Origin of the sequence: Burkholderia sp. NFPP32, from assembly GCF_900119325.1 — a bacterium.
GTDB lineage: Bacteria > Pseudomonadota > Gammaproteobacteria > Burkholderiales > Burkholderiaceae > Burkholderia > Burkholderia pyrrocinia_C.
The window spans coordinates 1-114,045 of sequence record NZ_FPJP01000005.1 but is presented as its reverse complement, the minus strand read 5'-3'; the positions used below and the strand labels follow the sequence as shown (position 1 = coordinate 114,045).

The window sequence follows — 114,045 nt, the reverse complement described above, 5'->3', positions numbered from 1 at the left end:
CGCGCGACGGCCGCACGATCGGCGCACGGCTGTACCTGCCGGTCGAGCCGAGCCTCGCGGAGCCGCTGCCCGCGCTCGTCTACTACCACGGCGGCGGCTTCACGGTCGGCAGCGTCGACACGCACGATGCGCTGTGCCGGATGTTCGCGCACGGCGTGCAATGTGCGGTACTGTCGGTCGGCTACCGGCTCGCGCCCGAGCACCGGTTTCCGACCGCGGTGAACGATGCCGACGACGCGTTGCGCTGGCTGCATCGCGAGGCCGCCGCGTTCGGCATCGACGCCGCGCGGCTGGCGGTCGGCGGCGACAGCGCGGGCGGCACGCTCGCAACCGTCTGCGCGGTGCTCGCGCGCGACGCAGGCATTCGCCTGGCGCTTCAAATGCTGATCTATCCGGGCGTGACGGGCTACCAGGGCACCGAATCGCACGCACGGCTCGCGAACGGCTACCTGCTGTCGCAGGACACGATCCAGTGGTTCTTCACGCAATACGTGCGCGATCCGGCCGACCGCGACGACTGGCGCTTCGCGCCGCTCGACGGCACGCGCGACGCGCCGTCGTTTGCGGGCGTCGCGCCGGCCTGGATCGCGACGGCCGAATACGATCCGCTGAGCGACGAGGGCGCCGCGTACGCGGACAAGCTGCGCGCGGCCGGCAATGCGGTTACGCTGGTCTGCTATCCGGGGATGATCCACGAATTCTTCAAGATGGGCGGCTACGTGCCCGAAGTACGGGCCGCGCATGCCGATGCGGCCGCGGCGCTGAAGGCCGCGTTCGACGACGTTTGACGGCAGGCGTTTGACGGCGTGTGCGCCGCATGGAGGGCTGCGATGACGGACGGCGTAGTGGAAACGGGTGACTGGACGCTATTGGGTGGCGACGCCGCGCGGATTCGCGACGCGGTATTCGTGCGCGAGCAGCAGATTCCGCCGGAATGGGAGCTCGACGACGACGATCCGCTATCGCTCCATGCGGTCGCGTACCGGATCGACACGGCGACGGGAATACGCCGCGCGGTCGCGACGGGGAGGCTGCTGCCGTCCGGCACGATCGGCCGCGTCGCCGTGCTGGCCGACGCGCGCGGGCAGGGCGTCGGGTCGGCCGTGCTGCACGCGCTGCTGGCTGCCGCGCGGCGCCGCGGCGAAACCGTCGTGCGGCTCTACGCGCAGGATTCGGCGGTGTCGTTCTACGTGCGGCACGGCTTCGCGGCGGTCGGCGAACCGTTCGTCGAAGCCGGCGTGCCGCACGTCGAGATGGCGCGCGCGCCGTAGCGCGGGCAATGCGCGTTCAGCGCGGCCGCGTTGCGTCGACGTCGAACGTGAACGTGCGCTCGAACGCACCCGGGCGGACGGTGCGGTGCGAACCGTCGTCGTCGCAGCGCTCCTTGATCTCGACCGTCAGCCGCACGCCTTCCTTCATCGTGACGCGCAGCGCGGTCGTGCCGCGCGTGCCGTATTCGGGCGTCTCGATGAACGCGGCCGACAGCGCGCGCTCGCGCTCGATCGGAATGCCCGTGTGCGGCAGCGCGTCGTCGTCCGCGACATGCGGATCGCGCATCAGATCGATCAGCTCGTCGAGCGACGGGGTCGGATTGTCGGTGAGCAGCGTGCCGAGCTCCGCGCGCTTGCGCACCACTTTCGGCCAGGGCGTATCGAGCCGCGCATTCGACAGCGCATGCACGCCGGGCGCGATCGCGACGGGCGCGGCGACACTGCTTTCGCCGTCGGGCGCTCGGTTGCAGAACCACGCGAGTTCGCGCCGCGTCCAGTCGCCGACGAGCAGGTTGAAGCCGTTGTATACGGCCGCATGCTCGGCAAGCTGCCCGAGATAGTCGAGCGGCGCGACGGACGAGCCGCGAAGGAAATCGGACACGAGCTTGCCGCGGGTGGGCGCGCCCGCGCGGATGTCGAACGGCGCGCGGTAGTTCGTCAGCGCCGCGAAGCGGCCGTCGCGCGATACGCCGAGCCACGTGCCGCCGGCTTCGAGATCGCGGCCGGCCAGCACGCCCGGTACATCCTCCCACCAGGTGAGCGGCGCGCTCGTGCGGCGAAAGAACTCGTCGCGGTTGGCGGTGAGGGTAAAGACGGGACCGGCGGCGGCATCAGGCTGCCAGTCGAAGGCAATCAGACACATCGGGCGAATCTCTCGCAGGAAACATCGGGCGCCGGCTGCGACTCGCGAGCCGGCGCGCGAACGGGTTGTCAGTGCGTCACGCTTCCGTCGGCCACGCGTACGGGAGCGCGTCGAACGCGAGCGCCGGGCCGTCGGCCGAACCGACGTGCACGGTGCCGCTGTCGAGCGCGGCGAGCTTGATCTCGACGAGCGCGTCGACGCCGCCCGCGGGCGCGGCCGCCGCGTTGACGATCATCCCGCACGGCTGGCCGGGATCGTCGCTGTGGAACAGCTCGACGCCGGCATGCACGGTATCGGTCTCGCCGGCGACATGCGCGAGCGCGGTGCGGCGCTTGATGGTGCCGCGGTACTGGCTGCGCGCGACGATTTCCTGGCCCGGGTAGCACCCTTTGCGGAAGTTGACGGCGCCGATCACGTCGAAGTTGATCATCTGCGGCACGAACTGTTCGACGGCCGGCTGTGTGATGCGCGGCTCGCCCGCGCGAATGTCGAGCCAGTCCCACACGGCCGGCGACACGACCGGCAGCGTGCCGGCGAGCGCGGCGATGCGTGCGTCGACTTCCGCGCGCTGGCCGATCCACAGATAGCGCTTGCGGCCGGCCGCATCGGGCACACGAATCAGCGTGCCGGCCGGCCCGTCGACCTTCACGTGCACGCCGTCGGGCAGCGCATCGAAGATGCCCGCCAGCGCTTCGCGCACGTCGCCCGCGAAGCCGACCACCGCGAGCGCGTCGCTCGCATCCGTGAGCTTCGCCTTCGCGCGCAGCACGAACATCGACAGCCGCTTCTGCACGGCGGGCTGCACGTCCTTCGACACCAGCAGGCGCACATCGTGGCCGGCACGCCACGCGAGGAACGACCCGAGGAGGCGCCCCTTCGGCGAGCAATAGCCGGACAGCCGTGCGCTCGCGGCATCGAGATGCTCGATGTCGTTGGTCAGCTGGCTGTGCAGGAACGTCGCGGCGTCGTCGCCGGCCACGTCGATCACGCCGAACTGCGGCAGCGGCATGCAGGCGCCCGGCGCATCGAAATCGGCGGCGGACGGGCGGGGGAATACGGGGAGCGAGGCGGATGCGGCCTGGGCAGCCGGTGAAGCGAACGGTGAGCTCATGGAATGAGGGAACAGTCAACCCTGACTTTGACGGAGGCGAGCAAGTATTATATGGGTCTTACCTGAGTCACGTTTCCATGTCCCTACTGAAGAAATGCGCCGCGACGATCGCGGCGCTGGCCGTCGTTGTGGCCGCTGCCGGCGCGGGCGGCGGATATTACTGGGCGACCCGGCCGCTGCTGCTGGGTTCGGCATCGCTCGACGTCACGATCAAGCCGCGCAGCAGCGTGAAGAGCGTCGCGCTGCAGCTCAAGCGCGGCGGCGTGCCGGTCGAGCCGTTCGGCTTCGTCGCGATGACGCGCGTGCTCGGGCTGTCGAGCCGGCTCAAGTCCGGCAACTACGAATTCAAGACGGGCATCACGCCTTACGAAGTCCTGCAGAAGATCGCGCGCGGCGACGTGAACGAATACGTCGCGACGGTGATCGAAGGCTGGACCTTCAAGCGGATGCGCGCGGAACTCGACGGGAACCCCGATCTTGCGCACACCACGGCCGGCATGAGCGACGCCGAGCTGCTGCGCGCGATCGGCGCGTCGGACAGCACCGTGCAGCGCGGCAGCGGCGAAGGGCTGTTCTTCCCGGATACCTACCTGTTCGACAAGGGCACGAGCGACCTGAACATCTATCGGCGCGCGTACCACCTGATGCAGACGCGCCTCGACGAGGCCTGGGCCGCGCGCGTGCCGGGGCTGCCGTACAAGTCGCCTTACGAAATGCTGACGATCGCATCGATCGTCGAGAAGGAAACGGGCCACGCGGCCGACCGCGCGTTCGTCGCGGCCGTGTTCGCGAACCGGCTGCGCATCGGCATGCCGCTGCAGACCGATCCGTCGGTGATCTACGGGCTCGGCGACGCGTACGACGGCCGCTTGCGCAAGCGCGACCTGCAGGCCGACACTCCTTACAATACCTACACGCGACGCGGCCTGCCGCCGACGCCGATCGCGTTGCCGGGCGTCGCCGCACTGCAGGCGGCGATCAATCCGGCGCAGACGAGCGCGCTCTATTTCGTCGCAAAGGGCGACGGCACGAGCGTGTTCTCGGACACGCTCGGCGACCACAACAAGGCCGTGGACAAGTACATACGAGGGCAATAATGGCGAGCGGTAAATTCATTACGTTCGAAGGCATCGACGGGGCGGGGAAGACTACCCACCTGCAATGGTTCTGCGAACGCCTCCAGGGCAAGCTGGCCGCGGCCGGCCGGCAGGTCGTCGTCACCCGCGAGCCGGGCGGCACGCAGCTCGGCGAGAAACTGCGCGAGATCCTGCTGAACCAGCCGATGGATCTCGAGACGGAAGCGCTGCTGATGTTCGCCGCGCGCCGCGAGCATCTTGCGCTCGTGATCGAGCCGGCGCTCGCGCGTGGCGACTGGGTCGTGTCCGATCGCTTCACCGACGCGACGTTCGCGTACCAGGGCGGCGGCCGCGGGCTGCCGCGCGACAAGCTCGAGACGCTCGAGCGCTGGGTGCAGGGCGGTTTCCAGCCCGACCTCACGGTGCTGTTCGACGTCGCGCCGCAGGTCGCGAGCGAGCGCCGCGGCGCGGCGCGCACGCCCGACAAGTTCGAAAGCGAGTCCGACGCGTTCTTCACGCGCACGCGCGGCGAATACCTGCGGCGCGCGGAAGAGGCGCCGCACCGCTTCGCGATCGTCGACGCGACGCAGTCGATTCCCGAGATCCGCCGGCAGCTCGAACGCGTGCTCGCCGCGCTGTAACCCGCAAGGAACGCACCACATGATCTATCCGTGGCAGACCGACGACTGGAACCGCCTGCAGCAACTGCGCGCGCAATGGCCGCATGCGCTGCTGCTGCACGGCCAGGCCGGGATCGGCAAGCTGCAGTTCGCGCAGCATCTCGCGCAGGGCTTCCTGTGCGAATCGCCGCTGCCGAACGGCGAGCCGTGCGGCACCTGCGCGGCCTGCACCTGGTTCTCGCAGGGCAATCACCCGGACTACCGGATCGTGCTGCCCGAGGTGCTGGCCGGCGAAGCGCCGGGCGCCGCGGACGACGCGAAGCCGGCCGACGCGGACGAGGGCGGCAAGAAGACGCGCGCGCCGAGCAAGGAAATCAAGATCGAGCAGGTGCGCGCGCTGCTCGACTTCTGCGGGGTCGGTTCGCACCGCGGCGGCGCGCGCGTCGTCGTGCTGTATCCGGCCGAGGCGCTCAACGTCGCCGCATCGAATGCGCTGCTGAAAACGCTGGAGGAGCCGCCGTCCGGCGTCGTGTTCCTGCTCGTGTCGGCACGCATCGACCGCCTGTTGCCGACGATCATCAGCCGCTGCCGGCAGTGGCCGATGACCGTGCCGGCGCCCGACGCGGCCGCGGCCTGGCTCGCGGCGCAGGGCGTCGACCATGCGAGCGCGCTGCTCGCCGAAGCCGGCGGCGCGCCGCTCGCCGCGCTGGCGCTCGCGAGCGACGAGAACCGCCCGCTGCGCGACTACACGCTCGGGCAGCTCGCGGCCGGTGCGGCATGCGACCCGTTCGCATGCGGCGAGACGCTGCAGAAGCTGCCGGTGCCGCTGGTGCTCGGCTGGCTGCAGCGCTGGCTGTACGATCTGCTCGCGCAGCGGATGGCGGGCGCGCCGCGCTACTTCCCGATGCACGCGGCGGCGCTCGCGCGCTGCGCGGAATCGGTCGACGCGAACGCGTTCGCGCGCTTCATGAAGGCCGTGACGCGGCAGCGGACGGTCGAGAACCATCCGCTGAACGCGCGGCTCGTATTCGAGGAATTGTTTCTCGGATATCGGGAAATGTTTGCGTGACCCGGCATTGTTTCTGATGGGTTGCGAAACGATGTTCGGCTTACTCGGCGACGCGACCGCGGCCGGCCGGCCCGCGAACGCCGCCCGCTGCCGCACGCCGGCGAGCGCATGAGCGCCCGCCTTACGTATTCAGGAAACACGATGTTCGTCGACTCTCACTGCCACATCAATTTCAAGGGCCTGGCCGATCGCCTGCCGGCCGTTCTCGAGAACATGCGCGAACACGACGTCACGCACGCGCTGTGCGTGTCCGTCGATTTCGAGACGCTGCCCGAGGTCCTCGCGATCGCGGACGCGTACGACAACGTCTACGCGTCGGTCGGCGTGCATCCCGATCACGAGGACGCGCGCGAGCCGACGCTCGCGGAACTCGTCGAGCTGGCCGCGCACCCGAAGGTCGTCGCGATCGGCGAAACGGGCCTCGACTACTACCGTCTCGAGGGCCGCTCGATCGCCGACATGGAATGGCAGCGCGAACGCTTTCGCACGCACATCCGCGCGGCGACCGCGACGATGAAGCCGCTGATCGTCCATACACGGTCGTCGTCGGACGACACGCTGCGGATCATGGCCGAGGAGCGCGCGGACGTGCCGGGCGGCGTGATGCACTGCTTCACCGAGCCGTGGCCCGTCGCCGAGCAGGCGCTCGCGCAGAACTTCCATATCTCGCTGTCGGGCATCGTCACGTTCAAGAACGCGACCGACGTGCAGGACGTCGCGCGGCGCGTGCCGCTCGACCGGCTGCTGATCGAGACCGACTCGCCGTACCTCGCGCCGGTGCCGTATCGCGGCAAGCCGAATGAACCTGCGTACGTCAGCCATGTCGGACGCTTTATCGCATCCGAGCGCGGGATCGCCGTCGAGGCGCTGGCCGATGCGACGACACAGAACTTTTTCCGGCTGTTCAAGATCGCCCGCTAACGACGCGCGCGCAGCCGACAACCCAGGGAAGGAGCCCACAACAATGACGAAGCCGACCAACCATCCGACCAAACGCGCACTCGTTGCCGCCGCGCTGATCGCGAGCGGCCTGTTCGCTGCAGCCGGCGCGCATGCCGAGTCGCTCGACGCGATCGTCAAGGCCGTCAAGTTCGACGACATCGCCGACATCGGCAAGCAGCTCAAGAACGGCCTCGATCCGAACACGCTCGCGCCGAACGGCGACCCGCTGCTGGTGATCGCCGCGCGCGAGAAATCCGACAAGGTCGCGGCGGCGATCGCCACGACGCCGAACGTCGACCTCGAGAAGGAAGACAAGGCCGGCGAGAACGCGCTGATGCTCGCGTCGCTGAACGGCGACGTCGGCCTCGTCAAGCTGCTGATCGACAAGGGCGCGGAAGTCAGCAAGAAGGGCTGGGCGCCGCTGCACTACGCGGCGACCAACGGCCAGGACGCGGTCGTCAAGGTGCTGCTCGACCATGACGCGTATATCGACACGGCTTCGCCGAACGGCACCACGCCGCTGATGATGGCCGCGCGCGGCAACCATGCGTCGACGGTCACGCTGCTGCTCGACCAGGGGGCCGATCCGCAGGTGAAGAACCAGCTCGGCATCACCGCGCTCGAGTTCGCGAAGCATTACAAGGCGCCGGACGCGATCGACATCCTGAGCAAGCGTACGGTGCGTATCGGCGCGTCGGCGCCGGCAGATGCGCAAAAGAGTGCAAAATGACGGTTTTCGGTGCACCGGCCAGGGCGGCGGTGCGCACCCGGCCGGGCGGACTCCGGCCGGAGAAGGGTGTCCGGCGCCGCGCCGGCCAACGCAGCAGGCGGTCTCGGGCCGCATTGACATAAGGAACACCATGTTGCGCGCAATGTTTTGTGCCGCGGCGTTTGCCGTGCCGTTGTCGGCGGCGGCTTTCACGGGCGCGGATCTCGACCGGCTGTGCGCGAAGACGGACGTCAAGTCGCGGGCGTCGTGCGCGGCCTACATCGAAGGCGCTGCCGATGGCGTCTACAACACCATCGACGCGATCGGCGGCACCACGGGGCCGCGTGTCGGCCAGTATTTCTGCCTGCCGCCCGACATCCGGGCGCAGCAGATGACCGATGCGGTGCGCAAGTACATCGCTGAAAATCCGAAGCTGGCCGACTACAACGCGAGCACCGCGGTGTCGCTCGGTCTCGGCAAGGCGTTTCCCTGCAGGGGCGGCAACTGATCTGACGCCGTGTCCGGGCGCGTGCCGGTGCGTGCGCTACCCGGACGTCGCCGACGCATCCAGGACGAGGCGTGCGCGCCTCATAACCGAAGCATCCCGGGCGCCGATGATTTCAATCGAGGAACTGCAGCGCATCGCCGATGCGCCGCTGCATTCGTGGCTCGGCACGCTGGCCGTGTCGGTCATCGTCGTGCTGGTCGTCGCGATCGTGCACCGTCTCGGCGCACGCATCGTCAAGCGCATCGCGCAGCCGTATCCGCTGATGAGCGCGATCCTGCGCTACATCGACAAGCCGTCGCTCGTCGTGCTCGCGCTGCTGGCGCTCGAATTCCTGTGGGTCCAGGCCGACGACGGCATGTCGTTCGTGGGCGGCATGCGCACCGCGGCGGCGGTCGGCTCCATCGTGTCGCTCACATGGCTGCTGGTGCGGCTCGCGGCGGGCGTCGGCGACGCGATCATCCAGGCGCATCCGCTCGATACGGCCGACAACCTCCAGGCGCGGCGCATCCATACGCAGGCCAAGGTGCTCGTGCGGACCGTGATGGTGCTGATCGTGATCATCGGCACCGGCGCCGCGCTGATGACGTTCCCGAACGTGCGCCAGGTGGGCGCGAGCCTGCTGGCGTCGGCCGGCGTCGCGGGCCTGGTCGCCGGTATCGCTGCGCGGCCGGTGCTCGGCAACCTGATTGCCGGGCTGCAGATCGCGCTCACGCAGCCGATCCGGCTCGACGACGTGGTCGTGATCCAGGGCGAGTGGGGGCGCATCGAGGAAATCACCGGCTCGTTCGTGTCGGTGCGGTTGTGGGACCAGCGGCGCCTCGTCGTGCCGCTGCAGTGGATCATCGAGAACCCGTTCACGAACTGGACGCGCAACAGCGCGGAAATCATCGGCACGGTCTACCTGTCGGTCGACTACCGCACGCCGCTCGCGCCGCTGCGCGAGGAGCTCGCGCGGCTCGTCCATGCGGCGCCCGAGTGGGACGGCCGCGTGCAGGTGCTGCAGGTGACCGATGCAACGGAGCGCACGATGCAGTTGCGCGCGCTCGTCAGCGCGGCCGATTCGTCGTCGTGCTGGGATCTGCGCTGCCGCGTGCGCGAAGGGTTGATCGCATACCTGCAGGGCCGCTATCCGCAATGCCTGCCGCGCAGCCGGATGGAACTGTATCCGCGTGATTCCGCGCCGGACGCGCCGAATCCCGAACGGCCGCACGCGCGGGCGCCCGCCGCCAGCACGGCGGCCAACACCGCAGCCGATCCGCAGGCCGTCGAAGGCCGCTGAACGCGGCCCGGTGCCTGCCCGCCATCCATCGTCATGACCGCGCTGAACACGCTTGCCATCGCCAATTACCGCTCGCTGCGCGAGCTGATCGTGCCGCTCGCGGCGCTCAACGTCGTCACGGGGCCGAACGGCAGCGGCAAGTCGAGCGTATACCGCGCGCTGAGGCTGCTCGCCGACACCGCGCAGGGCCGCGTGATCCCGTCGCTCGCCCGCGAGGGCGGGTTGCCGTCGACGCTATGGGCCGGCCCCGAGCGCTTCTCGCGGGCGATGCTGAACGGCGACGAACCGGTGACCGGCACGGTGCGCAAGGGGCCGGTGAGCCTGAAGCTCGGCTTCGCGTGCGACGATTTCGGCTACGCGATCGATCTTGGCCTACCGGTGAAGAACGACGCGTCGATGTTCCGGCTCGATCCGGTGGTCAAGCGCGAATGCATCTGGGGCGGCGCGCTGCCGCGCCCGTCGACGCTGCGGGTCGACCGGCAGGGGGCGCAGATCCGCGCACGCACCGCGTCGGGCGACTGGCGGACGATTCCGCAGCCGGTCGCGAGCTTCGACAGCATGATGACCGAGTTCGCCGATCCGACCGGCGCGCCCGAGATGATCGCGGTGCGCGAGCGGATTCGCTCGTGGCGCTTCTACGACCATTTCCGGACCGATGCGCAGGCGCCGGCACGGCAGTCGCATATCGGCACCCATACGCCGGTGCTGGCGGACGACGGCGCCGACCTTGCCGCCGCGCTGCAGACGATTCGCGAAATCGGTGACGGCGCGGCACTCGATGCGGCGATCGACGACGCGTTTCCGGGCGCATCGGTCGAGATCGACAATCCGGGCGGCCGCGGCCGCTTCGACGTGCTGATGCGCCAGCCGGGGCTGCTGCGGCCGCTCGCGGCGGCCGAGCTGTCCGACGGCACGCTGCGCTATCTGCTGCTCGCGGCCGCGCTGCTGACGCCGCGGCCGCCGGCGCTGATGGTGCTGAACGAACCGGAGACCAGCCTGCATCCCGATCTGCTGCCGGCGCTCGGCCGCCTGATCGCGCAGGCCGCGCAGCGCTCGCAGGTGCTGGTCGTGTCGCATGCGGCGCGGCTCATCGCGACGCTCGAGCGCGAGGCCGGCTGCGAATCGCTGGTGCTCGACAAGCAGCTCGGCGCGACAGCGCTCGTCGATGCCGACACGCGTGACCTGCCGCCGTGGAAGTGGCCGTCGCGCTGACGGGCCAGGCCGCGTGCATTTGGCCGCGCCCGGGCGGGGGCATGGCCCGACGGTGCACGATGCGGTGCGATCGGGCGAGGCGGAACGAATGTATCCTGTCTGTAACAACGCCCATAAAATGCAAGACAGGCGGTTCCGGGGACCGGGATTGCGAATAATGGCAGGATATCCGGCCGGCGCCGTGCCGGCAGGCGCTGCACGGGGCGGGGGCGCGCGAAAAGCGCATGCTCCCGCCTGCCGAACGGGACAGGACACAGGAGACGTGGACCATGAGAATTGCCCAGATCGCCCCGCTGACCGAATCGGTGCCGCCGAAGCTGTACGGCGGCACGGAGCGCGTCGTGTCCTACATCACCGAGGCGCTCGTCGATCTCGGCCATGACGTGACGCTGTTCGCGAGCGGCGACTCGACGACACGGGCGAAGCTCGAGCCGGTCTGGCCGCGCGCGCTGCGGCTCGACACGTCGATTCGCGACCGCGTCGCGCCGCACATGCTGCTGATGGAGACGGTCGCGCGCCGCGCGAAGGACTTCGACGTGCTCCATTTCCACATGGACTACTACTCGTTCTCGGTCTTCAACCGGCAGGAAACGCCTTACGTGACGACGCTGCACGGCCGGCTCGACCTGCCCGAGCAGCAGCCGGTGTTCGACACCTTCAATACGGCGCCCGTGATTTCGATTTCGAACTCGCAACGCCAGCCGCTGCCGCAGGCGAAATGGCTGACGACCGTCTACCACGGGTTGCCCGATACGCTGTACATGCCGCAGCCCGTCGAGCCGCGCTATCTCGCGTTCCTCGGCCGCATCTCGCCGGAGAAGCGCGTCGACACGGCGATTCGCATCGCGCGCCAGTGCGGGCTGCCGATCCGGATCGCCGCGAAGATCGATGCGGCCGACCAGGAGTATTTCGACCGCGAGATCAAGCCGCTCTTCGCGTTGCCGCACGTCGAATACATCGGCGAGATCGCCGATCACCAGAAGGCCGAATTCCTGTCGGGCGCGCATGCGCTGCTGTTCCCGATCGACTGGCCGGAGCCGTTCGGCCTCGTGATGATCGAGGCGATGTCGTGCGGCACGCCGGTGGTCGCGTTCAATCGCGGTGCGGTGCCCGAGGTGCTGGACGAGGGCGTGTCGGGTTTCATCGTCGAGGATGAAATCAGTGCGGTGGCTGCCGTGAACCGGCTGCACCTGCTGCCGCGTGCGCGCGTGCGGCAGCGCTTCGAGGAACGCTTCACGTCGCGGCGGATGGCGCAGCAGTACGTCGACGTTTACCAGTCGGTGATCCGCGCGCAGAAGCGCTCGCGCTTCAAGGTGATCGACTCGACGACCTGACGCGGAGCGCGGGCGGATAAAAAAACGGCGATGCCCGCAAGGACATCGCCGTTTGCGCATGGCCCGCGCGCGGTGCGCACGGGCCATGCGTGAGCGTCAGATCTTGAGCTTCGTGACCTTCGTGCCGTTGATCGACACATCGCCCATCAGGCCCGCGTTCGTCAGCACGACGACCTGGACCGGTGCGGTGGCCGTGGTCGTGTCGATCGCACCGTTCGCGCCCATCTTCACGAGCGCGACCGATGCGCCGGCGCCGGCTGCCCAGCCGTCCGAGCCGCGGAATTCGTCGAGCGCTTCCTGCGTCATGAACAGGAACACGATCGCCTTCGACTGCGCACCAGCCTGCAGGCCGACCGACAGCGACGACGTGTTGTAGTAGCCGACGGTGCTGCCGCCGACGCGCAGCGCGCCGTTGCCGGACTGGCCGCCGACGATGAGGCCGGCTTGCAGCACGTTCGGGAACACGAGCACGCCGCGCGATTTCGCGACGAGTTCACGCGAACCCTTGACCGTGGAATACAGGCGCGACAGCGTTGCATCGACGCTCGAGTCGATTGCCTGACGCTTCGACGCGCTGGTCGCGGCGTTGTCCGGCTTGTCCGGGGTGGTGGTGCAACCGGTGAGCGCGAGGCTACCGACGATGAGCGCAGCGGCGGCTTTCAGCACAAGATTCCGTTTTTGCATCGTTATTCTCCATCGGATGACGTTCGGAGTGAGTCTCGCTCAAGGAGCGGATCACGTCGGCAGTTATATCACAGCGGATTACAACCCCTTTTCGTTCGTGCGTGAAAGAGCGTCAAATCGGGGGGGCGGTGTCGCTGCGCGCCAACGGACCGATCGGATCGGCGCCCGCGCACCGACGCGCCCCGCGCGGGTCGGCATGCGGGAAACCAGGGCGGCAGATCGGGCGGCGACGGCGCTTGCGGGCGGGTCAGTGCGTGACCGGCGGGACGGGCGGCTTGATCGGCGGGCGGCGCAGCGCGCGGCGGATCAGTGCGATCACGACGCCGCAGGCGAACAGGAATGCGGCCGGTACGACCCAGTAGCCGACGAACGCATGCCACAGATAGCCCGCGAGCGTAGTGCGGCGCACCACGTATTCGTCGCGGGCCGCCTGCTGGCGCGGCGCGTTGGCGGCGAGCACGTCGGCCGGGCAGCCGGCCGCGCGCGCCTCGTCAGGATCCCCGTGACACTTCGCGGCGGCGCCGGCTGCCTGCTGCGCGTCGGTGAGCTGCCAGGTGGTCAGCGCGAGCTGCAGGTCCGCCTTGTTGTAGGCCATTTCCTCGCGGATCTCGCGTACTGCGACGATCGCGACGGGCACGGCCCAGAACACGATCACGATCAGCCAGCGGCGGAACCAGCGGTGTTGTCTCCATGCCATCCATGCCTCCAATTGACGCGCGTGCGCGTCCGTCTCGAGGGCGGCCCGATGGCGCTTCTTGTACTTGGGTGGGCCGCGTTGCAGCCATCATAGAAGAAAACGCGGCGAATTGCCGCACCATGTGGCGGCGCCGGTACGGCGGGCCCGGAAAGTGGGACGCGTGGAGGCGGGCGGTCGAACGGCGGCGGCGGAACACGTGCGGCAGGCGCTTCACGCGCGTACGCGTCGATGCGCATGCAACGAAAACAAAAATGCCGCGCCCGCCGAAGCGGTGCGCGGCATTCGATACGGGAGCGCCGGAACTCAGGCGGCCGGCTGGCTGCTCAGGCAGCTCTTCATGAACGCCTTGCGGTCGTCGCCCTTCTTGCCGGTGGCCTGCGTGTTGCAGGCCTTCATCTTTTCCTGCTGCGTCATCGCCTTCGCGGGCTTCGCCGACAGGCAGTCCTTCATGAACGCCTTGCGTTCGTCGCCCGTCTTGCCTGCTGCCTGGGTGTTACAGGCCTTCATCTTGTCCTGCTGGCTGTTCGCCGCGAACGCGGGGGAAGCCAGCATGCCGCCGAGGAGCACTGCGGCTACGAGCGATTGGATTTTCATTTCGACACTCCCATGGGGTGAATTGCGTGTTGTCGACGCCGTCACGAAGCACGTTGCGATGAGGATAGGGCCACATCGCACCGTGCGCTCCGATTATGGCAAATCAATGTGAAAAACACCGAAACGGCACTTCCTATAACGTTGCGGGCGCCGCGGCCGTTGACGACGCGCGCGACCGGGTGATCGGGACAAACCATGAGGCGCGGCGGCCGGCATCGGCCGTGGCGCCGGAACCTGCCGGATCCCGGCCGCGAGCCATTACAATCGCGGCCATGAATACTCCGAATCCCGCATCCCCCCCGTCCGCGGCGGCCCTGCCGCGCATCGCCGTGCTCGCCACCGGCGGCACGATCGCCGGCGCCGCGCCCGACGCGGCCAGCACGGCCGGCTACCAGGCCGGCGCGCTCGGCGTCGGTTTCCTGGTCGACGCGGTGCCGGCGCTTGCGTCGGTCGCGCGCATCGACGCCGAGCAGATCGCCAGCATCGACAGCAAGGATCTCGCACTGCCGCTGTGGAACACGCTCGCCGCGCGGATCGACGTGCTGATGGCCGATCCGGCGGTCGACGGCATCGTGATCACGCACGGCACCGACACGCTCGAGGAAACCGCGTATGCACTTCACCTGGTCGTGAAAGGCGACAAGCCGGTCGTGCTGACGGCCGCGATGCGGCCGGCGACCGCGCTGTCGTCCGACGGCCCGCTGAACCTGCTGAACGCGGTGACGGTGGCCGCGCATCCGGCCGCGCGCGGGCAGGGCGTGCTGATCGCGTTCAACAACCGGATCCACGGCGCGCGCGACGTCGTGAAGACGAGCACCTATGCGGTCGACGCATTCCAGTCGCCGGAACTCGGTGCGCTTGGCTGGGTGCAGGACGGCCGCGTCGAATTCGCGCGCCGCGTCACGCGCTCGCACGATGCGCAACTGGCGATCGCCGCAACGTGGCCGCCCGTCGAAGTCGTCGCGAGCTACGCGGGCGTGACGCGCACGGCCGTCGATGCGCTTGTGGCGGCCGGCGTGCGCGGGCTCGTCGTGGCCGGCACCGGCAACGGGTCGATCCATGCGACACTGCAGGCGGCGCTCGCCGATGCGGTGAGCGCGGGCGTTGCCGTGGTCCGCGCGTCGCGCGTCGGCTCGGGGCATGTGATGCGCAACGGCGCGGCCAACGACGATGCGCTCGGCTTCGTCAGCGCGGGCTCGCTGAATCCGTTCAAGGCGCGCGTGCTGCTGATGCTCGCGCTGGCGAACGGCATCCGGGCGCGCGACGAACTGCAGCGCGTATTCGATACGTTCTGACCGATGTCCGCCCGCCGCTCGCGCGGCGCGGCATCGCCAAAGAAAAAGGCAGGCCCGATGGCCTGCCTTTTCCGTTTTTCAATCCTGCGCGGATGCTCAGGACTGCGGCGGAATCACGAGCTTCTGGCCCGGATAGATCTTGTCCGGGCTCGACAGCATCGGCTTGTTCGCTTCGAAGATCGCCGGGTACTTGTTCGCGTCGCCATACACTTCCTTGGCGATCGCGGACAGCGTGTCGCCCGGCTTCACGTCGTGGTACTGCACTTCCGGATCGTCGGGCTGCAGATCGTCGTCGTTGACGCCCGCGACGCCCTGCACGTTGCCGGCCGCGACCTTGACCTTGGCCTTCGTGTCGAGATCGGCGACGCTGCCCGACAGCGTGACGGTGCGCGATGCGCCGTCGAACGCGACCGTCAGGTTCGACGTGTCGAGACCCTGCGTACTGATGTAGTTCTTGATCGCATCGGCCGCGGTCTGGTTCGCGGCATTCGGATCTTCCGCCGCTTGCGCGTCGGCATGACCCAGCAGTTTTTCACCCGCCTCTTTGATAAACGAAAGAAGACCCATCGCTGCACTCCTTAGGTGGTTGAAAAGAAAACGCGCCGTGAAGTGGCGAAAAAAACACCGCGCTGGGCGCATTCACCGGAGTGAACGCAAGCGCGGCGGTTTTCTCGAAAGGCGTGGCGAAAGTGTAGGCGTTCAGCGCGACGATTGCATGAAAAATCGCACGCTCGAACGTAAAGAAATGTAATACGCGAAATCCGACAGGCGGACACCCGACGACGACGTCTGACCGACCAAGGCTTCCCCGGCGCCGCCGGGTGCCGCTGCGGACCCCACCACGCCGCTCTCAGCCCAGAGCGGCGTTTTTCGCCCCGTCGCGCATGCGGTTGGCGATGCGCGGCGGGGCGCCCCACCGTGATGCGCGCGTGCGTCGCGCATCGATGCGACCGGCCGCGGCCGGATCGCGCGTGTTCTTCGCGCGCGTCCGCCATTGCAGCGGAACCGCGCGTTTTTGCGTCCGCGTTACGCGGCCGGCGTCTGGCCGATCTCGAAGTTCGACATGATCTCGAGCGCGCGCACGAGTGCCGAGTGATCCCACGCCTTGCCGCCGTGCGATGCGCACACGCTGAACAGCTGCTGCGCGCTCGCGGTATGCGGCAGGGCGAGGCCGAGCTTGCGTGCGCCGTCGAGCGCGAGGTTCAGGTCCTTCTGGTGCAGCTCGATGCGGAAGCCCGGATCGAACGTGCGCTTCGTCATCCGCGCGCCGTGCACTTCGAGGATGCGCGACGCGGCGAAGCCGCCCATCAGTGCCTGGCGAACGCGCTCCGGATCGGCGCCCGAGCGTGCGGCGAACAGCAATGCTTCGCCGACGGCCTCGATGTTCAGCGCGACGATGATCTGGTTCGCGACCTTGCAGGTCTGGCCCGCGCCGTTGTCGCCGACGAGCGTGATGTTCTTGCCCATCTTCTCGAACAGCGGCTTTGCGCGCTCGAAGGCCTGTTCCGGGCCGCCGACCATGATCGTCAGCGTTGCTTCGCGTGCGCCGACTTCGCCGCCGGACACCGGTGCGTCGAGGTAGTCGCAGCCGAGCGCGTTGATCTGCTTCGCGAATTCCTGCGTGTCGAGCGGCGAGATCGAGCTCATGTCGATCACGAGCTTGCCGGCCGTCAGGCCTTTTGCGACGCCGTCGTCGGCGAACAGCACGTTACGCACGTCGGGCGTGTCCGGCACCATCGAGATGATGATGTCCGCGTTCCGTGCGACTTCGGTCGAGTTCGCGACGACCTTGGCGCTCGCGCGCAGGTCGTCCGGGATCGGGAACGCACCGTTCACGACGAGCTGATGATCGCCCTTGAGCAGGTTGCGCGCCATGTGCGCGCCCATGATGCCGAGGCCGATGAAACCGATGGTTGCCATGTGAAAGTCTCCTGGAGGGGCGAAAGCGGGAAGGGCGGATCTCAGGCGGCGCGGCGCGCCGAGCCCGGCGCGCAGCCGGCGACGCTTTGCAGCCAGCCGAGGCCTTCCGTCGTGGTGGTACGGGGCTTGTATTCGCAGCCGACGTGGCCGTTGTAGCCGAGCCGGTCGAGCAGTGCGAACAGGAACGCGTAGTTGATCTCGCCCGTGCCCGGCTCGTTGCGGCCCGGGTTGTCCGCGAGCTGGACGTGGCCGATCGATGCGAGGTTGCGTTCGATCGTCGCGGCCAGTTCGCCTTCCATGCGCTGCATGTGATAGATGTCGTACTGCAGGAACAGGTTGTCCGAGCCGACCGCGCGGATCACGTCGAGCCCTTCGGCCGAGCGGTTCAGCGCGAAGCCCGGGATGTCGAAGCTGTTGCACGGCTCGACGAGCAGGCGGATGCCTTCGCGCTTCAGCGCGTCGGCCGCAAAGCGCAGGTTGTCGACGATCGTGACGAACGTCTTGTCGCGCGCCGTGCTGGCCGACGGGATGCCGACGAGGCAGTTCAGTTGCGGCACCTTCAGTGCCTTCGCATACTCGATCGCACGGCCGACGCCTTCCTGGAACTCGCCGACGCGATCGGGCAGGCACGCGATGCCGCGCTCGCCCTGGTCCCAGTTGCCGGCGGGCAGGTTGTGCAGCACGAGGTGCAGGCGGTGCGTCTCGAGCCGCTCGGCGAGTTCCTCTTTCGCGTACGGATACGGGAACAGGAACTCGACGGCGTCGAAGCCCGCGTCCGCGGCCGCCTTGAAGCGGTCGAGGAACGGCACTTCGTTGAACAGCATGGTCAGGTTTGCAGCAAACTTCGGCATGAGCTAAGCCTCTTCGGTCGGTCAGTCAAAAATGTCCTGCGGATCAGTCGAGCATCGAGATGGCGGTCGGTGCATGCTCGGCCTTTTCGGCGAGATCCTCGAATTCGTTGATCGCGTCGATTTCGGTGCCCATCGAGATGTTCGTCACGCGCTCGAGGATCACTTCGACGACCACCGGCACGCTGAACTCTTCCGCGAGCGATTGCGCCTGCCGCAGCGCCGGCTCGATCTCTTCCGGCTTGAACACGCGCAGCGCCTTGCAGCCGAGGCCTTCGGCAACGGCCACGTGATCGACGCCATAGCCGTTCAGTTCCGGGGCGTTCACGTTGTCGAACGCGAGCTGCACGCAGTAGTCCATGTCGAACGCACGTTGCGCCTGGCGGATCAGCCCGAGGTACGAGTTGTTCACGACGACGTGCACGTACGGCAGCTTGAATTGCGCGCCGGCCGCCAGTTCCTCGATCATGAACTGGAAGTCGTAGTCGCCGGACAGCGCGACGATCGGGCGGCTCGGGTCGGCCGCACGCACGCCGAGCGCGGCGGGGATCGTCCAGCCGAGCGGGCCGGCCTGGCCGCAGTTGATCCAGTTGCGTGCCTTGAACACGTGCAGGAACTGCGCGGCGGCGATCTGCGACAGGCCGATCGTACTGACGTAGCACGTATCCCGGCCGAACACCTTGTTCATCTCTTCGTACACGCGCTGCGGCTTGACCGGCACGTTGTCGAAGTGCGTCTTGCGCTGCAGCGTGCGCTTGCGTTGCTGGCAATCCGCGACCCATGCGCTGCGGTCCTTCAGCTTGCCGGCGGCCTTCCATTCCTGCGCGACGGCGACGAACAGCTCCAGCGCGGCCTTTGCGTCCGACACGATGCCGAGATCCGGGCCGAACACGCGGCCGATCTGTGTCGGCTCGATGTCGACGTGCACGAACTTGCGGCCCTTCGTGTAGACCTCGACGCTGCCCGTGTGGCGGTTCGCCCAGCGGTTGCCGATGCCGAGCACGAAGTCGGACGCGAGCATCGTCGCGTTGCCGTAGCGGTGCGACGTCTGCAGGCCGACCATGCCGGCCATCAGTGGGTGGTCGTCCGGAATCGCACCCCACGACATCAGCGTCGGGATCACCGGCACGCCGATCGTTTCGGCGAACTGGACAAGGAGGTCTTCGGCCGCCGCGTTGAGCACGCCGCCGCCCGACACGATCAGCGGCTTGTCCGCGTCGTTGAGCATCGCGAGCGCCTTCTCGATCTGTGCGCGGCTGGCCGCGGGCTTGTAGACCGGCAGCGGTTCGTACGTGTCGATGTCGAACTCGATTTCGGCGAGCTGCACGTCGATCGGCAGGTCGACCAGCACCGGGCCCGGACGGCCCGAGCGCATCAGGTGGAATGCCTGCTGGAACACGCGCGGCACGAGCGCCGGCTCGCGCACGGTGACGGCCCACTTGGTGACCGGCTTCGCGATCGACTCGATGTCGACGGCCTGGAAGTCTTCCTTGTACAGGCGCGCACGCGGTGCCTGGCCCGTGATCGCGAGGATTGGAATCGAGTCGGCCGATGCGGAGTAGAGGCCCGTGATCATGTCGGTGCCGGCGGGGCCCGACGTGCCGATGCACACGCCGATGTTGCCCGGGGCGGCACGCGTGAAGCCTTCGGCCATGTGCGATGCGCCCTCGACGTGGCGGGCCAGCACGTGGCTGATGCCCCCCGACTTGCGCATCGCGGAGTAGAACGGGTTGATGGCTGCGCCAGGCACGCCGAACGCGGTCTGGATGCCTTCCTTCTCGAGCACGAGCACTGCTGCGTCGACGGCTCTCATCTTGGCCATGAATGTCTCCTTGAATGTGGCGGATCGTGCGAATCGGTCTGTTGGGGACACTTTAGGGATGCAGGAAAGGTTTGATAAGATCAGCCGAAGTCGCTTATTTCGAAACTAAATGTATGGAATGACGGCCGGACGGCGCTTCCCGCCGGTGTCGGAACAGAGACGGAGACGGCAGATGGATCGCTTCAAGCAGATCGAGACGTTCGTGCGGGTCGCCGATGCCGGCAGCCTCGCGGCGGCGGCGCTAGAGGAAGGCGTGTCGCCGGTGGTGCTCGGGCGGCGCATCGACGCGCTCGAGAAGCGCCTCGGCGTGAAGCTGATGTACCGCTCGACGCGGCGGCTGGTGGTCAGCGAGGAGGGCGCCGCGTTCCTCGAACGCTGCCGCGGGCTGTTGTCCGAATGGGACCAGGCCGAGAACGAGCTGTCCGCCGGGCGGCGCGCGGTCAGCGGGCACCTGATCGTGTCCGCGCCGGCCGCGTTCGGGCGCAAGCACGTCGCGCCGCACGCGCCCGGCTTTCTGGCCGACAAGCCCGACATGCAACTGTCGTTCAACCTGACCGACCGTGTCGTCGATCTCGTGCGCGAAGGCTACGACCTGTCGATCCGGATCGGAGGCGCCGTCGACCCGAACTTCGTCGCGGTGAAGCTCGCGTCGAACCGGCGCGTCGTGTGCGGCACGCCCGACTATTTCCGCCGGCACGGCCGGCCGAAGTCGCTCGACGACCTGCTGAAGCACAACTGCCTCGCGTTCAACCTGCAGGGCGGGCAGAACCGCGGCTGGTATTTCCGGCGCCACGGCAAGATCGCGACGATGCGCGTCGCGGGCAATCTCGACTGCAACGACGGCGAGTTGCTGCACCGCTGGGTGGCCGAAGGCCTCGGGCTCGGCTGGCGCTCGACGTGGGAAATCGCCGCGCAACTCGAAACGGGCGAGCTCGAGACCGTGCTCGACGAGTATGCGCTGCCCGACTACGACATCCTCGCCGTCTACCCGCAACAGCGCTACGTGCCGGCGCGCGTGCGCTATTTCATCGACTACCTGCGCGACGCGTACGCGCGCCCCGGCTACTGGAGCACCACGCCGTAACGGCTACGGGCGGCACGGCATCCGGGTCGTCCGGCGTTTTTTTACGCTTCATGTGCGTTGCGCGGGAATAAACTCGACGCAGCGACGGTAAGGTCATCGAGCGCGCACGTTGCCGGTCTGTCCGGGCGCCATGCGCGGAACGGGCGCGGTTTCGGCCGCCGGGACCAGGGAGGCCATGTGGGGCAAGCCGGACAGGCGGTCGATGAGCGGGCGGAGGGCGATGCGATAGCGCGCGGCGAGCGGTTTCGTACGCTCGTGCTGCCGCATCTCGACGCCGCGTACAACCTCGCGCGCTGGCTGAGCGGCAACGCCAGCGATGCTGACGACGTTGTCCAGGACGCGTGTATGCGCGCGCTGCGCTTCATCGATTCGTGTCGCGGCGACAACGCGCGGCCGTGGCTGCTGACGATCGTGCGCCACACCTGGTACACCGAATGGCGGCGCCGTACGCACGCGCACGAGGTCGCGCTGCCCGACACGCTCGACGACGCCGACGTTCTCGACGACTGGCAGCCGGCGACCGAGGATCCGCTCGCGCAACTGCTGCGCGGCGAGAACGTGCGGGTCGTGAATGCGGCGCTTGCGAAGCTGCCGCCCGAATACCGTGAGGTGCTCGTGCTGCGCGAGATGGAGGACCTGAGTTACCGCGAGATCGCGGCGATCGCGGACGTGCCGGTCGGCACGGTGATGTCGCGGCTCGCGCGCGGCCGCCGCAGGCTCGCCGTGCTGCTGGGCGGCGACACCACGCCGGCGGCCAAAGGCAGGCCGGGCCATACGCCGGCAGGCGGAACCGCATCGGAGGCTATCGATGGACTGTAACGAAGCGCGAGCATTGCTGGACGCGGATGTCGACCGCGAGCTGTCGGCGCCCGATGCGTTGCGCGTCCAGCAGCATGTCGACGGGTGCGACGCGTGCCGCCGCGATCGCGCGCGGATCGTCACGCTGGTGCAGGCCGTGCGGCAGGCCGATTATCACCGCGCGCCGGATGCGCTGCGGGCGAGCATCCTTGCGAGCCTGCCGGCAGCCGGGGACGGGCGCGCCCGCGGGCAATCCCGGGCGGAACCCGAGCCCGAGCGGCGATCGCAGCCGCGGCCGCGCGGCCGTCGCTGGTTTTCCTGGCTGGGCGGCGGCGTATCGGCACGCCCGGCGCCGGCGGCCCCGGGGCCGCGCGTCGCCGCGCTGCCCGGGCTCGGCTGGGGCGTGGCGCTGATGGTCGCGCTTGCCGCGGCGGCCGGGATGGCGCTGTCCGCGCGCCACGCCGACACCGACCGCACGGTCGACGAACTCGTCGCGAGCCACGTGCGGGCCGACCTGTCGGCGCGCGCCATCGACGTGATCTCGACCGACCGGCATACGGTCAAGCCATGGTTCAACGGCCGGCTCGACTATGCGCCGCCGGTCGAGGATCTCGCGGCGAGCGGCTTCGCACTGGTCGGCGGCCGGCTCGACTATGTCGGGCGGCGCCGCGTCGCGGTGCTCGTCTACCGTTACCGGCAGCACGTGATCGACGTCTACGTGCGGCCGGCCGGCGAAGGGCCGGCGGCCCCGTATGCGACCGTGTCGCAGGGCTACGCGCTCGACCGCTGGGACGCGGCCGGGATGACGTGGTGGGCCGTGACCGACGCGGAGCCGTCGGCCCTCGCGGCGTTCAGGACGGCGCTCGACGCGCGGCTCGCCGGCACGCGCAGCGAGTGACGACGCACGGGCCGCGGCCCGTGCGCTTGTGTCCCGACCCCGATCGCAAAAAGGGCGACGGGCGGCCGATTACGCAGGCCAAGCCCTTCAAGTCTTTGAAAACACGGCCGAATCCGGCCGAGAATCGTTGATTGGCCTTGCATGCGCCCCGTATCCGGGTTAGAATCTTCGGCTTCTCACTTGCCACACCGGTTCAGACGCCCGGGTGGCTTTAATCCACAAGGAGTGTGTAATGCGTCATTACGAAATCGTATTCATCGTGCACCCTGATCAAAGCGAGCAAGTGCCCGCGATGATCGAGCGTTACAAGTCCACGATCACGTCGCACGGCGGTCAGATCCACCGCGTCGAAGACTGGGGCCGTCGCCAACTGGCCTACATGATCGAGAAACTCGCGAAGGCTCACTACGTCTGCATGAACATCGAGTGCGACCAGACGACGCTCGACGAACTCGAACACGCGTTCAAGTTCAACGACGCCGTGCTGCGCCACCTCATCGTCAAGATGAAGAAGGCCGAAACCGGCCCGTCGCCGATGATGAAGGAAGTTCAGCGCGAAGAAGCCAAGAAGGCGGCTGCAGCTCAGCCGACCGAAGCGCAGGCTTAAGTTCGTCATTCATTAAGCCATCAAGGAGCGCGCCACTCACGTGAACAGGTTGCAATTGACGGCGAGCGTCGTCGAACGCGCACCGGTGCGATATACGCCGGCAGGTGTTCCGATCGCAAGCGCCACATTGCATCACCGCACGGAAGTCGTCGAAGCAGGCATTCCCCGTCAGGTCGAAATGACGATCGAGGCGGTGGCGGCCGGTGAGGCGAGCGGCAGGCTGGAAAGCCGTGAAATGGGCGTCGAGACGCTGTTCACGGGCTTCCTGGCAAAGAAAAGCCGCAACGCGAGAACCTTGGTGTTTCACATCACTGCATTGCAGGACATTGGAAAGGACTGAAATCATGGCCCGCCCGACTGGTAAAAAATTCGACAAGCGTCGTCAGCAACAAAACCCGCTCTTCAAGCGCAAGAAGTTCTGCCGTTTCACGGCCGCCGGCGTCGATCAGATCGACTACAAGGACACGGAAACGCTGAAGGACTTCATCGGCGAAAACGGCAAGATCACGCCGGCTCGCCTGACGGGTACGAAGTCGCACTATCAGCGTCAGCTCGACACGGCAATCAAGCGTGCGCGTTTCCTCGCGCTGCTGCCGTACACCGATCAGCACAAGGCGTAACTCGGCGACGCCATAAGGAGAATTCGAATGCAAATCATTCTGTTGGAAAAAGTCGCCAATCTGGGTAACCTCGGCGACATCGTCAAGGTCAAGGACGGTTACGCTCGCAACTTCCTGATCCCGAACCGCAAGGCTCGCCGTGCAACGAAGGAAGCGATCGCCGAATTCGAAGTGCGCCGCGCTGAACTCGAAAAGATCGCCGCTGAAAAGCTGGCAGCCTCGCAGGCAGTCGGCGAGAAGCTGAACGGCCAGTCGTTCGAAATCACGCAGAAGTCGGGCGTTGACGGCCGTCTGTTCGGCTCGGTCACGAACGGCGACGTCGCGGAACTGCTGAAGAAGGCAGGTTTCGAAGTCGAGAAGCTGCAAGTTCGCATGCCGGAAGGCCCGCTGAAGATGATCGGCGAGCACAATGTCCAGGTCGCGCTGCACACGGACGTCGTCGTCGACGTCACGGTCAACGTGATCGGCGACCACGCGTAAGCGTACGCAAGCTTTCCGGGCGGCCTCCGCTGTCCGGACAAGGGCAGGCGCCCGGGCAACCGGGGCCTGCCTTTTTTATTGCCGCATCACTGGCGGCCGGTATGGCGTCGTCCGGTGTAATTCGCGATAATCCCAACCCATGAACGCGCCGCAAGATCCTCAAATCGAATCGCTGAAAGTCCCGCCGCATTCGGTCGAAGCCGAACAGTCGGTGCTCGGCGGCCTGTTGCTCGACAACGCGGCATGGGACCGGATTGCCGACTTCCTGTCGCAGGGCGATTTCTATCGCTACGACCACCGGATCATCTACGAGCACATCGGCCGGCTGATCGCGTCGACGCGCCCGGCCGACGTCGTCACCGTGTACGAAGCGATGACCACGTCCGGCAAGGCCGACGACGTCGGCGGGCTCGCGTACCTGAACGCACTCGCGCAGAACACGCCGAGCGCGGCGAACATCCGTCGTTATGCGGAAATCGTGCGCGACCGTGCGGTGCTGCGCCGGCTCGTGTCGGTCGCCGACGAAATCTCGGCCGACGCGTTCAATCCGCAGGGCAAGGAAGTCCGCCAGCTGCTCGACGAAGCCGAGTCGAAGGTATTCTCGATCGCCGAAGAGGGCGCGCGCGGCAACCAGGGCTTCCTCGAGATCGGCCCGCTGCTCACGCAGGTCGTCGAGCGCATCGACACGCTGTACCACACCGCGAACCCGAGCGACGTCACCGGTACGCCGACGGGCTTCGTCGACCTCGACCGGATGACCTCCGGGATGCACGGCGGCGAACTGATCATCGTGGCGGGGCGCCCGTCGATGGGTAAGACCGCCTTCTCGATGAACATCGGCGAGTACGTCGCGGTCGAGTACGGGCTGCCGGTCGCGGTGTTCTCGATGGAAATGCCGGGCACCCAGCTCGTGATGCGTATGCTCGGCTCGATCGGCCGGCTTGACCAGCACCGGATGCGTACGGGCCGCCTGACGGACGAGGATTGGCCGAAACTGACGCACGCGGTGCAGAAGATGAGCGAGGCGCAAATCTTCATCGACGAGACGGGCGGCCTGAACCCGATGGAATTGCGCTCGCGCGCGCGGCGTCTCTCGCGGCAATGCGGCAAGCTCGGCCTGATCATCGTCGACTACCTGCAGCTGATGTCGGGCTCGTCGCAGGGCGAGAACCGCGCGACCGAAATCTCGGAAATCTCGCGATCGCTGAAGAGCCTCGCGAAGGAACTCGACGTGCCGGTGATCGCGCTGTCGCAGCTGAACCGCGGCCTCGAACAGCGTCCGAACAAGCGTCCGGTGATGTCCGATTTGCGCGAATCGGGCGCAATCGAACAGGACGCGGACGTGATCCTGTTCATTTATCGCGACGAAGTTTACAACCCGGACAGCCCGGACAAGGGCACGGCCGAAATCATCATCGGCAAGCAGCGTAACGGCCCGATCGGTCCCGTTCGGCTCACGTTCCTGGGTCAATACACGAAGTTCGACAACTTTGCCGGGGCGCAGAACTTCTACGGCGAGTAGCGCCGGATGTAAACCCTTATTTCGCCAAGCGTTGTATCCAATCCCGGCGTGCGCATATGCGCGCGTCGCGGCGCGACCGAAAACGGTACAATGTCGCCCGTTTTCGTGACAGTAGTTTGACAATCTCTCAGGAATCCCATGTTCGGTCGATTCATGCCCACCGAGGGCAAGTTCTTTGAACTCTTCAACGCGCACGCAAAGCACATCGTTGCCGGCGGACGCGAACTCGAACTGCTGATCGACAATCTCGCCGACGCCGAGATTCACAAGCAAAACGTGCAGACGGCCGAGAAGGCCGCCGACAAGCTCACGCACGAAGCGATCGATCTGCTGCACAAGACTTTCATCACGCCGCTCGATCGCGACGAGATCCACAAGCTGATCACGACGATGGACGACATCCTCGACCTGATGGAAGACGTCGCGACGGCCGTGTCGCTGTACGACGTGCAGGCCGTCACGTCCGAGGCGAGCCAGCTCGCGCACATCGTCACGCAGTCGGCCCAGCACGTGCAGCAGGCGGTCGGGATGCTGTCCGACATGAAGCAGTCGGCGCAGATCCTCAAGCAGTGCGAGGAGATCGACCGCTGGGAGTCGGAGGCCGATCGCGTGCTGCGCGCCGCGATGTCGAAGCTGTTCCGCGAAGAAGACGACGTCAAGACGCTCATCAAGCTGAAGGCGATCTACGAGCTGCTCGAAGAGATCACCGACAAGTGCGAGGACGTCGCGAACATCATCGAAGGCATCGTGCTGGAAAACGCCTGAGCGGACCACGATGCATTCGATACAACTCGCCCTATGGATGGTCGCGACGCTGGTGCTCGTCGCGCTCGTATTCGACTTCATGAACGGCTTCCACGACGCGGCGAACTCGATCGCCACCGTCGTGTCCACCGGGGTGCTGAAACCCCAGCAGGCCGTGGTGTTCGCGGCGGCGTTCAACGTCATCGCGTATTTCATCTTCCACCTGAAAGTCGCGCAGACCGTCGGTAAAGGCACGATCGATCCCGAGATCGTCGACCACTACGTCGTGTTCGGCGCGCTGGTCGGCGCGATCGGCTGGAACGTGATCACCTGGTACTACGGGATTCCGTCGAGCTCGTCGCACGCGCTGATCGGCGGCCTCGTCGGCTCGGCACTCGCGAAGTCTGGCTGGAGCTCGCTGAACATCGACGGGCTGATGAAGACCGTCGCGTTCATCTTCATTTCGCCGCTGCTCGGCTTCATCCTCGGTTCGCTGTTCATGCTCGGCGTGTCGTGGCTGTATTTCCGTACCGCACCCAGCAAGGTCGACCGGCGGTTCCGCAGGCTCCAGCTGCTGTCGGCCGGCCTGTACAGCCTCGGCCACGGCGGCAACGACGCGCAAAAGACGATCGGCATCATCTGGATGCTGCTGATCGCGTCGGGCTATGCGTCGGCGACGTCCGATGCGCCGCCCGCGTGGGTGATCGGCGCGTGCTACCTGTCGATGGGCCTCGGCACGCTGTTCGGCGGCTGGCGCATCGTGCGCACGATGGGCCAGAAGATCACGAAGCTCAAGCCGGTCGGCGGTTTCTGTGCCGAAAGCGGCGGCGCGATCACGCTGTTCATCGCGTCGTTCCTCGGCATCCCCGTATCGACCACGCATACGATCACCGGCGCGATCGTCGGCGTCGGCGCGACGCAGAAGCTGTCGGCCGTGCGTTGGGGTGTTGCCGGCAACATCGTGTGGGCGTGGGTGCTGACGATTCCGGCATCCGCGTTGATCGCGGCCGGCGGATGGTGGCTCGGACACCGGATCTTCTGATCGCCGACGCTGCGGGATCGACATGAAATGCGCCGCAAGCCGAAAGGCTGCGGCGCATTTTCTTTGGGGGCGAGGAAGTTTGCGACGAACGGCGGGGCTGCGGCGGATGCCGCCGAGGTTACCGTCGGCGCTTGAGCAACGGGCTAGTAGCTTCCGTTCGCGAACCGGGCAATCGGATCGTCTGCGGTGCCGGTGCGCGGGCTAACGGGCGCGGATTGCGTCGACGCACGCAGCACCTGCACGGCCGCGGGCTCGGTGCCGCGCGGCGACGTCGCGGCTGCTGCCGGTGGCGGCTCCGCATCGAATGCGGCAGCCTGGGCGGCCGTCAGTGCCGTCGTCGGAATCTGCGTGCTGGCTTCTACCGGGCCGGTCGGCGCTGCGTTCGCCGTCATTGCGGTCAGGCCGCCATCGCCAATCGCCGATGTTGCCTGCTGCCGGGCTGCCTGCACGCGCGTCGGCGGCGGTTCGTACGGATCGGCGGGTGCGGCCGCAGGCGCCACTGCCGCGGTCGTCACGGCCGGCATGACCGGAGCGGGCGACTGCGTCGCTCCGGCTTGCGACGACGCATAGGCAGGCTGCCGCGGCGCGGCGGCAGTCACGACAGGGGCGGGCGCAACCGCCGGCGGGTTGCGCGGCTCGTCGCGCTTCGCTTCGTAGGTCGGCGCATCGAACGGCGTGGGCGTCGCGCGCGGCGGCGCGACGCGGCGAATGCCGTCGAAACGCTTGGCCCAGTACGGGTTCGTCAGGTAGTCGAGCCGCACGGTGCCGCCCGTCGACGGTGCGTTGACGAAGCGCAGCTTGCCGACATAGATGCCGACGTGCGAATGCGGCCGCCCGGTCGTATTGAAGAAGATCAGGTCGCCCGGCGCGACCTGGTCGGGCTCGATCGACACGCCGCGGTCGCTCATGTCGGCGGTCGTGCGCGGCAGGTTCACGTCGGCCGCGCGGCCGATCACGTAGCGCACGAGCCCGCTGCAGTCGAAACCGCTCGTCGGCGTATTGCCGCCCCAGCGATACGGGACGCCGACCAGGCTCATCGCCTGGATCGAGATTTCTTCCTGGCCGACGCTGTGATCGACGAATTTCGGGAAATTGGCGGGAGCCGGGAATGCGCGCGGCGTCGTGATCTTCATTCCCGGCTCGCGCGATGCCGACTGCGGCGGCACGCTGGAGCAGGCCGCAAGCAGCGAAACGACGGCGAGGGGAACCCAGATTCGAAGCATGGCAAGGCGGGCGAGCGCGGCGCACTCGCGAATCGTATGACAACAGACAGACCCGATGGTAGACGCTCCGGCGGAGCTTAAGCAACCATTCTTGAGAATTTACTTGAAGTTTCGCGCGTAAATGGGGTTATTGCGTGACAACGCGTTACAGCGTTTTCGACCCCAAATAAAAAACGGCGCTCCGGAAACGGAGCGCCGCGATGCGTCGAAAGCCGGCCGGAGAGGACGGCCTGCCGTGTTACAGGATGTCCGACGCGTAGTCGGCGAGCCGCGAGCGTTCGCCGCGCGCGAGCGTCACGTGGCCGCTGTGGCCCCAGCCCTTGAAGCGGTCGACGACGTAGGTCAGGCCCGAACTGCCTTCGGTCAGGTAGGGCGTGTCGATCTGCGCGATGTTGCCGAGGCACACGATCTTCGTGCCGGGGCCCGCGCGCGTGACGAGCGTCTTCATCTGTTTCGGCGTCAGGTTCTGCGCTTCGTCGATGATCAGGTACTTGTCGACGAACGTACGGCCGCGCATGAAGTTCATGCTCTTCACCTTCAGGCGCGAACGGATCAGTTCCTGAGTCGCTGCACGGCCCCATTCGCCGGCGGCATCGTCGGTCTTCTGCAGCACTTCGAGGTTGTCGTCGAATGCGCCCATCCACGGCTGCATCTTCTCTTCCTCGGTACCGGGCAGGAAACCGATGTCCTCGCCGACGGGCACGGTCGCGCGCGTCACGATGATCTCGTTGTAGCGCTTGTCGTCGAGCACCTGCGCGAGGCCGGCCGCGAGCGCGACGAGCGTCTTGCCGGTGCCGGCCTGGCCGAGCAGCGTGACGAAGTCGATCTCGGGGTTCATCAGCAGGTTCAGCGCGAAGTTCTGCTCGCGATTGCGCGCGGTGATGCCCCACACGTTGTTCTTGTGGTGGCTGTAGTCGCGCAGCGTCTGCAGCAGCGCGGTCTTGCCGTTCAGCTCGCGGACGATCGCGTGGAACGTCGGTTCGCCGTTCTGCGGCTCGAGATAGACGAACTCGTTGACGAGCATCGACGCGACGAGCGGACCCGTCACGCGGTAGTACGTGGTGCCCGTCTTCGTGTCCTGCCAGCTCTCCATGCCCTTCGCGTGCTTGGTCCAGAAGTCCTGCGGCAGTTCGCGCACGCCGTTGTAGAGGAGATCCGAGTCCTCCAGCACCTGGTCGTTGAAGTAGTCTTCCGCGGGCAGGCCGAGCGCGTGCGCCTTGATCCGCATGTTGATGTCTTTCGACACCAGCACGACCTGGCGGTCGGGCCGGTCGCGCTGCAGCGCGCGCACGACGCCGAGGATCTGGTTGTCGGCCTTGCCTGTGGGCAAGCCTTCGACGGGCGCGATGTCGGCGAGCTTCGTCTGGAAGTACAGGCGGCCGAGCGCCTCGCGGCTGCCGAGGCGCGACAGCGGGATGCCGGCCGTGATCGCGCCTGCATCGGCGACGAGCGCGTCGAGCGTGCGGCTGACCTGGCGTGCGTTGCGCGCGACTTCGGACATCCCCTTCTTGTGGTTGTCGAGTTCCTCGAGCGTCATCATCGGCAGATAGACGTCGTGTTCCTCGAAGCGGAAGAGGCTGCTCGGGTCGTGCATCAACACGTTGGTGTCGAGTACGAACAGTTTCTGCAGTTCGGCGTCGGCGGGCTTGCGGCCGCGCGATTTCGTCGCCGTACCGGCATCGCGCGCGGGAGCCGCGGCCGGTTTGTCGGCGGACGGCTTGTCGTTGCGCGCGACGACCGGCGCCGCGGGGGCGGCGGGCGCCGGCATCGGCTGCAACAGTGCGGCCGTCTGTCTGGTCTTGCGGCCGCGTGCGGGTGCGCTCGCGGCATCTTGCGCCGAAGACGCGACGGCGCGCAGCGGCGCAGCCGTGTTCGCGGCTTCGATCATCGGTTGGGCCACGCTGGCCGGACCATAATCACCGGCTGTGGATGCGTCCCCTTCGGCGGATTTCTTCGCGGCTTTCGCGGGCCGCGCTTTCACCTTGTATTCGTCGGGCGGCAGAAGGCTGCCGAGCTTGCTGGGGGGAGTAGGCAAAGGCATGGTGTCCCTCGGGAGGAATCGTGTCGCAAGGCGTGCGCCGCTGATCGCATCCTGCTTGACGTAGACGCATGCAGTTTGCGCGCGGTGGCGCACAGGAATTTCGTCTAGCCGGTTCGCCTAAGTGTCGATCAGCTCCTTGACGGGGTGAGGGCCGGACCGAGGGCCGGCGCGCAATCCATAAAAAAAGCCGCTGCCCCGTCGACAGGGGCATGCGGCTCGGCTGATACCGTCGTGATGCGCGTCAGGTGCCGGGAAGCATCGCATCGAGCACCGGCGCAGCTACGAGAAATATGGGGCGAACTGGCATTCATTGCGGCCCAATATAACGCGCCTCAAAGCGCTTGTACAGCACTTAGCACGTCGTCCACATGCCCCGGCACCTTGATGCCGCGCCATGCCTGACGGAGTACGCCGTCGGCGTCGATCAGGAACGTCGAGCGCTCGATTCCGCGCACTTCCTTGCCATACATTTTCTTCATCTTGATGACATCGAACAGCGCGCACAGCGCTTCGTCGGCATCCGAGATCAGCGGGAACGGCAGTTCGAGCTTTGCCTTGAAATTGTCATGCGAGCGCAGGCTGTCGCGCGACACGCCGATGACTTCCGCACCGGCTTTCTTGAACTTCGGATAGAGATCGCGGAACTGCAGCCCTTCGGTCGTGCAGCCCGGCGTGTTGTCCTTCGGATAGAAGTACAGCACGAGCTTCTTGCCCTTCAGGTCGGACAGCGAAATGTCGCCGCCCGTGGCCGGTGCGGTGAAATCGGGAACTTGACGGTCAACTTCGACAGACACGTGTTTCTCCTGTTGTTATGGAAAGGCGCCGCTGCGGCGCGGTTCGGCGGGGCGTCGCGGCAGCGCGCCGCAAGGGCGCGGCGGGCGACGCCGGCTCGCGCGCGAACTCAGTCGGGCTGGACGATCAGTTCGCCGGAGCGGCCGGGGATTTCGCCCCACGTGACAGGGTACGATGGCAGCGAGTCGCGGTCCAGCGTCGCGTGGTAGTCGCCCATCGTCGCAAACGTGTGGCCTTGCGCGCGCCAGCCGGCGAGCAGTTGCTCGAACACGGGCGCGAGCTTCTGGCCTTCCAGTTCCGCGTGCAGCGTGAACACCTGGTCGTGCGGATTGGTTTCGGTGAACCTGAGGATGTGCGCGGCGACGTTATGCGCGTCGACGCCGTCGATGCCGAGCACTTCGTCGAGCGTGGGCAGCGTCGTCGGCATCTGCACGTGCGACAGCGTGCGGCCGCCGACGACGGGCAGGTACGGCGAATGGCCGCGGCCGTCGGATGCGTAGCGCATCCCCCATGCGTCGATCTGCTCGAACGCGGAGTCGTTCATCTGCCAGCCGGCCGCGCCGTGCGTGACGGGCGGCGTGCCGAAGATCTCGATGAAGCGCGCATGGCTCTTCTGCATTTCACGCGCGGTCCAGTCGCGATCGCGCACGCGGACGTTGTCCTGCCAGTACACGTGATCCCACGTGTGGATCCCGCATTCGAAGCCGGCCTCGTGGATCGCGCGCATGTCGGAGATCGCGCGGCGGCCGATGTCGGGGCCCGGCAGCAGCACGCCGTACATCAGCTGCTTCACGCCGTAGTGCTCGACCACCGACGTGCGCGACACTTTCTTCAGGAAGCCGGGGCGGAACACGCGCCGCAGCGCCCAGCCCGTGTGATCGGGCCCGAGGCTGAAGAGGAAGGTCGCGCGCGCGTTGAAGCGGTCGAAGATGCGCGCGAGGTTCGGCACGCCTTCGCGCGTGCCGCGCAGCGTGTCGACGTCGATCTTGAGGACGATGCGAGCCAAGCGAGCGTCCCGGTCAGCCTTGCTGTTCGACGAGCGCGCGCGCGTCGGCGACGTGGCCGCGATACGCTTCGAAGATGTTGCGCAGCGCGTCGTCGAACGTCGCTTGCGGCGCCCAGCCGAGTTCCTGCATCGTGTTGTCGATCTTCGGCACGCGGTTCTGCACGTCCTGGTAGCCGTTGCCGTAGTAGGCGCCCGACGTCGTCTCGACGAGCTTCACCTGCTTGGCCGAATCGGCGTACTCGGGGAATTCCGCCGCCAGTTCGAGCATCTTGTGCGCGAGCTCGCGAACCGAGAAGTTGTTCTTCGGATTCCCGATGTTGTAGATCTTGCCCGATGCGACGCCGTTCTTGTTCTCGATGATCTTCATCAGCGCGCTGATGCCGTCGCCGATGTCGGTGAACGCGCGCTTCTGCGAGCCGCCGTCGACGAGGCTGATGTTCTCGCCGCGCACGATGTGGCCGAGGAACTGCGTGACGACGCGCGAGCTGCCTTCCTTCGGCGTGTAGATCGAGTCGAGGCCCGGGCCGATCCAGTTGAACGGGCGGAACAGCGTGAAGTTCAGGCCTTCCATCCCGTAACCCCAGATCACGCGGTCCATCAGCTGCTTCGAGCACGCGTAGATCCAGCGCGGCTTGTTGATCGGGCCGTAGGTGAGGGCCGATGCGTCCGGGTCGAACTGCTCGTCCGAGCACATGCCGTAGACCTCGGAGGTCGACGGGAACACGAGGTGCTTGCCGTACTTGACGGCCGAACGCACGATCGGCAGGTTCGCCTCGAAGTCGAGCTCGAACACGCGCAGCGGCTGCTGGACGTAGGTGGCGGGCGTCGCGATCGCGACGAGCGGCAGGATCACGTCGCACTTCTTCACGTGATACTCGACCCACTCCTTGTTGATCGTGATGTCGCCTTCGAAGAAATGCATCCGCTCGTGGTTGACGAGGTCGCCAAGCCGGTCGGTCTGCATGTCCATGCCGAACACTTCCCAATCGGTGGTTTCAAGAATGCGCTTCGACAGGTGATGGCCGATGAAGCCGTTCACACCCAGGATCAGGACTTTTTTTGCTTTCATGAATGACGGGAAGAATGAATGAACTGCGCGAATTCCGCGGGCGTCACGACGGTTTCGCTGCCGTCGCGCTGCTGCCACAGCTCGAGAATGGATAGGGCGCGGCTGTCGCCGCAGACGCCGAATAGCGCATTATCGCTTACGTGCAGGCCGGGCGGCAAATCTGCCGCGGCGGCCGCTGCCGGGCTGCCGGGCGCCGCGAGGCGCGCGCGCGCGATCACGAAACGCGTGCCGCCGACGTCCGTGAACGCGCCCGGATACGGCGGCGCGACCGCACGCACCAGGTTGTAGACCTGCGCGGCCGGCTTCGACCAGTCGACGCAGCCGTCCTCGGGCTTGCGCCCGCCGAAGTAGCTGCCGGTCGCGAGATCGTTCGGCAGGTGCGCCGCCTCGCCCGCGAGCAGCGCGGGCAGCACGCGCCAGAGCGTCTGCTCGGCGGCCACCGTGACCTTGTCGAACACCTGCGTGGCCGTGTCGTCCGGCAGGATCGGCACCGCGGTCTGGCCGATGATCGCGCCCGCGTCGGGCTTCGCGGCCATTTCGTGCAGCGTCGCGCCGGTTTCGGTCTCGCCGTTCAGCACGGCCCAGTTGGTCGGTACCCGACCCCGGTATTTCGGCAGCAGCGAACCGTGCATGTTGTACGCGCCGCGCGGCGCGATCGCGAGCAGGTCCACCGGCAGCATGTGCCGGTAGTAGAACGAGAAGATGAAATCCGGCTGCGCGTCCGATACCGCGCGGCGCAGCGCCGGATCGGCGGGATCGGCCGGCGTGACGACCGGAATGCCGTGCTCGGCCGCGACGGACGCGACGCTGCCGAACCAGATGTTCTCGTTCGGGTTGTCCTCGTGCGTGACGACGAGCGCGACGTCGACGCCGCGCGCGAGCAGCACCTGCAGGCACCGCACGCCGACGTTGTGATACGCGAAGACGACCGCGCGCGGCTTCATTGCGCGGCTCCCGCGCGGTTCTCGCCGGCCGGCACCGCCGGCATGCCGTCGTGCTGCTCGAGCACGGCCTGGATCAGGTAGCGCGGCCGTGCGCGCACCTGCTGGTAGATGCGGCCGACGTATTCGCCGAGCAGGCCGAGCGCGAAGATGATCACGCCGAGCAGGAAGAACGTGATCGCGAACAGCGTGAACACGCCTTGCACTTCCGCGCCGACGATGAAGCGCCGCACGAGCAGCAGCACGAACAGTGCGGCGGAGCCGAGCGACAGGATCACGCCGATGAACGACAGCCACTGCAGCGGCACGACCGAGAAGCCCGTCACGAGGTCGAAGTTCAGCCGGATCAGGCTGTACAGCGAGTACTTCGACTCGCCCGCGAAGCGCTCCTCGTGCGCGACCTCGATTTCGGTTGGCTTCTGCGCGAACGTATAGGCCAGCGCCGGGATGAACGTGTTGACTTCGCCGCACACGTTGATCGTGTCGATGATGCGGCGGCTGTACGCGCGCAGCATGCAGCCCTGGTCGGTCATCTTGATGCGCGTGATGCGCTCGCGCAGCCGGTTCATCATCTGCGACGCCTTGCGTCGCCACAGGCTGTCCTGGCGCTGCTTGCGGATCGAGCCGACGTAGTCGTAGCCCTCGCGCATCTTCGCGATCAGCTTGCCGATTTCCTCGGGCGGGTTCTGCAGGTCGGCGTCGAGCGTGATGACGATCTCGCCGCGCGACTGCGCGAAGCCCGCGAGGATCGCCATGTGCTGGCCGTAGTTGCCGTTGAGCAGCACGACGCGCGTCGTGTCGGGGCGCACGTGGAACTGGTCGGCGAGCATCGCGGCCGAGCGGTCGCGGCTGCCGTCGTTGATCAGGATCACTTCGTATGACGTGTCGAGTGCGTCGAGCGCCGGATACAGCCGCGCGAACAGCGCGGCGAGGCCGTCTTCCTCGTTGTACACGGGGATGATGACCGATACTTCCGGTTGCCCGGCGCCCGGATGCCCGGCGCGTGCTTCAAGGTGACTCATGTACGCTTATTTTCCGTATTGTTCGCAAATCTGGTTGATGGCGTCGACCACGCGACGCACGTCGCCCTCCGTCATCTGCGTGAACAGCGGCAGCGTGACGGTCGACGCGCCGTACCGTTCGGCGTGGGGGAACATGCCCTCCTTGAAGCCGCGCGCACGGTACAGCGTGAAAAGATGGATCGCCGGGTAGTGGACGCCCGTGCCGATGCCGCGTTCCTTCATCTGCGCCATGAACTCGGCGCGCGGGATCGACAGCCGCTCGAGCGGCAGCGTGATCTGGAACATGTGCCAGTTGCCGTTCTCGAATTCGGCGACCGGCAGGCCGACGCCGAGCTTCGCGGCCGGGCCGCCGTCGAACGCGGCGAAATACGCGCGCGCGAGCGCACGGCGCTGCGCGGTGAAGCGCTCGAGGTGCGGAAGCTGGCCGAGGCCGACGCGCGCGGCGACGTCGGTCAGGTTGTACTTGCCGCCGAGCACGTCGCAGTCCATCCCGTCGAAGCCCGTGCGCGTGATGCCCTGCAGCCGGTACTTCTGCGCGAGCGTCGCCTCGTCCTCGTTGTTCAGCACGAGCGCGCCGCCTTCGATCGTCGTCAGGTTCTTGTTCGCGTGGAAGCTGAACGACACGATGTCGCCGAACGCGCCGATGCGCTTGCCGTTCCACGTCGAGCCGAGCGCCTGCGCCGCGTCTTCGATCACGCGCAGGTTGTGCGCGCGCGCGATCGCGTACAGGCGGTCCATGTCGACCGGCAGGCCGGCCAGGTAGACGGGGATGATCGCCTTCGTGCGCGGCGTGATCGCCTGCTCGAGCTTGTCGAGGTCGATGTTGCGCGTGACGGGATCGATGTCGGCGAACACGGGCGTCGCGCCCGTTTCGAGGATCACGTTGCTGGTCGAGACCCACGACGCCGGCGTCGTGATCACCTCGTCGCCGGCGCCGACGCCCGCGATGCGCAGGCCGATCTCGAGCGTGCAGGTGCCCGAGTTGAACGCGCGGACCGGACGGCCGCCGCAGTATTCGGACAGCGCCGCTTCGAATTTCTGGCACTGCGGGCCGGTGGTGATCCAGCCCGAGCGCAGCACTTCGACGACGCCCTGGATGGTTTCCTCGTCGATCTCGGGGCGGGTGAACGGCAGAAACGGAGCGGTAGTCTGGCTCATGAACGCTTTGGCCTGTAATGGCGTGTAATAAAAGGGTCGGGCAATCCCGTCCGAAACCGGCATTAAACACCGGTTGGCGGATTCGTACCGTGATTTTTTGTAGGCGGACGCTTAACGCCGCGAGGCATGCTCAGCTTCGTGCAAGCACGAGTACCCCGATCAAAATGATGCCGATGCCGACGAGCCGCTGGACCGACAGCACCTCGCCGAACAGGTACCAGGCCGCGAATGCGTTGACGACGTAGCCGAGCGACAGCATCGGGTACGCGATCGACACGTCGACCCGCGACAGCCCGAGGATCCAGACGACGACGCTCAGCACGTAGCAGCTCAGGCCGCCGATGATCGGCAACTGGGTCGCGATCTTCAGGCCGACCGGGATGATGTTCGCACGGCTGAATTCGAAGTGTCCAACGGCGTTGACGCCGGCTTTCAGCAGAAGTTGCGCACAGGCGTTGAGCATCACGCCGGTGATGATGCAGACGAACGAAACGGGATTCATGCGGCGGGCGTCCTTACGATTGCGGTTTCTCGACGATCACGCGGCGGTTGTCGCGCGCGATCACGCGCATCGGCACGCCTTGCTTGACCAGCGCGTCGTACTGGCCGGGCGGCATGATCGCGAGCGCATGGGTTTCCTGTTTCCAGCGCGTGATCCATTCGTCGACGGTCGGAATCCATTTGTTCGGCTCCACCGAGATCCCGAACGCGAGTTCGTCCCGGCGCTGCACCATGATCGTCGTGTGGCCCATGTAGAACGGGAACGTGTGATCGAGCATCTCGATCGAGTAGAACGGCGTGTCGGGCGGCAGCTTCGCCAGTTCGGCGCGCACGGCGGGCGCGAGCAGCGCGCCCGAGCTGTAGCGGCCGAACTCGTCGTGCCCGGTGCCGCCGATCGTGCCGAACGCGAGCCAGGCGGCACCGAACGCGGCGATCGCGGCGGCCACGCCCGCGCGGCGGTTCTGCCACGCGGCCGCGAGCGTCAGCGCGGCCGCGATCGCGAGGCCCGCGTACAGCCACATCTGGAACGCGCGGTACAGCGCGTTCGGCGTGCGGGCATCGCCCTGGTACGCGAGGAAGATGATCCCGAATGCCGCGGCGACGAAGAACACGAGGTAGCCGAGCAGGTGGCGGCGGAACCGGTCGGCCGACACCAGAGGCAGGTACGCGCCGACGATCAGCGCGAGCGCCGGCGCGATCGGCAGCACGTACGAGATCAGCTTCGAATGAGACGCGCTGAAGAACAGGAAGATGAACGCGCTCCAGATCAGCAGCACGAGCATCGGCGAGAAGCCGTTCGGCTGGCGCGGCATCCGCAGCGCATGGCGGATGCTTTGCCACGCGACCGACAGCCACGGCAGGAAGCCGACCAGCAGCACCGGCACGAAGTAGTACAGCGGCCCGGGGCGGTTCTGTTCGGGGGTCAGGTAGCGGCGGAACTGCTGGACGATGAAGAAGAAGTTGAAGAACTCGGGGTTGCGCTGCTGGACGAGCACGAACCACGGCGTGACGATCGCGAAGAAGATCACGAGGCCGCTGACGAGGTACAGGCGCTTCCACAGCGCCCAGTCGCGCGCGATCAGCGTGTAGAGCACGAGCACGGCGCCGGGCAGGATCAGGCCGACGAGGCCCTTCGACAGCACCGCGAACGCCATTGCGGCCCAGCACGCCCACATCCAGCCGCGCACCGCGGCCGGGCGCAGCCCGGGCCGCTGCGCGAGCAGCAGCGAGCACAGCGACAGCGCCATCCAGAACGCGAGCCCCATGTCGAGCGCGTTGAAGTGGCCCATCAGGTTCCAGTACGGCGAGCTCGCGAGCACGACGGCCGCGAGGAAGCCCGACAGCGGGTTGAACAGGCGCGCGCCGGTGAAGCCGACGAGCAGCACGCCGGCGAAGCTCACGACGGCCGTGTAGAGGCGCGCCTGCCATTCGCCGATGCCGAACCACGCGAACGTCAGCGCGTTCAGCCAGGTCTGCAGCGGCGGCTTCTCGAAGTACTTGTAGCCGTTGTAGCGCGGCGTGATCCAGTCGCCGGTGACGAACATCTCGCGTGCCATCTCCGCGTAGCGGCCTTCGTCGCTCGGGATCAGGTGGCGCAGCCCGAGCGGCGCGAACCAGACGATCGCGAGCGCGACGAGCAGGAGGACGAGCGTGATGCGATTGAGCGGTAGCCTCGACGGCGTATCGTTCATGGGTTTTCAGCCTGTTGGTTGTTGTGACGGGCCGCCGGCGGATTGCGCCGGGGGCGGGCGGCCTGGCCGGGCCGATCCGGGGATCGACCCGCTGCGCCGGCCCGAGTTTTACCGCATCGGGGATTAACGTTCAATTAAGAGCGCAGCGGCGACCTTGCGGCCCTCGGCCATCAGGATGTTGTAGGTGCGGCACGCGGCCTGGAAATCCATCGTCTCGACGCCGATCCGCCTGGCCGTGAGCGCGGCAACCAGCCGCGGGTGCGGGAAGCGCAGCCGCGCGCCGCTGCCGAAGATCACGAGTTCGGGCGTCGGGTCGAGCAGCATCGCGAAATGCTCGGGCGCGAGCGCGTCGAACGACGACACGGGCCATGCCTGGACCGGCGCGCCGGGCAGCACGATGACGCTCGTTTCATGGCGTTCGAGATTGACGTCGACATAATCGGGGCCGTAGCCGGTGACGGTGTTGAGCGCGCCGCTCGCGTCCTGGTGCAGTTTCAAATCGGTATTCCGCGGTTCCGTAGGGGAATGTGTTGCAGGGCCACACGGGCCCGGGGCGGCCGGTTTCGCGCGCCTGTGCACGCGGGACGCCTGACGGCGCGGGCCCGGCGCGGCTATGGTGCATTGCGAAAGTCGGCCAAAATCCGCTAAATTATAACTTTTTGGTCGCCCCCGGGCGCCACTTGCATCGCGCGCTGCCACAAGCCGCGCCCGATCGCCCGCTTTTTCCCAGTCTAGACAGCGCGCACAGACCGGCCGCTTTCCAGTTTTGATCCCGTCCCCCCGGCCGCAAGGCCAACCCAGGAACCGTGTCGTCGTGAAACCGATTCAGAAGTCGAACAAGCTGCTCAACGTCTGCTACGACATCCGTGGCCCGGTGCTCGAGCACGCCAAGCGCCTCGAGGAAGAAGGCCACCGCATCATCAAGCTGAACATCGGCAACCTCGCGCCGTTCGGCTTCGACGCACCGGACGAGATCATCCAGGACATGATCCGCAACCTGCCGGCGTCGTCGGGCTATTCGGATTCGAAAGGCGTGTTCTCGGCCCGCAAGGCCGTGATGCACTACACGCAGGAAAAGGGCGTCGTGGGCGTCGGCCTCGACGACATCTACATCGGCAACGGCGCGTCCGAGCTGATCGTGATGGCGACCCAGGCGTTGCTGAACGACGGCGACGAAGTGCTGCTGCCCGCGCCCGACTACCCGCTGTGGACGGCGGCGGTGAGCCTGTCGGGCGGCGCGCCCGTGCACTACGTGTGCGACGAGCAGAACGCGTGGATGCCCGATCTCGACGACATCCGCCGCAAGATCACGCCGAACACGAAGGCGATCGTCGTGATCAACCCGAACAACCCGACGGGCGCGCTTTATTCCGACGAATTGCTGCTGGAGCTGCTCGAGATCGCGCGCCAGCACGGGCTGATCGTGTTTGCCGACGAGGTCTACGACAAGATCGTCTACGACGGCCTCGAGCACACGGCGATGGGCTCGCTGTCGGAGGACGTGATCACCGTCACGTTCAACAGCCTGTCGAAGAGCTATCGCTCGTGCGGCTACCGCGCGGGCTGGATGGCCGTGTCGGGCCTCGGCGGCGACAACCGCCGGCGCGCGAAGGATTACCTCGAGGGGCTCGGCATCCTGTCGTCGATGCGCCTGTGCGCGAACGTGCCGGGGCAGTTCGCGATCCAGACGGCGCTCGGCGGCTACCAGAGCATCAACGAGCTGATCGTGCCGAGCGGGCGCCTGTACAAGCAGCGCGAGCTCGCTTACGACATGCTCACGTCGATTCCGGGCGTGACCTGCGTGAAGCCGCAGGCCGCGCTGTACATGTTTCCGCGCCTCGATCCGAAAATCTATCCGATCCAGAACGACCAGCAGTTCATACTCGACCTGCTGCTCGAAGAGCGCGTGCTGCTCGTGCAGGGCACGGGTTTCAACTGGGCGACGCCGGACCACTTCCGCGTGGTCTTCCTGCCGAACCTCGACGACCTGACCGATTCGATCAACCGGATCGCACGCTTCCTCGACGGCTACCGCAAGCGCCATTCGGCCTGAGCGGACAGGACCACACGGAACCCCTTACTTCTTACTCATCGATCACACGCAGCATGGAACCGATCAAAGTTGGCCTGTTGGGCTTCGGCACGGTGGGCAGCGGCACCTTCACGGTGCTGCGCCGCAACCAGGAAGAAATCAAGCGACGCGCGGGGCGCGGCATCGAGGTGACGCGCATTGCCGTGCGCAACCCGGCCAAGGCGCAGGCTGTGCTCGGCGGCGACGCCGGCGCCGCGCAGATCACCGACGATTTCAATTCGGTCGTCGACGATCCGTCGATCGCGATCATCGCCGAGATGATCGGCGGCACGGGCATCGCGCGCGAACTCGTGCTGCGCGCGATCGCGAACGGCAAGCACGTCGTGACGGCGAACAAGGCGCTGCTCGCGGTGCACGGCACCGAGATCTTCGAGGCCGCGCGCGCGAAGGGCGTGATGGTCGCGTTCGAGGCGGCCGTCGCAGGCGGCATCCCGATCATCAAGGCGCTGCGCGAAGGCCTGACCGCGAACCGCATCCAGTACATCGCGGGCATCATCAACGGCACGACGAACTACATCCTGTCGGAAATGCGCGACCGCGGGCTCGACTTCGCGACCGCGCTGAAGGCCGCGCAGGAGCTCGGCTACGCGGAAGCCGATCCGACCTTCGACATCGAAGGCATCGACGCCGCGCACAAGGCGACGATCATGAGCGCGATCGCGTTCGGCGTGCCGGTGCAGTTCGATCGCGCGTACGTCGAGGGCATCAGCAAGCTCGACGCAACCGACATCCGCTACGCGGAAGAACTCGGCTACCGGATCAAGCTGCTCGGCATCGCGCGCCGCGCCGAAAACGGCATCGAGCTGCGCGTGCACCCGACGCTGATCCCGGAAAAGCGCCTGCTCGCGAACGTCGAAGGCGCGATGAACGCGGTCGTCGTGCACGGCGACGCGGTGGGTACCACGCTGTACTACGGCAAGGGCGCGGGCGCGGAGCCGACCGCGTCGGCGGTGGTCGCGGATCTCGTCGACGTCACGCGCCTGCATACGGCCGACCCCGAGCATCGCGTGCCGCACCTCGCGTTCCAGCCCGACAGCCTGTCGAACACGCCGATTTTGCCGATCGAGGAAGTCACGAGCGGCTACTACCTGCGCCTGCGGGTGGCCGACCAGACCGGCGTGCTCGCCAACATCACGCGGATCCTCGCCGAATCGGGCATTTCGATCGACGCGCTGCTGCAGAAGGAATCGGAGCAGGTCGACGGCGCGAACGGCGAAACCGACATCATCCTGATCACGCACGAGACGCTCGAGAAGAACGTCAACGCGGCGATCGCGCAAATCGAAAGCCTCGCGACGGTCGTGTCGAAGGTGACGAAGCTGCGCATGGAAGCGCTGAACTGAGGCGGAAGACATGAACTACATCTCCACGCGCGGCGCCGGCATCGGCGAGCGCCATACGTTCTCCGACATCCTGCTCGGCGGTCTCGCGAAGGACGGCGGGCTCTACCTGCCGGCCGAGTATCCGAAGGTGTCCGCCGACGAGCTCGCGCGCTGGCGCGCGCTGCCGTACGCGGATCTCGCATTCGAGATCCTGTCGAAGTTCTGCGACGACGTGCCGGCCGACGACCTGCGCGCGATCACGCGCCGCACGTATACGGCCGACGTGTACAGCAACACGCGCCACGGCGAGAACGCAGCCGACATCACGCCGCTGAAGACGCTCGGCACCGAGAACGGCGCGCCGATCTCGCTGCTCGAACTGTCGAACGGCCCGACGCTCGCGTTCAAGGACATGGCGATGCAGCTGCTCGGCAACCTGTTCGAGTACACGCTCGCGAAGCACGGCGAGGCGCTGAACATTCTCGGCGCGACGTCGGGCGACACGGGCAGCGCGGCCGAATACGCGATGCGCGGCAAGGCCGGCGTGCGCGTGTTCATGCTGTCGCCGCACAAGAAGATGAGCGCGTTCCAGACGGCCCAGATGTTCAGCCTGCAGGATCCGAACATCTTCAACCTCGCGGTCGAAGGCGTGTTCGACGACTGCCAGGACATCGTGAAGGCCGTGTCGAACGATCACGCGTTCAAGGCGCAGCAGAAGATCGGCACGGTCAACTCGATCAACTGGGCGCGCGTCGTCGCACAGGTCGTGTACTACTTCAAGGGCTACTTCGCGGCGACGCAGTCCAACGACGAACGCGTGTCGTTCACGGTGCCGTCGGGCAACTTCGGCAACGTATGCGCGGGCCACATCGCGCGGATGATGGGGCTGCCGATCGCGAAGCTCGTGGTCGCGACCAACGAGAACGACGTGCTCGACGAGTTCTTCCGCACGGGCGCGTATCGCGTGCGCAGCGCCGAGAATACGTATCACACGAGCAGCCCGAGCATGGACATCTCGAAGGCGTCGAACTTCGAGCGCTTCGTGTTCGACCTGCTCGGCCGCGATCCGGCGCGCGTGATGCAGCTGTTCCGCGACGTCGAGGAGAAGGGCGGCTTCGACCTCGCGGCGAGCGGCGATTTCGCTCGCGTCGCGGAGTTCGGCTTCGTGTCGGGCCGCAGCAGCCACACGGACCGCATCGCGACGATCCGCGACGTGTTCTCGCGCTACGACACGATGATCGATACGCACACGGCCGACGGCGTGAAGGTTGCGCGCGAGCATCTCGATGCGGGCGTGCCGATGGTCGTGCTCGAGACGGCGCAGCCGATCAAGTTCGGCGAGACGATCCGTGAAGCGCTCGATCGCGAAGCCGAGCGGCCGGCCGCATTCGACGGGCTCGAGGCGCTGCCGCAGCGCTTCGAGGTCGTGAAGGCCGACGCGCAGCAGGTGAAGGACTTCATCGCCGCGCATACGGGCGCGTGACGCACGGCCGGGCCTGCAGGCCCGGCTGCGCAGGACGGCCGGAATGCCGATTCGTCGAACGGATCGGGGTTCCGGCCGTTTCGTTTGGCGATGCGGTGCAGCGGTACTGCGATATGCAGGCGTTCGGCAGCCCGCCGCGCGTCTGCAGCCGAACGTCGCGCGAAACGGGTGCCAGACCCGCGCGTTCGCGACGATCACAGTTCTCGCATGTCCGCCATATCGCGCGCCCGCGCGACGGCGTCGCTACAATGACGTATTGACTCCAACGTTCCCCGATTCCATCGATGTCGAACCCGAATCCCGCGGCGCCGCGCGTGCCGATGCTGTCGACCGCCGAGGCGCTCGCCGCGCTGCTCGATGCCGCGAAGCCGCTGCCCGGCACCGAAACCGTCACCACGCTCGACGCGCTCGGCCGCGTGCTGGCGGCCGACGTGAGCTCGCCGCTCGACGTGCCGCCGATGCATACGAGCGCGATGGACGGTTATGCGGTGCGCGTCGCCGACCTGCTGCACGGCGAGCGGCGTCTGCCGGTGTCGCAGCGGATTCCGGCCGGTCATCCGGCCGTGCCGCTCGCGGCCGGGACGGCCGCGCGGATCTTCACCGGCGCGACGGTGCCGCCGGGCGCCGACGCCGTCGTGATGCAGGAGCAGACGTCGGCCGAAGGCGATGCGGTCGAGATCCTGCATACGCCGAAGGCCGGTGAATGGATCACCGCGCAGGGCGCGGACATCCGGCAGGGCGCGGTGATCCTGCCGGCCGGCACGCGGCTCACGCCGCAGGCGCTCGGCCTGGCCGCATCGGTCGGCTGCGCGCAACTGTCGGTCGCACGGCGGATTCGCGTCGCGGTGTTCTTCACCGGCGACGAGCTGACGATGCCGGGCGAGCCGCTGAAGCCCGGCGCGATCTACAACTCGAACCGCTTCACGCTGCGCGGGCTGCTGGAGCGGCTCGGCTGCCACGTGACCGACTACGGGATCGTGCCCGACTCGCTCGCCGCGACGCGCGACACGCTGCGCGAGGCCGCGCGCGATCACGACGTGATCCTGACGAGCGGCGGCGTATCGGTCGGCGACGAGGATCACGTGAAGCCGGCCGTCGAGTCCGAAGGGCGGCTCGCGCTGTGGCAGATCGCGATGAAGCCCGGCAAGCCGCTCGCGTACGGCGCGGTGCGGCGCGGCGACGATCGCCCCGATGCGCACTTCATCGGGCTGCCCGGCAACCCCGTATCGAGCTTCGTCACGTTCCTGCTGTTCGTGCGGCCGTTCCTGCTGCGCCTGTCCGGCGTGCGCGACGTCGCGCCGCGCGCGCTGTCGCTGCGCGCCGACTTTTCGCAAGGCAAGGGCGACCGGCGCAACGAATTCCTGCGCGCACGCGTCAATGCGGCCGGCGGCCTCGATCTGTTCCCGAACCAGAGCTCGGCGGTGCTGACGTCGACGGTCTGGGGCGACGGCCTGATCGACAATCCGCCGCAGCACGCGATCAGCGCAGGCGAGACCGTGCGTTTCATTCCGTTTTCCGAATTGCTGTCGTAACGCGGCGGCTTCCCGAACCATGAAGATTCAGCTGAAATTTTTTGCAAGCGTACGAGAAGCGCTGGGCGTCGCCGACGAGCAGGCCGACGTGCCGGACAGCGTAACGACCGTCGGCGACGTGCGCGCGTGGCTGCGCGTGCGCGGCGGTGCGTGGGCCGAGACGCTCGCCGAAGGGCGCGCATTGCGCATGGCGTGCAACCACGAGATGACCGGTCCCGACACGCGGCTCACCGAGGGCTGCGAGGTCGCGTTCTTTCCGCCGGTGACGGGCGGTTGAGCTTGGCATGGGACCGGAGCGTGTGATGGCAACGATACGAATCCAGACCGACGACTTCGATCTGAACGCCGAAGTCGCGGCATTACGCGCGCGCAATCCGAAGATCGGCGCGATTGCGTGCTTCGTCGGCACCGTGCGCGACCTGAACGAAGGCGATTCGGTCGCCGCGATGGAGCTCGAGCACTATCCGGGGATGACCGAGAAGGCGCTCGAGAAGATCGCTGCCGAGGCCTGCCGGCGCTGGCCGGGCATCGACGTCGCGATCGTGCATCGGGTCGGCAGGCTCCTGCCGCTCGACCAGATCGTGATGGTGGCGACGGTCGCCGCGCATCGCGGCGATGCGTTCGCGTCGTGCGAGTTCGTGATGGACTACCTGAAGACCGAAGCGCCGTTCTGGAAGAAGGAAACGACGCCTGACGGCGAGCGCTGGGTCGATGCGCGCAGCACCGACGACGCGGCGCTCGCGCGCTGGGGCGTCGAATCGGGCAACACGCCGCGCTGAGCGCGGCGTCCGCGCGATGCGGCGATGTGCCGCACGTGCGCAAACGTCGCGCGCGATGTGTACGCGTTACGCGTCCGGATCGGCGCTGCGCCCGATGATCTTCGTCGGAAACGGTTCGCCGCGGGCACGCGACGGCAATGCGTGCGGATCGTCGCCCGCGTCGCGGCGGCGCGGCGCGATCGCATCGAGCAGCGCCTGCTGCTCCGGCGGAATCCGGTAATCCCAGCCGAACCGGCTCAACTGCAGGCTTTGCGCGATCCGCAGCGCGGGTTCCATGAAGCGGATCGCCGCAGGCGGCGCGTAGCGCGCCTCGACGGTCTTCAGGAACAGCGACAGCCAGCGGCTGAAATGGGCCGGCTCGATCCCGTCGAGCGGCTGGTGCGCCTGCTGCACGTTGCCGCGATAGCCCTTGGTGCCGAGCACGAGGCTCGACCAGAACGTGACCATCTTCGGCAGATGGTCGTCCCAGCGGCCGGCCAGCTTCGCGTCGAACACTGGCCCGAGCAGCGGATCGGCGCGCACGCGGTCGTAAAACGCGTAGACGAGATCGCGGATGTTGTCTTCGGTCGGCTCGGCATCGCGAGGGCGGGCCGGGGCGGTTTCAGGCGAGGCAGGCAGGGCGGTCATGGCAAAAAGGGCCGGGAGATCGAGGCAACGACGAAGCGGCGGCGCGGGCAACGCGCAGGACGCCGGCAGGATTTTGACGCAAAATAGCGTCCAACAACCCCTGTAAAACGTGCAGATGTAACGCATCTTATTGCGCGCGCGCCGTCCGGGCAACCCGGGGCCGCGGAACGGGGCCGTCAGCCGGCCCGGCCCGGCGCGCGTTCCGGCCGGCCCGGCCCGCGCAATCGGGGCACGATCGATCATTTCCGTATTCGCCCATGAGACTCACCGACTACACCGATTATTCGCTGCGCGTGATGCTGTACCTTGCCGTGCGCGGCGAGGGGCTCGCGACGATCCAGGAGATCTCGGATGCCTACGGCATCTCGAAGAACCATCTGATGAAAGTCGTGCAGCAGCTCGGCGAGTTGGGATGGGTCGACACGGTCCGCGGCCGCAACGGCGGGCTGCGGCTGTTCCCCGAATCGCTGCTGCTGACGGTCGGCCAGGTCGTGCGCGCGACCGAGAACGACTTCGCGCTGGTCGGCTGTTTTTCGACCGACGGCAGCGAGTCGCGCGGTTGCGTGATCGAGCCGCAGTGTCGCCTGAAGGGGGTGCTGGCGGCCGCGCGCGATGCGTTCTTCGCCGAGCTCGATCGTCACACGCTCGGCGAACTGGTCGAACCCGCGTCGCCGCTTGCTGCGTTGCTCGGCATCCGCCCGGTCGCGCTCGTGCGCGCCGCACCGTCACCGGACGAATCGCCTGCGCCCGTCGAGCCGCCGTCGACGGCCGGCTGACACGCGAGCACCGCGTCCCGCGATCCGGCCGCGTCCCGCCTCTGGGCCGCGGCATTGCCATCCAGCGATTTTTTGCGCTGAATCAACCCGAATTTCGCTTGAAAGCCGCATAACCATCCTCATCTTGGTGTTAATCGAAAATTGGAGGTCTCGACAAAATGAGAATCGACAAGCTCACCACCAAGTTCCAGGAAGCACTCGCGGACGCGCAAAGCCTTGCGGCAGGCCGCGACAATCAATACATCGAACCCGTTCACGTACTGGCGGCGCTGGTCGCGCAGCACGACGGTTCAGCCCGTTCGCTGATGTCGCGCGCGGGCGTTCACGTGCAGGCGCTGCAAGGCGCGCTGAACGAAGCGATCTCGCGCCTGCCGCAAGTCACGGGCACGGGCGGCGACATCCAGATCGGCCGCGAGTTGGCCGGGCTGCTGAACCAGGCCGACAGGGAAGCGCAGAAGCTCAACGACACGTTCATCGCGAGCGAGATGTTCCTGCTCGCCGTGTCCGACGACAAGGGCGATGCCGGCAAGCTCGCGCGTCAGCACGGCCTCACGCGCAAGGCGCTCGAAGCCGCGATCGCCGCGGTGCGCGGCGGCTCGCAGGTGCACAGCCAGGATGCCGAAAGCCAGCGCGAGGCGCTGAAGAAGTACACGGTCGACCTGACCGAGCGCGCCCGTTCGGGCAAGCTCGATCCGGTGATCGGCCGCGACGACGAAATCCGCCGCTCGATCCAGATCCTGCAGCGCCGCACGAAGAACAACCCGGTGCTGATTGGCGAGCCGGGCGTCGGCAAGACGGCGATCGTCGAAGGGCTCGCGCAGCGGATCGTCAACGGCGAAGTGCCCGAGACGCTGAAGGGCAAGCGCGTGCTGTCGCTCGACATGGCCGCGCTGCTCGCCGGCGCGAAGTACCGCGGCGAGTTCGAGGAGCGCCTGAAGGCCGTGCTCAACGACATCGCGAAGGACGAAGGCCAGACGATCGTCTTCATCGACGAGATCCACACGATGGTCGGCGCGGGCAAGGCCGAAGGCGCGATGGATGCGGGCAACATGCTGAAGCCGGCGCTGTCGCGCGGCGAGCTGCACTGCATCGGCGCGACCACGCTCGACGAATACCGCAAGTACATCGAGAAGGATGCCGCGCTCGAGCGCCGTTTCCAGAAAGTGCTCGTCGACGAGCCGAGCGTCGAGGCGACGATCGCGATCCTGCGCGGGCTGCAGGAGAAGTACGAACTGCACCACGGCGTCGACATCACCGACCCGGCGATCGTGGCCGCGGCCGAGCTGTCGCACCGCTACATCACCGACCGCTTCCTGCCCGACAAGGCGATCGACCTGATCGACGAAGCCGCTTCGAAGATCAAGATGGAAATCGATTCGAAGCCCGAAGAGATGGACAAGCTCGACCGCCGGCTGATCCAGCTGAAGATCGAGCGCGAAGCCGTGAAGAAGGAGCAGGACGAAGCGTCGCAGAAGCGCCTGCAGCTGATCGAGGAAGAGATCGAGCGGCTCGGCCGCGAGTATTCGGATCTCGAGGAAATCTGGACCGCCGAGAAGGCCGCGGTGCAGGGCAGCGCGCAGCTCAAGGAAGAGATCGAGAAGGCGCGGGCGGACATCGCGCGGCTGCAGCGTGAAGGCAAGCTGGAGAAGGTCGCGGAGCTGCAGTACGGCAAGCTGCCGCAGCTCGAGGCACAACTGAAGCAGGTCACGCAGGCCGAAGAGCAGGAGCAGCACAACCCGACGCGTCCGCGCCTGCTGCGCACGCAGGTCGGCGCCGAGGAAATCGCGGAAGTCGTGTCGCGTTCGACGGGAATTCCCGTGTCGCGGATGATGCAGGGCGAACGCGAGAAGCTGCTGCACATCGAGGAAAAGCTGCATGAGCGCGTGGTCGGCCAGGACGAGGCGATCAGCGCGGTGGCCGACGCGATCCGCCGTTCGCGCGCGGGTCTCGCCGATCCGAACCGTCCGTACGGCTCGTTCCTGTTCCTCGGCCCGACGGGTGTCGGCAAGACCGAGCTGTGCAAGGCGCTGGCGTCGTTCCTGTTCGATTCGGAAGAGCACCTGATCCGCATCGACATGAGCGAGTTCATGGAGAAGCACAGCGTCGCGCGGCTGATCGGCGCGCCGCCGGGCTACGTCGGCTACGAGGAAGGCGGCTACCTGACGGAAGCCGTGCGCCGCAAGCCGTACAGCGTGATCCTGCTCGACGAGATCGAGAAGGCGCATCCGGACGTGTTCAACGTGCTGCTGCAGGTGCTCGACGACGGCCGCATGACGGACGGGCAGGGGCGCACGGTCGACTTCAAGAACACGGTGATCGTGATGACGTCGAACCTCGGCTCGCAGGTGATCCAGGCGATGACCGGTGCGCCGCAGGACGAGATCAAGGACGCGGTGTGGATCGAGGTGAAGCAGCATTTCCGCCCCGAGTTCCTGAACCGGATCGACGACGTCGTCGTGTTCCATGCGCTCGACCGCAGCAACATCGAGTCGATCGCGAAGATCCAGCTGGCGCGCCTGCACGACCGGCTCGCGAAGCTCGACATGGCGCTCGACGTGTCGGAAGCGGCGCTCGAGCAGATCGCGAAGGTCGGCTACGATCCGGTGTTCGGCGCGCGGCCGCTGAAGCGCGCGATCCAGCAGGAGATCGAGAACCCGGTCGCGAAGCTCATCCTCGCGGGCCGCTTCGGTCCGAAGGACGTGATTCCGGTCGACGTCAACGACGGCAAGTTCGTGTTCGACCGCGTCGTTCACTGAACGCCGGCCACCGGCCGCACGCCCGGTTCGCGCCGGGCGCGCAAAAACAAACACCCCGCCTCGGCGGGGTGTTTGCATATGGAGCGGCCCGATTGGGCCATGAAGCGGGGGCCGCGAAGCGGCGCGGGCTCAGGCCTGCTTGTTGCCGCCGAACATGCCGGCGAGCTGCGTCAGCGTGCCGAGCACGTTCGACGTATCGATCTGGCCGCCGGCCGGCACTTCGCCGTTCGGCGTCGCGCTGTTGACGACGTGCGGCAGCACCTGCGCGAGGATCGACGAGGCCTGACCCGGATCGATGCCGATCTTGCTCGCGAGTGAACCGACGACGTCCGAGCCGAGCACGTTCTGCAGCGTGTCGGCCGAGATCGGCTGGTTCTCGCCGGTGCCGACCCATGAGCCGATGACCTCGCCGGCGCCGCCTTTCTGGAACTTCTCGATCAGGCCGTTCAGGCCGCCCGGCTGCTTGTTGATGAATTCGAGCGCGGTCGCGATGAGCGCGCTTTGCGAGTTGCCGCCGGCCTGGCCGCCGATCAGACCGCCTACGATGTCGAGGAGACCCATGGTTCTTCACCTTTACCGATAAGGGCGCCGCAATAAGGGCGCCCGTTGAACGAATGCCGCGCGCACGCCGTCGCGCGCGCGGCGCACATCAGGCGCCCGACGCCGCGGCGGCGGAGGCTGCCTTGTCCTTCTTGCTCTTTTTCTTCGAACCCTTCGCCGCCTTCGCGGACGACGCTGCGGCCGGTGCGCTCGCACCCGCGTCGGCGGATGCCGCTGCGGCCGCTGCCGCCTTTTCCTTCTTCGACGCGCGCTTGGTCTTCGCCGGCTTCGTTGCCGCTTCCGGCGCGCTTGCCGCCGGGGCCGGCGCCGTAGCCGTCGTGCCGGCGGTCGCGGTCGTGGACGTCGATGCGGTACCTGCCGACGTCGTTGCCGATGTGGTGGCCGACGTCGTCGCGGCCGGCTTCGACAGCTTCACGCCTTTCGGCGGCGTCGACGAGCCGCCGATCGTCAGGCCGTTTTCCTCGAGATGCCCGACCGATTTCGTGCCGAGGCCCTTCACCCGATTTGCGAGATCGTCGGCGTCCTTGAATGGGCCGTTCTTGGTGCGTTCGTCGATGATCGCCTTCGACTTGACGGGCCCGAGACCCTTCACGGCTTCGAGCGCGGCCTGGTCGGCCGTGTTGACTTCGACGGCCGCGGCAAAGCCTGCGGCGAGCGACAGCGATAGCGCGACGAACAGCATCAGCAGCTTTTTCAGCATGGCAAAGGCTCCCTGGTTCTGACGGATGAATGGCTGTTGCAACGGACGGCGGGGCGAGGCCTGGCCGGGCGTCGCCGTTAAGCATAGGACAAATGCGTGCCCTTTTTAAGACAGGCTGACCGAATCTTGCTGAAGGCTTGCGTCGCTGTAAAGGCCGAAAGCCGCGCCGGGCGGCGTTTTTGACCATTCTTTACGGTATCGAGGGGGGATCGCGGGTTATCGCGACACTGGCTGTTCGACAGGGCTTGACTTAGAGTGAACTCTAACTCCTAACCTTGTTCCTGCCATGTCGAAAACCGTATCCAAACCTTCCTCCGCCGGTCCGCTGACGATCGGGCAAGTCGCCGAGATGACCGGCGTGTCGACGCATACGCTGCGGTATTACGAGCAGGCCGGCCTGCTGCGCGCGATTTCGCGCACGGCGGCCGGGCACCGGCTCTATGCGCCGGCCGACCTTGACTGGCTGGCGTTCGTGATGCGCCTGAAGGCGACCGGCATGCCGATCGCGCAGATGCAGCAGTTCGCGGCGCTGCGCGCGCAAGGCGAGCCGACGTTCGGTGCGCGGCGCCGGTTGCTGGTTGCGCATCGCGACGCGGTGCGGGTGCATATCGCGGAGCTGCAGGCGAGCCTCGACGCGATCGGCGACAAGATCGCGTACTACGAGGCACGGGAACGCGATACGGAACGACGGGCGACACCTTCTCACTCTCAATCGGAACAGGACGGACACGATGGAACAACTCGTTGAAGATCGTTATACGCGCGGCTGGAACAAACTGAAGGAAATCGACGGCGAAGTGGGCGAACGCGTGATCGCGGCGCTTGCACCGATCGCGCCGGATTTCGGGCGGCTCCTGGTCGAGTTCAGTTTCGGCGACATCTACAGCCGGCCGCAGCTCGACCTGAAAGCACGCGAGATCGCGACGATCGCGGCGCTGGCCGCGCTCGGCAACGCACAGCCGCAACTGAAGGTGCATATCGAGGCTGCGCTGAACGTCGGCTGCACGCGCGACGAGATCGTCGAGGTGTTCATGCAGGTGGCCATCTACGCGGGTTTCCCGGCCGCGCTGAACGCGCTGTTCGCCGCGCACGAGGTGTTCGTGCGGCGCGACGAAGCGGCGGGTGAGGCCGGGAAAGCAAGCGAAGCGGCCGCGCAGACCGCGTGATGGCGGTCGCGCCGGCTCGTCACGCGCGGTGCGGCGCGACGATCCGGTGTTTCGCGATCCGCCGGTACAGCGTCGCGCGCGAGATGCCGAGCGCCTGCGCGGCCGCGTCGGGCCGCCAGCGGTGCGCGGTGAGCGCCGCGACGATGCGGCCGCGCTCGTCGTCGGGCAGTGCGCCGGCCGGGGCGCCGCCGAGCTGTGCGGCGAGGTCGGCCGGCAGGTCGCGCCGCGTCACGCGCGCCGTGTCGCACACCGCGCACGCATAGCGCAGCACGTTGCGCAGCTGCCGTACGTTGCCGGGCCACGGATAGGCGGCGAGCTGTTCGGCGAGCGTCGCGTCGAGCGTGAGTACGTGGCCGGTCGCCTGCGCTTCCTCGGCGAACACGGCGGCAATCACGTCGCGCACGTCTGCGCGCTCGCGCAGCGGCGGCAGTTCGAACGTCGCGCCGCTCAGCCGGTAATACAGATCTTCGCGGAACGTGCCGTCGGCCACCATGCGCGCGAGATCGCGGTGCGTCGCGCAGATCACATCGAGGTCGACGCGCACGGGCGTGTCGCTGCCGAGCGGCACGACCTCGCCGTCGGCGAGCACGCGCAACAGCCGTGTCTGCAGCGCGAGCGGCATGTCGCCTATTTCGTCGAGAAACAGCGTGCCGCCGTCGGCAAGCGTGATCTTGCCGCGCGCGCCGTGCTTGCGTGCGCCGGTGAACGCGCCGGCCGCATAGCCGAACAGTTCGCTCTCGATCAATGCTTCCGGCAGCGCGCCGCAGTTGACGGCGACGAACGGTCGCGCACGCCGCGCACCGGCGTCGTGGATCGCGCGCGCGAATACTTCCTTGCCCGCACCGGTCTCGCCGAGCACGAGAATCGGCAGCCGCTTGCTCGCGACCCGCAGCACGAGCTCCGCTTGTTGCGCGATGTGCGCGTCGCTGCTGTGCAGGAACGGCGTCAGCGCGCCGACGTGGCGTGGCGCGGTGCCCGCGCGCCGCGCTACCGTGCCGGGCTCGCGGCCGGCGCGTCGTAGCGGCGCACGCAGCCGCGCATAGAGCGGTGCGCCGGTTGCGCGCAGCCGCAGCGCGACGATCGTGTCGAGCCGCGCGGCATCGCGCAGCGGCATCTCGGTTGCGTCGAATATCTCGTCGATATGGCGCGGTTCGCGCAGCGCCGGCAGCGCGTCGCGGGCCTGCCGGTTCGCGGCGACGATATTGCCGCATTCGTCGAACGCGATCAGCCACTCGGGTTGCGCTTCGACGTAGTGACGGTTCGGATGCCCGAACAATATCCAGTGTTGCGCGGTGCTGTGCACGAAGTAGCCGTCCTCGATCAGCGCCGCGCTTTGCCGCACGAGCTGGTAGACGAGGCGCTGGCTGTCGCGGCCGTCGGGCGAATGGACGGCCGACGCGTCGAGCACGCCGATCAGTTCGCCGCCCGGGGAGAAGATCGGCGCCGCGCTGCAGGTGAGCGTCGTGAACGCCGCGCGAAAATGATCGGTCTTGTGTACGGTGATCGGCGCGAGATCGGTCAGCACGCTCGCGACGCCGCACGTTCCTTCCTCGCTTTCCGACCAGCACGAGCCGATGTGCAGCCCCGCATGGCGGAAGTCGTTGCGGCGCTCGCGGTCGATCCGGTAGTCGATCGTCACGCCGTGCGCGTCGGTCAGCATCACGCAGTAGTCGGCGACGCGGATCATGTCGTGCAGCCGCGTCAGGCACTGGCCCGACGCACGCAGGAAGGCTTCCTCCTTGTCGCGCACTTCGCGCAGCTCGGACGCGGTCAGCACGCGCGGGCCGATCGACGAAGCGGGGTCGAGGCAGTAGCGCTCCAGCGAACGTTGCCACGACGACACGAGGCGCGCGGAATCGGCCGGCGCGGGCAGGCGTCCGGCGAGCGCGCCGAGCACACGGTCGGCGTGCTGGGCCTGGGGGACGGCGTAGGGCATGGTCGGCTCCGGTTCCGTACGGCGGGGAATTCGATCTTCTTGTAGCACATCCGGTCCGGCGGATCACATTGCATCGCAGCACGCAGCACGCGTGAGACGTTCGTCTCACGTGTCTCTCGCCTGGTCTCGCGCGGTTGAGACGCCCGCATGCGTGGCGCGCAGCGGTCGTCCGGCTTGTCGCGGCATGCGCCACGCCGCATCAACGCAGGGTTTGCAGGCAGCGCGGCGCGCTTGCGCAGGCGTCGCGACGAGCGCGTCGTCGCAACGACGACGTGAGACGCACGGGCGGATTCGCCACGTGCTGCGTGGTCACGGTCGCGAACCCGGAACACGTGCATGCCCGCCGCGCCAGCGTGCGCGCGGGTTTCGCGGTCATTGCACACACGATGGCACGCCGCTTGCAGAGATCACGGGCAAGTTCGGCGCAGCCGCGTCGGCGACGACGATCCGCAGCCCGTCGATGGCAGCGGACGAAACAGGCAGGGCCGGAGCGGGCGCCAATGCGCCGCTGCCGGTCAACTGGATGGAGACAAACCCGTGACGACGCCCGTTACCGTCGGTGTGATCGCGAACCCCGCATCGGGGCGCGACATCCGCCGCCTCACGACGCATGCATCCGTGTTTCCGACGGCGGAGAAGGCGAACATGATCGTGCGCCTGCTGGCCGGCCTCGGCGCGATGGGCGTCGAGCGCGTGCTGACGCTGCGCGACCGGACGGGCATCGCGACGCTGCTGCTGCGCGCGCTCGATACGCATCGCGCGGTCGCGCCGCACGAGCGCTGGCCCGAGGTCGAGTTCATCGACCTGCCGATCACGGATACCGTCGCCGATACGCACGCCGGCGCCGCGTACCTGCACCGGATGGAAGTCGCGCTGATCGTCGTGCTCGGCGGCGACGGCACCCATCGCGCGGTGGCCGCGCATTGCGGCGCGACGCCGCTCGTCGCGCTGTCCACCGGCACCAACAACGCCTTTCCCGAACATCGCGAGGCGACCGTCGCAGGCGTCGCGGCCGGACTCGTCGCGACCGGCGCCGTGCCGGCCGAGGTTGCGTTCACGCGCAACAAGCGGCTCGTCGTGCGCTGCGTGGCGGGTGCACGGCCGGGGCGCGAAGAGATTGCGCTCGTCGACGTGTGCGCGGCGCGACAGCGCTTCATCGGCGCCCGCGCGATTTCGGGGCCCGACGACATCGACTCGCTCTACCTGACGTTCGCGGAACCGGACGGCATCGGCCTGTCCGCGCTCGGCGGCGCATGGGCACCGCTCGAGCGCAGCGCGCCGCACGGGCTCGCGATGCGCTTCGCGGACGAAGGCAAGACGGCCGGCACGCCGCTCGTCGCACCGATTGCGCCGGGCCGCGTCGACCGCGTCGTGATGCGCAGCTGCGAGCGGCTCGAACCGGGCGCGTGGCAGACGATCCCGTTCGAGCGCGGCACGCTCGCGTTCGACGGCGAGCGCGAGATCGAGGTTGCGCGCGGCGATCGCTACGAGATTTCGCTCGACTGGCGCGGGCCGCTGACGGTCGACGTCGGCCGCACGCTGCGCTACGCGTCTTCGCGGCAATTGCTGCGCGATGCCGGCACATGGCGCAACTGAGCCTCCGTTTTTCCAAACGACATTTCGACATCCATAACGAACATCAAGGAGACGTTGCCATGACAGCCCCACTCGAAGGACAGGTCGCCATTGTCACGGGCGGCGCGCGCGTCCGGCCGCCGGGCGGCGGTCGCGAAGGTCGACGTCACGCAGGCCGCCGACGGCGGCTTCACGTTCCACTGACGGCCGCAGGCCGTGCAATCCGTCGCCGCGGCACGGCCGCGGCGGCATTCGCAGTCAGACCTACCCAGGAGACACACATGACCGTTTCGACCCAGCTCAGCAGGGACAAGCTGCTGGACGCATACCGGCTGATGCGCACGATCCGCGAATTCGAGGAGCGCCTGCACGTCGAATTCGCGACCGGAGAAATCCCCGGCTTCGTTCACCTGTACGCGGGCGAGGAAGCGTCCGCGGTCGGTACGATGCTGCACCTCGGCCTCGCCGACTACGTCGCGACCACGCACCGCGGCCACGGCCATTGCATCGCGAAGGGCGTCGACGTGCGCGGGATGATGGCCGAGATCTATGGCAAGAAGACCGGCGTCTGCCACGGCAAGGGCGGCTCGATGCACATCGCTGACCTGTCGATGGGGATGCTCGGCGCGAACGGGATCGTCGGCGCGGGCGGTCCGCTCGTGTGCGGCGCGGCGCTCGCGGCGAAGCACCGGAAGACCGGCGGCGTCGGCGTGTGCTTCTTCGGCGACGGTGCGTCGAACCAGGGCGTGATCTTCGAATCGATGAACCTCGCATCGGTGTGGCGGCTGCCCGCGATCTTCGTCGCCGAAAACAACGGTTATGCGGAAGCGACGTCGTCGAGCTGGTCGGTCGCGACCGACAACATCGCCGATCGCGCGAACGGGTTCGGGATGCCGGGCGTGATCGTCGACGGCTTCGACTTCTTCGCGGTGCACGAAGCGCTCGGCGAGGCCGTCGAGCGTGCGCGCAACGGCGGCGGCCCGACGCTCGTCGAGGTGAAGTTCACGCGCTATTTCGGCCATTTCGAAGGCGATGCGCAGACCTACCGCGCACCCGGCGAGGTGCAGAAGCTGCGCGACGAGAAGGACTGCCTGAAGCATTTCGAGACGCGTGTCGTGCGCGCCGAAGCGCTGACGACCGACGATCTGCGCGCGGTCGACGCCCAGGTGAAGGCGCTGATCGACGACGCGGTCGCGCAGGCGAAGGCCGCGCCGCTGCCCGACGCGGCCGACCTGCTGACCGACGTCTACGTGTCGTATCCGTGAGCGCGGCCTGACACCGCAGCCGGCACGGCGAACCGAACATTCCAGGAGACAGACATGGCAAGGAAGATCACTTATTCGCAGGCGATCAACGAGGCGCTCGCGCAGGAGATGGCGCGCGACGACAGCGTGATCGTGATGGGCGAGGACAATGCGGGCGGCGCGGGCGCGCCGGGCGAGGACGACGCGTGGGGCGGCGTGCTCGGCGTGACGAAGGGGCTGTTCCACAAGTTTCCGGGGCGCGTGCTCGATACGCCGCTGTCCGAAGGCGGCTACATCGGCGCGGCGGTCGGCGCGGCCGCGTGCGGGATGCGGCCCGTCGCGGAACTGATGTTCATCGATTTCATGGGCGTGTGCTTCGACCAGATCTTCAACCAGGCCGCGAAATTCCGCTACATGTTCGGCGGCAAGGCGGTGACGCCGGTCGTGATCCGCGCGATGTACGGCGCCGGGCTGCGCGCGGCTGCGCAGCACTCGCAGATGCTCACGTCGCTGTTCACGCACATCCCGGGGCTGAAGGTCGTGTGCCCGTCGACGCCGTACGACGCGAAGGGGCTGCTGATCCAGGCGATCCGCGACGACGATCCCGTGATCTTCCTCGAGCACAAGCTGCTTTACACGCGCGAGGGCGACGTGCCGGAGGAGTCCTATGCGATTCCGTTCGGCGAGGCGAACGTGATGCGCGACGGCGACGACGCGACCATCGTCACGTACGGCAGGATGGTGCATCTCGCGATGGATGCGGCCGCGAAGCTCGCGAAGGACGGTATCCAGGTCGACGTGATCGACCTGCGCACGACGTCGCCGCTCGACGAGGAAACCATCCTCGAAAGCGCGGCGCGCACCGGGCGCGTGGTGGTCGTCGACGAAGCGAACCCGCGCTGCTCGATCGCGACCGACATCGCCGCGCTCGTCGCACAGCGCGCGTTCCGAACGCTCAAGGCGCCGATCGAGCTCGTGACCGCGCCGCATACGCCCGCGCCGTTCGCGAGCGTGCTGGAAGACCTGTATATCCCGTCCGCCGATGCGATTGCGCAGGCGGTCCTGAAGACGAGGAGCTGACACGATGTCGATTCACATGATCACGATGCCCAAGTGGGGGCTGTCGATGGAGCAGGGGCAGGTCAACGGCTGGCTGAAGGCGATCGGCGAACGCGTGACGAAGGGCGACGAAGTGCTCGACGTCGAGACCGACAAGATCTCGTCGGGCGTCGAATGCGCGTTCGACGGCACGCTGCGCCGGCAGGTCGCGCAGGAAGGCGAAACGCTGCCGGTCGGCGCGCTGCTCGGCGTCGTCGCGGCGGCTGACGCGAGCGATGCCGACATCGATGCGGCGATCGCCGAGTTCCAGCGCGATTTCGTGCCGAGTGCGGCATCGGACGAAGCGGCGGGCCCGCAGCCCGAGAAGGCGCAGATCGGCGGCCGTACGGTGCGCTTCCTGAGGCTCGGCGACGGCGCGGGCACGCCCGCCGTGCTGATCCACGGCTTCGGCGGCGACCTGAACAACTGGCTGTTCAATCACGCGGATCTCGCCGCGCACCGGCCCGTATGGGCGCTCGACTTGCCCGGTCATGGCGAGTCGGGCAAGGCGGTCGACACCGGCAGCCTCGATGAGTTGGCGGACGCGGTGCTCGCGCTGCTCGATGCGCAGCACATCGACCGCGCGCACCTGATCGGCCATTCGATGGGCGGCGCGGTCGCGATGGCCGCGGCCGAACGCGCGCCGCAGCGCGTCGCGTCGCTGACGCTGATCGCGAGCGCGGGGCTTGGCACCGACATCAACCGCGTCTATATCGACGGCTTCGTCGCCGGCAACAGCCGCAACACGCTGAAGCCGCACCTCGGTGCGCTGTTCGCGGACAACGCGCTCGTGACGCGGCAGCTCGTCGAGGATCTCGTCAAGTACAAGCGGCTCGAAGGCGTACAGGCCGCGCTGGAGAAAATCGCGAACGCCGCGTTCGACGGCGCGGCGCAGCGGCGCGTGTTCCGCGACCGGCTCGCGTCGCTCGCGCCGCGCACGCTCGTGATCTGGGGCGAGCGCGACCAGGTGATCCCCGCGCAGCACGCGCGGGGCTTGCCGGACGGCGTGCGCGCCGAGGTGATCGCCGGCAGCGGGCACATGGTGCAGATGGAGGCGGCCGCCGACGTGAACCGCCTGATCGTCGCGTTTCTCGGAGACTGACGATGGCCGCCGCGCTCGAACGACCCAGCCTCACGGCGCTCGGCCAGCCGGGCGCGAGAAGCCGCGACAAGCTCGCGCGCATTCCGGTGCGCGTCGAGCCCGCGGCCGGCGCGGCGCTGCCGAAGCCGCCGTGGCTGCGCGCGCGGCCGATGATGAGCGCGGCGGTGGCCGACATGGCTGCCGTGCTGCGCGACCATCGGCTGCATTCCGTCTGCGAGGAGGCGATGTGCCCGAACATCGGCGAATGCTTCGCGCGGCGCACCGCGACCTTCATGATCATGGGCGGGCTTTGCACGCGGCGTTGCCCGTTCTGCGACGTCGCGCACGGCCGTCCCGAGCCGCTCGATCCCGACGAGCCCGCGCGGCTGGCCGATGCGGTCGCGGCGCTCGGGCTGCGCTACGTCGTGATCACGTCGGTCGACCGCGACGACCTGCGCGACGGCGGCGCCGCGCATTTCGCCGCGTGCATCGCGGCGGTGCGCGCGAGCGCGCCGGGTATCGGCGTCGAAGTGCTGACGCCTGACTTTCGCGGCCGTGTGGCGCGCGCGCTCGACGCGCTGTCGTCGGCCTGGCCGGACGTGTTCAACCACAACATCGAGACGGTGCCGTCGCTGTATCGCGCGGCGCGTCCGGGCGCCGACTATCGCGGCTCGCTCGAACTGCTCGCGCAGGCGAAGGCCGCGCGGCCGACGCTCGTGACGAAGTCGGGGCTGATGCTCGGGCTCGGCGAGCGCGACGACGAGGTGCGCGACACGTTGCGCGACCTGCGCGCGCACGAAGTCGACGTGCTGACGCTCGGCCAGTATCTGGCGCCGTCCGAGCACCATCTGCCGGTGCGGCGCTACGTGAGCCCGGACGCATTCGCCGCGTGGCGCGACGAGGCGCTGGCGCTCGGTTTCAGGGAAGTCGTTGCCGGTCCGCTCGTGCGGTCGTCCTATCACGCGGCCGACGTGCTGGCGGATGCGTAGCGGGCGGTGCGTCAGGCCTGGGCCGATACGTGTGCGCGGCTTACGTGGCGCAGGTAGAACACGAGCCCGGCGCCCGCGAGCATCAGGCTGACCGTGTTCGCGAACCAGAAGCCGCGCGCGCCGGTCAGCCATGCGGGCGCGATGCCGCCCACATCGAAGCCGAGCACGTAGCCGCCGCTGAGCCCGACGCCCCACAGCGCGACCGCATAGATCACGGTCGGCACGATCGCGACCTTGTACGCGCGCAGCACGAACGCCGACGTGACCTGCAGCGCATCGAACACGTGGTAGCACGCGACGATCGCGACGAGCGGCATCGCGGCCGCGGCGACGGCCGGGTTCGGCGTATAGCCGCCGACGATCAGCGGGCGCAGCGTAAAGACGAGCAAGCCGTATGTCGCGGCAACGCCGCACGCGAAAATCACGCTGTGCCGGCCGAGCAGCCGTGCTTCTTCGGGGCGTCCGGCGCCGAGCGCACGAGCGACCAGCGTCGAGGCCGCCACGCCGATCGACAGCGGCGTCATGTACAGCACCGCGCCGATGTTGCCGGCGATCTGGTGGCCGGCGAGCGTCGTCGTGCCGAACTGCGCGATGAACAGCGCCATGCACGTGTACGACGTGACCTCGATCAGGTATGACAGGCCCATCGGCACGCCGAGTTTCAGGATCGCCTTCTGGCGCTCCCAGACGGGCCAGCAGAAGCGCGAGAAGATCGCGAGCGGCGCGAACACGTCGAGCTTCGCGAGCAGCGTATAGCCGATCAGCGCGAGCGCCCAGTTGATCAGCGTGCTGGCAAGCCCGCAGCCGGGGCCGCCGAGGGCCGGCACGCCGAACCCGCCGAAGATGAACCACACGTTGAGCGGAAACTTGAGCAGCAACGCACCGATCTGCAGGATCATCGCAAGCCGCGGCTTGCCGGCCGCGTTGGTCAGCGCGTTGTAGATGCGGAAGACGAGGCTGGCGGGCAGCCCGTACGACAGGATGCGCAGGTAGTCGACGGTGCGCTCGTGCAGCACGGCGGGCGCGTGCGCGACGCGCAGCAGCGGCTCGGGAAAATGCAGCAGCAGGAAGCCGGGCACCGCGAGCAGCAGCGCGAGCCACAGTGCCTGGCGGACTTCCTCGCCGATCTCGGCATAGCGCCGCGCGCCGTACAGTTGCCCGGTGATCGGCTGCAGCGCGGACAGGATGCCCGTCAGGCCGATGTAGATCGACACATAGATCGACGAGCCGAGCCCGAGCGCGGCGAGATCGGTGGCCGAGTAGCGGCCGACCATCGCGGTGTCGATCACGCCGAACGCGATGATCGCGAGCTGGCCGACCAGCACCGGCCACGCGAGACCGACGATCCGGCGGATGTCGCCGAACATCGTCAATCGGCTGCCCGGCGGCGCGGCGGGCGCCGCTTGACGGGCGTCTTCGGCCGTTCGATGCGCTCGTACAGGCGGAAGCGTTCATCGCGGTCGGCGACGCGGCGGCCTTCCCACACGAGACGCCACACATATTGCGACATCGCGCTCGGCTCGCCGAAGTCGGAACGGTCCTGGCGCAGGATCACGTCGCAGTCGCCGGAGAAATCGAAGTGCATGTTGCCGAAGTACGCGAAGGTCGCGATTTGCGCATCGCCAAGCCGCACCGGCGAGATGCACTCGTAGTCGGACGGCAGGTGCAGCGCGATCTGTTGCGCGACATCGCGATAGGTCCGGCCGTAGTTGACGATCGGCAGCCACAGCGTCATCAGCAGCACCCACATGAGCGTGGTGCCGGCGCCCGACAGCACGACGCTGCGCCACAGCACCTTCGGCTGCCGCGAGACGCGCCAGCGCACGAGCACGCACCAGCACACGGTGACGATCACCGCGCAGATGAACGACAGGATCTTGAAATGCGGTTCGTAGCCCGGCACGAGGCGCGCGAGGTTGCGCGCGAGCGGATGCGGGAAACCCGTAAGCGACGCGAGCCATACGAGCCATACGAAGGTGCCGAGGATCGTGAAGCTCAGTACCGCGAACCAGTCGAACGCGTTGATCGCACCGCGCTTGAGGGTCGGCAGCGCGAACGTCGCGAGCACCGCGAGCGGCGGCAGCAACAGCATGTACATGCGGTTCGATTGCTGGCTCTGCAGGATCACGAGCGCGACGAGCGGCACGGCGACCGACAGCGGAATCGCGATGTGCGCGCGGCGGCGCATGCCGGCCCAGCTCCACCACGCCCAGATCGCGAGCGGCCATGCGGGCCACGTGAACAGCGGCAGGTTCTTCGCCGCATACGCGAGCACGGCGGTCGGCGGGCCCGAAAAGCGCATCAGGCTGCCGTGGATCCACTGGTTGAAGAACCACGCGGCGTCGTCGGGCGCCGCGACGAACGCGGCAAGCGGCCACAGCGCGAAGATCGCGGCCGCGAGCGGCACGCCGACCAGCGGCAGGCGCAGGTTGCGCATCTCGGGCGTGACGAGCCACAGCGCGGCGGTGCCGGCGAGCAGCGCGACGACCAGCACCGGGTTGCCGGACAGCGCGACGAGGCCGATCGCGAGGCCCCACCACAGCGCGCCCTGCATCGGCTTGTCGATGCCGCGCACGATCCCGTAGACGAGCATCGCGATCCACGCGAACTGCGCGACCTGCGGCGTTGTTTCGTGCCCGCGTTCCGCGAGGCCGAAGCACGCGACGAGGACCAGCAGCGCGCCGTCGGCGAGCGTGCGGCCGTAGTCGCGCGGCTCCGGCTCGCCGCCGAACGCGTACTTGAACGGCTGGACCTCGGCGCGCCGGCCGAGCAGGTAGGCCGCATACCAGACGAACGCGCACGCGACGCAGAACAGCACGCCCGTGTCGACGCGCGACGCGTTGCTTGCATCGACCCACGGGCCGAGGCCGCGGATCGACAGCGCGCCGAGCCAGTAGCCGAGCGGCCCGTCGGTCGTGATGAACTTGCCGACCAGGTTCGGCAGCAGCCAGTCGTGCCAGCCGCCCTTGGCCATCGTCCACATCACGCCGAAGCCCGCCGCGTCCTCGTTTTTCCACGGGTCGCGGCCGAACAGGCCGAACGCGGCGTAGACGAAGCAGAGCGTGAGCAGCAGCCAGCGCGGCAGCGCACGCGTGGCGGAGGCGGTGAGACGGACGACAGGCTTCATGCAGATGAGCGTTTTGTTATGGGCGGGCGGGCGGCGCGGGTGCGCACGGTCGAGCCGGTTTCGAGCATCCGGCATTGTAGACGCGCCGGCTGTTGCGCGTCAGGTCGTTGCCCGGGCGCCGGCCGGTGCTTTCCCGGCGAGCAGAGACAAAAAAGGGCAGCCTGGGCTGCCCTTTTTGTGCGATACCGGTGCGTTGCAACCACCGGATGCGGTGCGAAGCTTACTTCGCCTTGCCGCTGGCGCGTACGCCGAACTTGTTCTTGAACTTCTCGACACGGCCTGCCGTGTCCATGATCTTTTGCTGACCCGTGTAGAACGAGTGCGATTCCGACGACACTTCGATCTTGGCGAGCGGGTAGGTCTTGCCGTCGAGTTCGATGTTTTCGCGCGTCTGGATCGTCGAGCGCGTGATGAACTTGAAGCCGTTCGACATGTCTTGGAAGACGACTTCGCGGTAGTTCGGGTGGATGCCTTCTTTCATGGTCTTTCCTTGGTGAGAGCGGTAGCCAACCCGCCGCTTGCCGTGCCGGAGCGCGCACATTGCGCATACCGGACGACGCCAAGCCCGGCGCGAGCCACTTGCCTAAGGTCGAAAAACGGCGATTATGCCAGAAAATCAGATGGTTGACGAATAATTTTCACGGTGCGTCGAGCGCGCCGGTGCCCGCCGGATCCTGACGGTAATAGCAGGCGAGCAGCCGGTACAGCTCCGGAAATTCGGACTCGAACGCTTTCGGCCGCACGAACAGCGCTTCGCTGCACACCGCGAAGAATTCCGACGGGTGGTCGGCCGCATACGGATCGATCGGCGATTCCCGCTCGAAGCGCGCCCACGCGCGGTCCGGCACCGCGTCGACGCGTGCGCAGAACTGGTCGTACGCATGCTCGAACACGTCGGCCCACGCCTGCGCGTCGAGGTGCGGCGCGTGCCAGCGGCGAAAAAGGGGCGGATAGCCGTCGGCCGCGCCGTTGACCATGTCGATCTTGTGCGCGAACTCGTGGATCACGACGTTGTACGCGTCATGGCCGTCCGTCATCTGCGCGTCTTCCCACGACAGGATCACGGGGCCGCCTTCCCATGCCTCGCCGCTCGCATCCTGCTCGACTTCGTGGACGACGCCGTCCTCGTCCTGCACGGTCTTGCGGATCACGAATTCGCCCGGATACACGACGACGCCGACCCAGCCGTCGTACAGCGACAGGTCGAGATTCAGCACCGGCAGGCAGGCTTGCGCGGCGATCGCGACGATCATCGCGTCCGTCAGTTCGAGCCCGTGCGCGGTCGAAAACGATTTCTTCGCGATGAACAGGCTCGTCAGCTCGCGCAGCCGGCCGAGCGCGTCGGGCGACAGCGTCGCGAGGAACGGCAGGCGCTCGACGGTGTCCTGCCACAGCGCGTCGGGAATCGGGTGGCTGCGCAGCGCGCGGTCGCGGCGGCGGTCGTCGAACCAGCGGGTGAGTTTCGAGAGCATGGAGGCTGCGGACGGAAATCCAAACCCTGTCTTTTAACTCAATCGATCTCTTTTTGCCATGCCGCGAAGAGGCCGCCGACGAGCGCGACGCCCGCCAGGAAGTAAAAGCCGTCGAGCGACGCGAGGAACGACGCCTGTTGCGCGACCATGCGGGCGATGGCGGCGATCGCGAGGCCGTGCGCTTCGTTCAGCGCGTGCCCGGCGGCCGCATAGCTGCGCGTCAGGGCGTCGACGGTCTGCTGGAACATCGGGTCGAACACGTTCGTACGCTCGACGAGCCGCGTCTGGTGCACGGCCACGCGATGCTGCTCGACGATGATCACCGACGACGTCGCGAACGAGATCGTCAGTTGCCGCACGATGTTCTTCAGCCGGTAGCCGTGCGTGTACTCGTCGATCGCGAAGATCCGGAACGTCAGGTTGGCCACCGGCAGCACGATGAAGAGCAGCAGCAGCCCGCGCAGCAGCAGCGGGACGGTCAGCGCGGCTTCGCCGACCTGCGGCGTCATCCGCGTCATCCACAGCGCGGCCGTGACGGCGATCGCGAACCCCGGCACGACGAACCACTTCTTGTGCGTGACGAATTTCGCGTAGCGCAGGTACGCGAACAGCGCGGTGGCCGAGATCAGCGACATCGTGCCGACCAGGCGCCCGGCGTTCTCGACCGGATAGCCGAGCCCGCCTTCGAGAAACCGCGATGTCAGGTAACTGAAACCCGTCGTCTCGTAGTAATAGAACATGTAGAGCAGCAGCCCGACCTGGAACGTCCTTTCGCGGAATGCATGCAGCCGCACGAGCGGCGTCGGGTGATGCCACTGGTGATACGCGAACCATGCGAGTGCGCCGATCCCCAGGATCGTCAGCAGGATCAGCGTCGGCGAGCCGCTGTAGAGCTGGTAATGCACCTGCTGCAGCACGATCTGCAGCGCACCTTGCGCGAGCGCGAACACGACATACGGCCAGAAGTGCCCGGAGCCGCGTTCGTCGTCGGGCGTCCTGCCCGAATCGGGCAGCGTGAGCAGCGCGAGGATCGCGAACGCGATGCCGGCGGGCGCCGTGCATGCGAACAGCGCGCGCCACGTCGAATGCGCGACGAGCAGCCCGCCGACGATCGGCGCGAGCGCGCTGCCGAGCAGGATCATGATCAGGAACGCGCGCGTCGCGGGCGGCCGTTCCCGCGGCTTGAAGCTGATCTGGATCAGGATCCGGCACGCGCCCATCATCGGGCCGATGAAGTAGCCCTGGAAACCTCGCGCGAACGCGAGTTCCAGCGACGTGTCGGCGAGCGCGGCCGCGATCGCTCCGAACGAGAACATCAGCATGCAGCCCGCGACGTAGCGGCGATGCCCGAGCCGATCGACCCACCATTGCTGCTGCAGGATGCCGAGCACGGCCGTGACCGCGTACGCGCTCGACGACCACACGAGTTCGTCGGGCGATGCGTTGATGCCGCCCGCGATGTAGCTCGCGAAGAACGAGAAGGCCGCATTGTCGAAGTAGTCGATGCCGGTGACGAGCGCGAGCGCCCACGGGAACAGGTCCGCGCGCAGGTTCGCGCGGCTCCATAGCGGCGAGCGGCCGGGCACCGCGTTCATTCGCGATCCTTGCGAGTGCGCCGCGTGCCGGCTTCGGCCCGCCGCTGCGCGATCAGCGCATCGGGGTTTTCGCCGGCGAGACGCCGCTCGACGTAGTCGATGTCATGCCGCAGTTCCTTGCGCAGCGCGACGGCTTCCTTCAGTTCGCGCTGGACGGCCGCGATCCGCCGGTCGAGCGTGTCGATCTGCTCGGCGAGGCCGGTGCGGATGTCGCGCAGCGACGCGTCCGAGTAGCGGCGCCGGCCGTCGCCCGTTTCCTCCAGCGGGCGCTTCAGCATTTCGGTGATGCCGTGCAGCGAGAAGCCGAGCGCGCGCAGCCGCAGGATGCGCGCGAAGCGTTCGAGATCGGCTTCGTCGTAGAGGCGGTAGCGGCCTTCGCTGCGCGACGGCGTGACGAGCCCGCGCTCTTCGTAATACTTCAGCGTGCGCGGCGTGACGCCGAGCCGCGATGCGGCGTCGCTCACGGTCAGCAGCGGGGTGGAGGCGTCGTTCGGCATCGGGGGGGATTCGGTCGGGGCGATGCCGCGATTATAGATCAACCTATACGTTCACGTTCAGGTTGGGGCAAAAAAACGGCCGCCGGGCAGGATGCGCGGGCGGCCGTTCGTTGCGGCGCGGGGCGATCAGCCGCCGCGACGCATCAGGTCGAAGAACTCGGAGTTGCTCTTCGTCTGGCGAATCTTGTCGAGCAGGAATTCCATTGCCTCGACTTCGTCCATGTCGTGGATGAACTTGCGCAGCACCCAGATCTTTTGAAGGATCTCGGGCTTGATCAGCATTTCCTCGCGACGCGTGCCCGACTTGTTCAGGTTGATCGACGGATAGACGCGCTTTTCCGCGAGGCGGCGCTCGAGGTGCACTTCCATGTTGCCGGTGCCCTTGAACTCTTCGTAGATCACGTCGTCCATGCGGCTGCCGGTTTCGATCAGCGCGGTGCCGATGATCGTCAGCGAGCCGCCTTCCTCGATGTTGCGCGCCGCGCCGAAGAAGCGCTTCGGACGCTGCAGTGCGTTCGCGTCGACACCGCCCGTCAGCACCTTGCCCGATGCCGGGATCACGGTGTTGTATGCGCGTGCGAGACGCGTGATCGAGTCGAGCAGAATCACGACGTCGTGCTTCATTTCGACGAGGCGCTTGGCCTTCTCGATCACCATTTCGGCGACCTGCACGTGGCGCGTGGCCGGTTCGTCGAACGTCGACGCGATGACTTCGCCGGCGACCGAGCGCTGCATTTCGGTCACTTCTTCGGGGCGCTCGTCGATCAGCAGCACGAACAGGACGACGTCCGGGTGGTTCTGCTTGATCGCGTGTGCGATGTGCTGGAGCATCACGGTCTTGCCCGACTTCGGCGACGCGACCAGCAGGCCGCGCTGGCCCTTGCCGATCGGCGCGATCATGTCGATGATGCGGCCCGTGACGTTCTCTTCGCCGCGCATCTCGCGTTCGAGCGCCAGCGGCTTGTTCGGGTGCAGCGGCGTGAGGTTCTCGAACATGATCTTGTGTTTCGAGGCCTCGGGCGGCTGCCCGTTGACTTTGTCGACCTTCACCAGCGCGAAGTAGCGCTCGCCGTCCTTCGGCGTGCGGACTTCACCTTCGATGGTGTCGCCGGTGTGCAGGTTGAAGCGGCGGATCTGCGACGGGCTGATATAGATGTCGTCGGTGCTCGCGAGGTACGACATTTCCGGCGAGCGCAGGAAGCCGAAGCCGTCCGGCAGCACTTCGAGCGTACCGTCGCCGAAGATCGTCTCTCCCGTCTTGGCGCGCTTTTTAAGAATGGCGAACATCAACTCCTGCTTGCGCAGGCGGTTCGCGTTTTCGATCTCGAGGCCATTGGCCATTTCGATCAGTTCGGACACGTGCAGAGACTTGAGCTCGGATAAATGCATACGGAGAACCCGCCAGGGAGGAGAAGCGACGAAAGAAATAAGGGAGGAGGGCGAGCGGAAGCGCTCAGAGACTTAAATGCGTCTTGTAGACGTTTTTTAATTCTAGCATAGGCCGATTCGCGCTTGAGCGGCCGATCGGCGGCTTGACGACGGACGTGTTGCCGGTTGACAACACGTCCGCGGAACTGCCGGTATTACAGGTGGCTGTCCAGGAATGCGGTGAGCTGCGACTTCGACAGCGCGCCGACCTTCTGCGCGGCGGCCGCGCCGTTCTTGAACAGGATCAGCGTCGGGATGCCGCGCACGCCGAACTTCGCGGGCGTGGCCTGGTTGTCGTCGACGTTGATCTTCGCGATTTGCAGCTTGTCGCCGTAGTCCTTTGCGACTTCGTCGAGGATCGGGGCGATCATTTTGCACGGGCCGCACCATTCGGCCCAGAAATCGACGAGCACGGGCTTGTCGGACTTGACGACGTCCTGTTCGAACGATGCGTCGCTGATGTGTTTGATCTGTTCGCTCATTGGGTCAATACCTCTTACGGTTCGGGGACTGCCTGCTTGCGCGTTGCGGCGTACCGGCCGCCGTAGGCTGCCGGCCGCCGCGGCAGGTCACTCCGCTCCCCGGAAGAAAGAGGGGCGTAAGCGCTGCATGCCGCGGCTCGCGGGTCGTTCGGGCGTCATATTAGCCTAAATTGCTATCTGCTGCGGGCGGCGATAGTAGCCGCTACGCGAGTAGGGGTACGACGCGACGTTCGACCGTTGTGCCCCGCAGGTGGAGGCCGGCTCGCGAATTACAAGGGGGTAGCATATATGTAGCGATTTGGGGCACTGAACACGCGTCGGCTGGCAGGGTTGTTCGCATTGGTGCGAACAAACGGTCGCATTCGTCCGGAAGCGGTGATAGAATATGCCGTGACGGGCCTCCTCGCATGGTGGGGCGGTGAACCTGGTCAGGTCGGGAACGAAGCAGCCACAATCGTTTTCCGCCAGTGCCGAGGGTCGGGCTCGTCACCTTCCTTCTCGCCCCGTTCGCAGGGCGTTTTTTATTTCCGCGTCACACTCCGTTTTACCTGCACTTTGCCCGTCTTTCGCACCGTTTCGCGTGTCGGCGCAACGCAGCGTTACTGATACAATTTCCCGATGACCTATCAAGTTCTCGCACGCAAGTGGCGTCCGAAGGATTTCGCTTCGCTCGTCGGCCAGGAGCACGTCGTCAGGGCGCTCACGCACGCGCTCGACGGCGGGCGTCTCCATCACGCCTATCTGTTTACCGGAACCCGCGGTGTCGGCAAGACGACGCTGTCGCGGATCTTCGCGAAGGCACTCAACTGTGAAACCGGCGTCACGTCGCAGCCGTGCGGCGTGTGCCGTGCCTGTCGCGAGATCGACGAGGGGCGTTTCGTCGATTACGTGGAGATGGATGCCGCGAGCAACCGCGGCGTCGACGAAATGGCCGCGCTGCTCGAGCGCGCGGTGTACGCGCCCGTCGATGCGCGCTTCAAGGTCTACATGATCGACGAAGTGCACATGCTGACGAACCACGCGTTCAACGCGATGCTGAAGACGCTCGAAGAGCCGCCGCCGCACGTCAAGTTCATCCTCGCGACGACCGATCCGCAGAAAATTCCCGTCACCGTGCTGTCGCGCTGCCTTCAGTTCAACCTGAAGCAGATGCCGGCCGGGCACATCGTGTCGCATCTCGAACGGATCCTCGGCGAAGAGCAGATCACGTTCGAGCCGCAGGCGCTGCGCCTGCTCGCGCGTGCCGCGCAGGGCAGCATGCGCGACGCGCTGTCGCTCACCGACCAGGCGATCGCCTATTCGGCGAACGAGGTGACCGAGTCGGCCGTGTCGGGCATGCTCGGCGCGCTCGACCAGACTTACATGGTGCGCCTGCTCGACGCGCTCGCGGCCGGCGGCGGCCCGGAAATCCTCGCGATTGCCGACGAGATGTCGCTGCGCAGCCTGTCGTTCTCGACCGCGCTGCAGGATCTCGCGAGCCTGCTGCACCGGATCGCATGGGCGCAGTTCGCGCCGGGCTCGGTGCTCGACGAATGGCCGGAAGCGGCCGACCTGCGCCGCTTCGCGGAGACGCTGAGCCCCGAGCAGGTGCAGTTGTTCTATCAGATCGCGACGGTCGGCCGCGCGGAGCTCGGCCTCGCGCCGGACGAGTATGCCGGTTTCACGATGACGCTGCTGCGGATGCTCGCGTTCGAGCCGGCCGTTGCCGCCGGCAGTGCGCCGGGCGGCCAGCCGTCCGTGCCGCGTGCAGTGCCGGGCCCGCGCGCTGCCGCGGCTTCGGCCGCTGCGGCGAAGCCGGTATTGGCTGCCGCCGCCGACGCAGTGCGTCCGCAGGCTGCCGCACCGGCTGCCCCCGTTGCGCCGGTTGTGCGTTCAGCGCCGGCGCAGTCCGGCGCCGAAGCGAGCCGGCCGGCCGTGAAGCCGGCTGCAGCCCAGGCATCCGCGCCGGCTCCGGTTGATGCGCAAGTTGTCGAGGCGCCGCAGCCGGAAGCGAATGCGGCGCCGCAAGCGGCGCCGGCCGGCGATATGCCGCTACCGGCCCGCAAGGAACCCGAGCCGCCTGCCGCTGCTGCCGTTGCGCAACGAAACGACGAACCGGCTGCGCCGGCCGAACCGGTGCCGCGTGCTGCGCCGCCCGAGCCAGCCGCGCGTCCGGCATCGCGCGCAGGCGGTGCCGCCGCCGCGCTCGACGTGCTGCGCAACGCGGGGATGCGTGTGTCGTCCGACCGTGCGCGGGCAGGCACCGCACCGAAACCGGTCCAGCCGGCCGCCGAGAAGCCGGCCGCGCCGCGTCCTGCCGTGCAGGTGCCGACGCCGCGCGCTGCCGCCCGTGCGCCGCAGGCGGCCGATTCGCGCCAGGCTTCGCCGCCGTGGGAGGACATCCCGCCGGACGACTACGTGCCGCTCAGCGCCGACGAGATGTTCGGCGGGCCCGACGATGGCTTCGTCCCCGTGTTCGACAGCGGTCCCGACGATGTGCGCGTGGCGCCGCAGCCGGCGGAAGCGCGTCCGGCCGCACCGGTCGACACGCGTCCGTTGCCGCCCGCGATCGCGCTCGATCCGGTCGGTTTCGACGGCGAATGGCCGGCGCTGGCCGCGCGGCTGCCGCTCAAGGGCGTCGCATACCAGCTCGCGTTCAACAGCGAACTGACGGCTGTCGATGCGACCACGTTGAAACTTTCCGTGCCGGTGCCGCAGTACGCGGACGCCGCGCAGGTCGCGAAGCTGAAGGCCGCGCTGGCCGATGCGCTCGGCAAGCCGGTCGAAGTGGCGGTCGAGGTCGGGCCTGCACGACGCACGGCGGCGGCGCTCGACGCGGCCGCGCGCGCGGCTCGCCAGCGCGAGGCCGAGCAGGAGATTCATGGCGACCCGTTCGTCCAGCAGCTCGTGCGCGACTTCGGTGCGCGCATCGTCGAGGGCTCGGTGCGTCCGCTCGCCGATTCGGCGCCGGACGGCCCGCCGCCGACGCTGCATTGAACTGACCGCACCGCGACAGGCACAATCACGCCCGCACACATCGGCCGGCACGCTCGGCGTGCCGGTTTTCACACGATCAAGAAAGAAGGAGTATTCCCATGTTGAAAGGCAACCTCGCCGGACTGATGAAGCAAGCGCAGCAAATGCAGGAAAACATGAAGAAGATGCAGGAGCAGCTTGCGCTGATCGAAGTCGAAGGGCAGTCGGGGGCGGGCCTCGTCAAGGTGACGATGACGTGCCGCAACGAAGTGCGTCGCGTGTCGATCGACCCGAGCCTGCTCGCGGACGACAAGGACATGCTCGAGGATCTCGTCGCGGCTGCGTTCAACGACGCCGTGCGCAAGGCCGAAGCGACGTCGCAGGAAAAGATGAGCGGCATGACGTCGGGCCTGCCGCTGCCCCCGGGCTTCAAGCTGCCGTTCTGAACGCGGCGTCCTTGCCACTGTTTGCCGCCGTATGAAACAGCCGTCCGCCCTGTCCGCTCTCGTCGAAGCACTACGCGTGCTGCCCGGCGTCGGGCCGAAATCCGCGCAGCGCATGGCGGTCCACCTGATGCAGCACGATCGCGAGGGCGCGGAGCGGCTCGGCCGGTCGCTGCTGTTCGCGACCGAGCACCTGCAGCACTGCGAGAAGTGCAACACGTTCACCGAAGCACAGATCTGCGAGGTCTGCAGCGACGAAGAGCGTGATCCGACGCTGCTGTGCGTCGTCGAGACGCCTGCCGACCAGATCATGCTCGAGCAGACGATGACTTACCGCGGGCTGTATTTCGTGCTGATGGGGCGACTGAGCCCGCTCGACGGGATCGGTCCGAAGGAAATCCATTTCGACCGCCTCGTGCGGCGCGCGTCCGACGGAATCGTGAAGGAAGTCGTGCTCGCGACCAACTTCACGAACGAGGGCGAAGCCACCGCGCACTACCTTGGCCAGACGCTGAAAGCGCGCGGCCTCGCGGTCACGCGCCTCGCGCGCGGCGTGCCGGTGGGTGGCGAGCTCGAATACGTCGACGCGGGCACCATCGCCCGCGCGATGCTCGACCGCCGCACGATGTAAGCCGGGCGCCGCCTGCCGGCGGCGCCGTTCCTCATGCCAGGGAGACACATGAGCACCAGCCAGGGCCCGCTCGCGGGCGTCAAAGTGCTCGAATTCGGAACGCTGATCGCGGGGCCGTTCGCGTCGCGGCTGTTCGCCGAATTCGGCGCGGAAGTGATCAAGATCGAGGATCCGAACGGCGGCGACCCGCTGCGCAAGTGGCGCAAGCTTCATCCGGAGCAGGGCGGCACGTCGCTGTGGTGGTCCGTCCAGGCGCGCAACAAGAAATCGGTCACGCTCAACCTGAAATCCGATGCCGGCAAGGCGATCGCGCGGCAACTCGCGAGCGAGGCCGACATCGTGATCGAGAACTTCCGTCCGGGCCTGCTCGAAAAGCTCGGGCTCGGTTACGACGTGCTGTCGGCCGACAACCCGGGCCTCGTGATGGTGCGCCTGTCCGGCTACGGGCAGACGGGCCCGTACCGCGACCGGCCCGGCTTCGGCGCGATCGCCGAATCGATGGGCGGGCTGCGCCACATCACCGGCTATCCCGACCTGCCGCCGCCGCGCATCGGCATCTCGATCGGCGATTCGATCGCCGCGCTGCACGGCGTGATCGGCGCGCTGATGGCGCTCCATCACCGCAAGGTCAACGGCGGCGCGGGGCAGGTGGTCGACGTTGCACTGTATGAAGCCGTATTCAACATGATGGAAAGCGTGGTGCCCGAATACGGCGTGTACGGGATGGTGCGCGAGCGCACCGGCGCGTCGCTGCCGGGCATCGTTCCGTCTAATACCTATGCGTGCCGCGACGGCAGCATCGTGATCGGCGGCAACAGCGACCCGATCTTCAAGCGGCTGATGAAGGCGATCGAGCGCGACGACCTCGCCGACGATCCCGCGCTTGCGCGCAACGACGGGCGCGTGCCGCGCACGCAGGAAATCGACGACGCGATTGCCGAGTGGCTCGCGCCGCGCACGATCGACGATGCGCTCGTCGTGCTCAACGCGGCCGACGTGCCGGCCGGGCGCATCTACAGCGCCGCCGACATGTTCACCGATCCGCAGTTCGTCGCGCGGCAGATGATCCAGCGCTTCAAGCTCGCCGACGGCACCGACATTCCGCTCCCGAACATCACGCCGAAGCTGTCGGACACGCCGGGCGAAACGCGCTGGCTCGGGCCCGAGCTCGGCGAGCATACGGACGAGGTGCTGCGCGGCCTCGGCTACGACGCGCAGGCGATTGCCGCGCTGCGCGACGCGGGCGCGATCTGAGCGCGGAACGCCGCCGCTCGATGCGGCGGCGCACCGTGCGCAATCGCCCGTCCACGGCCGCCGGACTGTCGCTCTCGCGCCATCTTTCCTCGGTTACAATCGCCGGATGCGAATCCTACTCAGCAACGACGACGGCTATCTCGCCCCCGGTCTCGCCGCGCTCAGCGAAGCGCTGCAGCCGCTGGCCGAACTCACGGTGATCGCGCCCGAGCAGAACTGCAGCGGCGCATCGAATTCCCTCACGTTGTGGCGGCCGCTGTCGGTGCAGCGCGCGACGGGTACGGGTTTCTTCTACGTGAACGGCACGCCGACCGATTCGGTGCACGTCGCGTTGACGGGGATGGCCGACGCGAAGCCGGACCTTGTCGTGTCGGGGATCAACAACGGCCAGAACATGGGCGAAGACACGCTCTATTCGGGGACAGTTGCAGCGGCCACCGAAGGCATCATGTTCGGCGTTCCCGCCATCGCATTCTCGCTGGCCGACAAGGGCTGGACCCATCTGGCGGACGCCGCGCGTGTCGCCGCGGAAATCGTCGAGCACTTCCTCGCGAATCCGCTGCCGGGCCAGCCGCTGCTGAACGTCAATATTCCGAACCTGCCTTACGACGAACTGAAGGGCTGGAAGGTCACGCGCCTCGGCAAGCGTCATCCGTCGCAGCCGGTGATTCGCCAGACCGACCCGCGCGGCGAGCCGGTCTACTGGATCGGGGCGGCGGGCGCGGCGCTGGACGCGAGCGAGGGTACCGATTTCCACGCCGTCGCAAACGGTTTCGTGTCGATCACGCCGCTGCAGCTCGACCTCACGCATACGCAGATGCTGCCCGCGACGCGCGAATGGGCGCGCGCCGGAGGGCGGGCTTCATGAGCGGCGAGCGCGCGAAGCGGTTCCCGCTCGCGCTCGAAGATCTCAAGCGAGCGCCACGCAAATCGGAAGGTCGGGCCGGCGAACGCCATGCGGCGGTCGCGGTGCCGAAGGCCACCGACAAGCCCGCAGCCGTGCTGAAACCGGTTGCGGTAAAGCCGGCTGCCGGGCGGGCGCCGCTGTCCGGTTCCGCCGCCGCGAAGCCTGCGACCGCGCCGAAGCCGACCGCGTTGAAGCCTGCGCTGCCGAAGCCGGCCGCGCCGAGCGTCGCGCCGGCCGGCGCGTTCGCGCTCACGTCGGAACGTGTGCGCGAGCGGATGGTCGAACGGCTGCGCGCGAACGGCGTGACCGACGCGCGTGTGCTGGAAGCGATGGCCGCGGTGCCGCGCCACATGTTCGTGGATCCTGGGCTTGCGACGCAGGCCTATGAGGATTCGGCGTTGCCGATCGGCCATCAGCAAACAATTTCAAAGCCGTCGGTCGTCGCGCGCATGATCGAGCTCGCGATGGCCGGCCGCACGCTCGAGCGCGTCCTCGAGATCGGCACGGGCTGCGGCTATCAGGCCGCCGTGCTGAGCCACGTGGCACGCGACGTGTATTCGATTGAACGCATCAAGCCGCTCTACGAGCGCGCGAAGCTGAACCTGCGGCCGCTGCGCGTGCCGAACATCCGCCTGCACTACGGCGACGGGCGTGTCGGCCTGCCGTCCGCGGCCCCGTTCGACGCGATCGTGATCGCGGCGGCAGGGCTCGACGTGCCGCAGGCGCTGCTCGAGCAGCTTGCGATCGGCGGGCGGCTCGTCGCGCCGGTCGGCGCGCAGAGCGGGCAGCACCAGGTGCTCACGCTCGTCGAGCGCGTCGCGCACGCGCAATGGCGAGAGTCCCGGCTTGATCGCGTTTTCTTTGTCCCTTTAAAATCCGGAGTGATTTGAAACCGATGAGTATGTTGCGCGCGATGCAAAACAACCGATCCAGGGAACCGCTCACGTTCGCCCAGCGCGCGATCTGTGTGGCTGCGTTCTCCACGCTACTGGCCGCCTGTGCGACGCGGCTCGACAACGCGCCCGTCGTCGACCGCTCCGGGTCGCTCGGCACGACGGCCACCGCGCAACCCGCGGTGCCGCTCGGGCCACCGCCGCCGGGTTACTACCGGGTGAAGCCGGGCGACACGCTGTACCGGATCGCGCTCGAGAACGGGCAGAACTATCGCGACATCGCGTCGTGGAACAACCTGACGAACCCGAACCAGATCGAAGTCGACCAGTTGCTGCGCGTTGCGCCGCCGGGTGGCGCTGCGGTTGCGGGCGTACCGGCTGCGGGCGTACCGGCAGCCGCTCCGATCGCGGGCGCCGCCGTCGCGACTGCGCCGCTCAGCAGCGGTCCCGCGACGCCGGCCGCCGGCACGTCGTCCACGCTCGCAACGCCGCCGGCTGCGGCCACCGGGTCGAGCGACACGGCGGCGGCCCCGAGCGGCCCCGTGACGTTCGCGTGGCCGGCGCGCGGCCCGGTGCTGAACGGGTTCGACGACGCGAAGAACAAGGGGGTCAACATCGGCGGCACGGCCGGCGAGACCGTGAAGGCGGCGGCCGACGGCCGCGTCGTCTACTCGGGCAACGGCCTGCGTGGCTACGGCAACCTCATTATCATCAAACACGATGCAACTTACCTCACGGCGTATGCACACAATCGCGCTTTGATGGTAAAAGAGGGGGACGCGGTAACGAAGGGGCAGAAGATCGCCGAGATGGGTAACAGCGATGCCGACCGCGTGATGCTGCATTTCGAGGTTCGCCGGCAGGGTAAGCCTGTCGATCCGCTGAAGTATTTGCCGCCTCAATAACCGAGACGACCATGCCGAAATCGAAGCGCCACGAGCCGCAAGCCGAGTCTGAGAAGATCAGTCGTGCCACGCAAGCATCGGCGGGGCGAGCTGGCGCTTCGACGGACGATGACGACGACGTCGCGGAAAACGAACGAGATCTCGAGGCACGCGACGCCGAGGCGGACGGTGGCGACGACGAGCGCGAAGGCCGCGCGGAAGCCGCGCCCGACGTCGACGATTTCCGCACGCTGCTGCAGGCCGAGCTCACGGCCGACACGATCCAGCATTACCTGAACCGCATCAGCGTGAAGCCGCTGCTGACCGTCGAGGAAGAGCAGCGCTATTCCCGGCTCGCCAAGGCCGGCGAATTCGAGGCGCGGCAGGTGATGATCGAGCGCAACCTGCGTCTCGTCGTCAGCATCGCCAAGGGGTATCTGAACCGCGGCGTGCCGCTGCTCGACCTGATCGAGGAGGGCAACCTCGGCCTGATGCACGCGATCGAGAAATTCGACCCGACGCGCGGTTTCCGTTTCTCGACCTACGCGACCTGGTGGATCCGGCAGAGCATCGAGCGGGCGATCATGAACCAGGCCCGCACGGTGCGCCTGCCCGTGCACGTGATCCGCGAACTGAACCAGGTGCTGCGCGCGAAGCGCCACCTCGAAAAGAATTCGATGTCGACGGGCGAGGCGGCCGAGCGCCGTGAAGCCAGCATCGACGACATCGCCTATCTCACCGGCAAGACCGCCGAGGAAGTCACCGACATCCTCGCGCTCAACGAGCACACGGCGTCGCTCGACGCGCCGCTCGACCTTGATCCCGCGAGCAGCCTGCTCGACCTGCTGCCCGACGACCAGAGCCAGTCGCCCGACGCCGAGGTGCAGCACCGCGAGCTCGAGACGCTGACGCGCGCGTGGCTGTCGCGGCTGTCCGACAAGCATCGGCACGTGATCGAGCGCCGCTTCGGCCTGAACCACATCGAACCGGCGACGCTCGAAGAGCTCGCCGACGAGATGGGGCTCACGCGCGAGCGCGTGCGGCAGATCCAGCAGGAAGCGCTGGTGCGCCTCAAGCGGTTTTTCGCCTCCAACGGCGTGCGCAAGGACGCCGTTCTGTAACCGATGACTCCGATTCTTGTTTTTGACATCGAGACGATTCCCGATGTCGACGGCATTCGCCGTCTGGAAGACCTGCCGGCGACGCTCGACGATGCCGCGGTGGCCGAACATGCATTCGCCGCACGGCGCGAGAAGACCGGCGGCGATTTCCTGCCGCATCACCTGCAGCGTATCGCGGCGATCTCGTGCGTGTTCCGCGACAACAACGGTTTTCGCGTCCGCTCGCTCGGCACGCCGCAGGACAACGAAGCGACGCTGATCCAGTCGTTTTACCGCGTGATCGAGAAATACACGCCGCAGCTCGTGTCGTGGAACGGCGGCGGCTTCGATCTTCCGGTGCTCCATTACCGCGCGCTGGTGCACGGTATCCCCGCGACCCGCTATTGGGATCTCGGCGAGGACGACCGCGAGTTCAAGTGGAACAACTACATCTCGCGCTATCACTCGCGGCATACCGACCTGATGGATGTGCTCGCGATGTATCAGGCGCGCGCGAACGCGCCGCTCGACGCGCTCGCGAAGATGTGCGGTTTTCCGGGCAAGCTCGGGATGGACGGCAGCCAGGTGTGGCCGGCGTTCCAGGACGGGCGGATCGAGGAGATCCGCAATTATTGCGAGACCGACGTCGTCAATACGTACCTGCTGTATTGCCGGTTTCAGCTGATGCGCGGCGGCCTGACGCAGAGCGAGTATGCGGACGAGATCCTGCTCGTGAAGAACGCGCTCGCGCAGGAACCGGCGTCGCACTGGGCCGAATACCTGGCCGGCTTCGCCGCGTAGCGCGGCGGGCGCGATCAAGCGAGTTCGAGCAGCGCCGGCTGGTGATCCGACGCGCGCACGTCGCCGTCGATCTCGCAGCGCATGACGCGCGGCAGCAGCGTTTCCGTCACGAACACGAAGTCGCACGCGAGCGGCCCCTCCGACCATTGCACCGTATCGTAGACGCCGGCTGTCGGCGGCGGCGTGCTGCCGGGATGCCGCGCGACCCATGCGTCGACGAAGCGCGGGGCGTCGGCGATCGGCTCCAGGAAGCGCCGGTACGCATCGCTGCCGAACGCGCTGTTGAAATCGCCGCAGACGATCGCATCGCGCGGCTGGCCGGTCGCGCTGAACGGTCCCTCGGCAGTTTCGGCTGGCGCGGGCCGTTCCGCGTGCGCGCAGGCCTCGCGATGCCGGGCGCGCAGCGCGTCGACCTGCGCAAGCCGCTGGCGCGCCGAATAGTATTCGAGGTGCGTGGTGACCACGCGCAGCGGGCCGAAAGGCGCGTGCAGCTCGACGTCGAGCGCGATGCGCGGCATCGACGGCGCGCCGGCGTCGGCCGGCCACGGCAGTAACTGGCGTAGCACGCGCCCGACCGGCAGCCGGGTCGCGATCGCATTACCGAACTGGCGGCGCGGTGCGCCCGGTTCGAGGGCCGGCAGGTCCGCGCCGATGGCTTCGACGATCGTATAGCCGGGCAGCAGTGCCGCGAGTTCGACGAACTGGTCGGGGCCGGGCCGGCCGGGCAATGCGCCGAAGCCGCGCGTGACTTCCTGCAGGCACAGCACGTCGAAATCGCCGAGCCGGCGGATCGTCGCGACGGTGCGCGAAAGATCGACAACGCCGTTGGCGTCCCGACCCCATTGGATGTTCCAGTCGATCAGTTGCATGGTCGAATCTCCTGTCGGGCGGATCTCTGGTTCCCGGCCTCTCCTGACTGGTTCGCATCCCGCCGGCTGCGGGCCTTCCTGAGCTATTCGCGCGGCCGTCTATGCTTAAGTGTCGGCGCTTGCCCGATGCAAAGCGGCCGATGCGGGCCTTCGTCGTCTACAATCTCGCCTTCTTCAACGTTTGTCAGGAAAAGCTGGTGTCCGAAGCCGTCCCCACTTCTGCGCGCAAATCGAAAAATGCGCCCGTCGCGCCCGGGAACGCCCCGGTTCTCGAGATCGAATCGCTCGACATGGAAGCGCGCGGTGTCGGCCGCACGATGACCGAGGACGGCGAGCCGGGCAAGGTCATCTTCGTCGAGGGTGCGCTGCCCGGCGAGCGCGTGACCTATTCGAGCTACCGCCGCAAGCCGAGCTACGAGCAGGCGACGGTAGTCGACATTCTGCGCCCGAGCGTGATGCGCACGCAGCCGAAATGCAAGTTCTTCGGCACCTGCGGCGGCTGCTCGATGCAGCATCTCGACATGCGCGCGCAGGTGGCGGTCAAGCAGCGCGTGCTCGAAGACAACCTGTGGCACCTGGCGAAGCTGCGGGCGGAAACGATGTTCGCGCCGATCCACGGCCCGTCGTGGGGTTATCGCTACCGGGCGCGCCTGACCGTGCGCAACGTGGCGAAGAAGGGCGGCGTGCTGGTAGGGTTCCACGAGAAGAAGAGCAGCTACGTTGCCGACATGACGAGCTGCGAGGTGCTGCCGCCGCACGTGTCGGCGATGCTCGTGCCGCTGCGCCGGCTCGTCGAGGGGCTGTCGATCCGCGATCGGATGCCGCAGATCGAGCTCGCGGTCGGCTCGGAGGTCACGGCGCTCGTGCTGCGCGTGCTGGAGCCGATCAACGCGGACGACGAAGCTTTGCTGCGCGCGTTCGCGGACGAGCACAAGGTGCAGTTCTGGCTTCAGCCGAAGGGCCCCGACACGGTGACGCCGTTCTATCCGCTCGACGTGTCGCTCGACTACACGCTGCCGGAGTTCGGCATCCGCATGCCGTTCAAGCCGACCGACTTCACGCAGGTCAACCATCAGATCAACCGCGTGCTGGTGGGCCGTGCGCTGCGTCTGCTCGCACCGTCGCGCGACGACCGCGTGCTCGACCTGTTCTGCGGGATCGGCAACTTCACGCTGCCGCTCGCGCGGCTGTCGCGCGAAGTGATGGGCATCGAGGGCAGCGACACGCTGACGACGCGCGCGCTTGCGAATGCGCGCGAGAACGGTGTCGATGGCCACACAACGTTCGCGTGCCGGAACCTGTTCGAAGTGACGGGTGACGACATCCGCGCGCTCGGCGCATTCGACAAGTTCCTGATCGATCCGCCGCGCGAAGGCGGGCTCGCGGTGTCGAAGGCGCTGGCCGAGATTGCGCAAAGCGGCGAAGGCCCGCTGCCGAGGCGGATCGTCTACGTGTCGTGCAACCCGTCGACGCTTGCGCGCGATGCGGGCCTGCTCGTGCACGAGGCCGGCTACCGGCTGAAGGGCGCCGGTGTCGTGAACATGTTCCCGAATACGTCGCACGTCGAATCGATCGCGCTGTTCGAGCGCGACTGAGCCGGGCGGTGGACGTAAAAAAACCGGCCCTCGGGCCGGTTTTTTCGTGGTGCGTGGCGAACGTCAGTTGCGGTTGCCGCCGAAGATGCCGAGCAGCGCGAGCAGGTTCGTGAACACGTTGTACAGGTCGAGGTAGATCGCGAGCGTCGCCGAGATGTAGTTCGTCTCGCCGCCGTTCACGACGCGCTGGACGTCGAACAGCATGTACGCCGAGAAGATCGCGATCGCGAGCACCGACACGGTGAGCATCAGTGCCGGCAGCTGCAGGAAGATGTTCGCGACCGATGCGAGCAGGATCACGATCACGCCCATGAACAGCCACTTGCCGAGCCCCGAGAAATCGCGCTTGCTGACGGTGGCGATCGTCGCCATCGCGGCGAAGATGATGCCGGTGCCGCCGAACGCGAGCATGATCAGCGACGGGCCGTTCGAGAAACCGAGAATGAAGCTCAGCAGCCGCGACAGCATCAGGCCCATGAAGAACGTGAAGCCGAGCAGCACGAACACGCCGGCCGCGCTGTTCTTCGTCCGCTCGATCGCGAACATGAAGCCGAACGCGATCGCGAAGAACGCGAGCAGGCTCATCATCGGGCTCGTGGCCGCGAACAGCGAGAAGCCCGTCGCGACGCCGACCCAGGCGCCCAGCACGGTCGGCACCATCGATAGCGCGAGCAGCCAGTACGTGTTCCGCAGCACGCGGTTGCGAACCTCGGCGGTGCTGACGGAACCGCCGCGACCGAAATTGTACGGATAGTCGTTCATGGTTTCTCCTAACATGGAACGCGTGGGCGTCCGGGGCCGGTTCGGCGCGCGCGGTGTGCGGCGCAGCAAACCGGAGCAGCTATGGCTAAGATACGTTCCGCACCGCGAGGTTTCAATGGCTGCGCGGCGCAAAACATATGGATTCGGAACCTTTCACGTGTGTAAGGGTTCAATCGCAATGATACACGGGATCGTGCTACAATAGCGGATTCATTTGAACCTGTAACTTCTTAATTTCTTGGAGTTTTTATGGCAATCGAGCGCACCCTGTCGATCATCAAGCCGGATGCGGTGGCAAAGAACGTGATCGGCCAGATCTACAGCCGTTTCGAAGGCGCCGGCCTGAAGATCGTCGCATCGCGCATGGCACATCTGTCGCGTGCTGACGCAGAGAAGTTCTACGCGGTTCACGCAGCGCGTCCGTTCTTCAAGGATCTCGTCGATTTCATGATCTCGGGCCCGGTGATGATCCAGGTTCTGGAAGGTGAAGGCGCGATCCTGAAGAACCGCGACCTGATGGGCGCAACGGATCCGAAGAAGGCGGAAAAGGGCACGATCCGCGCCGACTTCGCCGACAGCATCGACGCGAACGCCGTGCACGGCTCGGACGCAGCTGAAACGGCTGCTGTCGAAATCGCGTTCTTCTTCCCGGAAATGAACGTTTACTCGCGTTAAGCTCTGGCTGACAGCAGGTAGGCAGGATTCAGCGCACGCGGCAAGGCAGCACATCATGACGAGCGAAACTTCCGTCAATCTTCTCGACTTCGATGCCGAGGGTCTTGTCGCGTACTGCGGCAGCCTCGGCGAGAAGCCGTTCCGCGCCAAGCAGTTGCAGCGCTGGATCCACCAATACAACGCCGGCGATTTCGACGGAATGACCGATCTCGCGAAGTCCCTGAGGGAGAAACTCAAGGGCCGCGCGTCGATCGTGATGCCGGATATCGCCAGCGATCACGTTTCCACCGACGGCACGCGCAAGTGGCTGATCGACGTCGGAAACGGCAATGCGGTCGAAACCGTGTTCATCCCGGAAGAGGCGCGCGGCACGCTGTGCGTGTCGTCGCAGGCCGGGTGCGCGGTCAACTGCCGCTTCTGTTCGACGGGCAAGCAGGGCTTTTCCCGCAACCTGTCGACAGCCGAAATCATTGGCCAGCTGCGGATGGCCGAATTTGCATTGCGAGCGTCGCTGGGCCGCGCGCCCGGCCCGAACGGCAAGGCCGAACGGGTCGTCACCAACGTGGTGATGATGGGCATGGGCGAGCCGCTCCTGAATTACAGCGCGGTCGTGCCCGCAATGCGGCTGATGCTCGACGACAACGCGTACGGCCTGTCGCGCCGCCGCGTCACGCTGTCGACGTCCGGCGTGGTGCCGATGATGGACCGCCTCGGCGCCGAGCTGCCGGTCGCGCTGGCCGTTTCGCTGCACGCGCCGAACGATGCGCTGCGCGACGAGCTGGTGCCGCTCAACAAGAAGTATCCGCTTCGCGAACTGATGGCCGCGTGCCAGCGCTATCTGAAAGTCGCGCCGCGCGATTTCATTACGTTCGAATACTGCATGCTCGACGGCGTCAACGACACCGAAGCGCATGCGCGCGAACTGCTGGCCGTCACGCGTGACGTGCCGTGCAAGTTCAATCTGATCCCGTTCAATCCGTTTCCGGAATCGGGCCTCATTCGCTCGAAGCCGGAGCAGATCAAGCGCTTTGCGCAGGTCCTCATCGACGCGGGTGTCGTCACGACCGTGCGCAAGACGCGCGGCGACGATATCGATGCCGCGTGCGGCCAGTTGGCCGGCGCGGTGAAGGACCGCACGCGCCTCGCGGAACGAACGGGCACGGCAGCAAAAATCATCGAAGTTCGGGCGGTTTGACGGGGGCGCCTAGCTGGGGGCGCCCAGCTGGGGGTGCCTAGCCGAGGATGCCCGAACCTCTTGGCGGTACAACACGCGAATAGCGATCGGTCGCGGCGCCACGGCGCCGCGCATGGTATGAACAGTTGCGGGTGCCGGCCGGCGGGGAGTCGGCGGCGGCCGCCAGTGAAGAAGAATCGACGCGAGGACAAGGATGAGTGAGCCGCAGCCGACTAACGGCGCAGAGACGAATGCCGCAAGACCGGCACCGGCGGGACTGGAATCGCTGGCGGCGGTCGGCAGCCGGCTGGCGCAGCTTCGGGAGACGAAGGGCTGGACGGTCGACGACGTATCGGCGCGGCTCAAGGTCGCACCGCAGAAGCTTCGGGCGCTCGAGGCCGGCGACATCAGTCATTTGCCTGGCGTGACGTTCGCGCTCGGCGTCGTGCGCAGCTACGCGAAGATGCTCGGCGTGGACCCGGAACCGTTCGCGCAGGCGCTGCGCCGCGAGCGCGGGGTGCCGGAAGTCGATCTGTCGATGCCCGCATCGTCGGGGACGGATCTGCCGCGCGGCCGCGTGTCGATTCCGCTGGGCGGCTCGTCGCACCACCACCCGTGGCTGTGGGGAACGGCGATCGTCGTCGTAGCAGTGGTTGCCGTACTGATGTGGCACACTGGCGGCGATTCGTCGAGCTTGCTCGCGCGCTTCAAGGGCGGCGACGCGGAACATGCGTCGGCTGCGAGCGCGCCGGCGGCATCGTCGTCTTCCGTCGAAGAGGCGGCTGCGAGCGGCGCGTCGGCCGTAGCCGCCAATGAGGTTCCGGCCCCGGCCGCTGCATCTGCCGCCCCGGCACCGGCGATTGCGTCTGCTGTCCCGGCGCCCGTGGCCCCGGTCGCGGCGGCTGCATCGCAGCCCGTCGTGGCAACGACGGCCGCGAGTGCCGCTACGCCGGCCGAGCCGGCGAGCGTCGTGGTTGCAGCTGGCCAGTCGATGGTCGAACTGAAGGTCAAGCAGGATTGCTGGTTCAGCGTGCGCGACAAGAACGGCAAGGAGCTGTTCTCGGCACTGGTGCGGGCCGGCGAGACGAAGCAGGTCGCCGGCGACGGGCCGTTCAAGGTCACGATCGGCAACAAGGCGGGCCTCGACGCGGTCGCGTTCGACGGAAAACCTGTCGATCCGGCAAAATATTCGGCAGCGCGGGGTAATGTGGCGCGGTTCACGTTGCCCTGACGTCAAGCGCCGTGGCGAAGGCCTGTCGTCGATATCGGCAGGCCGTGAGGACACGGCGCTTTTTCAATTCATGCGCCGCGTCGCGGCGCATTCCGCGTAAATGGATCTATCGATGCAATCCGAAGCTCAATCCCCACGCAGCAGTCAGATTTGTTCAACCGAGCCGGTGTTCGGCGGGCATCAGCCGCGCCGCGTGTCGCATGCGGTGGATGTCCGCTGGGGCGGGCAGCTCGTGACGATCGGCGGCGCCGCGCCGGTGCGCGTGCAGTCGATGACGAATACCGACACGGCCGACGCGATCGGCACCGCGATCCAGATCAAGGAACTCGCGAACGCGGGCTCCGAGCTGGTGCGCATCACGGTCAACACGCCGGAGGCCGCGGCCGCCGTGCCCGCGATCCGCGAGCAGCTCGACCGGATGGGCGTGACCGTGCCGCTCGTCGGCGATTTCCACTACAACGGCCACCTGCTGCTGCGCGATTACCCGGGCTGCGCGGAGTCGCTGTCGAAGTACCGGATCAACCCCGGCAACGTCGGTCAGGGCGCGAAGCGCGATACGCAGTTCGCGCAGATGATCGAGGCCGCGGCCAAGTACGACAAGCCGGTGCGGATCGGCGTGAACTGGGGCAGTCTCGACCAGGACCTGCTCGCGCGCATGATGGACGAGAACGGCGCGCGTTCGCAGCCGTGGGACGCGCAAAGCGTGATGTACGAGGCGCTGATCCAGTCGGCGATCGGCTCGGCCGAACGCGCAGTCGAGCTGGGTCTCGGCCGTGACCGCATCGTGCTGTCGTGCAAGGTCAGCGGCGTGCAGGACCTGATTGCCGTGTACCGCGAACTCGGCCGCCGCTGCGGCTTCGCGCTGCATCTCGGGCTGACCGAGGCCGGCATGGGCTCGAAGGGCATCGTCGCATCGACGGCCGCGCTCGGCGTGCTGCTGCAGGAAGGGATCGGCGACACGATCCGCATCTCGCTGACGCCGGAACCGGGCGCGTCGCGCACGGGCGAGGTGATCGTCGGCCAGGAAATCCTCCAGACGATGGGCCTGCGCTCGTTCGCGCCGATGGTGATCGCGTGCCCGGGCTGCGGCCGTACGACGAGCACGCTGTTCCAGGAACTCGCGATGCAGATCCAGACCTACCTGCGCGAGCAGATGCCGGTCTGGCGCAAGGAGTACCCGGGCGTCGAGAAGATGAACGTCGCGGTGATGGGCTGCATCGTCAACGGCCCGGGCGAATCGAAGCACGCGAACATCGGCATCAGCCTGCCGGGTTCGGGCGAAAACCCGGCCGCGCCCGTCTTCATCGACGGCGAGAAGGTCAAGACGCTGCGCGGCGAGCGGATCGCCGAGGAATTCCAGCAGATCGTCAGCGACTACGTCGCACGCAACTATGGCCGCGCCGACGCGGCAGTGAACTAATTCGTCAACACACACGATGACTGAACAGAAACGCAAGATCGAGAAACTCACCGGCGTCAAGGGCATGAACGACATCCTTCCGCAGGATGCCGGCCTGTGGGAATTCTTCGAAGCCACCGTGAAATCGCTGCTGCGCGCATACGGCTACCAGAACATCCGCACGCCGATCGTCGAACACACGCAGCTCTTCACGCGCGGCATCGGCGAAGTCACCGACATCGTCGAGAAGGAGATGTACAGCTTCACCGACGCGCTGAACGGCGAGAACCTGACGATGCGTCCGGAAAACACCGCGGCCGTCGTGCGCGCGTCGATCGAGCACAACATGCTGTACGACGGCCCGAAGCGCCTGTGGTACATCGGCCCGATGTTCCGTCACGAGCGTCCGCAGCGCGGCCGCTACCGGCAGTTCCACCAGGTCGGCGTCGAGGCGCTCGGTTTCGCGGGTCCCGATGCGGATGCCGAGATCATCATGATGTGCCAGCGCCTGTGGGACGACCTCGGCCTGACCGGCATCAAGCTCGAGATCAACTCGCTCGGCCTCGCCGAAGAGCGCGCCGCGCACCGCGTCGAACTGATCAAGTACCTCGAGCAGTTCGCCGACGTGCTCGACGAGGACGCGAAGCGCCGCCTGTATACGAACCCGCTGCGCGTGCTCGACACGAAGAATCCCGCGCTGCAGGAGATCGCACAGAACGCGCCGAAGCTGATCGACTTCCTCGGCGACGAATCGCGCGCGCACTTCGAGGGGCTGCAGCGCCTGCTGCTCGCGAACAACATTCCGTTCAAGATCAACCCGCGTCTCGTGCGCGGCCTCGACTACTACAACCTGACCGTGTTCGAGTGGGTGACGGACAAGCTCGGCGCGCAGGGCACGGTCGCGGCCGGCGGCCGCTACGATCCGCTGATCGAGCAGCTCGGTGGCAAGCCGACCGCCGCGTGCGGCTGGGCGATGGGCATCGAGCGCATCCTCGAACTGCTGAAGGAAGAGGATCTGGCACCCGAGCAGGAAGGCGTCGACGTGTACGTCGTGCACCAGGGCGAGACCGCCCGCGAACAGGCGTTCATCGCGGCCGAGCGCCTGCGCGACACGGGCCTCGACGTGATCTTCCACTGCAGCGCCGACGGCGCGCCGGCGAGCTTCAAGTCGCAGATGAAGCGGGCCGATGCAAGCGGCGCGGCATTCGCGGTGATCTTCGGCGAAGAAGAGGTCGCGAACGGAGCGGTGGGCGTGAAAGCGCTGCGCGGTGCAGGCGAAGACGGGGAAAAGAACGTTCAGCAGACCGTACCGGTCGAAAGCTTGACCGAATTCCTAATCAATGCGATGGTTGCATCCGCCGAAGACGGCGACGACTGATCGCGCTGGCAATCGCTCGACAAGAAAGGCCTGAACAGGAAGGAATCGCTCGCCGATGAGTTATCACGACGAACAAGAATCGATTGAAAGTGTCAAGGCGTGGTGGGCCCGCTGGGGCAACCTCACCACGTGGATCGTGCTCGCGGCGCTCGTCGTCGCGGCCGGTTTCAACGGCTGGAACTACTGGCAGCGCCGTCAGGCTGCCGAGGCGTCCGGGCTGTACGAGCAGGTCCAGAAGGCCGCCGCCGCGAACGACAAGGCGACGATGGCTCGCGCGGCCGCCGACATGGAAGACAAGTTCGGCAGCACGCCGTATGCGCAGATGACGGCGCTCGCGGCCGCGAAGGTGTTGTACGCGGCCGGCGACTCCGCAGGCGCGAAGGCGCAGCTGCAATGGGCCGTCGATCACGCCAAGGACGACGAGTACAAGCAGATCGCGAAGCTGCGTCTCGCATCGCTGCTGCTCGACGAGAAGGCATACGACGCGGGCCTCGCGCTGCTGTCGGGTACGCCGCTCGATGCATTCAAGGGCCTCGTGGCCGATCGCCGCGGCGATCTGCTTGCCGCGCAAGGCAAGACCGACGATGCGCGCGCCGCTTACAAGCTGGCGCTCGACGGCCTGTCGAAGGACGACCAGTCCGCGCGCCAGCTCGTGCAGTTCAAGCTGGACGCGCTCGGCGGCTGAACCCCGGTCCCCTCAACCTCTTAACTCTGCTTCGCTAACCGATGAATTTGCTGAAACGTTACGCTGTGCCCGTTGCCTGCGCGGCGGCTGTCCTGGCATTGGCGGCCTGCTCGTCGTCGAAGGATGCGCGCCGCGTGCCGACGCCGCTCACCGAGTTCAAGCCCGTGATGGACGTGCAACAGGTCTGGAAGGCGAGCGTCGGCAAGGGCGGACGCTACCTGTTCTCGCCGGTGGCCGTTGGCGACGCCGTTTATGCGGCGGGCGAAAACGGTTCGGTCGAGAAGATCGACGCGAAGACGGGCCAGACGGTATGGCGCTCGAAGGTCGATTCGGACCTGTCGGCCGGCGTCGGCAGCGACGGCAACCTGACCGCGGTCGGCGCGCTGAAGGGCGGCGTGTTCGTGCTGGGCCCGGACGGCAAGCAACTGTGGAAGACCAGCGTGCAGGGCGAGATCTTCTCGCCGCCGCTCGTCGGCAACGGCCTCGTGGTCGTCCGCACGATCGACGGGCAGGTGATCGCCTTCAACGCGCAGACGGGCGAGCAGAAGTGGAACTACCGCAACCGCGCGGTACCGCTGAACCTGCGCGTGTCGGCCGGCATGACGTTCGCGGGCGACGCGGCGGTGCTGGCGGGCTTCCCCGGCGGCGGTCTCGTCGCGATCAACCTGCAGACGGGCGAGCCGTTCTGGCAGACGCCCGTGTCGTTCCCGAAGGGCGTGACCGAGGTCGAGCGCATCAACGACGTCAGCGGTCCGCCGACGCTCGTGGGTGCCGAAGCCTGCGCGGTGACGTTCCAGGGTCAGCTCGGCTGCTTCGATGCGAACTCGGGCCGCCCGCTGTGGGAAAAGCCGTTCTCGAGCCGCAGCGGCGTCGCACAGGACGATTCGGTGGTCGCCGGCGGCGACGACTGGTCGGTCGTGACGGCGTACGATGCGGCGTCGGGCAATCAGCTCTGGCGCAACGACAAGCTGAAGAGTCGCGACGTCGGGGTGCCGTACCTGCTCGGGCATGCGGTCGTGATGGGCGACTACCAGGGCGTCGTGCACTTCCTGTCGCGCGAAGACGGCAGCTTCATCGCGCGGATGAAGACCGACGGCAGCGCGATTACGGCCGCACCGGTCCTCGCGGGCAATACGCTCGTCGTGCAGACGAAGGACGGCGGCCTGTACGGGTTCCGTCCGCGCTGACGCGCACGAAACATGCGCGGCCGCGGTGCGACGGGCTTGTCCCGCGCGCCTTGGCCGCGCGACATGAAGGCGGCCGGTGTTCCCGGCCGCTCGGTATTTGAAAGGCAGTTGAGACGAAAGACGACGGCGCGCAACGCGCGCCCGGCGCGCGCATCGGGCGCGGCGCGAATTCGTGATATTTTCATTCAGCGCAGCCGCCCGCAGCAGCGGGCCTCCCGCTGCTGCGCTTCACCGTAGAAAACACAGATGAAACCGGTCATTGCCCTCGTTGGGCGCCCCAATGTGGGGAAATCCACGCTGTTCAACCGGCTCACGCGCTCGCGCGATGCGCTGGTTGCCGACCTGCCGGGCCTGACGCGCGATCGCCATTACGGCGAAGGGCGCGTCGGCGAGCGGCCGTACCTGGTCGTCGATACGGGCGGCTTCGAACCCGTCGCGAAGGACGGCATCCTGCACGAGATGGCGCGCCAGACGCGGCAGGCGGTTGAAGAGGCCGACGTCGTCGTGTTCATCGTCGACGGCCGCAACGGGCTCGCGCCGCAGGACAAGTCGATCGCCGACTACCTGCGCAAGACTGGCCGGCCGATCTTCCTCGTCGTCAACAAGGCCGAGGGGATGAAGTACACGGCGGTCGCGACCGACTTCTACGAGCTCGGGCTCGGCGACCCGCGCGCGATCTCGGCCGCGCACGGCGACGGCGTGACCGACATGATCAACGAGGCGCTGGAAGTCGCATACAGGGACCAGCCCGAAGAGGAAGACGAGAACGACCCGTCGCGCGGCATCAAGATCGCGATCGTCGGCCGGCCGAACGTCGGCAAGTCGACGCTCGTGAACGCGCTGATCGGCGAGGACCGCGTGATCGCGTTCGACATGCCGGGCACCACGCGCGATTCGATCTACGTCGACTTCGAGCGCAACGGCAAGAAATACACGCTGATCGACACGGCCGGCCTGCGGCGCCGCGGCAAGGTGTTCGAGGCGATCGAAAAGTTCTCGGTCGTGAAGACGTTGCAGTCGATTTCCGACGCAAATGTCGTCATTCTTCTGCTGGATGCGCAGCAGGACATTTCCGACCAGGACGCGCACATCGCCGGCTTCGTCGTCGAGCAGGGCCGCGCGCTCGTGATCGGCGTCAACAAGTGGGACGGGCTCGACGACCACGCGCGAGACCGCGCGAAAGCGGATTTGACCCGCAAGCTGAAATTCCTCGACTTCGCGAAATCGCACTTCATTTCGGCCGCGAAGAAGACGGGTATCGGCACGCTGATGCGCTCGGTAGACGACGCGTACGCGGCGGCGATGGCGAAGCTGCCGACGCCGAAGCTCACGCGCGCGCTGATCGAGGCCGTCGAGTTCCAGCAGCCGCGCCGTCGCGGCCCGGTGCGTCCGAAGCTGCGCTACGCGCACCAGGGCGGCCAGAATCCGCCGATCATCGTGATCCACGGCAACGCGCTCGACGCCGTGACGGAAACGTACAAGCGCTACCTGGAAAACCGGTTCCGCGAAACTTTCTCGCTGACCGGGACTCCATTGCGCATAGAGTTCCGTTCGTCGAACAATCCGTACGCGGACAAGGGCTGAAGCACGCCCCGCAAGGGATAGGCCGCAAGGCCTATGCCCCGGGCGGGGCAGGCAAAATCGGCTATAGTGTAGCGATTGGCGCCGGATCTCTTTTTCTTCCCCGCCAATCCAGATCAACCTGCAAAAAAAGATGGAGTACGCCATGAGCAACAAAGGGCAATTGTTACAAGACCCGTTTTTGAACGCACTGCGCAAAGAGCACGTTCCCGTTTCGATCTACCTCGTCAACGGCATCAAGCTCCAAGGGAACATTGAATCGTTCGACCAGTACGTCGTGTTGCTCCGTAATACGGTGACCCAGATGGTCTACAAGCACGCCATCTCGACGGTCGTGCCGGCGCGCCCGGTGAATTTCCACCCGGACGCGGAAGCTTCGTCCTAACCTATCGCAGCGGCCGGCATCCGGTCGCCGCGAGCGACCGATGCCAGCCGCCTTATCTTGACACCCGATAATTTGATCAACGCAGCGCTCGTCGGCATCGATTTCGGCAAGACCGATTTCGAAGCCAGTCTCGAAGAACTCAGTCTTCTCGCCTCCAGCGCGGGGGCCCGTCCCGCCGTCACCCTCACAGGTCGTCGCGCCAGTCCCGATGCCGCGATGTTCATCGGCAGCGGCAAAGCCGATGAACTGCGGCTTGCCTGCGACACGCACAACGTCGAAATCGTCATCTTCAACCACGCACTGGCGCCGGCCCAGCAACGCAATCTGGAACGGGCACTTAACAGGCGGGTCGTCGATCGCACGAGCCTCATCCTCGATATCTTCGCGCAGCGCGCCCGCAGCCATGAAGGCAAGCTGCAGGTCGAGCTCGCGCAGCTTCAATACCTGTCGACGCGGCTCATTCGCGCATGGACCCACCTCGAACGGCAAAAGGGTGGTATCGGCCTGCGCGGCCCCGGCGAAACCCAGCTCGAAACCGACCGCCGGCTGATCGGCGAGCGCATCAAGATGCTGAAGTCGCGGCTCGACCGGCTGCGCCGGCAACACAGCACGCAACGCCGGCAGCGCGCGCGCAGCGGCACGATGTCGGTGTCGCTGGTCGGCTATACGAACGCGGGCAAGTCGACGCTGTTCAATGCGCTGACGAAAGCGCAGGCCTACGCGGCCGACCAGCTGTTCGCCACGCTCGATACGACGTCGCGGCGCGTGTACCTCGGCGACGAGGTCGGCCAGATCGTCGTGTCGGATACGGTCGGGTTCATCCGAGAGCTGCCTCACCAGCTCGTCGCGGCGTTTCGCGCGACCCTCGAGGAAACGATCCACGCGGATCTGCTGCTGCACGTGGTCGATGCATCCAGTGCGGTCAGGCTCGAGCAGATCGAGCAGGTCAACGGCGTGCTGCATGAGATCGGCGCGGACACGATCCGGCAGGTGCTGGTGTTCAACAAGATCGACGCGGTGCCCGAACTGGCGGCCCGCGGCGACGCGGTCGAGCGGGACGAGTATGGTAATATTTCGCGCGTCTTTTTGAGCGCACGCACCGGTCAGGGGCTTGACGCGTTGCGTGCCGCCATCGCCGAGATTGCCTCCGCGGAACACCTTCCCAGCGCGATGTTACCCAACGGCGCACTCGACGGCGCGTCCGCTGAATCACACGAAGACCGCACGATTTCCGAACACGGGCGCTAACCGGTCCCGGCCGGTTCGCCGGCGTCTAATCTGGTGAACAAACTCTGGTGAACGAATACAACGAGCGGAGTACCTGGCGGCGGATGCGCGCCTTGCTGTCGATCAACGATCCCCGCTGGGGACGCGGCGAAGGCAATGGCAAAGACGGATCCCGTCCCCGTGCGAACGAATCGAAGCGTCCGCAAGGCGGTGACGGCGAAGGTCCGCCCGATCTCGACGAGATGTGGCGCAACTTCAACCGCCGCTTGAGCGGCCTTTTCGGCGGCAAGGGCGGCAACGGCTTCCGTCCCGACAACGGACGGGCCGCGCGGGTCGGCGTCGGCATCGTGATCGGCGTGCTGGTCGCGGTCTACGCGGGCAGCGGGCTGTTCGTCGTGCAGGACGGCCAGACGGGCGTCGTACTGCAGCTCGGCAAGCTGTCGGGCACGGTCGGCCAGGGCGTGCACTGGCGCGCGCCGTATCCGTTCGCGTCGCACGAGATCGTCGATACGTCGCAGGTCCGCTCGATCGAGATCGGCCGCAACAACGTCGTGCGTCTCGCGAACGTGAAGGAAGCGGCGATGCTGACGCGCGATGCCGACATCGTCGACGTGCGCTTCATCGTCCAGTACCGGATTCGTTCGGCAACCGATTACCTGTTCCGCAGCGTCGATCCCGAGCGCAGCGTGTCGCAGGCCGCGCAGGCCGCGGTGCGTACGATCGTCGGTACGCGCAGTGCTGCCGACGTGCTGAACCAGGATCGCGACGCGCTGCGCGAGCAGCTTTCCGCCGCGATCCAGCGCGACCTCGACCGCTATCAGTCGGGGCTTGAGGTGACGGCCGTCACGATGCAGAGCGTCGCCGCGCCCGAGCAGACGCAGGCCGCCTACGGCGAAGTCGCGAAGGCGCGCGACGAGCGCGAGGCAGCGAAGCGCGCCGCGCAGGCGTACGCAAACGACCTGCTGCCGAAGGCGCAGGGCGATGCCGCGAAGCTCGTCGACGAAGCGAAGGCGTATTCCGATCGCGTGGTCACGGAAGCCGAAGGCGATGCCGATCGCTTCAAGCAGGTCTACGCGCAGTACTCGAAGGCGCCGGCGGTGATCCGCGAGCGGATGTACCTCGAGACGATGCAGGAAATCTATTCGAACGCGACGAAGGTGTTCGTCGGCAACAAGGGCGGCAACAGCGTCGTGTATCTGCCGCTCGACAAGCTCGTCGAGCACGGGCGGCAAAACGCCGCGACGTCCACCGGCGCAGCCGCGCCCGATGCGGCGTCCGCACCGGCGGCTGTCGCGCCGGCGGCAGCCGTACCCGCGAGCGCGGCATCGGCCGCCGCGGCGTCGGGCGGCGACGTGCTGCGATCGCGCGAAGGTTTCCGCAGCCGGTCGCGTGAAGACGATCTGAAGTAACGGGAGCGCAGAACATGAACCGAATCATTGCGCTCGTCGTCGCAATCGTGATCGTTGCCTTCGCGGCGTCCTCGACGGTCCTGACCGTCGATCCGCGCCATACGGCCGTGCTGTCGGGCCGCGACGGCGCACAGCCCGAACTCGCCGGCCCCGGTATCCATTTCAAGCTGCCGCCGCCACTGCAGACGGCGACGCTGATCGACACGCGCCTGCAATCGCTCGAGTCGTCCGATCCGCTGCAACTGGCAACGGAAGACAAGCACGACCTGCTCGTTGCGTATGCGGTGAAGTACCGGATCAGCGATCCGCTGAAATACTTCACGGCGACGGGCGGCGATCCGGCGGCGGCTACCGAACGCCTGGCCGGTGTGCTGAAGAGCGCGCTCGGCGACGCGTTCGGCAAGCGTGCGCTCGACGACGCCCTCGGCGGCCAGCGCGCGATCGCCGACGCGGCCCGCGACGCGGCGAAGGCGAAAGCGTCCGGTTTCGGCGTCGACGTGGCCGACGTCCAGTTGACGCGCGTCGACTTGCCGGCCGCGCAGGCGGATGCCGTCTATCAGCGGATGATCGGCGCGCTGCGCGATCAGGCGGCACAGGTGCGTGCGGAAGGCGCGGCCGACGTCGAGCAGATCAAGGCCGACGCCGAACGGGAACAGCAGGCCGTGCTCGCGAACGCGTACAAATCCGCGCAGACGATCAAGGGCGAGGGCGACGCGAAGGCCGCGACGATTGCCGCCGATGCGTTCGGCCGCGATCCGCAGTTCTATCAGTTCTACGCGAGCCTGCAGGCCTACCGGAAGACGTTCAAGCGCAACGACATCATCGTCGTCGATCCCGACAGCGAGTTCTTCCGCTTCATGCGCAGCCCGACGGGCGGTGCCGCACCGTCGGCGCCTGCTCCCCGCAAACACTGACCTTTGGGCGCCGCGTCGAGCGGCGCCGTCGCTCGCATGGACCTGGCTGGCTCGTTGTTGCTCGCAGTAGCGCTGATGCTGATCATCGAGGGGGCGTTTCCCTTCGTGTTTCCCGTCGCCTGGCGCGACACGTTTCGTAGAATAGCTGAGCGGCCGCCGCATCATATCCGGATCGGCGGGCTGATCGTGATGGTGCTCGGGCTCGTGCTGCTGCTACTCGCCACCTGACCGGAGACCTGATCCGGACGGCGCATCCGCCGTTCGTCCCGCCCGATTTCGAATTTCCGATTTACATCGCGGCGCGCGTGTCGCGCGCTGTTTCCCGTCGTAGGACCGTACCGATGTCGACCTGGTTACTTCCCGAGAATATCGCCGACGTACTGCCGTCGGAAGCGCGCAAGATCGAGGAGCTGCGCCGCAGGCTGCTCGACCGCTTCCGTTCGTACGGCTACGAAATGGTGATGCCGCCGCTGCTCGAGTATCTCGAGTCGCTGCTGACGAGCGGCGGCGCCGATCTGCGCCTGCGCACCTTCAAGCTGGTCGACCAGCTGTCGGGCCGCACGCTCGGCCTGCGCGCGGACATCACGCCGCAGGTCGCGCGGATCGACGCGCACCTGTTGAACCGTCAGGGCGTGACGCGCCTCTGCTATGCGGGCCACGTGATGCATACGCGTCCGCGCGGCCTGCATGCGACGCGCGAGCAGATCCAGATCGGCGCCGAAATCTACGGGCATGCCGGGCTGGAAGCCGATCTCGAGATCCAGCAACTGATGCTCGACGCACTGCATCTGGCGGGCCTGTCGCGCATCCGTCTCGACCTCGGCCACGCGGGCGTGCTCGCGGCGCTGCTGGCGCGCGATGCGCAGGCCGCCGAGCGCGGCGAGTCGCTGTACGACGCGCTGTCGGGCAAGGACGTGCCGCTGCTGAACGAACTTACCGACGATCTCGGTGCCGATACGCGGGCAGCGCTGCGCGCGCTGCCGAACCTTTACGGCGACGCGAGCGTGCTCGCCGAGGCGCGCGCACGGCTGCCGGTGCTGCCCGAAATCACGCGGGCGCTCGACGATCTGGCGCAGCTCGCCGCACAGGCGAAGGGCGCCGAAGTGGCGATCGATCTCGCCGACCTGCGCGGCTACGCGTACCACAGCGGCGCGATGTTCAGCGCGTACATCGACGGCGTGCCGAACGCGATCGCGCGCGGCGGCCGCTACGATCACGTGGGTCAGGCATATGGCCGTGCCCGTCCGGCCACGGGCTTCTCGCTCGACCTGCGCGAGCTCGCGCGGATTTCGCCGGTCGAGGCGCGCGGCACCGCGATTCTCGCGCCGTGGGCGCAGGACGACGCGCTGGGCGCGGCCGTCGCGGCGCTGCGCGATGCGGGCGAGGTCGTGATCCAGGCACTGCCGGGCCACGACCACGTGCTCGACGAGTTCGCATGCGACCGTTCGCTCGTCGAGCGCAACGGCGCATGGGTGGTCGAACCCCGATAAACAGGCGTTCGCGGGCCGTGCTTCGGCGTGCATATCGTTGAAGCGAAACGGAAAAATTCGGAAACGCCCGCGAACATAGGTAGAATACGTTTTTAACCAGCTAACGAATCAACATGTCTGCCAGCGCAGTGAACGTGACTCCCGGGCGCAATGTCGTCGTGGTGGGAACTCAATGGGGTGATGAAGGCAAGGGCAAGATCGTCGACTGGCTGACGGACCACGCTCAGGGCGTCGTGCGTTTCCAGGGCGGCCACAACGCCGGCCACACCCTCATCATCGGCGGCAAGAAAACGATCTTGCGCCTCATTCCGTCGGGCATCATGCGTGAAGGCGTCGCCTGCTACATCGGCAACGGCGTCGTCCTGTCCCCCGAAGCACTGTTCAAGGAAATCGGCGAGCTCGAAGAAGCCGGCGTGAACGTGCGCGACCGTCTGTTCATTTCCGAAGCCACGACGCTGATCCTGCCGTACCACATCGCGATCGACCAGGCGCGCGAAGCGCGCAAGGGCGCGGGCAAGATCGGCACGACGGGCCGCGGCATCGGCCCCGCGTACGAAGACAAGGTCGGCCGTCGCGCGCTGCGCGTGCAGGATCTGTTCGACGCGAAGACTTTCGCCGACCGCCTGCGCGAAAACCTCGATTTCCACAACTTCGTGCTGACCCAGTACCTGGGTGGCGCGGCCGTCGACTTCCAGGCCACGCTCGACACGATGCTCGGCTATGCCGACCGCCTGAAGCCGATGGTGGCCGACGTGTCGCGCCGCCTGTACGACGCGAACAACGCGGGCCAGAACCTGCTGTTCGAAGGCGCGCAAGGCACGCTGCTCGACATCGATCACGGCACCTATCCGTTCGTCACGTCGAGCAACTGCGTCGCGGGTGCGGCGTCGGCCGGCGCGGGCGTCGGTCCGCAGAAGCTCAACTACATCCTCGGCATCACGAAGGCGTATTGCACGCGCGTCGGTTCGGGCCCGTTCCCGAGCGAACTGTACGATGCGGACAACCCGCAGCGCCAGGACCAGGTCGGCGTCACGCTCGCGAACGTCGGCAAGGAATTCGGTTCCGTCACCGGCCGTCCGCGCCGCACGGGCTGGCTCGACGCGGCCGCGCTGCGCCGCTCGATCCAGATCAACGGCGTGTCGGGCCTGTGCATGACGAAGCTCGATGTGCTCGACGGCCTCGACGAAGTCAAGCTGTGCGTCGGCTACAAGATCGACGGCAAGGATGTGGACATCCTGCCGCGCGGCGCGGCCGATGTGGCCCGTTGCGAGCCCGTGTACGAAACCTTCTCCGGCTGGAAGGAAAGCACGGTCGGCATCAAGACGTGGGAAGCACTGCCGGCGAACGCACAGGCCTACCTGACCCGCGTCCAGGAAGTGGCTGGCGTGCCGGTCGACATGGTGTCGACGGGCCCGGACCGCGACGAAACGATCCTGCTCCGCCATCCGTTCAAGGTGTAACCCCAGATGACGCAGCAAATCACGATGACGGCGGCAGACTTGATGACCGATCCGCGCAACGACGACAAGAACCTGTGGGTAGGCTGGGATGAATATCATCGTCTGATCGAACTGCTCGCGCTCGAGGTGCATGCATCGGGTTGGAAGTTCGACCAGATCCTGTGTCTCGCGCGCGGCGGCCTGCGCGTCGGCGATCAACTGTCGCGCATCTACGACGTGCCGCTCGCGATCCTCGCGACGAGTTCGTACCGGGAAGCGGCCGGCACCGAGCAGGGCGACCTCGACATCGCGCAGTACATCACGATGACGCGCGGCAACCTCGCAGGCAACGTGCTGCTGGTCGACGATCTCGTCGATTCGGGCGTTACGCTCGCGCGCGTGCAGGAGCACCTGAAGGAGCGCTATCCGGCCGTGACGGCCGTGCGTTCGGCCGTGCTCTGGTACAAGGGTTGCTCGAAGGTCAAGCCCGACTATCACACGCAATATCTGCCGACGAATCCGTGGATTCATCAGCCGTTCGAGGAGTGGGACACGGTTCGCCCGCACAACCTCGAGGCATGGATCAAGCGCGGTCGCGCGCAGCGCGACGGTTCGGGCGCGTAAGCGGCCGGTCGATCGAAGGAAAGCCTTGTACGGCGCCGCTTGCGGCGCCGTTTTTTCGTTGCGGCACCGTTTGCGCGGCGCGGCATGCCCTGCGTATCCGGTAGGCAGACGCCGCCGCCCCGGCTATGATGGCAGCCCTGCCACAGCTCGCGCCGGATTGCATGCGCAGCGTGGATCACGTGGTTTCACGGCAACAGAGCAGGGCGGCGTTTCACGGGGGCGCGAGTAGAATAGCGCTCGTTTTGTCCGACCCGGACCCGATTATTACGCTTCATATGAACGACACGATCCACGCGACCGACGCAGCACACGCGCCGCACTCGACGCAACAACACTCGATGCGGGCGCTAGCGATAGCAGCCATCGGCGTCGTGTTCGGCGACATCGGCACCAGCCCGCTGTATGCGCTCAAGGAGGCGTTCAGCCCCGCGCACGGCATTCCGCTGACCGAAAGCTCGATCCTCGGCGTGATCTCGCTGCTGTTCTGGGCGATCATCCTGGTGGTCGGCGTCAAGTACCTGCTGTTCGTGATGCGGGCAGACAACAACGGCGAAGGCGGCGTGCTCGCGCTGATGGCGCTGTCGCTGCGGCCGCTCGACTCGAAAACCCGCGTCGCGGGTGCGCTGATGGCGCTCGGGATATTCGGCGCATGCATGTTCTACGGGGACGCGGTGATCACGCCGGCGATCTCGGTGATGTCAGCCGTCGAAGGTCTCGAAATCGCGACGCCGCACCTGTCGCACCTCGTGCTGCCGATCACGATCGTGATCCTGATCGCGCTGTTCTGGATCCAGCGCCACGGCACCGCGTTGGTCGGCAAGCTGTTCGGCCCGATCATGGTGCTGTGGTTCGTCGTGATCGCGGCGCTCGGCGTGTACCACATCGTGCGCGTGCCGGGCATCATCGCGGCAATCAATCCGTACTACGCAGCGTCGTTCATGGCCGATCACCTGCTGCAGGCCTACGTCGTGCTCGGCTCGGTCGTGCTGGTGCTGACCGGCGCAGAAGCGCTCTACGCGGACATGGGTCACTTCGGCGCGAAGCCGATTCGCCTCGCTGCATACGGGCTCGTGATGCCGTCGCTCGTGCTGAACTACTTCGGCCAGGGCGCGCTGCTGATCCAGAACCCGAAGGCGATCGAGAACCCGTTCTTCCTGCTGGCGCCCGAATGGGGGCTGCTGCCGCTCGTCGTGCTGTCGACGGTTGCGACCGTGATCGCGTCGCAGGCCGTGATCTCGGGTGCGTATTCGCTGACGTCGCAGGCGATCCAACTCGGCTACGTGCCGCGCATGAAGGTGCTGCATACGTCGGAACTCGCGATCGGCCAGATCTACGTGCCGGTCGTGAACTGGCTGCTGCTGTTCGTGATCCTCTGCATCGTGGTCGGCTTCAAGAGCTCCGACAACCTCGCGGCCGCGTACGGCATTGCGGTGACGGCGACGATGGTGATCACGACCGTGCTCGCATGCGTCGTGATGGTGAAGGTGTGGAACTGGAACCGGGTGCTGGTCGGCGCGATCATCGCGGTGTTCCTCGCGATCGACCTCGGCTTTTTCGGCGCGAACCTGCTGAAGGTCGCGCAGGGCGGCTGGCTGCCGCTCGGCATCGGCGCGCTGCTGTTCTTCCTGCTGATGACCTGGTACAAGGGGCGTCACATCGTCAAGGAGCGCACGGCAGCCGACGGCATTCCGCTCGAGCCGTTCCTGCAAGGGCTGCTCGCGCATCCGCCGCATCGCGTGTCGGGCACCGCGATCTACCTGACCGGCAACGACAAGCTCGTGCCCGTGAGCCTGCTGCACAACCTGAAGCACAACAAGGTGCTGCACGAGCGAACCATTTTCCTGACGTTCGTCACGCGCGACTTTCCTTACGTGCGCGACGACAAGCGCCTGAGCTCGCGCGATGCGGGCGGCGGGCTGTACATCGTCAAGGCCGAGTACGGTTTCAACGAGACGCCGGACGTGAAGGCCGTGCTCGAGGAATTCGGCCGCGCGCACGACATGACGTTCGAGCTGATGGATACGTCGTTCTTCCTCGCGCGCGAAACCGTCGTGCCGACGCATCTGCCCGGGATGTCGATCTGGCGCGAGCGCGTGTTCGCGTGGATGCATCAGAACGCCGCGAAGCCGACCGACTTCTTCTCGATTCCGGCGAACCGCGTCGTCGAGCTCGGCACGAAGATCGAGATCTGACCAGGTGCGGCGCGCGGGCCTGACGGCCGCACGCCGCGTCTGCCGACCGCCCGGACTGGCCGCGATCGTTCGCATCGCCGGCCGTCACCGCGAGAGCCAACGCAGCCGCATCGCGCCGCGTGTTCCGCGCAAGCCAAACCATCCAATCAGATAGCCGACTGCGTGCACGTTCGCGGCAGCCATAAAAAAGCCCGCCTTGCGGCGGGCTTTGCGTGCGTCGACGGCTTTCGCGCGCTCAGCGCTTCAGCTTCGCGAATGCCGCGGCCATCGCGCCGGCCGGTTCCGGCTCGCGCGAACGCGGCGGGCGGGCAGCGCCACGTCCCGCGTTGCCGCGATCCTGGCTGCCGCGCGACGACATGCCGGGTGCTGCCGCATCGTCGTCGAGGCGCATCGTCAGCGCAATGCGCTGGCGCTTCACGTCGACGTCGAGCACCTTCACCTTGACGACCTGGCCGGCCTTCACGACTTCGTGTGGGTCCTTGATGAATTTTGTCGACATCGCGGACACGTGGACGAGGCCGTCCTGATGGACGCCGATATCCACGAACGCGCCGAACGCGGCGACGTTCGTCACGACCCCTTCGAGCGTCATGCCCGGCACGAGATCCGACACCTTCTCGACGCCTTCGCGGAACGTCGCGGTCTTGAATTCCGGGCGCGGATCGCGGCCCGGCTTCTCCAGTTCGGACAGGATGTCGCGCACGGTCGGCAGGCCGAAACGTTCGTCGACAAATTCCGCAGGGGACAGGCCCGACAGCGCTTCGCGGTTGCCGAGCACGTCGTCGATGCGCTTGCTGATCTTCGCGAGCATCCGCTCGACGACCGGATAGGCTTCCGGGTGCACCGACGAGCGGTCGAGCGGATTTTCGCCGCCGTTGATGCGCAGGAAGCCGGCGGCCTGTTCGAACGTCTTGTCGCCGAGGCGCGGTACCTTGCGCAGGTGCTCGCGCGACGGGAACGGGCCGTTCGCATCGCGGTAGTCGACGATGTTGCGCGCGAGCGTCGCGTTCAGGCCCGACACGCGTGCGAGCAGCGGGGCCGATGCCGTGTTCGCGTCGACGCCGACCGCGTTCACGCAATCCTCGACGACCGCGTCGAGCGAGCGGGCGAGTTCGCGCTGGTTCACGTCGTGCTGGTACTGGCCGACGCCGATCGCCTTCGGCTCAATCTTCACGAGCTCGGCGAGCGGATCCTGCAGGCGGCGCGCGATCGACACGGCGCCGCGCAGCGACACGTCGAGTTCCGGGAATTCCTTCGCCGCGAGCTCGGACGCCGAGTAGACCGACGCGCCGGCTTCCGACACGACGATCTTCTGCAGGCGCAGCTCGGGGTGTTTCGCGATCAGTTCGCTCGCGAGCTTGTCGGTTTCGCGCGACGCGGTGCCGTTGCCGATGCTGATCAGTTCGGCCTGCGTCTGCGCGGCGATGCGCGCGAGTTTCGCGATCGAGCCGTCCCAGTCGCGGCGCGGCTCGTGCGGGTAGATCGTGTCGGTCGCGAGTACCTTGCCGGTGCGGTCGACGACTGCGACCTTCACGCCGGTGCGCAGGCCGGGGTCGAGACCGATCACGGCCTTCGGGCCGGCCGGCGCCGCGAGCAGCAGGTCGTTCAGGTTGCGCGCGAACACACGGATCGCTTCGGTTTCGGCGGTTTCTCGCAGTTGCGTGAGCAGCTCGTTCTCGATATGCGGCTGCACCTTCACGCGCCAGCACCAGCGGCATACGTCGGACAGCCATTTGTCGGCCGGGCGATTCTGGTTCGCGATGCCGAAATGGCGCGCGATCATCGCCTCGCCGGGATGCGGCACCTGTGCGTCGAGCTCTTCGCCGAGGCCGAGCTTGACCGTCAGCACGCCCGCGTTGCGGCCGCGGAACAGCGCGAGTGCGCGGTGCGACGGCACGGTCTTGATCGTTTCCGCGTAGTCGTAATAGTCGCGGAATTTCTCGCCTTCCTCGTTTTCCTTGCCCTCGACGACTGCCGACGACACGACGCCCTGGTTGTGCAGGTAGTCGCGCAGCTTGCCGAGCAGCTCGGCCGTCTCGCCGAACTGTTCGGACAGGATGTCGCGCGCGCCGTCGAGCGCGGCCTTCACGTCGGCGACGCCCTTGTCGGCGTCGACATACGCGGCCGCCTCGGCCTGCGGGTCGAGCAGCGGGTTCGCGAGCAGCGCCTGCGCGAGCGGCTCGAGGCCGGCTTCGCGGGCGATCTGCGCGCGCGTACGGCGCTTCGGCTTGTACGGCAGATAAAGGTCTTCGAGCACCTGCTTGCTGTCGGCCGCATCGATCGCGGCGCGCAGTTCGTCGGTCAGCTTGCCCTGTTCGTCGATGCTCGACAGGATCGCCGCGCGGCGATCCTCGAGTTCGCGCAGATACAGGAGGCGTTCCTCGAGCTGGCGCAGCTGCGTGTCGTCCAGGTTGCCGGTCACTTCCTTGCGGTACCGGGCAATGAACGGAACGGTCGAGCCTTCGTCGAGGAGTTGCACGGCCGCCGCGACCTGGCGCGGCTGGACGGACAGTTCAGTGGCGATGCGCTGTACGATCTTGAGTGCTACGGTTTCCGTCATGTCGTGGATGATCTGCCTGCTGAAATCGCGGCGCGGGCCGGCAGGCCCGGAGCGGCAGGCTGCACGGCGGCCCGACGGGCCAGATGCCGCGGGTGGGTGAAGCGGGGCATTTTGCCATAAATGGCGGAGCGCCCAGCCGGGGGTGATAGAATTTGACACATGTCCCGCAGCTTTCCTACGACGTTGCCAACTTCCCGCATTTCTCTCGTCGCGCTCGGCGCAGCGCTCGCCGCGGCTTTGTCTGCCGGGCCGTCCGGTGCGTTTGCGCAGGCTCCTGGCGCAACCGCGCCGGCCGCCGCAGCAGCCGCGCCCGTTACGGCCACGGCCGCACCGGATTTCGACGCCCGTCAAAAAGTGCTCAATCAACGCTCCGCGGAAAACGATTATCGTTATGCGGTGGCCGAGCACGATTGCTACAGCAAGTTCTTCGTCAATCACTGTCTCGGCAAGGCACGCGACCAGATGCGCGACGAGCGGGCGAGCATCCGCCAGGAGCAACTTGCGCTCGACGACGAGCAGCGCGCGGTGCGCGCGCAGCAGCGCGACCAGCAACAGGCGCTGAAGCAGGCGCAGAATGCGGCGGAAGCGCCGCAGCGCGCGGCGAACGACGCGGCGAACGCGGCTGCGTTCCGCGACAAGCAGGAGCAGAATGCGCTGAAGCAGGCACAGCGCGGCGCGGAAGGGCCGCAGCGCGCGGCGAGCAAGCAGGCATACGACCAGAAGCAGGCCGACTTCCAGCGCAAGCTCGACCAGGCGCACCAGCAGGCGGCGCAGAAGGCGCAGGAGCGGGCGGACAACGCCGTGCGCTACGAGCAGAAGCAGAAGGAAGCCGCGCAGCACAAGGCCGATGTCGAGCGGCGTCAGCAGGAAGCGGCCGAGAAGGCCAAACAGCAGCAACAGCAGGGGCAGTAACGTGTTGGATTGATCGGGATCAGTCTCGTGCGCGTCGGCACGCCAGCCGGCGCGCTGCTTCGATGAGGAGGCAAACATGCAAAACCGTCTCACGGAACAGCAGCAGGAATTGCACAACCGTTTGGCTGCATTGCAGGAGCAGCACCAGCAGCTCGCTCGGGAGATCGAGCTGAAGGAAGGACACTCCGACATCGACGACATCACGCTGCACCGGCTGAAGAAGGAAAAGCTGGCAGCCAAGGACAAAATCATTTTGCTGCAATCGCAGCTGGAACCGGATAAGCGCGCCTGAGCGCGGCCTGGCAAGCGCCGGTGCCGCTCGGGCGCTGGACACAGGAACGCTTGCCTTGAATTCACCGCTTGAAGCCACCCCCGATGCCCGGCGAGACGAGTCGTCCGCCGGGCGCGTTCGTGCGCCCGAAGGCACCTTCGAGCTGAGCCGCAAGCGCGTCGACGAACTCGACACGATCTTTGGCGTTGGCGGGTTGCTGGCGCGCGCGCTCGACGGCTATCGGCCGCGTACGTCGCAGATCGAGATGGCGCGTGCGGTTGCGTCCGCGATGGAAGCGTCCGCGCGCCGGATGCCCGAACCCGAGATCTTCGAAACCCGCAAGCGGCCGGCGCGCCGCCTCGGCGACGGCGACAAGACGGCCGGGCCGGCGGCGGACGATGCCGCGGCCGCCGAGTCCGACAGCGACGCAGGCGACAACACGCTGATCGTCGAGGCCGGCACGGGTACCGGCAAGACCTATGCGTATCTCGTGCCCGCGATGCTGTGGGGCGGCAAGGTAATCGTGTCGACCGGCACGAAGCACCTGCAGGACCAGTTGTTCCAGCGCGACATCCCGACCGTGCGCAACGCGCTCGCGGTGCCGGTGACGGTCGCGATGCTCAAGGGCCGCGCAAACTACCTGTGCCACTACTACCTGCAACGCACGGCCGACAACGGCCGCCTGCCGTCGCGGCAGGACACGGCTTACCTGCAGGAAATCGTCCGCTTCGCGAAGCTCACGAAGAGCGGCGACAAGGCCGAACTCGCCAGCGTGCCGGAAACGGCACCAGTGTGGTCGATGGTCACGTCGACGCGCGACAACTGCCTCGGCCAGGAGTGCCCGCACTACAAGGAATGCTTCGTGATGCAGGCGCGGCGCGAGGCGCAGCAGGCCGACGTGGTCGTCGTCAACCACCACCTGTTCTTCGCGGACATCATGCTGCGCGACACGGGGATGGCCGAACTGCTGCCGAACGCGAACACGATCATCTTCGACGAAGCGCACCAGTTGCCGGAGACGGCGACGCTGTTCTTCGGCGAAACGCTGTCGACGACGCAGATCCTCGAGCTCGCACGCGACACGGTGGCCGAAGGCCTGAGCCATGCGCGCGACGCGGTCGAGTGGGTGAAGCTCGGCGGCGATCTCGAACGTGCGGCGCGCGACTTGCGCCTCGCGTTCGCGAACGACCAGATCGTCCGCATGTCGCTCGCGCAGCTCGGCGACGATCATCCGATGTTCGGCGCGCTCGACGCGCTCGAGGCGGCGCTCGATGCGCTCGCGTCGGCGCTCGCGAGCCAGGCCGAGCGGGCGGAGTCGCTCGGCGCATGCCTGCGGCGCGCACGCGAATTGCAGGACCTGCTGGCCGGCTGGGTCGCGCCCGGCGCGGCGGAGGCGGCCGCGAAGGCCGATGAGGCAGCGGCCGGCGACAAGGCTGCGTCCGACGGCGATCCGAACGAGAAGGTGCGCTGGGTCGAGGTGTTCTCGCATACCGTCCAGTTGCACGAGACGCCGCTGTCGGTTGCGCCGATCTTTGCGAAGCAGCGCGCGGGCGTGCCGCGTGCATGGGTGTTCACGTCGGCCACGTTGTCGGTGCGCGGCGATTTCACGCACTACGCGGCGCAGATGGGCCTCAGCTCGCGTCGTTCGATGACGCTCGCGAGCCCGTTCGACTACCAGTCGCAAGGGCTGCTGTACGTGCCGCGCAACCTGCCGCAGCCATCTTCGCCCGCGTTTACCGATGCCGTCTTCGATGCCGCGCTGCCGGCGATCGAGGCGTCCGGCGGCGGCGTGTTCATGCTGTGCACGACGTTGCGCGCGGTCGACCGGATCGCGTCGAAGCTGCGCGACGTGATCGAATCGCGCGGCTGGAATACGCCGCTGCTCGTGCAGGGCGATGCGAGCCGCACCGAGCTGCTCGATCGCTTCCGCGCGTACGGCAACGCGATCCTGGTCGGCAGCCAGAGTTTCTGGGAAGGCGTCGACGTGCGCGGCGACGCGCTGTCGCTCGTCGTGATCGACAAGCTGCCGTTCGCGCCGCCCGACGATCCGGTGCTGGCCGCGCGGCTCGACGCGCTGACGAAGAAGGGCTTGAGTCCGTTCGCCGTGCACCAGTTGCCGCAGGCCGTGATTACGCTGAAGCAGGGCGCGGGCCGGCTGATTCGTGCGGAGACGGATCGCGGCGTGCTGATGATCTGCGACACGCGGCTCGTCGACAAGCCTTACGGGCGCCGAATCTGGCAGAGCCTGCCGCCGTTCAAGCGGACTCGCGAGATCGCGGTCGTCCAGGACTTCTTCGACGAGCACCGCTCGGAAAAACGTATGTGACGGCACGCGCGGCGACCGCCGCGCGATTGCACCTGTGCCGCCGGAATGCGGCGCCAACAAAAAACCCGGCTCGATGGCCGGGTTTTTTGTTCGTGCAACTGGTGTTGCGTCGCGCAGCGCTTTAGAACTGCCACCACGACTTCTTCGCACCGGGGCGCGAATGGCCCGTCACGTACGGGCTGTCGGGGAACGTGCCCGCGAGCACGCGCTTCGTGTCCTCGGCGAGTTGCGGCTGGTTCAGCTTGCCGTACGACAGGATCATGATGTGCAGCGCGTCCTCGATCGCCGGTGCGCCCTTGTAGTCCTTGATCGCGAGCTGCGCGCGGTTGATGGCCGCGACATATGCGCCACGACGGTAGTAGTAGTCGGCCGCGTGCACTTCGTGCGACGCGAGCGCGTTGACGATGTAGCGCATCCGTGCGGCTGCGTCGGGCGCGTACTTGCTCTTCGGGAAGCGGTCGACGACGACCTTGAACGCATCGTACGATTCGCGCAGCGCCTGCGGATCGCGTTCGCTCATGTCCTGGCCGGAGAAGCGGCCGAACAGGCCCAGATCGTCGTTGAAGTGGATCATCCCCTTCAGGTAGTACGCGTACGGGATATCCGGATGATCGGGGTGGAGCTGGATGAAGCGGTCGACGGCCTGGTCGGCGGCTGCCGCTTCGTTATCCTTCCAGTTGCAGTATGCGACGTTGATCTGCGCTTGCTGCGCGAAATGGCCGAACGGATCGCGACCTTGCAGCGATTCGAAATATTTCGCGCATTTGCCCCAGTCGCCGCCGGACAGTGCGTCCTGGGCCTCTGAGTATAATTTGTTGTTCGACCAGGTAGCCGTCTCGTCCTGCTTCTGCGGCAAGCCGTGGCAGCCGGCGATGAGGGCCGCGGCCGCTACCGCCGCAGCCCGGGCGGCGACGGTTCTGGCCGTACGTTTGGTCGAATTCATCATGCTCGCATGTCCTAGCTTCAAGTCTCGGTGACCCAGTCTAAATGACCCGTTCAAGTTCGCAGAATGCCCAGCCGGGCACACCAAATCGCGAAGATTATAGCCCAAGCGGTCGGCCCGCCGACGCTGCCTCGGGGGATTCCCTCGATGACGATCTGACCGGCGACGTATTGCAACCGCCCGTAGTGCCGTCAGCGGCGGGCGATGACGCGCCGCGCGTCGTCGAAGTGCCGCTGTCGCTCGCGGGCGAACGCCTCGACAAGGCGCTCGCCCAACTGTTCCCCGAATTCTCCCGCAGCCGCCTGCAGAGCTGGATCGAGGCGCAGCGCGTGCTGGTCGACGGCGCGCCGGCGAAGATCCGCCAGCCGGTGCCGCTCGGCGCGAAGATCGAGCTCGTGCCCGACCTGCTTCCCGAGCAGCTTGCGTTCACGCCGGAACCCGTGCCGCTCGACGTCATCTACGAGGACGACGCGCTCGTCGTCATCAACAAGCCGGCCGGCCTCGTCGTGCACCCGGCGGCCGGCAACTGGAGCGGCACGATCCTGAACGGCCTGCTGCATCGTTACGGCGACGCGGCGGCCGGCCTGCCGCGCGCGGGGATCGTCCATCGGCTCGACAAGGAAACCTCCGGCCTGATGGTGGTGGCACGCACGCTGGCCGCGCAGACGGACCTCGTGCGCCAACTGCAGGCCCGCACGGTGAAGCGCCGCTATTTCGCGCTCGTGTGGGGCACGATGCCCGAGGAAGGTACGATCGACGCGCCGATCGGCCGCGATCCGCGCGAGCGCACGCGCATGGCCGTCGTCACGGGCGCGTCGGGCAAGCCCGCGCGCACGCATTTCCGCACGGTTGACACATGCGTGTGGCAACGTCAGCCGGTTTCGGCGATCCAGTGCGACCTCGAAACCGGCCGCACGCATCAGATCCGCGTGCACTGCGCGCATGCCGGGCACCCGCTGCTCGGCGACCCCGTCTACGGACGCGCGCGCGGCAAGCGCTCGGTCGCGCCGCTGCCGGACGGGTTCGCGCGACAGGCGCTGCATGCGTGGCGGCTCGGCCTCGTGCATCCGGTCACGGGCAAGGCGATGCAGTGGCGCTGCCCGTTGCCGGACGATATGAACGCACTCGTCGCGGCGCTCGGCTTCGGGCAGGGCGACGAGGAATTCGACGACGACGGTGTCTACGACGATGACGATTTCGGCGGCGAGTATCACGACGATGAGCCGTACCTGGACGATGAGGAGGAGTGAGTGCCGATGACGAACCTGGCGCCGTTGACGTGGCAGGACTGCGTACAGCCCGACTGGCAGGTGTCGCCGCGCGTGCGCGCGCTGATCACGACGCGCGACGGCGGCGTGAGCGAAGGCCCGTACGGGCGCTGGCAGGACGGTGCCGCGATGGCGGGCGGGATGAATCTCGGCCTGCATACCGGTGACGATCCGGCCCATGTCGCCGGGAATCGCGCGCGCTTGCTCGCGCTGGCAGGCCAGTCGAGCGCGGCATGGCTCGAGCAGGTTCACGGCGCGCAGATCGTGCGCGCCGACGAGGTGATCGCGGCGGCGCCCGCGGCTGCGGCGCCGGTGCAGGCCGACGCGAGCGTCACGGACCGGACGGGCGCCGTCTGCGTCGTGATGGTGGCCGACTGCCTGCCCGTGCTGCTGTGCGACGCGCAGGGCCGCGCGGTCGGCGCCGCGCATGCGGGCTGGCGCGGGCTCGCGGCCGGCATCGTCGAGCAGACCGCGGCGCGCGTCGCGGCACTCGCGGGCGGCGCGACGGACACGCTTCATGCGTACCTTGGGCCGGCGATCGGCCCGCAGGCGTTCGAGGTCGGCGCCGACGTGCGCGACGCGTTTCTCGACACGGCCCCGCAGTCGGAGCATGATGAAACCCGTCATGCGTTCGTCGCCATCGACGGCGTGCCCGGCAAGTTTCTCGCCGATCTCCATGCGCTCGCGCGCCTGCGCCTCGCGCGTGCCGGCGTGGCGCACGTGAGCGGCGGGACCGCCTGTACGGTCACCGAACGCGCGCGCTTCTATTCGTATCGGCGCGACCGTGTGACGGGCCGCATGGCGGCGGCGATCTGGCTGGCAGATTGACGCATGCGCATGCGCGCATGGTTTTGTTGCGTCGCGAAATCGGTTATCTCGATATTTAGACGGCAATGCGGCGTAGCATGCGCAGTCGAATGAAAAATCCCGAAGTCAAGTCGACCAAAATGCTTTATGTTTCGCCGAAACCCTTGTCCCGTCTGTTGCGCACGGATTATCTCCGTGCGGAAATGTTCAGCGGTTTGACATGGCGCTTCACATGGGGAAAACGATAATGATAAAAATACCGCACTGCGGCAGAATCTGGAGACGCCTCTCCAGAGCATGACGGCCCGGCTCGCAGCCGGCACGCCGCGCGCGAGCAGGATTTCACGATAGACGCTCACGAATCACCGGTAAGGCAGGTAATGACAGCATCGAAAAATTCGTCGACGTCCGCTCAGGCGGGCACTTCCGCAGGCAGCACCGGTTTCGATCCGGCCGCCCAGCCGATGCAGCAGATGTTCGAGTCGTGGTTGAGCGCGTGGCGCGGCTTTGCAGATCCGGCGCGCGCCGCGACTGCGTCGGCCACCGTCAATCCGTTCGCGACATTCCAGTTCCCGACTTCGTTTCCGTTCCAGGTGCCGTCGATGCCCGATCTGGGCAGCATGGCGTCGCCGTTCGCGGGGCTGAAGCTGCCGGTTGCCGCGATTCCGCCCGAACGGCTGCAGACGCTGCAGGCCGACTACGCGCGCGATTGCATGACGCTGATGCAGCAGGCAGCCGCCGCGAAGCTCGAATCGCCCGAACTGAAGGACCGCCGCTTCAGCGGCGATGCGTGGAAGGCGTCGCCGGCGCATGCGTTCGCGGCTGCCTGGTATCTGCTCAACGCGCGCTATCTGCAGGAACTGGCCGACGCGCTTCAGACCGATCCGAAGACACGCGAGCGCATCCGGTTCACGGTCCAGCAATGGACGGCCGCCGCCGCGCCGAGCAACTTCCTCGCACTCAATCCCGACGCGCAGAAATCGATTCTCGAGACGCAGGGCGAAAGCCTGCGGCAGGGGATGATGAACCTGCTCGGCGACCTGCAGCGCGGCAAGATTTCGCAGACCGACGAATCGCAGTTCGTGGTCGGCAAGAACCTCGGGTGTACTGAAGGCGCGGTCGTCTACGAGAACGACCTGATCCAGTTGATCCAGTACACGCCGAAGACGGACAAGGTGTTCGAGCGGCCGCTGCTGATCGTCCCGCCGTGCATCAACAAGTTCTACATCCTCGACCTGCAGCCCGAGAATTCGCTCGTCGCGCACGCGCTGTCGAACGGCCATCAGGTGTTCCTCGTGTCGTGGCGCAATGCGGATGCATCGGTCGCGCACAAGACGTGGGACGACTACATGAACGAAGGGCTGCTCGCGGCGATCGATGCCGTGCAGCAGGTCAGCGGCCGCGAACAGATCAACACGCTCGGCTTCTGTGTCGGCGGCACGATGCTCGCGACCGCGCTGGCGGTGCTCGCCGCGCGCGGCGAACACCCGGCCGCGTCGATGACGCTGCTCACCGCGATGCTCGACTTCACCGACACGGGCATTCTCGACGTGTTCGTCGACGAGGCGCACGTGCAGATGCGCGAGCAGACCATCGGCGGCAAGAACGGCACGCAACCGGGGCTGATGCGCGGCGTGGAGTTCGCGAACACGTTCTCGTTCCTGCGGCCGAACGACCTCGTGTGGAACTACGTCGTCGACAACTACCTGAAGGGCCGCACGCCCGCGCCGTTCGATCTGCTGTACTGGAACAGCGATTCGACGAGCCTGCCGGGCCCGATGTACGCGTGGTACCTGCGCAATACCTATCTCGAGAACAAGCTGCGCGAGCCGGGCGCGCTGACCGTGTGCGGCGAATCCGTCGACCTGTCGCTGATCGACGTGCCGACCTTCATCTATGGCTCGCGCGAGGATCACATCGTGCCGTGGCAGACGGCCTACGCGTCGACGTCGATCCTGTCGGGCCCGCTGAAGTTCGTGCTCGGCGCGTCGGGTCACATCGCGGGCGTGATCAATCCGCCGGCGAAGAAGAAGCGCAGCTACTGGGTCAACGACAGCGACCTGCCGGAAGCCGCGGACGACTGGTTCGCCGGTGCGGCCGAGCAGCCGGGAAGCTGGTGGACGACCTGGGTCGAGTGGCTCGACCAGTACGGCGGCCGCAAGGTGGCGCCGCCCGCCAAGCCGGGTTCCGCCCAGTTCCCGGTGATCGAGCCGGCGCCGGGGCGCTACGTATTGCAGCGCGATTGACGAAAACCGGACAGCGGCGCACGCTGTCCGATGCACCGCAGTTTTTTAACAGGGCCGGTAACGATGCGCCGTGTCGTGCGGGCCTGGAGGAAAGGGAAATGACGGACGTAGTGATCGTATCGGCCGCGCGGACCGCGGTCGGCAAATTCGGCGGCTCGCTTGCGAAGATTGCGGCGCCTGAACTGGGCGCGACGGTGATCCGCGCGGTGCTGGAGCGTGCGGGCGTGAAGCCCGAGCAGGTCAGCGAAGTGATCATGGGCCAGGTGCTGACGGCCGGCTCGGGGCAGAACCCGGCGCGGCAGTCGCTGATCAAGGCCGGGCTGCCGGCGGCAGTGCCGGGGATGACGATCAACAAGGTGTGCGGCTCGGGCCTGAAGGCCGTGATGCTGGCGGCGAACGCGATCGTCGCGGGCGACGCGGAGATCGTGATCGCGGGCGGACAGGAGAACATGAGCGCGTCGCCGCACGTGCTGCCGGGCTCGCGCGACGGGTTCCGGATGGGCGATGCGAAGCTGGTCGACACGATGATCGTCGACGGGCTGTGGGACGTGTACAACCAGTACCACATGGGCATCACGGCGGAGAACGTCGCGAAGGAATACGGGATCACGCGCGACGAGCAGGACGCGTTCGCGGCACTGTCGCAGAACAAGGCTGAAGCCGCGCAGAAGGCCGGGCGCTTCAACGACGAGATCGTGCCGGTGTCGATTCCGCAACGCAAGGGCGAGCCGCTGCAGTTCGCGACCGATGAATTCGTGCGTCACGGCGTGACGGCGGAATCGCTGGCGGGGCTGAAGCCGGCGTTCTCGAAGGACGGTTCGGTGACGGCGGCGAACGCGTCGGGTCTGAACGACGGCGCGGCGGCGGTACTGGTGATGTCGGCGCAGAAGGCTGCGGCGCTGGGCCTGACGCCGCTGGCGCGGATCAAGGCGTATGCGAACGCGGGGGTGGATCCGAGCGTGATGGGGATGGGCCCGGTGCCGGCGTCGCGCCGGTGCCTGGAGCGCGCGGGCTGGACGCCGGGCGACCTGGACCTGATGGAGATCAACGAGGCGTTCGCGGCGCAGGCGCTGGCGGTGCACAAGCAGATGGGCTGGGACACGTCGAAGGTGAACGTGAACGGCGGGGCGATCGCGATCGGCCACCCGATCGGCGCGTCGGGCTGCCGGATCCTGGTGACGCTGCTGCACGAGATGGCCAAGCGCGATGCGAAGCGCG

At 67.1% G+C, this 114,045-nt stretch carries 107 protein-coding genes, 1 other RNA gene and 1 pseudogene (1 of these 109 only partly in view); 73 read left to right on the top strand and 36 right to left on the bottom strand.

Translation table 11 applies throughout. The features are described 5' to 3' along the window. Together BT264_RS12195 and BT264_RS12190 are read left to right on the top strand one after the other, a co-directional pair. Positions 1–788 carry the 3' portion of an alpha/beta hydrolase gene (locus BT264_RS12195; RefSeq protein ID WP_072437171.1) on the top strand. The gene continues 172 nt to the left of window position 1, outside the view, so 788 of the gene's 960 nt are visible here — the last part of the coding sequence; its start codon lies off the left edge, out of view; its stop codon occupies positions 786–788. A gap of 42 nt (positions 789–830) precedes the next feature. Then, entirely contained in the window at positions 831–1,271 is a 441-nt protein-coding gene (locus tag BT264_RS12190; protein ID WP_072437172.1) for a GNAT family N-acetyltransferase, read from the top strand. A 16-nt stretch (positions 1,272–1,287) separates the two neighbouring features. On the opposite strand, the gene BT264_RS12185 is transcribed toward BT264_RS12190, so the two are convergent. Then, positions 1,288–2,133 (bottom strand): NRDE family protein, encoded by an 846-nt coding sequence (locus BT264_RS12185; RefSeq protein WP_072437173.1) that lies wholly within the window; start codon positions 2,131–2,133, stop codon positions 1,288–1,290. A gap of 76 nt (positions 2,134–2,209) precedes the next feature. Next, positions 2,210–3,244 (bottom strand): CAF17-like 4Fe-4S cluster assembly/insertion protein YgfZ, encoded by a 1,035-nt coding sequence (locus tag BT264_RS12180; protein WP_072437174.1) that lies wholly within the window; start codon positions 3,242–3,244, stop codon positions 2,210–2,212. Between the two features lie 77 nt (positions 3,245–3,321). Here BT264_RS12180 and mltG point away from each other — a divergent pair, with 77 nt between their 5' ends. The 9 genes from mltG to BT264_RS12135 all read left to right on the top strand — a co-directional run bounded on the left by mltG (position 3,322) and on the right by BT264_RS12135 (position 11,993). Next, positions 3,322–4,341: an endolytic transglycosylase MltG gene (mltG, locus tag BT264_RS12175; protein WP_072437175.1), complete on the top strand. Its 1,020-nt coding sequence runs from the start codon at positions 3,322–3,324 to the stop codon at positions 4,339–4,341. Further along, complete coding sequence (gene tmk / locus BT264_RS12170) at positions 4,341–4,961, top strand: dTMP kinase (protein ID WP_072437176.1); 621 nt, start codon at positions 4,341–4,343, stop codon at positions 4,959–4,961. The genes mltG and tmk overlap by 1 nt, the downstream gene beginning before the upstream one ends. A gap of 19 nt (positions 4,962–4,980) precedes the next feature. Further along, on the top strand, positions 4,981–6,009 hold the full coding sequence (locus tag BT264_RS12165; protein ID WP_072437177.1) for a DNA polymerase III subunit delta': 1,029 nt from the start codon (positions 4,981–4,983) through the stop codon (positions 6,007–6,009). Between the two features lie 141 nt (positions 6,010–6,150). Further along, complete coding sequence (locus BT264_RS12160; RefSeq protein ID WP_072437178.1) at positions 6,151–6,930, top strand: TatD family hydrolase; 780 nt, start codon at positions 6,151–6,153, stop codon at positions 6,928–6,930. Between the two features lie 43 nt (positions 6,931–6,973). Next, complete coding sequence (locus tag BT264_RS12155; protein ID WP_072437179.1) at positions 6,974–7,681, top strand: ankyrin repeat domain-containing protein; 708 nt, start codon at positions 6,974–6,976, stop codon at positions 7,679–7,681. A gap of 130 nt (positions 7,682–7,811) precedes the next feature. Then, entirely contained in the window at positions 7,812–8,168 is a 357-nt protein-coding gene (locus tag BT264_RS12150; protein ID WP_011885036.1) for a Rap1a/Tai family immunity protein, read from the top strand. Positions 8,169–8,274: 106 nt separating this feature from the next. Further along, entirely contained in the window at positions 8,275–9,447 is a 1,173-nt protein-coding gene (locus BT264_RS12145; protein ID WP_072437180.1) for a mechanosensitive ion channel family protein, read from the top strand. A gap of 33 nt (positions 9,448–9,480) precedes the next feature. Continuing rightward, positions 9,481–10,659 carry an AAA family ATPase gene (locus BT264_RS12140; protein ID WP_072437181.1) on the top strand — a complete coding sequence of 393 codons (1,179 nt, stop codon included), beginning with the start codon at positions 9,481–9,483 and terminating at the stop codon, positions 10,657–10,659. 269 nt (positions 10,660–10,928) lie between these two features. After that, positions 10,929–11,993 (top strand): glycosyltransferase family 4 protein, encoded by a 1,065-nt coding sequence (locus BT264_RS12135; protein WP_072437182.1) that lies wholly within the window; start codon positions 10,929–10,931, stop codon positions 11,991–11,993. Between the two features lie 96 nt (positions 11,994–12,089). On the opposite strand, the gene BT264_RS12125 is transcribed toward BT264_RS12135, so the two are convergent. The 3 genes from BT264_RS12125 to BT264_RS12115 form a co-directional block, all read right to left on the bottom strand. After that, positions 12,090–12,677, bottom strand: a complete 588-nt coding sequence (locus tag BT264_RS12125) for a BPSL1445 family SYLF domain-containing lipoprotein (protein WP_072437184.1) — start codon at positions 12,675–12,677, stop codon at positions 12,090–12,092. Between the two features lie 247 nt (positions 12,678–12,924). Further along, entirely contained in the window at positions 12,925–13,374 is a 450-nt protein-coding gene (locus tag BT264_RS12120) for a hypothetical protein (RefSeq protein ID WP_072437185.1), read from the bottom strand. 303 nt (positions 13,375–13,677) lie between these two features. Continuing rightward, the gene (locus BT264_RS12115; RefSeq protein ID WP_034181226.1) at positions 13,678–13,968 is read right to left on the bottom strand and encodes a PsiF family protein; all 291 of its coding nucleotides are present in this window, start codon (positions 13,966–13,968) and stop codon (positions 13,678–13,680) included. Positions 13,969–14,240: 272 nt separating this feature from the next. On the opposite strand from BT264_RS12115, the gene BT264_RS12110 reads away from it, so the two are divergent. Beyond that, positions 14,241–15,263 (top strand): asparaginase, encoded by a 1,023-nt coding sequence (locus tag BT264_RS12110; protein ID WP_072437186.1) that lies wholly within the window; start codon positions 14,241–14,243, stop codon positions 15,261–15,263. Positions 15,264–15,359: 96 nt separating this feature from the next. Here BT264_RS12110 and lysM read toward each other — a convergent pair whose 3' ends face one another. The 4 genes from lysM to gcl form a co-directional block, all read right to left on the bottom strand. Continuing rightward, positions 15,360–15,830, bottom strand: a complete 471-nt coding sequence (gene lysM, locus BT264_RS12105; protein WP_047900890.1) for a peptidoglycan-binding protein LysM — start codon at positions 15,828–15,830, stop codon at positions 15,360–15,362. Between the two features lie 459 nt (positions 15,831–16,289). Continuing rightward, positions 16,290–17,183 (bottom strand): 2-hydroxy-3-oxopropionate reductase, encoded by an 894-nt coding sequence (locus tag BT264_RS12100; protein ID WP_072437187.1) that lies wholly within the window; start codon positions 17,181–17,183, stop codon positions 16,290–16,292. 41 nt (positions 17,184–17,224) lie between these two features. Then, entirely contained in the window at positions 17,225–18,034 is an 810-nt protein-coding gene (gene hyi, locus BT264_RS12095) for a hydroxypyruvate isomerase (protein WP_072437188.1), read from the bottom strand. 43 nt (positions 18,035–18,077) lie between these two features. After that, a complete protein-coding gene (gene gcl / locus BT264_RS12090; RefSeq protein ID WP_072437189.1) occupies positions 18,078–19,853 on the bottom strand; it encodes a glyoxylate carboligase in 1,776 nt (591 codons plus the stop codon). A gap of 172 nt (positions 19,854–20,025) precedes the next feature. On the opposite strand from gcl, the gene BT264_RS12085 reads away from it, so the two are divergent. The 10 genes from BT264_RS12085 to BT264_RS12040 all read left to right on the top strand — a co-directional run bounded on the left by BT264_RS12085 (position 20,026) and on the right by BT264_RS12040 (position 27,648). Next, a complete protein-coding gene (locus BT264_RS12085; protein WP_072437190.1) occupies positions 20,026–20,937 on the top strand; it encodes a LysR family transcriptional regulator in 912 nt (303 codons plus the stop codon). A 177-nt stretch (positions 20,938–21,114) separates the two neighbouring features. Further along, a complete protein-coding gene (locus tag BT264_RS12080; protein WP_072437191.1) occupies positions 21,115–21,756 on the top strand; it encodes an RNA polymerase sigma factor in 642 nt (213 codons plus the stop codon). Then, a complete protein-coding gene (locus BT264_RS12075; protein ID WP_072437192.1) occupies positions 21,746–22,633 on the top strand; it encodes an anti-sigma factor family protein in 888 nt (295 codons plus the stop codon). Before BT264_RS12080 ends, BT264_RS12075 begins: the two co-directional genes overlap by 11 nt. 232 nt (positions 22,634–22,865) lie before the next feature. Next, on the top strand, positions 22,866–23,240 hold the full coding sequence (gene rpsF / locus BT264_RS12070) for a 30S ribosomal protein S6 (protein ID WP_004193673.1): 375 nt from the start codon (positions 22,866–22,868) through the stop codon (positions 23,238–23,240). Between the two features lie 40 nt (positions 23,241–23,280). Continuing rightward, positions 23,281–23,580: a primosomal replication protein N gene (gene priB, locus BT264_RS12065; RefSeq protein WP_011657069.1), complete on the top strand. Its 300-nt coding sequence runs from the start codon at positions 23,281–23,283 to the stop codon at positions 23,578–23,580. Between the two features lie 4 nt (positions 23,581–23,584). Next, positions 23,585–23,860, top strand: coding sequence for a 30S ribosomal protein S18 (gene rpsR / locus BT264_RS12060; RefSeq protein WP_034181234.1), 276 nt, complete (start codon positions 23,585–23,587; stop codon positions 23,858–23,860). Between the two features lie 27 nt (positions 23,861–23,887). Then, positions 23,888–24,340: a 50S ribosomal protein L9 gene (rplI, locus tag BT264_RS12055; RefSeq protein WP_047900882.1), complete on the top strand. Its 453-nt coding sequence runs from the start codon at positions 23,888–23,890 to the stop codon at positions 24,338–24,340. Between the two features lie 139 nt (positions 24,341–24,479). Next, positions 24,480–25,862, top strand: a complete 1,383-nt coding sequence (locus tag BT264_RS12050) for a replicative DNA helicase (protein WP_072437193.1) — start codon at positions 24,480–24,482, stop codon at positions 25,860–25,862. Positions 25,863–26,000: 138 nt separating this feature from the next. Further along, a complete protein-coding gene (locus tag BT264_RS12045; protein WP_034181237.1) occupies positions 26,001–26,627 on the top strand; it encodes a DUF47 domain-containing protein in 627 nt (208 codons plus the stop codon). A 10-nt stretch (positions 26,628–26,637) separates the two neighbouring features. Further along, complete coding sequence (locus tag BT264_RS12040; RefSeq protein WP_072437194.1) at positions 26,638–27,648, top strand: inorganic phosphate transporter; 1,011 nt, start codon at positions 26,638–26,640, stop codon at positions 27,646–27,648. A gap of 143 nt (positions 27,649–27,791) precedes the next feature. Here the strand turns inward: BT264_RS12040 and BT264_RS12035 are convergent, their stop codons facing one another. Further along, on the bottom strand, positions 27,792–28,871 hold the full coding sequence (locus tag BT264_RS12035) for a C40 family peptidase (protein WP_072437195.1): 1,080 nt from the start codon (positions 28,869–28,871) through the stop codon (positions 27,792–27,794). Positions 28,872–29,109: 238 nt separating this feature from the next. Continuing rightward, positions 29,110–30,912: a PhoH family protein gene (locus tag BT264_RS12030; RefSeq protein ID WP_072437196.1), complete on the bottom strand. Its 1,803-nt coding sequence runs from the start codon at positions 30,910–30,912 to the stop codon at positions 29,110–29,112. Between BT264_RS12030 and BT264_RS40475 the strand changes: the two are divergent. Further along, a pseudogene (locus BT264_RS40475) lies at positions 30,808–31,052 on the top strand (hypothetical protein); the annotation flags it as partial. The gene BT264_RS12030 and the pseudogene BT264_RS40475 sit on opposite strands and share 105 nt — an antisense overlap. A gap of 192 nt (positions 31,053–31,244) precedes the next feature. On the opposite strand, the gene BT264_RS12020 reads toward BT264_RS40475, so the two are convergent. The 9 genes from BT264_RS12020 to BT264_RS11980 all read right to left on the bottom strand — a co-directional run bounded on the left by BT264_RS12020 (position 31,245) and on the right by BT264_RS11980 (position 39,590). Further along, positions 31,245–31,706, bottom strand: coding sequence for a peroxiredoxin (locus BT264_RS12020; RefSeq protein WP_006756046.1), 462 nt, complete (start codon positions 31,704–31,706; stop codon positions 31,245–31,247). Positions 31,707–31,813: 107 nt separating this feature from the next. After that, positions 31,814–32,710: a polysaccharide deacetylase family protein gene (locus BT264_RS12015; protein ID WP_072437197.1), complete on the bottom strand. Its 897-nt coding sequence runs from the start codon at positions 32,708–32,710 to the stop codon at positions 31,814–31,816. A 13-nt stretch (positions 32,711–32,723) separates the two neighbouring features. After that, complete coding sequence (locus BT264_RS12010) at positions 32,724–33,779, bottom strand: bifunctional UDP-4-keto-pentose/UDP-xylose synthase (protein WP_051983717.1); 1,056 nt, start codon at positions 33,777–33,779, stop codon at positions 32,724–32,726. After that, positions 33,776–34,723 (bottom strand): formyltransferase, encoded by a 948-nt coding sequence (locus BT264_RS12005; protein ID WP_072437198.1) that lies wholly within the window; start codon positions 34,721–34,723, stop codon positions 33,776–33,778. Before BT264_RS12005 ends, BT264_RS12010 begins: the two co-directional genes overlap by 4 nt. Then, positions 34,720–35,742: a glycosyltransferase gene (locus BT264_RS12000; protein WP_072437199.1), complete on the bottom strand. Its 1,023-nt coding sequence runs from the start codon at positions 35,740–35,742 to the stop codon at positions 34,720–34,722. The genes BT264_RS12005 and BT264_RS12000 overlap by 4 nt, the downstream gene beginning before the upstream one ends. A 6-nt stretch (positions 35,743–35,748) precedes the next feature. Next, the gene (locus BT264_RS11995) at positions 35,749–36,900 is read right to left on the bottom strand and encodes a DegT/DnrJ/EryC1/StrS family aminotransferase (protein ID WP_072437200.1); all 1,152 of its coding nucleotides are present in this window, start codon (positions 36,898–36,900) and stop codon (positions 35,749–35,751) included. Between the two features lie 130 nt (positions 36,901–37,030). After that, positions 37,031–37,402 carry an SMR family transporter gene (locus tag BT264_RS11990; protein ID WP_034181245.1) on the bottom strand — a complete coding sequence of 124 codons (372 nt, stop codon included), beginning with the start codon at positions 37,400–37,402 and terminating at the stop codon, positions 37,031–37,033. A gap of 13 nt (positions 37,403–37,415) precedes the next feature. Next, positions 37,416–39,092, bottom strand: a complete 1,677-nt coding sequence (locus BT264_RS11985) for a glycosyltransferase family 39 protein (protein ID WP_072437201.1) — start codon at positions 39,090–39,092, stop codon at positions 37,416–37,418. Positions 39,093–39,215: 123 nt separating this feature from the next. After that, positions 39,216–39,590: an Mth938-like domain-containing protein gene (locus BT264_RS11980; RefSeq protein WP_034181247.1), complete on the bottom strand. Its 375-nt coding sequence runs from the start codon at positions 39,588–39,590 to the stop codon at positions 39,216–39,218. Between the two features lie 316 nt (positions 39,591–39,906). Here BT264_RS11980 and BT264_RS11975 point away from each other — a divergent pair, with 316 nt between their 5' ends. The 6 genes from BT264_RS11975 (at position 39,907) to BT264_RS11950 (ending at position 46,300) form a co-directional block, all read left to right on the top strand. Next, positions 39,907–41,145, top strand: a complete 1,239-nt coding sequence (locus BT264_RS11975; RefSeq protein WP_072437202.1) for a pyridoxal phosphate-dependent aminotransferase — start codon at positions 39,907–39,909, stop codon at positions 41,143–41,145. Between the two features lie 53 nt (positions 41,146–41,198). After that, positions 41,199–42,527: a homoserine dehydrogenase gene (locus tag BT264_RS11970; protein ID WP_072437203.1), complete on the top strand. Its 1,329-nt coding sequence runs from the start codon at positions 41,199–41,201 to the stop codon at positions 42,525–42,527. Positions 42,528–42,537: 10 nt separating this feature from the next. Next, positions 42,538–43,989, top strand: a complete 1,452-nt coding sequence (gene thrC / locus BT264_RS11965) for a threonine synthase (protein WP_072437204.1) — start codon at positions 42,538–42,540, stop codon at positions 43,987–43,989. A 284-nt stretch (positions 43,990–44,273) separates the two neighbouring features. Then, positions 44,274–45,521, top strand: a complete 1,248-nt coding sequence (gene glp / locus BT264_RS11960; protein ID WP_072437205.1) for a molybdopterin molybdotransferase MoeA — start codon at positions 44,274–44,276, stop codon at positions 45,519–45,521. 19 nt (positions 45,522–45,540) lie between these two features. Beyond that, positions 45,541–45,798 carry a molybdopterin converting factor subunit 1 gene (gene moaD / locus BT264_RS11955; protein WP_060358450.1) on the top strand — a complete coding sequence of 86 codons (258 nt, stop codon included), beginning with the start codon at positions 45,541–45,543 and terminating at the stop codon, positions 45,796–45,798. A 25-nt stretch (positions 45,799–45,823) separates the two neighbouring features. Then, the gene (locus BT264_RS11950; protein WP_072437206.1) at positions 45,824–46,300 is read left to right on the top strand and encodes a molybdenum cofactor biosynthesis protein MoaE; all 477 of its coding nucleotides are present in this window, start codon (positions 45,824–45,826) and stop codon (positions 46,298–46,300) included. A 66-nt stretch (positions 46,301–46,366) separates the two neighbouring features. Here the strand turns inward: BT264_RS11950 and BT264_RS11945 are convergent, their stop codons facing one another. After that, positions 46,367–46,927 carry a group III truncated hemoglobin gene (locus tag BT264_RS11945; RefSeq protein ID WP_072437207.1) on the bottom strand — a complete coding sequence of 187 codons (561 nt, stop codon included), beginning with the start codon at positions 46,925–46,927 and terminating at the stop codon, positions 46,367–46,369. 257 nt (positions 46,928–47,184) lie between these two features. Here BT264_RS11945 and BT264_RS11940 point away from each other — a divergent pair, with 257 nt between their 5' ends. Together BT264_RS11940 and clpB are read left to right on the top strand one after the other, a co-directional pair. Further along, on the top strand, positions 47,185–47,703 hold the full coding sequence (locus BT264_RS11940; protein WP_034181254.1) for an Rrf2 family transcriptional regulator: 519 nt from the start codon (positions 47,185–47,187) through the stop codon (positions 47,701–47,703). Positions 47,704–47,861: 158 nt separating this feature from the next. Then, a complete protein-coding gene (gene clpB / locus BT264_RS11935; protein ID WP_072437208.1) occupies positions 47,862–50,459 on the top strand; it encodes an ATP-dependent chaperone ClpB in 2,598 nt (865 codons plus the stop codon). 129 nt (positions 50,460–50,588) lie between these two features. Here the strand turns inward: clpB and BT264_RS11930 are convergent, their stop codons facing one another. After that, a complete protein-coding gene (locus BT264_RS11930; protein WP_072437209.1) occupies positions 50,589–51,020 on the bottom strand; it encodes a YidB family protein in 432 nt (143 codons plus the stop codon). A gap of 88 nt (positions 51,021–51,108) precedes the next feature. After that, positions 51,109–51,720 carry a ComEA family DNA-binding protein gene (locus BT264_RS11925; protein ID WP_072437210.1) on the bottom strand — a complete coding sequence of 204 codons (612 nt, stop codon included), beginning with the start codon at positions 51,718–51,720 and terminating at the stop codon, positions 51,109–51,111. Positions 51,721–52,006: 286 nt separating this feature from the next. Between BT264_RS11925 and BT264_RS11920 the strand changes: the two genes are divergently transcribed. Together BT264_RS11920 and BT264_RS11915 are read left to right on the top strand one after the other, a co-directional pair. Beyond that, entirely contained in the window at positions 52,007–52,468 is a 462-nt protein-coding gene (locus BT264_RS11920) for a MerR family transcriptional regulator (protein WP_072437211.1), read from the top strand. Beyond that, positions 52,452–52,886, top strand: a complete 435-nt coding sequence (locus tag BT264_RS11915; protein WP_072437212.1) for a carboxymuconolactone decarboxylase family protein — start codon at positions 52,452–52,454, stop codon at positions 52,884–52,886. The genes BT264_RS11920 and BT264_RS11915 overlap by 17 nt, the downstream gene beginning before the upstream one ends. 19 nt (positions 52,887–52,905) lie before the next feature. Here the strand turns inward: BT264_RS11915 and BT264_RS11910 are convergent, their stop codons facing one another. Beyond that, on the bottom strand, positions 52,906–54,822 hold the full coding sequence (locus tag BT264_RS11910) for a sigma-54-dependent Fis family transcriptional regulator (RefSeq protein ID WP_072437213.1): 1,917 nt from the start codon (positions 54,820–54,822) through the stop codon (positions 52,906–52,908). Positions 54,823–55,359: 537 nt separating this feature from the next. Between BT264_RS11910 and BT264_RS11905 the strand changes: the two genes are divergently transcribed. The 5 genes from BT264_RS11905 (at position 55,360) to lipA (ending at position 60,809) form a co-directional block, all read left to right on the top strand. Then, the gene (locus BT264_RS11905; protein WP_072437214.1) at positions 55,360–56,418 is read left to right on the top strand and encodes an ATP-NAD kinase family protein; all 1,059 of its coding nucleotides are present in this window, start codon (positions 55,360–55,362) and stop codon (positions 56,416–56,418) included. A 260-nt stretch (positions 56,419–56,678) separates the two neighbouring features. Continuing rightward, a complete protein-coding gene (locus BT264_RS11900; RefSeq protein ID WP_072437215.1) occupies positions 56,679–57,662 on the top strand; it encodes a thiamine pyrophosphate-dependent dehydrogenase E1 component subunit alpha in 984 nt (327 codons plus the stop codon). 54 nt (positions 57,663–57,716) lie between these two features. After that, entirely contained in the window at positions 57,717–58,721 is a 1,005-nt protein-coding gene (locus BT264_RS11895) for an alpha-ketoacid dehydrogenase subunit beta (protein WP_072437216.1), read from the top strand. 4 nt (positions 58,722–58,725) lie between these two features. Beyond that, entirely contained in the window at positions 58,726–59,841 is a 1,116-nt protein-coding gene (locus BT264_RS11890) for an acetoin dehydrogenase dihydrolipoyllysine-residue acetyltransferase subunit (RefSeq protein WP_072437217.1), read from the top strand. Positions 59,842–59,843: 2 nt separating this feature from the next. Further along, entirely contained in the window at positions 59,844–60,809 is a 966-nt protein-coding gene (lipA, locus tag BT264_RS11885; RefSeq protein ID WP_072437218.1) for a lipoyl synthase, read from the top strand. An 11-nt stretch (positions 60,810–60,820) separates the two neighbouring features. Here the strand turns inward: lipA and BT264_RS11880 are convergent, their stop codons facing one another. The 8 genes from BT264_RS11880 to trxA all read right to left on the bottom strand — a co-directional run bounded on the left by BT264_RS11880 (position 60,821) and on the right by trxA (position 69,410). Beyond that, positions 60,821–62,176, bottom strand: coding sequence for an MATE family efflux transporter (locus tag BT264_RS11880; RefSeq protein ID WP_072437219.1), 1,356 nt, complete (start codon positions 62,174–62,176; stop codon positions 60,821–60,823). Between the two features lie 2 nt (positions 62,177–62,178). Next, positions 62,179–64,011, bottom strand: a complete 1,833-nt coding sequence (locus BT264_RS11875; RefSeq protein ID WP_110281333.1) for an ArnT family glycosyltransferase — start codon at positions 64,009–64,011, stop codon at positions 62,179–62,181. A gap of 145 nt (positions 64,012–64,156) precedes the next feature. Beyond that, entirely contained in the window at positions 64,157–64,417 is a 261-nt protein-coding gene (locus tag BT264_RS11870) for a type B 50S ribosomal protein L31 (protein WP_006753671.1), read from the bottom strand. Between the two features lie 157 nt (positions 64,418–64,574). Continuing rightward, entirely contained in the window at positions 64,575–65,408 is an 834-nt protein-coding gene (locus BT264_RS11865) for a M90 family metallopeptidase (RefSeq protein WP_072437221.1), read from the bottom strand. 38 nt (positions 65,409–65,446) lie between these two features. Further along, entirely contained in the window at positions 65,447–67,003 is a 1,557-nt protein-coding gene (locus tag BT264_RS11860; protein ID WP_072437222.1) for an MFS transporter, read from the bottom strand. Continuing rightward, complete coding sequence (locus BT264_RS11855) at positions 67,000–67,500, bottom strand: MerR family transcriptional regulator (RefSeq protein ID WP_072437223.1); 501 nt, start codon at positions 67,498–67,500, stop codon at positions 67,000–67,002. Before BT264_RS11855 ends, BT264_RS11860 begins: the two co-directional genes overlap by 4 nt. A gap of 126 nt (positions 67,501–67,626) precedes the next feature. After that, the gene (rho, locus tag BT264_RS11850; protein WP_006753675.1) at positions 67,627–68,889 is read right to left on the bottom strand and encodes a transcription termination factor Rho; all 1,263 of its coding nucleotides are present in this window, start codon (positions 68,887–68,889) and stop codon (positions 67,627–67,629) included. Positions 68,890–69,083: 194 nt separating this feature from the next. Next, positions 69,084–69,410 (bottom strand): thioredoxin TrxA, encoded by a 327-nt coding sequence (trxA, locus tag BT264_RS11845; protein WP_006402348.1) that lies wholly within the window; start codon positions 69,408–69,410, stop codon positions 69,084–69,086. A 392-nt stretch (positions 69,411–69,802) separates the two neighbouring features. Here trxA and ffs point away from each other — a divergent pair. From ffs to BT264_RS11795, 10 genes are all read left to right on the top strand, one after another. Then, an RNA gene (gene ffs / locus BT264_RS11840) (signal recognition particle sRNA small type) lies at positions 69,803–69,901 on the top strand. 127 nt (positions 69,902–70,028) lie between these two features. Continuing rightward, on the top strand, positions 70,029–72,386 hold the full coding sequence (locus tag BT264_RS11835) for a DNA polymerase III subunit gamma/tau (protein WP_072437224.1): 2,358 nt from the start codon (positions 70,029–70,031) through the stop codon (positions 72,384–72,386). A gap of 98 nt (positions 72,387–72,484) precedes the next feature. Further along, complete coding sequence (locus BT264_RS11830) at positions 72,485–72,811, top strand: YbaB/EbfC family nucleoid-associated protein (RefSeq protein ID WP_006482124.1); 327 nt, start codon at positions 72,485–72,487, stop codon at positions 72,809–72,811. Positions 72,812–72,842: 31 nt separating this feature from the next. Beyond that, a complete protein-coding gene (gene recR, locus BT264_RS11825; protein WP_034181272.1) occupies positions 72,843–73,439 on the top strand; it encodes a recombination mediator RecR in 597 nt (198 codons plus the stop codon). Between the two features lie 48 nt (positions 73,440–73,487). Further along, positions 73,488–74,693: a CaiB/BaiF CoA transferase family protein gene (locus BT264_RS11820; RefSeq protein ID WP_072437225.1), complete on the top strand. Its 1,206-nt coding sequence runs from the start codon at positions 73,488–73,490 to the stop codon at positions 74,691–74,693. A gap of 106 nt (positions 74,694–74,799) precedes the next feature. Beyond that, complete coding sequence (surE, locus tag BT264_RS11815; RefSeq protein WP_072437226.1) at positions 74,800–75,561, top strand: 5'/3'-nucleotidase SurE; 762 nt, start codon at positions 74,800–74,802, stop codon at positions 75,559–75,561. Then, positions 75,558–76,490, top strand: coding sequence for a protein-L-isoaspartate(D-aspartate) O-methyltransferase (locus BT264_RS11810; RefSeq protein ID WP_072437262.1), 933 nt, complete (start codon positions 75,558–75,560; stop codon positions 76,488–76,490). Before surE ends, BT264_RS11810 begins: the two co-directional genes overlap by 4 nt. Before the next feature lie 5 nt (positions 76,491–76,495). After that, positions 76,496–77,398, top strand: coding sequence for a peptidoglycan DD-metalloendopeptidase family protein (locus tag BT264_RS11805; RefSeq protein WP_072437227.1), 903 nt, complete (start codon positions 76,496–76,498; stop codon positions 77,396–77,398). 11 nt (positions 77,399–77,409) lie between these two features. Next, positions 77,410–78,498: an RNA polymerase sigma factor RpoS gene (gene rpoS, locus BT264_RS11800; protein ID WP_034181276.1), complete on the top strand. Its 1,089-nt coding sequence runs from the start codon at positions 77,410–77,412 to the stop codon at positions 78,496–78,498. 3 nt (positions 78,499–78,501) lie between these two features. After that, positions 78,502–79,278 carry a 3'-5' exonuclease gene (locus BT264_RS11795; protein WP_034181277.1) on the top strand — a complete coding sequence of 259 codons (777 nt, stop codon included), beginning with the start codon at positions 78,502–78,504 and terminating at the stop codon, positions 79,276–79,278. 14 nt (positions 79,279–79,292) lie between these two features. Here BT264_RS11795 and BT264_RS11790 read toward each other — a convergent pair whose 3' ends face one another. Next, positions 79,293–80,147 (bottom strand): endonuclease/exonuclease/phosphatase family protein, encoded by an 855-nt coding sequence (locus tag BT264_RS11790; RefSeq protein ID WP_072437228.1) that lies wholly within the window; start codon positions 80,145–80,147, stop codon positions 79,293–79,295. Between the two features lie 140 nt (positions 80,148–80,287). On the opposite strand from BT264_RS11790, the gene rlmD reads away from it, so the two are divergent. After that, positions 80,288–81,742, top strand: coding sequence for a 23S rRNA (uracil(1939)-C(5))-methyltransferase RlmD (rlmD, locus tag BT264_RS11785; protein WP_072437263.1), 1,455 nt, complete (start codon positions 80,288–80,290; stop codon positions 81,740–81,742). A 63-nt stretch (positions 81,743–81,805) separates the two neighbouring features. On the opposite strand, the gene BT264_RS11780 is transcribed toward rlmD, so the two are convergent. Next, a complete protein-coding gene (locus BT264_RS11780) occupies positions 81,806–82,504 on the bottom strand; it encodes a Bax inhibitor-1/YccA family protein (protein WP_006761414.1) in 699 nt (232 codons plus the stop codon). 249 nt (positions 82,505–82,753) lie between these two features. Here BT264_RS11780 and ndk point away from each other — a divergent pair, with 249 nt between their 5' ends. The 17 genes from ndk (at position 82,754) to BT264_RS11690 (ending at position 101,494) form a co-directional block, all read left to right on the top strand. Further along, complete coding sequence (gene ndk, locus BT264_RS11775) at positions 82,754–83,179, top strand: nucleoside-diphosphate kinase (RefSeq protein ID WP_006478674.1); 426 nt, start codon at positions 82,754–82,756, stop codon at positions 83,177–83,179. Between the two features lie 55 nt (positions 83,180–83,234). After that, positions 83,235–84,374, top strand: a complete 1,140-nt coding sequence (gene rlmN, locus BT264_RS11770) for a dual-specificity RNA methyltransferase RlmN (protein WP_072437229.1) — start codon at positions 83,235–83,237, stop codon at positions 84,372–84,374. A gap of 193 nt (positions 84,375–84,567) precedes the next feature. Then, positions 84,568–85,584 carry a helix-turn-helix domain-containing protein gene (locus BT264_RS11765; RefSeq protein WP_072437230.1) on the top strand — a complete coding sequence of 339 codons (1,017 nt, stop codon included), beginning with the start codon at positions 84,568–84,570 and terminating at the stop codon, positions 85,582–85,584. A gap of 112 nt (positions 85,585–85,696) precedes the next feature. Further along, complete coding sequence (ispG, locus tag BT264_RS11760; protein ID WP_072437264.1) at positions 85,697–87,004, top strand: flavodoxin-dependent (E)-4-hydroxy-3-methylbut-2-enyl-diphosphate synthase; 1,308 nt, start codon at positions 85,697–85,699, stop codon at positions 87,002–87,004. 16 nt (positions 87,005–87,020) lie between these two features. Further along, positions 87,021–88,361, top strand: coding sequence for a histidine--tRNA ligase (gene hisS, locus BT264_RS11755; RefSeq protein WP_072437231.1), 1,341 nt, complete (start codon positions 87,021–87,023; stop codon positions 88,359–88,361). 55 nt (positions 88,362–88,416) lie between these two features. Next, positions 88,417–89,046, top strand: coding sequence for a tetratricopeptide repeat protein (locus BT264_RS11750; protein WP_034181284.1), 630 nt, complete (start codon positions 88,417–88,419; stop codon positions 89,044–89,046). A gap of 41 nt (positions 89,047–89,087) precedes the next feature. Next, the gene (bamB, locus tag BT264_RS11745; protein WP_072437232.1) at positions 89,088–90,233 is read left to right on the top strand and encodes an outer membrane protein assembly factor BamB; all 1,146 of its coding nucleotides are present in this window, start codon (positions 89,088–89,090) and stop codon (positions 90,231–90,233) included. A 246-nt stretch (positions 90,234–90,479) separates the two neighbouring features. Then, positions 90,480–91,817, top strand: a complete 1,338-nt coding sequence (gene der / locus BT264_RS11735) for a ribosome biogenesis GTPase Der (RefSeq protein ID WP_072437233.1) — start codon at positions 90,480–90,482, stop codon at positions 91,815–91,817. A 142-nt stretch (positions 91,818–91,959) separates the two neighbouring features. Then, entirely contained in the window at positions 91,960–92,199 is a 240-nt protein-coding gene (gene hfq / locus BT264_RS11730) for an RNA chaperone Hfq (RefSeq protein ID WP_006399927.1), read from the top strand. Between the two features lie 72 nt (positions 92,200–92,271). After that, positions 92,272–93,447, top strand: a complete 1,176-nt coding sequence (gene hflX / locus BT264_RS11725) for a GTPase HflX (protein ID WP_175961293.1) — start codon at positions 92,272–92,274, stop codon at positions 93,445–93,447. Positions 93,448–93,494: 47 nt separating this feature from the next. Further along, entirely contained in the window at positions 93,495–94,835 is a 1,341-nt protein-coding gene (gene hflK / locus BT264_RS11720; protein ID WP_072437235.1) for an FtsH protease activity modulator HflK, read from the top strand. Between the two features lie 14 nt (positions 94,836–94,849). Beyond that, positions 94,850–95,749, top strand: a complete 900-nt coding sequence (gene hflC / locus BT264_RS11715) for a protease modulator HflC (RefSeq protein WP_072437236.1) — start codon at positions 94,850–94,852, stop codon at positions 95,747–95,749. A 36-nt stretch (positions 95,750–95,785) separates the two neighbouring features. Beyond that, complete coding sequence (locus BT264_RS11710) at positions 95,786–95,977, top strand: DUF2065 domain-containing protein (protein WP_006478685.1); 192 nt, start codon at positions 95,786–95,788, stop codon at positions 95,975–95,977. A 113-nt stretch (positions 95,978–96,090) separates the two neighbouring features. Then, positions 96,091–97,239, top strand: a complete 1,149-nt coding sequence (locus BT264_RS11705; RefSeq protein ID WP_047900832.1) for an ATP phosphoribosyltransferase regulatory subunit — start codon at positions 96,091–96,093, stop codon at positions 97,237–97,239. Between the two features lie 113 nt (positions 97,240–97,352). Continuing rightward, positions 97,353–98,699: an adenylosuccinate synthase gene (locus BT264_RS11700; RefSeq protein WP_072437237.1), complete on the top strand. Its 1,347-nt coding sequence runs from the start codon at positions 97,353–97,355 to the stop codon at positions 98,697–98,699. A gap of 6 nt (positions 98,700–98,705) precedes the next feature. Beyond that, positions 98,706–99,302: a phosphoribosyltransferase gene (locus BT264_RS11695; RefSeq protein ID WP_034181292.1), complete on the top strand. Its 597-nt coding sequence runs from the start codon at positions 98,706–98,708 to the stop codon at positions 99,300–99,302. Positions 99,303–99,577: 275 nt separating this feature from the next. After that, entirely contained in the window at positions 99,578–101,494 is a 1,917-nt protein-coding gene (locus BT264_RS11690; RefSeq protein WP_072437238.1) for a potassium transporter Kup, read from the top strand. A gap of 235 nt (positions 101,495–101,729) precedes the next feature. Here BT264_RS11690 and BT264_RS11685 read toward each other — a convergent pair whose 3' ends face one another. Then, entirely contained in the window at positions 101,730–104,054 is a 2,325-nt protein-coding gene (locus BT264_RS11685; protein ID WP_072437239.1) for a Tex family protein, read from the bottom strand. Positions 104,055–104,213: 159 nt separating this feature from the next. Between BT264_RS11685 and BT264_RS11680 the strand changes: the two genes are divergently transcribed. The 3 genes from BT264_RS11680 to BT264_RS11670 all read left to right on the top strand — a co-directional run bounded on the left by BT264_RS11680 (position 104,214) and on the right by BT264_RS11670 (position 107,563). After that, complete coding sequence (locus BT264_RS11680; protein ID WP_072437240.1) at positions 104,214–104,966, top strand: hypothetical protein; 753 nt, start codon at positions 104,214–104,216, stop codon at positions 104,964–104,966. 76 nt (positions 104,967–105,042) lie between these two features. Beyond that, positions 105,043–105,258 carry a YdcH family protein gene (locus BT264_RS11675; protein ID WP_034181296.1) on the top strand — a complete coding sequence of 72 codons (216 nt, stop codon included), beginning with the start codon at positions 105,043–105,045 and terminating at the stop codon, positions 105,256–105,258. Positions 105,259–105,313: 55 nt separating this feature from the next. Then, a complete protein-coding gene (locus tag BT264_RS11670) occupies positions 105,314–107,563 on the top strand; it encodes a DNA repair helicase YoaA (protein WP_072437241.1) in 2,250 nt (749 codons plus the stop codon). Positions 107,564–107,684: 121 nt separating this feature from the next. Here BT264_RS11670 and BT264_RS11665 read toward each other — a convergent pair whose 3' ends face one another. Continuing rightward, positions 107,685–108,509 (bottom strand): outer membrane protein assembly factor BamD, encoded by an 825-nt coding sequence (locus BT264_RS11665; protein ID WP_021163132.1) that lies wholly within the window; start codon positions 108,507–108,509, stop codon positions 107,685–107,687. A 41-nt stretch (positions 108,510–108,550) separates the two neighbouring features. Between BT264_RS11665 and BT264_RS11660 the strand changes: the two genes are divergently transcribed. From BT264_RS11660 to BT264_RS11645, 4 genes are all read left to right on the top strand, one after another. Continuing rightward, positions 108,551–109,756: an RluA family pseudouridine synthase gene (locus tag BT264_RS11660; RefSeq protein ID WP_072437242.1), complete on the top strand. Its 1,206-nt coding sequence runs from the start codon at positions 108,551–108,553 to the stop codon at positions 109,754–109,756. 6 nt (positions 109,757–109,762) lie between these two features. Further along, positions 109,763–110,602, top strand: a complete 840-nt coding sequence (gene pgeF / locus BT264_RS11655) for a peptidoglycan editing factor PgeF (RefSeq protein ID WP_072437265.1) — start codon at positions 109,763–109,765, stop codon at positions 110,600–110,602. Positions 110,603–110,961: 359 nt separating this feature from the next. Then, complete coding sequence (gene phaC / locus BT264_RS11650; RefSeq protein ID WP_072437243.1) at positions 110,962–112,827, top strand: class I poly(R)-hydroxyalkanoic acid synthase; 1,866 nt, start codon at positions 110,962–110,964, stop codon at positions 112,825–112,827. 98 nt (positions 112,828–112,925) lie between these two features. Next, the coding region (locus BT264_RS11645) for an acetyl-CoA C-acetyltransferase (protein WP_072467036.1) at positions 112,926–114,045 on the top strand (1,120 nt) is incomplete at its 3' end.

Coding starts and splice junctions, on each gene's coding strand:
- BT264_RS12190 (WP_072437172.1), top strand. CDS start 831: ATGACGGACGGCGTAGTGGAAACGGGTGACTGGACGCTATTGGGTGGC.
- BT264_RS12185 (WP_072437173.1), bottom strand. CDS start 2,133: ATGTGTCTGATTGCCTTCGACTGGCAGCCTGATGCCGCCGCCGGTCCC.
- BT264_RS12180 (WP_072437174.1), bottom strand. CDS start 3,244: ATGAGCTCACCGTTCGCTTCACCGGCTGCCCAGGCCGCATCCGCCTCG.
- mltG (WP_072437175.1), top strand. CDS start 3,322: ATGTCCCTACTGAAGAAATGCGCCGCGACGATCGCGGCGCTGGCCGTC.
- tmk (WP_072437176.1), top strand. CDS start 4,341: ATGGCGAGCGGTAAATTCATTACGTTCGAAGGCATCGACGGGGCGGGG.
- BT264_RS12165 (WP_072437177.1), top strand. CDS start 4,981: ATGATCTATCCGTGGCAGACCGACGACTGGAACCGCCTGCAGCAACTG.
- BT264_RS12160 (WP_072437178.1), top strand. CDS start 6,151: ATGTTCGTCGACTCTCACTGCCACATCAATTTCAAGGGCCTGGCCGAT.
- BT264_RS12155 (WP_072437179.1), top strand. CDS start 6,974: ATGACGAAGCCGACCAACCATCCGACCAAACGCGCACTCGTTGCCGCC.
- BT264_RS12150 (WP_011885036.1), top strand. CDS start 7,812: ATGTTGCGCGCAATGTTTTGTGCCGCGGCGTTTGCCGTGCCGTTGTCG.
- BT264_RS12145 (WP_072437180.1), top strand. CDS start 8,275: ATGATTTCAATCGAGGAACTGCAGCGCATCGCCGATGCGCCGCTGCAT.
- BT264_RS12140 (WP_072437181.1), top strand. CDS start 9,481: ATGACCGCGCTGAACACGCTTGCCATCGCCAATTACCGCTCGCTGCGC.
- BT264_RS12135 (WP_072437182.1), top strand. CDS start 10,929: ATGAGAATTGCCCAGATCGCCCCGCTGACCGAATCGGTGCCGCCGAAG.
- BT264_RS12125 (WP_072437184.1), bottom strand. CDS start 12,677: ATGCAAAAACGGAATCTTGTGCTGAAAGCCGCCGCTGCGCTCATCGTC.
- BT264_RS12120 (WP_072437185.1), bottom strand. CDS start 13,374: ATGGCATGGAGACAACACCGCTGGTTCCGCCGCTGGCTGATCGTGATC.
- BT264_RS12115 (WP_034181226.1), bottom strand. CDS start 13,968: ATGAAAATCCAATCGCTCGTAGCCGCAGTGCTCCTCGGCGGCATGCTG.
- BT264_RS12110 (WP_072437186.1), top strand. CDS start 14,241: ATGAATACTCCGAATCCCGCATCCCCCCCGTCCGCGGCGGCCCTGCCG.
- lysM (WP_047900890.1), bottom strand. CDS start 15,830: ATGGGTCTTCTTTCGTTTATCAAAGAGGCGGGTGAAAAACTGCTGGGT.
- BT264_RS12100 (WP_072437187.1), bottom strand. CDS start 17,183: ATGGCAACCATCGGTTTCATCGGCCTCGGCATCATGGGCGCGCACATG.
- hyi (WP_072437188.1), bottom strand. CDS start 18,034: ATGCCGAAGTTTGCTGCAAACCTGACCATGCTGTTCAACGAAGTGCCG.
- gcl (WP_072437189.1), bottom strand. CDS start 19,853: ATGGCCAAGATGAGAGCCGTCGACGCAGCAGTGCTCGTGCTCGAGAAG.
- BT264_RS12085 (WP_072437190.1), top strand. CDS start 20,026: ATGGATCGCTTCAAGCAGATCGAGACGTTCGTGCGGGTCGCCGATGCC.
- BT264_RS12075 (WP_072437192.1), top strand. CDS start 21,746: ATGGACTGTAACGAAGCGCGAGCATTGCTGGACGCGGATGTCGACCGC.
- rpsF (WP_004193673.1), top strand. CDS start 22,866: ATGCGTCATTACGAAATCGTATTCATCGTGCACCCTGATCAAAGCGAG.
- rpsR (WP_034181234.1), top strand. CDS start 23,585: ATGGCCCGCCCGACTGGTAAAAAATTCGACAAGCGTCGTCAGCAACAA.
- rplI (WP_047900882.1), top strand. CDS start 23,888: ATGCAAATCATTCTGTTGGAAAAAGTCGCCAATCTGGGTAACCTCGGC.
- BT264_RS12050 (WP_072437193.1), top strand. CDS start 24,480: ATGAACGCGCCGCAAGATCCTCAAATCGAATCGCTGAAAGTCCCGCCG.
- BT264_RS12045 (WP_034181237.1), top strand. CDS start 26,001: ATGTTCGGTCGATTCATGCCCACCGAGGGCAAGTTCTTTGAACTCTTC.
- BT264_RS12040 (WP_072437194.1), top strand. CDS start 26,638: ATGCATTCGATACAACTCGCCCTATGGATGGTCGCGACGCTGGTGCTC.
- BT264_RS12035 (WP_072437195.1), bottom strand. CDS start 28,871: ATGCTTCGAATCTGGGTTCCCCTCGCCGTCGTTTCGCTGCTTGCGGCC.
- BT264_RS12030 (WP_072437196.1), bottom strand. CDS start 30,912: ATGCCTTTGCCTACTCCCCCCAGCAAGCTCGGCAGCCTTCTGCCGCCC.
- BT264_RS12010 (WP_051983717.1), bottom strand. CDS start 33,779: ATGAAAGCAAAAAAAGTCCTGATCCTGGGTGTGAACGGCTTCATCGGC.
- BT264_RS12005 (WP_072437198.1), bottom strand. CDS start 34,723: ATGAAGCCGCGCGCGGTCGTCTTCGCGTATCACAACGTCGGCGTGCGG.
- BT264_RS12000 (WP_072437199.1), bottom strand. CDS start 35,742: ATGAGTCACCTTGAAGCACGCGCCGGGCATCCGGGCGCCGGGCAACCG.
- BT264_RS11995 (WP_072437200.1), bottom strand. CDS start 36,900: ATGAGCCAGACTACCGCTCCGTTTCTGCCGTTCACCCGCCCCGAGATC.
- BT264_RS11990 (WP_034181245.1), bottom strand. CDS start 37,402: ATGAATCCCGTTTCGTTCGTCTGCATCATCACCGGCGTGATGCTCAAC.
- BT264_RS11985 (WP_072437201.1), bottom strand. CDS start 39,092: ATGAACGATACGCCGTCGAGGCTACCGCTCAATCGCATCACGCTCGTC.
- BT264_RS11970 (WP_072437203.1), top strand. CDS start 41,199: ATGGAACCGATCAAAGTTGGCCTGTTGGGCTTCGGCACGGTGGGCAGC.
- thrC (WP_072437204.1), top strand. CDS start 42,538: ATGAACTACATCTCCACGCGCGGCGCCGGCATCGGCGAGCGCCATACG.
- glp (WP_072437205.1), top strand. CDS start 44,274: ATGTCGAACCCGAATCCCGCGGCGCCGCGCGTGCCGATGCTGTCGACC.
- moaD (WP_060358450.1), top strand. CDS start 45,541: ATGAAGATTCAGCTGAAATTTTTTGCAAGCGTACGAGAAGCGCTGGGC.
- BT264_RS11950 (WP_072437206.1), top strand. CDS start 45,824: ATGGCAACGATACGAATCCAGACCGACGACTTCGATCTGAACGCCGAA.
- BT264_RS11945 (WP_072437207.1), bottom strand. CDS start 46,927: ATGACCGCCCTGCCTGCCTCGCCTGAAACCGCCCCGGCCCGCCCTCGC.
- BT264_RS11940 (WP_034181254.1), top strand. CDS start 47,185: ATGAGACTCACCGACTACACCGATTATTCGCTGCGCGTGATGCTGTAC.
- clpB (WP_072437208.1), top strand. CDS start 47,862: ATGAGAATCGACAAGCTCACCACCAAGTTCCAGGAAGCACTCGCGGAC.
- BT264_RS11930 (WP_072437209.1), bottom strand. CDS start 51,020: ATGGGTCTCCTCGACATCGTAGGCGGTCTGATCGGCGGCCAGGCCGGC.
- BT264_RS11925 (WP_072437210.1), bottom strand. CDS start 51,720: ATGCTGAAAAAGCTGCTGATGCTGTTCGTCGCGCTATCGCTGTCGCTC.
- BT264_RS11920 (WP_072437211.1), top strand. CDS start 52,007: ATGTCGAAAACCGTATCCAAACCTTCCTCCGCCGGTCCGCTGACGATC.
- BT264_RS11915 (WP_072437212.1), top strand. CDS start 52,452: ATGGAACAACTCGTTGAAGATCGTTATACGCGCGGCTGGAACAAACTG.
- BT264_RS11910 (WP_072437213.1), bottom strand. CDS start 54,822: ATGCCCTACGCCGTCCCCCAGGCCCAGCACGCCGACCGTGTGCTCGGC.
- BT264_RS11900 (WP_072437215.1), top strand. CDS start 56,679: ATGACCGTTTCGACCCAGCTCAGCAGGGACAAGCTGCTGGACGCATAC.
- BT264_RS11895 (WP_072437216.1), top strand. CDS start 57,717: ATGGCAAGGAAGATCACTTATTCGCAGGCGATCAACGAGGCGCTCGCG.
- BT264_RS11890 (WP_072437217.1), top strand. CDS start 58,726: ATGTCGATTCACATGATCACGATGCCCAAGTGGGGGCTGTCGATGGAG.
- lipA (WP_072437218.1), top strand. CDS start 59,844: ATGGCCGCCGCGCTCGAACGACCCAGCCTCACGGCGCTCGGCCAGCCG.
- BT264_RS11880 (WP_072437219.1), bottom strand. CDS start 62,176: ATGTTCGGCGACATCCGCCGGATCGTCGGTCTCGCGTGGCCGGTGCTG.
- BT264_RS11875 (WP_110281333.1), bottom strand. CDS start 64,011: ATGCCGGATGCTCGAAACCGGCTCGACCGTGCGCACCCGCGCCGCCCG.
- BT264_RS11870 (WP_006753671.1), bottom strand. CDS start 64,417: ATGAAAGAAGGCATCCACCCGAACTACCGCGAAGTCGTCTTCCAAGAC.
- BT264_RS11865 (WP_072437221.1), bottom strand. CDS start 65,408: ATGCTCTCGAAACTCACCCGCTGGTTCGACGACCGCCGCCGCGACCGC.
- BT264_RS11860 (WP_072437222.1), bottom strand. CDS start 67,003: ATGAACGCGGTGCCCGGCCGCTCGCCGCTATGGAGCCGCGCGAACCTG.
- BT264_RS11855 (WP_072437223.1), bottom strand. CDS start 67,500: ATGCCGAACGACGCCTCCACCCCGCTGCTGACCGTGAGCGACGCCGCA.
- rho (WP_006753675.1), bottom strand. CDS start 68,889: ATGCATTTATCCGAGCTCAAGTCTCTGCACGTGTCCGAACTGATCGAA.
- trxA (WP_006402348.1), bottom strand. CDS start 69,410: ATGAGCGAACAGATCAAACACATCAGCGACGCATCGTTCGAACAGGAC.
- BT264_RS11835 (WP_072437224.1), top strand. CDS start 70,029: ATGACCTATCAAGTTCTCGCACGCAAGTGGCGTCCGAAGGATTTCGCT.
- BT264_RS11830 (WP_006482124.1), top strand. CDS start 72,485: ATGTTGAAAGGCAACCTCGCCGGACTGATGAAGCAAGCGCAGCAAATG.
- recR (WP_034181272.1), top strand. CDS start 72,843: ATGAAACAGCCGTCCGCCCTGTCCGCTCTCGTCGAAGCACTACGCGTG.
- BT264_RS11820 (WP_072437225.1), top strand. CDS start 73,488: ATGAGCACCAGCCAGGGCCCGCTCGCGGGCGTCAAAGTGCTCGAATTC.
- surE (WP_072437226.1), top strand. CDS start 74,800: ATGCGAATCCTACTCAGCAACGACGACGGCTATCTCGCCCCCGGTCTC.
- BT264_RS11810 (WP_072437262.1), top strand. CDS start 75,558: ATGAGCGGCGAGCGCGCGAAGCGGTTCCCGCTCGCGCTCGAAGATCTC.
- BT264_RS11805 (WP_072437227.1), top strand. CDS start 76,496: ATGAGTATGTTGCGCGCGATGCAAAACAACCGATCCAGGGAACCGCTC.
- rpoS (WP_034181276.1), top strand. CDS start 77,410: ATGCCGAAATCGAAGCGCCACGAGCCGCAAGCCGAGTCTGAGAAGATC.
- BT264_RS11795 (WP_034181277.1), top strand. CDS start 78,502: ATGACTCCGATTCTTGTTTTTGACATCGAGACGATTCCCGATGTCGAC.
- BT264_RS11790 (WP_072437228.1), bottom strand. CDS start 80,147: ATGCAACTGATCGACTGGAACATCCAATGGGGTCGGGACGCCAACGGC.
- rlmD (WP_072437263.1), top strand. CDS start 80,288: ATGCGGGCCTTCGTCGTCTACAATCTCGCCTTCTTCAACGTTTGTCAG.
- BT264_RS11780 (WP_006761414.1), bottom strand. CDS start 82,504: ATGAACGACTATCCGTACAATTTCGGTCGCGGCGGTTCCGTCAGCACC.
- ndk (WP_006478674.1), top strand. CDS start 82,754: ATGGCAATCGAGCGCACCCTGTCGATCATCAAGCCGGATGCGGTGGCA.
- rlmN (WP_072437229.1), top strand. CDS start 83,235: ATGACGAGCGAAACTTCCGTCAATCTTCTCGACTTCGATGCCGAGGGT.
- BT264_RS11765 (WP_072437230.1), top strand. CDS start 84,568: ATGAGTGAGCCGCAGCCGACTAACGGCGCAGAGACGAATGCCGCAAGA.
- ispG (WP_072437264.1), top strand. CDS start 85,697: ATGCAATCCGAAGCTCAATCCCCACGCAGCAGTCAGATTTGTTCAACC.
- hisS (WP_072437231.1), top strand. CDS start 87,021: ATGACTGAACAGAAACGCAAGATCGAGAAACTCACCGGCGTCAAGGGC.
- BT264_RS11750 (WP_034181284.1), top strand. CDS start 88,417: ATGAGTTATCACGACGAACAAGAATCGATTGAAAGTGTCAAGGCGTGG.
- bamB (WP_072437232.1), top strand. CDS start 89,088: ATGAATTTGCTGAAACGTTACGCTGTGCCCGTTGCCTGCGCGGCGGCT.
- der (WP_072437233.1), top strand. CDS start 90,480: ATGAAACCGGTCATTGCCCTCGTTGGGCGCCCCAATGTGGGGAAATCC.
- hfq (WP_006399927.1), top strand. CDS start 91,960: ATGAGCAACAAAGGGCAATTGTTACAAGACCCGTTTTTGAACGCACTG.
- hflC (WP_072437236.1), top strand. CDS start 94,850: ATGAACCGAATCATTGCGCTCGTCGTCGCAATCGTGATCGTTGCCTTC.
- BT264_RS11710 (WP_006478685.1), top strand. CDS start 95,786: ATGGACCTGGCTGGCTCGTTGTTGCTCGCAGTAGCGCTGATGCTGATC.
- BT264_RS11705 (WP_047900832.1), top strand. CDS start 96,091: ATGTCGACCTGGTTACTTCCCGAGAATATCGCCGACGTACTGCCGTCG.
- BT264_RS11700 (WP_072437237.1), top strand. CDS start 97,353: ATGTCTGCCAGCGCAGTGAACGTGACTCCCGGGCGCAATGTCGTCGTG.
- BT264_RS11695 (WP_034181292.1), top strand. CDS start 98,706: ATGACGCAGCAAATCACGATGACGGCGGCAGACTTGATGACCGATCCG.
- BT264_RS11690 (WP_072437238.1), top strand. CDS start 99,578: ATGAACGACACGATCCACGCGACCGACGCAGCACACGCGCCGCACTCG.
- BT264_RS11685 (WP_072437239.1), bottom strand. CDS start 104,054: ATGACGGAAACCGTAGCACTCAAGATCGTACAGCGCATCGCCACTGAA.
- BT264_RS11680 (WP_072437240.1), top strand. CDS start 104,214: ATGTCCCGCAGCTTTCCTACGACGTTGCCAACTTCCCGCATTTCTCTC.
- BT264_RS11675 (WP_034181296.1), top strand. CDS start 105,043: ATGCAAAACCGTCTCACGGAACAGCAGCAGGAATTGCACAACCGTTTG.
- BT264_RS11665 (WP_021163132.1), bottom strand. CDS start 108,509: ATGATGAATTCGACCAAACGTACGGCCAGAACCGTCGCCGCCCGGGCT.
- BT264_RS11660 (WP_072437242.1), top strand. CDS start 108,551: ATGACCCGTTCAAGTTCGCAGAATGCCCAGCCGGGCACACCAAATCGC.
- pgeF (WP_072437265.1), top strand. CDS start 109,763: ATGACGAACCTGGCGCCGTTGACGTGGCAGGACTGCGTACAGCCCGAC.
- phaC (WP_072437243.1), top strand. CDS start 110,962: ATGACAGCATCGAAAAATTCGTCGACGTCCGCTCAGGCGGGCACTTCC.